Genomic DNA, 115,343 nt, shown 5'->3' on the forward strand with positions numbered 1-115,343 from the left:
TGGGTAATCATTACCGCCGAGATTTTGCTTTCATCACAAATCTGCATTAACTTTTCTTGTAACCGCCCTCTGGTCAAAGCATCTAACGCCCCAAAAGGTTCATCTAGCAATAAAATTTTTGGCTTAATTGACAAGGCGCGGGCAATGCCCACCCTTTGCTTCATACCACCTGAAATTTCTCTGGGATATTTATCTGCCGCGTGACTTAACCCCACTAAATCAATATTTTCTTGAATAATGCGACGACGTTCTTCTTTAGGTAAATTTCTTAAAACCCGATTCACTGCTAAACCAATATTCTGCCTCACCGTTAACCAAGGTAATAGCGAATGGTTTTGGAACACCAACATGCGATCGGGCCCAGGTTCGTTGATTTCTCTCCCTTCCAAAACAATACCGCCAGCACTAGCTTTATCTAAGCCTGACAGAATATTTAAAACCGTTGACTTACCACAGCCTGAATGTCCAATAATCGAGACAAATTCGCCTTCTTTCATCTCAAAATAGACATCTTTGACAGCAACATATGGCTGCCCATTTTGGGTCTTAAAAACACGACTGACGTGATCGATTTCTAGGAATGCAGACATAATGGTTTGGTGATTGGTAATTGGTGATGGCGGATTGGAGATGCGTAATAGGTGATTATTTTTCCTTTTTCCTTGAACTACTCTGCCTCATCAGCAAGGGCAAAACGACTATATAGAAATTCAAGAATGTAGTTGCGAAGTGTGTAATAGCGGGGATCGTCAGAAATTGCTTTGCGATCGCGAGGACGTGAGAAGGGTATGTCAACTATTTCGGCTATATGGGCGGCGGGACCGTTGCTCATGAGGACAATGCGATCAGCTAAGAATAAGGCTTCATCAATGTCGTGGGTGATCATCAATGCGGTAACTCGATTGGCTCGCCATATTGATAGTAATTCTTCTTGCAACTCTTCGCGGGTCATTACATCTAACGCGCCGAAGGGTTCATCAAGGATTAGAACTTCAGGACGAATCGACAATGCCCTAGCGATCGATACACGCTGGCGCATTCCACCAGATAACTGTTTCGGCTTTTTATTCATTGCTTCAGTCAAGCCCACTAAAGCAAGACTATCTTTGGCTATCTTGGTCTTTTCTTCTTTAGATTTGTCGGTATAAACTTGCTTGACGGCAAGATAGACATTCTCAAAAGCAGTCATCCAAGGCAATAGGGAATAGTTTTGGAAGACCACCATGCGATCGGGACCTGGACGCAGGATTGGTTTTGACTTTAAGCAAATCTCTCCAGCCGTAGGTCTATTAAAACCCGCCACCATATTTAGCAATGTCGATTTACCACAACCAGAGTGACCAATAACGCAAATAAATTCGCCTTCATATACCGTTAAGTTAACGTTTTCGAGAACGGTATAGGGACCTCTAGCAGTTGGGTAAACTTTGGAAACTCCATCTATTACTAAAAAAGGGTCTTGATTTTTTTTCTGGTTGTTATCTGTAAGATCGAGGGTCTGCATAGTGATGTAGTAGTTTTTAATTAAGCGTTTTATACTGTCTAACAAAGTGGATTAATCCACTTGTTAGACAGTATAAATTTTACGAATCTGACTGAACAGTAAACTTACTAATGTAATAGATCAATTTGTCTAGTAAAAAGCCCACTAGTCCAATGTAAAACAAAGCAAGAATCAATTCACTACTTTTTTGGCTATTGTAGCTATCCCAAATAAAGAAGCCAATACCTACCCCACCTGTCAACATTTCCGCAGCTACAATCGCTAGCCATGATAGACCAACAGCAATACGCAACCCTGTAAAAATATAGGGAGCCGCCGATGGCATCAAAATGGTAATGAAGTAATCAAATTTGCTGAGGCGCAATACCCTCGAAACGTTACGATAGTCTTGAGGAACTTGCTGTACACCAACTGCCGTATTCAATAATATCGGCCAGATTGAAGTCACAAAAATCACAAACAACGCTGCTGCTTCAGTTACATCTAGACCGACAGATTTAAGAGATTCATTGACACCTTGAAAGGCGGACATAGCGATCGGTAGCCATGCAAGGGGGGGAATTGTCCGTAAAACTTGGAAAATTGGGTCAAAGGCTCGATATAAAAAAACATTTGTACCGATCGCAATACCAAAAGAAATACCAATAATTGCTGAAGCAGTATAACCAATTGCCACACGGCGTAAGCTCGTCAGTGTTTTTACACCCAAACCTTGCTCAATGGTGACTTTCTCTTTGAGGGCTTGACGCGCAGGGCTATCAATTTTTTCTTTGTCATTCACATCAAAGTAGTTGCGATCAAAAAATGGATGCCAGATATACTGCTGCGTCTCTTGCCAAACCTTTGTCGGTGGCGGCAAAGGAGGCTTAGCGCCAGAGCAGAGAATTTGCCAGATACCTAATAGAAATATTAGGGCGATCACTGGCGGAATAAGAAATTTTGCTTGTTGCTGAAACCATTCACCGATCTTGTTCGGGGTGAATTTGGAACTTAAGCTCCCTGCCGCCATTTTGGGTATCTCCTAAAACGTTAAAGATGAATATTTGAAATGATGACAAGGGGCTAAAGCCCCTTGTTAAAACCGTTGAGTTAGAGATAGTCTTTAAACCTTCTTGATCTTGAGTCCTTCCAAATAAGCTTTAGGATTCTCAGGATCAAACTTCACACCATCAAAGAAAGTCTCAATGCCGCGAGAAGTACTCTTAGGAATATCGGCTTCCTTACCGATCGCCTTGGCAGCCTCTTTCCAAAGATCTTCACGGTTTACCTTATCGACTAAAGCCTTAGAGTCTAAAGTCGCTTCAAAATAACCCCAACGGATATCTTCTGTAACAAACCAAAGGTCATGGCTCTTAAAAGGATAAGAAGCATTATCTTTCCAGAACTTCATTGACAAATCTGGGTTATCCAAAGTGCGTCCATCGCCGTAGTCCACCTTGCCCAACTGTCTACCCAAAATCTCCGCAGGTGGAACTTTAAACCACTTGTCAGCACCGACAATCTTGCACATTTCCTCTTTGTTAGCTGGATCTTCGCACCATACCTGCGCTTCCAAAACTCCCTTGAGTAGAGCCATTGCTGCCTTAGGATTCTTGTCAACCCAATCAGCCCGTAATGAAAAAGCTTTTTCAGGGTGATCTTTCCAAAGCTCACCTGTAATTAGGGCGGTATAACCAGAGTTTTGAGCAATTAGACGCGCATTCCAAGGTTCACCGACACAGAAAGCTTGCATGTTTCCCGCCTTCATGTTGGCAACCATTTGTGGTGGTGGCACAACAATTGTGGAAACATCTTTGTCAGGATCAACCCCATTAGCAGAAAGCCAGTAGCGCATCCAGAGGTCATGGGTTCCACCAGGGAAGGTCACCGCACATTTAACGTCTTTACCACCAGATTTGATTTTGGCAAAGCTTTCCTTGAGAGAGTCACTCTTGAGAGCAACTTTGAGGTCTTTAAACTCGTTGGCGATCGAAATTGCTTGTCCATTGGTATTTAGCCTTGCCAAAATATACATTGGCACTTTGTTACCGTTAGTAACCTTGCCTTCGGAAATTAGATAGGGCATAGGAGTTAAAATGTGAGCGCCATCAATTCCACCTGCATCGGAACCAAGCACGATATTGTCACGAGTAGTTCCCCAAGAAGCTTGCTTCAGAACTTCGACATCCTTCATGCCATATTTCTCAAAAAAGCCTTTTTCTTTGGCAATAATTAGAGGAGATGCATCGGTAAGCGCAATAAATCCTAATTTGGCTTTAGTAACTTCAGGGGCATCAGCAGCATTCACTGGAGCAGCCTTAGTAGCGGTAGGGCTAGGACTAGCGGCGGTTGTAGTTGTAGCCGTGGGGGTTTCACTGCTAGTACAAGCATTGATGGCGATCGCACCTACAGTAGAAAGTCCTGCGGTGGTTAAAAACTTGCGACGAGAGAACATTCCCATTTTTCAATTTCCTGATTTTTTGATTTGTTTTGATGTTTTAAATATTTGCTTCTCTCTAGCAAGACGCTAGAAAGATTTGGTTTAGCCAACGGCAACTAATTCGGCAGAGTTAGTGATCATTGCCCCATTCTGTTTGGGAACTGCACCGAAGCGATCGACAAGCAATTTGCCGACCACTTCGTACAGATCATCACAGGGAACCTTTTCCATAACACAAGTGCCAAGGTGAGCATCTTTGCCTACCGTGCCTCCCATGTAGATGTCTACACCATCAACCACCTTGCCATCTTTACGAGCTTTGCAACCCGTAAAGCCAATGTCAGCGACCTGTGGCTGGGCGCAGGAATTGGGGCAACCACTCCAGTGAATCCGTACTACTTTCGGTAAGTCGTAGGCGGCACTGAGTTGTCTGGTGAGTGCAAGGGAGCGATTTTTGGTTTCCACGATCGCCACAGGACAGAACTGATTACCCGTGCAGGAAACCAGTCCGCGCATCAGGTTGTCGGGCGCAACGGGAAACTTCTGAAGTAGAGACTCTTGCAGAAGTGCAGTGACTTTGTCATCACTGACATGGGTAATCAGAAGATTCTGCTCAACCGTGAGGCGCATATCACCATTGCCGTAAGTTTCGGCAAGACGTGCAAATTCATACATATCAGGCGCATACATGCGACCTACAGGAATTTGCAGTCCAACGTAATTTAATCCCGCTTGTTTTTGCTTATGGACACCGATATGGTCACGCTTTTCCCATTCAATTTCGTCCTTAGCGGCAGCAGATGCTAAAGGCTTGCCCATTTGCTTCTCAACTTCAGTGCGGAATTTCTCAATTCCCCATTCATCGATTAAATACATCAGACGAGATTTTTGGCGATTTTCGCGTAATCCATTGTCTCGGAATACAATCAGCAGAGCCTCGCAAAGAGCAACTACATCTTCAGGAGGAACCCAAACATCTAGGGGAATTGCAGCAGCGATCCGCTTTGATGAGAAGAAACCACCAACCAAAACATTAAATCCAAAAGTTTCTTTAGATTCTTCTTTAAAGGCAGGAACAAAGGCTAAATCGTTGATTTCGGCATGGGTGGAATTATCACGACAACCTGCGATCGCAATGTTAAACTTGCGCGGCAAGTTCGTAAAGGCAGGATTGCCTTCTCCATTATTGGTAAGTAAGTTTTGAACTTGGATAGCTAACTCGCGAGTGTCATAAAGCTCATTGGCATCAATACCCGCCACAGGTGAACCTGTAATATTACGGATGTTATCCATAGCTGACTGCACGCTAGTCAGACCAACAGATCGGAACTTATCGAACATTTCAGGAACATCTTCGATTAGAATACCGCGCATTTGAACGTTCTGACGGGTGGTGATATCAGCAACGCCATGCTCACCACACTTTTCGACTACCGAAGCCAGAACCCGCATCTGATCACTACTTAGCAATCCATTGGGAATACGCATTCTGACCATAAACCGACCAGGAGTACTTTTGCGAAAGAATACACCTAACCATTTCAAGCGGTGTTGCAAATCGTCATCGTCGATCGCTTCCCAACCAATTTCGGCAAAGCGAGCTATTTCGGCTTTGAGGGCAAGTCCATCTTTCGCTGCTTTAAGGTCTTCAATTTTGTTTGCCATGTTATTTATCCTTGGCTCATACTTGTGAAGTCTAGTTTTAGAGATCGCCGAGTGCAGCAAAATCCTAAATTTCCAGTTCTCAAGCGCTATTTCGACTTTGTATAGGATTTACACTACTTAACGTTTCGATCCCGATTCGTATAAGAAACTACATATTTTTAAACTTTATTTAATAATTGCAATGGTTTAATGCGTTAATCGCATAAGCACTTGCATTTTTAAATGAGCAAAGGCAGCACATCACGCCGTCTTTCCTTGCTATTATTTGGTTATGAGTGATCGCCTCCAAAAAATCCTCTCTAGACATGGTATTGCTTCACGAAGAGAAGCAGAACAGATCATTTTGGCAGGACGAGTTGCGGTAAATGGAAGAACTATTACTGAATTAGGAATGAAAGCCGATCCAGAGCGTGATCGCATTGAAGTTGATGGCAAGTTGCTCCAAACTAACGCTCCAGAATTTTTATATCTATTAATGAATAAGCCCACAGGTGTAGTCAGCACCTGCGATGATCCCCAAGGTAGAAAAACAGTTTTAGACCTTCTACCATCACAATATCAACAGGTTTATCCAGTGGGAAGGCTGGACTACAACAGTAGTGGGGCTTTGATTTTGACTAATGATGGAGATTTTGCAAACTATCTAATGCATCCTCGCCACCATGTCGCCAAAACCTATGAAGTCTGGCTCAAAGGTCTTCCTAGCCATCACATCATTAAACAATGGCAAGAAGGAATTGTTCTTGATGGTAAACTCACCCTCCCAGCCACTGTAAATATTCTGCAAATTGAACGGAATAAATACCAAACCCCACGTACGCAATTGCAGATAATTTTGTCAGAAGGTCGTAATCGCCAGATTCGGCGCGTAGCTGAAAATTTAGGTCATCCTGTTCTGGCTTTACACCGTGTAGCGATCGCAAATATCGCCCTTGCAAATCTCAAAACAGGTTCTTATCGACTATTAAGCGATGATGAAATTAAGACTTTATATCCAATCCAATTTTGATATCCCTAAAGGTTGTGAGAGTGCGCTCCGAAGGGGCGCACTCTCACAACCTAATCTTAATGGGAGTTTGATATAGCCATTTGCGTCGTGCGAAGCACGACGCAAATGGCAAAAAACTGACGTTATATTAATCTCACAAATGAAATAGGATTGATATATAGCAGTCCTAAATGGTTTGTGGAAGGACATCCCTTCGGGATGTCCTTCCACAAACCCAAAAAATCCACAAATGATATAGGACTGATATATAACCATCAATTGTTATAGCAAAACTAAAAACCTAGAAAAAGTTGCGCTGCTTCGCCCCGCAACTTTTTCTAGGTTTTTGTGTCTTGACTTGACTAAATGCAACAACAAAATCGTGGCAAAGCAAAGCTTTTATTGAAAAATTGTTTTTTATCTCAGTACAAATCACAGTAAGCAATATAGCCCTTGATATATAATAAAAAGTGAAGTAATTTGCTGTGAAAACTTTGCAGAATGTTATATTACTTTAGGTTAGGTAATATAATTACATCAGATTATTTAAATCGCCAACGACGCTCTACATAGAACTTGTGGTTGTCCAAGTTCGACTGAAAGCCAACTTGAAGTCAGTCAGTCCAATCTCTTCCTACATGTCTGTGAGTATTGTGAATATTACAACCTCGAAGCAAGCAGAGAAATTAGCAGAAATCGGAGCGCAATTTAAGCGAATTCGAGAAGATAAGGAGCTATCAATTCCACATCTAACTGCGACTACATTAATTTCTGAGCGCTATTTGCGAGCGATCGAAGATGGTCAAATGGATTCATTACCTGAACCTGTCTATGTGCGTGGATTTATCCGTAAGTATGGTGATGCTTTGGGGGTTGGGGATCTTTCAGAAGATTTTCCTCTAAACCCTGTTTTACCTGAACAAAAGTGGGCAGGTAGTGCTGCGGCTGAACTCCGTCCCCTGCATCTGTATGCTCTATATGTTGGTGTGATCGCAGGAGCCGTCAGTTTGTTAGCAACATTCCTCAACTCGCCTGAGGCTAACAAGATTAATGACAATCAAACTAATTTTGGGGATGCTGCTCAAATAGTTTCCGCAAAGCCAAATAAGGTGACCGAGCCGACAGAAGTTTTGTTACCCAAAATTGGCGGTTTAGAAGTTTTGCGCCAAACAGGGTCAGTAGCAGTCGCCATGACAACGCCCGCATCCGCTTCTCCAATTACTTTACCAATAGAAGTCAAAAAACAAGATCTTCCCACAGATATCCTCAATAAGCCACAGACTCCAGTTAACTCTGCTAGTAGCACAACTCCAAACCTTAACAAGATGCTCCTAGCTTGGGCAAACAGTAGTATTGTGTCGGATAACCTATCTCCCAATAGCGCTACGCTTGCCAACAGTAATTTTGAATTTGTTGGCAATAAGCCGGTTAATGTCGGTATTGTTATGCAAGGTGAATCTTGGCTAAGGATTACTGTCGATGGACAAACCGAGTTTGAAGGCGTACTTAATGAAGGTAAAAAGTTAGCTTGGTCTGGCGATCGCCAAATTTCTATTCGTGCGGGGAATGCATCGTCAGTAGCTCTTACCTATAATAATCAACCAATTAAAGTACTTGGAAAGGAAGGTGAAGTCGCAGAAAGACTATTTGGGGCTAATCAAGCAAGTAGTAGCAGAGCGTCTAATGATGTGAGATTACGTGGACTTGTAGAAGTGATGTCTAACAGAAATTCAAGTAATTAATTCTACTAGCTAGAACCCAAAAGGCATTGAAAAAACTTGCTTTACAAGTTTTTTCAATGCCTTTTTTAATTGCTCTCAAGCCCACTTTTTTTAACTAATTCTTCTGGCGTAAGTTTGGCTAAAAATTCACGAAATGCTCTTCTTTCGGCTTCATCTGCATCCTGATCCACAGGAATCGAAGCTTCGAGAATCACCTCTTCCATCACCCAGATTGGACATTTTGCACGAACGGCGATCGCGATCGCATCACTAGGGCGTGCATCTATTTCTTTTTTAATATCTCCCTGAGAAACCGTAATCACAGCATAAAAAGTACTGTTTTTAAGTGCATGAATGACTATTCGCTCAACCGTTATACCCCACGCATCCAAGAAATTTAGCATGAGATCATGGGTCATTGGGCGCTCTAGCGGTCTACCATCTAACGCCCCAATGATTGCTTTAGCTTCTGCTTCACCAATCCAAATCGGCAATGCTCTCCGTTCTAAAGTGTCTCGTAGTAGGACGATAGGATTACGGCTCACAGCATCAATAGCAATCCCAGCCACATTCATTTCGATCATTATTGCTATCCTTCCTCAAGAAATGAGCGAAAGTACCCCTCATCCATCAAAGCTCTTGATGTGATATTGATAATTAAAGACGATCAATATCTAACTAGCAAGAGTTTTAGTGCTTGACAGGCTTTTGCACGCTATTATATCACCGTCGTGATCTGGAGTCTGGCTGCTAGTCTTGTTTTTGCTAGTGCTTGACTTTTTATGACGGGCGACTTTGCCGTCCCTCATAAAATGGGTTCTTGATTAAGTTGCCGATCCCTTGTCGCAAATATCAACCAAGTAAGCATTATGACAATTGCTATCCAAACAACTACCAAAAACATGAAATCAGACTTCAAAAATGTGACGATCATTGGCTCTGGTGCGTGGGGATCAGCACTCGCAACTCTCGTTCAAACCAATCAACATCATGTGCAAATTTGGTCTCGCCAAAGTCAATTACCCCTATCAGAGATGGTTAGTAATAGTGATGCCATCGTCTCCGCAGTATCGATTAAAGGGGTAAGAACGATCGCCGAAAAATTACGAACAGCAAAACTTCAGCCCCATGCAGTTTTAGTCAGCGCTACTAAGGGGCTGGAGCCAATTACCAGACAAACACCATCACAAATTTGGCGATCGATACTTCCTGATCATCCCCTTGTAGTGTTATCGGGGCCAAACCTTTCTAAAGAAATCATGATGGGACAACCTGCGGCAACGGTGGTAGCAAGTACTGATGCATCCGCAGCCCAATTTATTCAAAATATTTTTGCGTCCAGAAATTTCAGGGTCTACACAAATTCTGATCCCATCGGTGTGGAATTGGGCGGAACACTCAAAAATGTAATTGCGATCGCCGTTGGTGCTTGCGATGGCTTAAACCTTGGTACAAACGCCAAATCTGCATTAATTACGCGATCTCTAATTGAAATTATTCGCGTTGGCGTTTACTTTGGGGCGCAGCCTGAGACATTTTGGGGCTTATCAGGATTAGGAGATCTTTTAGCAACCTGCAATAGCAATCTTAGTCGTAATTATCAAGTTGGCTATGCGATCGCACAGGGTATGAGTCTGGAAGAGGCGATTGCAAATGTGCAGGGTACGGCTGAAGGGGTAAATACAGCGAACGTGTTAATCGAAATTAGCGATCGTGAAAAAATTAATGTACCCGTATCACGTTATGTTTATCGATTACTGCAAGGAGAAATTACATTACAACAAGCAGTTGAAGGACTAATGGAACGCGATCTCAAACCAGAGAATTAGATATTTATCTTAAAACTATGAATAATCTGCATGTTGTTTCTGCTAAATGGCTCCACGAAAATCTTCATGATCCTCAAGTGGTTATAGTGGATTGTCGGTTTTCATTAATGGATATAGAACTAGGTCGTAAGCAATATCAAGAAAATCACATCGAAGGTGCTTACTATCTTGATCTCAATTTCGACCTGTCTAGTCCTGTGCAGAAGCATGGTGGTAGACATCCTTTACCCAATGCTGCTCAATTAGCCGAAAAGCTTTCGCAAATTGGCATAACTTCAGGCGAAACAATGGTAGTTGCCTATGATGACTCGCGATTTGCTTTTGCCTCAAGACTATGGTGGCTTTTGCGATATATGGGACATGAGCAAGTAGCAGTTTTAGATGGTGGCTTTGCAGGATGGCAAGCACCAAACTATTCCGTTAGTTCAGAGATTCCTCAACAGAGAGTTGGGAAGTTTATTCCTCAATTACAAACTAACTGGGCTGTTGATATTGAAACTGTCAAAGCAAGAAAAGATTTGCCAGAAGTAGTTTTAATTGATTCGCGAGAAGGAGATCGCTATCGGGGTGAGCGCGAACCCATCGATCCGATCGCTGGTCATATCGAAGGTGCAGTTAATTATCCTTGGATGGAAGTTACTAATGAGAAGGGTTTTGTGGTTTCTAATCAAAGCGATCGCTGGCAGGAAATAAAAAATGTTCAAGAAGCGATCGTCTATTGCGGCTCAGGTGTTACAGCTTGCGTGAATTTGCTATCGCTGAAACTAGCAGGAATTGAAACAGGCAAGCTCTATGCAGGTAGTTGGAGTGATTGGTGTTCCTATTTAGTCTGAATTGAGGATAAAGGCGATCGCTAGCTTCTCAAACTTGTTCAAATGCAATGCTAATATTTGGTGATGTTTGACAATATTTGCAAATTCCTTGCCGAAACTTATTCTACCGACATTGCCTCATGGCTCTTTGGTGAGCCGATCCTGCTGACTCAAGTCCAACCTCAAGAGCTAGCAGTTGAGCCAATTCGTGCCGATAGTTTGATTTTGCTAGAAGCAGAAGGGTTGCTACTGCATTTAGAATTTCAAACTAAAGCCGATCCACAAATTCCGTTTAGAATGCTGGACTATTGGGTACGCGGCAAAAGACGCTTTCCTGATAAAAAGTTGCGTCAAGTTGTGATTTACCTGAAGGAAACAAGTTCAGACGTAGTTTTTCAAGATAAGTTTGAGGAAAGCACAACTCACCATGCATTTGAAGTGATCAGGCTATGGGAACAACCCCTTGCTAATTTTTTAGAATTTACGGGTATGTTGCCCTTTGCTATACTTGTAAATGATGGTAATAATAAAGAGCGCTTATTACAAGATATTGCCCTAAAAATTGATCAAATCCCTGAGCCAAATACTCGCCAAACTATAGGATCTGCAACTTATGTATTGGCTGGTCTGGTTTTAGAAGAAAATGTCATTAAGCAAATTTTGAGGAGAGACATCATGCGTGAGTCTGTAACATATCAAGCAATTCTTCGTGAAGGTCGCCAAGAAGGTCGCCAAGAAGGTCGCCAAGAAGGTCGCCAAGAAGGTCGCAAGGAAGCGTTAGTGACGATTGTGTTAAGATTGCTGACCCACAAGTTTGGGACTTTGCCACCAAAGCTACATACAAGAATTACGCGATTACATATCCCTCGTTTAGAGAGTCTTGCTGAAGCGATTTTGGATTTTCAGAGTATTGCGGATTTAGAACTTTGGTTTAGCAAGAAAAACTAGTAGACAGTCAAGTAATTATTGACGGATAGAGGCGATACAATTTAATTCGAGCATCAGCAGTAGTAAATTGCCAGTTAACTTTACAAGAGAGAGAATTTCTGCAATTTTGCCAAGCTGAGATTTCCTGAATCAAAAGCTGTTTATCAGGAATACGACGGTCGAGACATTGGCGATTTAAAACACTCAACTCAATTTCAGCCATGTTTAGCCAACTACCATGTTTAGGAGTGTAGTGAAATTCGATTTTGTCCAGAATTCTTCTGGCTTCAGAAGGCAAAAAAGCCTTGTAAAGAGATGCTTTAACGTGAGTATTTAGGGCTTACTGAAAAAGCAAGAAAAGCATACAAGCAAAGGTTTCTAAGGAGAACGAAAACAGATAAAATGCAAGAAAAAGCAAGAAAAGCTAGAAAAACCCTTGCACCAATAAAATTGCATGTACCGACAATCCCCCACAGGACAGCTATCATTCGAGAACTTCTACTTACCATTTGGCGGCAAACTATCAGGAGAAAATCGATGGGTAAGATTAGCAGAACTAGTGCCGTGGGAAGAATTTGAGAATGAATATGCAGAACAATTTAGCGAAGGACAAGGAGCACCAGCAAAACCATTTCGGATAGCACTTGGGGCGCTGATCATCAAAGAGAAGCTAGGAACAAGTGACGAAGAGACAGTAGAACAAATTCGTGAGAATCCATATTTACAATACTTCCTAGGCTTATCAGAGTACAGCGACAACGCCCCATTTGAAGCAAGCATGATGGTACATTTCCGCAAGCGATTGAATCTAGAGATCGTGGGCAGAATCAACGAACGGATTGTGAAGCCTCCTAAAGAGTCGGGACAAAAAGAGAAGGAAGCAAAGCAGTACAAGAAAGAAGAAAGAGAAGAGATAGAAGAGAAGTTAGAAGAGCAGAATATAGAAAAGGAACAGAAAGAACCAGAACCAGCAAACCAAGGAAAATTGCTGCTAGATGCAACAGTCGCGCCATCCGACATCCGTTATCCCACTGACATCAAACTGTTGAACGAAGCAAGAGAACAAACGGAAATAGTGATTGATGCTCTTTACCAACAAGTGAAAGAACAATTAGCGAAGAAACCACGCACCTATCGCCGTGAAGCAAGGACAGCGTATCTCCAAATTGCCAAACAACGCCAACCCAATCGTAAAAGGATTCGCAAAGCATTGCGCCAACAGTTGGGATATGTGCGTCGCAATCTTGCCCATATTGACACTCTAATTGCCGCAGGGGCAAAGCTATCGGAATTGAAGAGGAGTCTCTATCGGAACTTGCTAGTCGTCAGTGAAGTATATCGGCAACAACAATGGATGTACGAGCAAGGTGGTCATCGCATAGATGACCGCATCGTCAGTATTACGCAACCTCATGTACGTCCGATTGTCAGAGGTAAGGCAGGAACACCTGTGGAGTTTGGCGCTAAACTCTCAGTTAGTTGTGTCGATGGTCATGCCTTTCTCGACCATCTCAGTTGGGATAACTTCAATGAATCGGGGGATTTGCAGCAACAAGTAGCATTGTTTAAATCTCGCTTTGGACATTATCCTGAAGCGGTTTACGTTGACCAGATTTACCGCACTCGCAGCAATCGCGCCTATTGTCGAAATCTCGGTATTCGGATTACGGCTCCGCCTTTGGGCAGACCTGTACCCGATGAGTTGGCGGCTATTCGCAAGCAGACTCTCGAAGATGCTAAGGTTCGCAATCAAATTGAAGGTAAGTTTGGACTGGCTAAACGACGGTTCAGTCTAAATCGCGTCATGTCCAAGTTGGCAAATACATCGGAAACGGCGATCGCTATCACTTTCTTGGTGATGAATTTGGAAGCGCTGCTCAAGCAGCTTGCTTTTTTCGGTTTGTCTTGGTTTATCTTTTGCTGGCAACTCTTTGTTCTTCCTTCTTGGAAACCCCTTTTTAACTTTAATTCTTTTTCTTGGCAATTTCCTTGTAGACACTCAAAGTATTATCCCCTTCCTCTTTGCCCACTACTTTTCCCTTAGTCTCTTTTTCAGCAAGCCCTATTTAGATTGTCTTGAGCCAGCCGAATCTTGATGGCATGGGGATAACGTTGGTCAACCAAATATTTGATTTGGTGAGCATAATCAATTTGGGTACGATGGTCAGTCACGACCACATGCCGACATCCAACTAAAGGCTCAAACATCATAAACAAATTACAAACGCCTTCGCGTTGATATTCATAGTCATAGCGTTCGACTTGTCCTGTTGATGCGGGTATAGGTGGTCTGACTTCAGAAATTAATTGCTTAGAGCTTTCATCAAGGCAAACTAAGGGGTAATCAGGGGCATAAGGCAGAGTGTACAATTCGAGAATTTCTTCCATCTGGCAGACAAACTCAGCATTAGCTTCAGGAGGTATCACCCATGATGCATTTAACCAAGGCTTAAGTTCGTTTTTTTTAGCACCTGTCTCACACTTTCATGGGAAATACTCTCGACATATCCCTTAGTGACAATTTGGTCAGCTAATAATCTTAATGTCCAACGACTACGACCTTCTGGTGGACTACTGCAAGCTATAGCTATCAAATGTGCTTCTGTTTCTCTGTCTAGTTTTTTCAGTTTCAATGTATGCCGTGGACGGGGTACGAGTGCATTGTATAATCCCTCTTCGACAAATCTTTGCCTCACTCGTTCAATTGTTCTGATGCTGATGTTAAAAATGTCACTAATCGATTGCTCTTTCCATCCTCCTTCCTCTTGATTCTCATCGGCTTTTAGCAAAATATGAGCATGATTAATTTTGGCTGCTGCTGATTTGCCATTTTTGGTGATTTGTTCTAGCTTTTGTCTTTCTTCTTCGCTTAACTTCACTTTGTATCGTTTTGCTGGCATAGATTTTTCCTTACTCTTTTCCTATGCCTTTATCTTACCCGTCAATTTATCTTTGACCGTCTACTAGGTTTGACGGTGATGTGGGCATGGTATATCGGTTCTGAAAAGTTGATTCAGATCCATTCTCGATTTGTGCCAATGCAGTTTAATACGTCTCTAGGATTTAGCTTTATAAGTCTAGCGATTTTGAGCGTAACCAATAATCGTAGGAAATTTGTCAAATATATTGGGATTGGATTAGTTTTACTAGGCGGATTGCCCCTAGTCCAACATATTTTGGAATAAATTTGTCTATCGACGAATTATTTATGAAGCATTACATTACGATCGGTACTTCGCAACTTGGTCGGATGGCTCCCAATACAGCTTTAAACTTTTTGCTAAGTGGTATTGCCATTCTCACAATGTCAACCAAGAAACCCAGTTTAAGCCAACTTTTGATTGGTAGCTTTCTGGGGACTGTGATTATGGGGCTGGGAAGTGTTGCTTTTTTAGGATATTTATCTAATGTCGAGGCAGCTTATGGTTGGGGCAATTTAACGAAGATGGCAATCCATACTTCGACAGGCTTCATCGCTGTGGGGTTGGTGCTAATTTTAGAAGCAAGATATTTTAGTTGGCAGATTCAGCAAAAAATTCCTTCAGTTGTTTTACCGCTTATCTTGAGTGTTTTAGGTTTTACGATCACTATTTGCCTTTGGCAAACACTTTATGCAACTGAGCTATATATAACAAATCAACATGGTATCAAAACGAAGAATTTTGTTGCTGAGGGAATTTTAATTTTTGGGGGATTATTTTCCATTGTCATTGCGATCGCCGTATGGTTTGCAATCCGATCGCGAGAACAGTTAGAGGCTCTAAGATTGGCTCAAGCAGAAATCTTGATTCTCAATCAACAATTAGAAAAGATGTCTTACCTTGATGGATTGACGGAAATCCCTAATCGCCGTTCCTTCAATGCGGTCATCGAAAAGGAGTTAGCACGAGCCTGTCGATATCAACATTCCATTGCTCTAATTTTGTTGGATATTGACTATTTCAAAGCTTACAACGATTACTATAGCAGTCCTATGTCATTTGTGGATTTTTTTGGTTTGTGGAAGGACACCTCGATGGGGTGTCCTTCCACAAACCATTTAGGATTGCTATATGGGCATCAAATGGGTGATTATTGTCTTCAGCAAGTTGCCCACACAATCAGTAGTATGGCTCAGCGTAAAACTGATATGGCAACTCGTTATGGTGGCGAAGAATTTGCTTTGTTATTTCCTGACACTACCTTGATTGATGCCAAAAAAATTGCGGCAATGACACTGCAAGCGATCGCTGATTTAAACATTCCCCATGAGAAATCCAAGGTAAGTAATGTCGTCACTGTCAGTGCTGGACTTAGTGTGTGTATTCCTTCCCTAGATACAAAAATTGAAGAATTAATTCTTCATGCCGATCAAGCTTTGTATGAAGCAAAAGCCCAAGGGAGATCTTGCATTGTCACTAATTAGCTCAACATAATTAAAGCCCAAAACCAGAGTTTGTTCCGCCCGCTACGCGGGCGGAACAAACTTCTCGGGTTTTAGTTTACTTATGTCTAGCTACTTACAAAGTTTTAGGCATATTTTTTGTTCAACTTTTGATAGTCAGCTAGAGATTAGGATGGGCTGTGCTTTGCGCCGCCCATCCTAATCTCTAGCTATCCAACTTCTTACCTTGGATAGAATAATCCAATAGTTCCATTGGATGCATGAGGAGAACGTTCTTATTTTGCAATTTCAAATGTTTACGAATTTGAGTAATACAACCCACATTTGCCGAAGCTATTAATTGAGCACCAGTATCCGTGAGATTGGTTACCTTCATCTCTCCTAATTCATGCCCAATTTCTGGTTGCAAAATGTTGTAGATGCCTGCACTACCACAGCATAGCGAAGCATCAACCGATTCCCTTAGTAGTACGTTAGGAATTTGACGCAACAAACGACGTGGTTCAAGGCTGATTTTTTGTCCATGAAGCATATGACAAGCATCTTGATAGGCGATCGCCAAAGGTTGCTCCTGCAAAGGAGAAAGCTTGGCAGTTAATCCCACATGATCGAGAAACTCTTGGACATCCTTTACTTTTGTAGAGAATAGCTTTGCTTTCTCAGCATAGTGAGGATCATCTTTCAAAATATGACCATATTCTTTCAACGTATGTCCACAGCCCGAAGCATTGACTAGCACTGCATCAAGATTTAAGCCAGCAAAAGCATCAATGGTCTGTTTGGCAAGTTCTAGAGTTTGCGCTTCCTGTCCTTGATGATGGGATAATGCTCCACAGCAACCTTGCAATTTGGGAACTACTACTTCACATCCATTTGCGGTTAGTACACGCACTGTCGCATTATTTACCTCAGGCAAAAATACACGCTGTACACAGCCCAAAAGCATTCCCACACGGTAACGCTTTGCTCCTTGAGCAGGAATTAACTCAGGTAAATTATCCTGAAAAGCTTGGGGAGTCAATTCGGGTAGCACCGATTCCATCGCAGCTAGTTGCTTGGGCAAAAACTTTTCTAACCAACCCTGCGATCGCAATAGTTTTTGTAAACCTAATTTCTGATAAGCCAATAAAGGCGCAAGCAACACTCGGAGACGACTTGGATATGGAAAAGTCGAAAAGATAAATTGCCGTAATAATTTCTCAGGTAGCGATCGCGGATGATTGCGCTCAACTTGAGCGCGAGTTGCTTCGATCAGTTGGTCATACTGCACACCTGATGGACAGGTAGTTACACAGGCAAGACAGCCTAAGCAAGTATCAAAATGTTGGGCGATCGCAGGTGATAAAGGAATATCGCCTTCGTTAATTCCATCCATTAAATAGATACGACCGCGTGGCGAATCTGTTTCTTTACCGATGATGCGATAACTAGGGCAGGTAGACAGGCAAAAGCCACAATGTACACAAGCATCAATTAGTTGTGGATTTGGTGGATTTTTAGCGTCAAAGGTTTGCGAAAAGATTGGAGAATCTAAATTCAAATTAGTTGTTAGATTATCGGGATTAGACTTGTCAGAAATTTGCATATTTACTTGATTTATCAAAAAGAGCATTTACTAGAACATACGATCTGGACTCAGTAAGCCTCTCGCATCAAACTGTTGGCGAATTTTGTTTATTAAGTCATTAGCATTGCCTGTATATCCCCAAACATTATTTTTAAACTTCAATGCATGGGGTGATTCAAGTATGGTCAAAAAGCCACTATGCGCTTCAGCAATACTTCTCACTTTAGAGATTTGCAAAGCGATCACCTCTAAATCCTGTACATCTTCCACACGCAAAATCCCTAAACCGCTACCAGTATGAATTTGCAAATAATAGGATTGAGCATCAAAAATTTGTTCGCATTCCTTGAGAAATGACACGCTAGCTGATGGCAGTATGCCTAGCTTACAAACTATAGAAGCACTCTCAGGAGATTGCTCCAAATTACGAAGCTCATCTTGCCAAATCAGAATTTCTAATAACTCCCAAAATTCCTTTGCCTCTCCTAAAATCTGCACCTCTAAATTTAATTCTTTAGCGAGTACTGCAATGCGATCGCATTGCTCGATCACACTAGCTTTGAGGCTAGCAAATTGCAGAACTAAGCCGATACCTTCTCCTAAACCAAGATCGGCGATCGCAGTTGCCGACAGTAAATCGCAAGCAGTGGGCGTAAGTATCGAGGTACTAATTTTTTGCTGGGCTTGGGCGATTGTTTCGGCAGTCCCTGTAACTATCACAATTTGGGTATATTCAGGCAAAGGATAAAGCCGAAAGGTCACACTCGTAGCAATTCCCAAAGTTCCGTAAGAACCTGTTAATAATTTCATGAGGTCATAGCCAGCCACATTCTTGACTACGCGCCCACCCGCCTTGGCTACTTCTCCATCGGAGCGTACAAACTCGATCCCCAAACACATGTCACGCACGGTGTTATAACGATGTCGCAATGAACCTGCACTGCCTGTCGCCAAAATACCGCCGATTGTGGCTTCAACACTATAAGGAGGATCGATCGCTAAAAATTGTCCTTCCTTGGCTAAGACAGTTTGCAAATCCTGATATTTCACGCCCGACTCAACCGTGACTGTGAGATCGCCAACACAATGCTCAATCACTCGATTTAACTTTGAGGTACTGATTACCAGATCCGCTCGACTGACTAAACCACCCCAATCTAACTTCGTAGCACTCCCACAGGGCAGCACACGCAAACGGTGTTCGTAAGCTAAAGTGATCACCTTTGATAGTTCTGCGATCGTTTGGGGATAAAGCACAGATGTTGGCGGTAGACTATCAGGTGTGAGACTAGCTACAACCCGTTCGTGTAAATTTGGGGCTAGGCGATCGAATAAAACAACACCATCGACTCCAAGCAAGTCAGTGAATAAAGCAATCAGTTGATTATCAGCAAGTCTCACAAAATTAATGTCCGTACGTACCTAGTTCTACAATTCAATAAAGAACCAAATTTTTGATAGCACGGCTAGACGCGCCATCAAAAATCTATTCCTTGTTTTATGGGCAAAGCCCTAACATATAAATTTTTAAAATAAGCGTTTACCACCATCAGGGCGAATCGTATTCCAATTAGTTTTAGCTTGGGCTAATTGCTCTTCGGAAATCTTAGCGCCTTTTAAATCAGCCCCGCACAGATTTGTCCCATTTAAATTTGCTTGACTTAAATAAGCTCCCTTCAAATTAGCACCACTTAAATTTGCCCCAGACAAATCCGCTTTGCTCATATAAGCTGATTGAAGATTTGCTTCACGTAAATCAGCCAAAATCATCGAAGCACTACCCAAATCACACTTAATCAAGATGGCTCGGTGCATCTTGGCTTCACGAAGATTGGCATTATTCAACTTAGCTTGCGATAAATTAGCGCCTTGAAAGCTAGCCCCAGTTAAATCACTATGACAAAAATCAGCTTCAACTAATTTAGATCGACTCATAACAATTCCAGGCAAAGTAGCACTTCCAAAAGCAGCCTTAGAGTAATCTTGGTTAGTAAAGTTACGCTTGCCTTGATTGTATTCAACAATAACTCTACGCCCTCCTTTCAGTTCACCAGTACCAATGCGACTGCCTGACCTAGTATTACCTGAGGTCATCATGCCGCTATTATCAAACTGTGTTCCTTGATTATTGCCATATTTCTGCGATTGAATGCGTGAGTTAGGGATTGGGGTTGCTGGTCTCACGGTCACAGAAGAAGGAGCCGAAGGTGGCGCATAATTTGAGGCTGGAGTAGCGGCTTTAGGTGGCTCATCAGGAATACCGCCAGATTCTAATGCGCGTAAAGCTTCTTCCGCCGAACGGAATCTCTGTGATACTGACTGCTGAAGCAATTTCTCAAAAACGACTCTCAGGCGATCGCTTAATTTGACCTGCGATTTCCAATTAATTTCACCTGTATAAGGATCGTGAGGTAAGTCCTTAGGTGATCGCCCTGTCATCAGATACAGACAACTCATAGCCGTCGCATACAAATCGCTAGAGTAAACAGGTCGCATTGCCATTTGTTCTGGAGGTGCAAACCCAGGCGTACCAATCGCAAAATTAGTTAATAAGCCACTGGGATCGTCATCAGCCGATGGTTTATTAATTTGGCTAGACACCGCACCGAAATCAATTAATACCAATTGCCCATCTTGTTTACGTCGCATGATGTTAGCAGGCTTAATATCACGATGAATTACACCGTTTTCATGCATAAACCCCAGAGCAGGAAATATTTCTGAGAGAATCTTCCGAATTTCAATTTCGTTAAATGCCCCACGCCTCTCAAATTCTTGCTTTAAAGTTTCACCATCGACAAATTCTTGGACTAGATAAAAATTACTATCTTCTTCAAAATAATCGAGCAAACGAGGAATCTGGGGATGGCTACCAATTTTGCCTAGTGTAAAGGCTTCCCGCTCAAATAACTCTCGTGCCATTTTCATCACACTTGCCGACTGAGTATTTGGGCGCAATTGCTTGACTACACAGGATGGGAATCCAGGTAGCCCTTCATCGGCAGCCAAAAATGTTGCGCCAAACCCACCTTTGCCTAACGGACGACTGGCTCGGTAGCGATTTCGCAGCTTTAAGTTAGAACCACAGGTCGCGCAAGTAATGGCAAATGGTTCATTATTCGGATTAGCACAGTTCGGATTAACGCAATAACTCACGGTTGATCGAAAGCCCAAGTGATGGTTGATCAAATCAAGTTGTAGGAATGGTAACAGTTTAATATGTCACTGACCTACGGAGACTTATAGCTTAAATCAAAAATAAACTAAGTATATTTTTGATTAACTCTAGCAAACAAATCTAAAAATCGTCGTTATTTGATACATCAGTATTGTTGTATGAGGAAGGACGGCTTGATGGTCTGCGTCTTCGTCCAGACGTGGCAGCAGTATCTTTAGGAGATTCGCCATAGTTATCAGCTTCACTATTCCGATTTCGGCGGCGTTCTCCGCTTATATTATCATCGCTAGGTCTTGGGCGACGTTTTGGACTAACAGGACGAATATCACTTTCGTCGATATCAATTACTGAGTCATTACTATTAGGATCATTACTACTCCTTTTCGGACGACGAGATCGACGTGTATCTGTAGTGTCTCCACGCAGCTCACTCGCTTCAGCACTGTTAGAAATAGAACCTCTCATTCGACGTGATGGGTCACGATCGCGACGTGGAGCTATTTCACGAGTGGGATCAATCTCAACCCGATAATCAGAACCAATCGGTTCTTCATCATCAACTAGAGGACTAGAAGGCGCTCTGCGGGCTTGATTAGCAAGAGCTTGGCGCAGTACTAAAGACTCTACAGCAAACCATCCTGCAAAACCCACAACTAGGACTTGAGCTAACTGCGTTGTAATTTCCATACGAAAATTAAAAGCTAGCAAGATGATTCCGTATACTAAGGCGATCGCCGAGAAAAAAATGTCATGGTCACGGGCTAGTTCAGGGCGAAAGTTTCGCACAAAATATAAACCCACGCCTCCTAAAGCGGCAACAATTGCCAAAAGAATCATTAGCGGGTTGCCACCGATGTTGATCATGGCTCTATATTTCTCCTAAATACCTGCATTTTTGGGTCTCAAACACTAAATGTATTAAGTAAGCAGTGTTTGGGACAGTCTTTGTTCATCAGTATAACAATACAGCGCTTTGCCTTGACGCAAATTTCTCTAAATCAAAATCCAAAATGCAAAACCCAAAATATAAGAGGCGGCGCAATGCGCCGCCTCTTATATTTTGGGTCTAAATTAACCTCTGCGGATAATGCGATCTTTTTGGCTAACGATCAGAACGGCGGCGAAAATTAGACCAAGAACTACACCACCTGCGACAAGGCTGCCTAGAAAATTAGTTAATGATTGTGTCATATAGATATGTAGGTAAAGTTTTGATATTACAGATTAAATTCTTAACATAATTTTAGCTTAAAAAGCTATGGAGTCGGTCTGCTAGCAGCAATTCTCATGATGAAACTGATTTTAGTGTTTACAGTTGCTTTGGCACTGTAAACACTAAAATCGGTTTTTTGAAAGCCTGCCAATGGCAGGCTTTCAAAAAACCGATTATTTCCACAATAAGAATCACTGGTCAGCTAATCGTGATTCTCGTAACCTATAATTTCTCTAAACAACAGGAATGTAAAAACAGAAGTTGGTTTTAATTTTTATGGGGCTTGTTTTGGCTACGCACAATCCAGTAACTGATTGATAAAGACAAAACTGCGATCGCTAGCCCAGCCAAATCACCATCAGCTTTGGTGTCAAAGATTATAACTTTGCGAGCAACCGCTGTTAACGCTGTAATGACTACTAGCTCCAGTTGGATTGTATGGTGGCGCAAGTAAGCTGTGACATTTTCCATGAGTTCGAGTGCGATTAGTACATTCAGGAACATCCCAAATATTTTGAGCAAAGGAATACTAAAAGCTCCTCTAGGGTCAGTTAAAAACAGATCAATGGTTAGTATCCGCAATAGGTCAAATAATGCGCCAAAAATTACCACGACTAAGGCGATCGCCATTATTTTAGAAACAATGTTTTCAACTCTTCTAATTACTTTTAAAAAGCTCTCATCAGTAAAAGCGCTCGCCAATGGGCGAAATAAATTTTTAACTTGTTGCCTCACGTTCATTAACCGACTCACACCATCTAAATTTCATATATAGCGATCTTTAGCCATAGAAAGTATAGCTGTCGATTGATCAGCAACTGCGAGATGTTCTACGAGATCGCTTAAGCAAAGATTATATAGACTAAATACATAGAATAAAAGTATATAATAATGATAAAATCATAGAATGTAATCTATGATTTTATCGTTCTTATGAGTTACCACTTATCTGATTCTCAATTAGCTAGTCATATTACACTGCATCAGTTGCAGGTGTTTGAAGTGGCAGCTCGACATGGAAGCTATACTCGTGCGGCTGAGGAGCTATTTCTCACCCAACCCACTGTTTCCATGCAGATTAAACATTTGACAAAGGCAATCGGGATGCCTTTGTTTGAGCAGGTAGGCAAAAAACTTTTTTTAACTCAGGCTGGTCGAGAGTTATTTACCACTTGTCAAGAGATTTTTGGACGCATATCTCAATTTGAGATGAGTGTTGCTGACATGAAAGGACTGAAACAGGGATATCTCAAGATAACAGTGGTGACAACAGCAAAATATGTGATCCCCCGTTTACTTGGTCCATTTTGTCAGCGTTACCCTGGGGTAGAAATAGCGCTGAAAGTAACTAACCATAGCGGTATTTTAGAAAGGCTGTCTGAGAATAAGGATGATCTATATATTCTGAGTCAAGTTCCAGATGAGCCTGATGTCAAGGCGCATCCATTTCTAGCCAACCCATTAGTTGTCCTAGCAAACCATGATCACCCATTGGCAAATGAAAAAAATATTCCGATTCAAAAGTTAGCTGATGAGCCTTTTATCACGAGAGAGTCGGGTTCTGGGACAAGGGGATATGTACAGAGGTTGTTTGATGAACACAAAGTTACGCCCAAAGTAAAAATGGAGCTTGCGAGTAATGAGGCGATTAAGCAGGCGATCGCAGGTGGTCTAGGAATTTCAATTTTGTCGCGCCATACGATCGCTTTAGAAGGGGCTTCAGGACAGATTGCGATTTTAGATGTGGAGAATTTTCCGATCCATTGTCACTGGTATGTGATTCATCTAGCAGGTAAGCAGCTATCGGTAGTTGCTCAGGCTTTTCTGGAGTACTTGCAAACTGAAGGTAAGCAGATTGCGGAAAATACTACATGGTAAAAGAGAGTGAATGCTTTGTATTCACTCTCTTTAATAAAAAGGCGGCACCCAGATTCGAACTGGGGGTGAGGGTTTTGCAGACCCCTGCCTTACCACTTGGCTATGCCGCCGAACGGATAATGAGTATAACAAACTAATGTAATTAGTTGCAAATTTTTGATTTCTATCCAGCAATTGTCATTATAAAAACCAGTTTTTTGAAAGCCCGCCGTTGGCGGAGTCTCAAAAACAGGCTTGATGCAAGTCAGCCTTCGGCTGACTTGCATCAAGCCTGTTTTTGGTTTTAGGTTCGCTTAGTACTTTTTGGTTCATCTTCTACTGGTGGTAATGGTGGTGAGATATTAACTAGTACTTTATCTACACGGTTACCGTCCATATCAACGACTTCAAAACGCATTCTTTCCCACGTAAAGTGTTCGCCAACCATAGGAATATGCCTGAGATAGGTCATCATCAATCCGCCGAGGGTGTGGTAATTATGATCTTTTTCATAGGGTAGCTCCTCTACCTCTAGGATTTCTTTAAGGCGATCGCTGGAAATCATGCCATCGATCAACCAAGAACCATCTTCTCGCTGCATTGCATCAGGATCACCTTGTCGATCATTGGATGGTAAATCACCGACGATCGCTTCGAGTAAATCGGTAAGGGTTACTATTCCCTCGACACCACCATACTCATCAGTCACCATCGCTACACGATCGCCAGATTGTTTGAACTGCTCTAATACGCTCAAGGCACTAGCTGTCTCTGCAACATACAGAGGTGGGCTGCTAACCTTAACTAGATCGATCTGCTGACCATTAAGACTTGCATTGAGGAATTCTTTGATTTCCACAATACCGACACAATCATCAAGGTTTTCTCTGGCTACGGGAAAGCGTGAATGTCCACTCTCTAAGACTTCGCGCTGCGTTTCTTCAAACGGGGCATCGACATCCAGCCAGTCGATTTCGGTGCGCGGAGTCATTAGAGATTTGATGGGGCGATCGCCTAAACGAAAAACACGCTCAACCATGTCATGCTCAGCTTCTTCAAACATCCCCGACTCAGCACCCTGAGCAATCATTACCTTGATTTCTTCTTCTGTAACTTGTGATTCTTCAGTTGCCTGAATCCCTAGTAAGCCAAGTAAAGCTTCGGTTGAAATACTTAGCAAATAAACAACAGGAGTACCGATATTGGCAAAAAATCGCATGGGCGGTGCAACAGCACAGGCTATCTGCTCAGCATTGCTCATGGCTAAGCGTTTAGGCACAAGCTCACCAACTACCAGAGACAGATAAGTAATGATGCCGACCACAACCGCAAAGCTAAGGGTTTCACTATAGGGTTGTACTAGAGGTACTGTGTCTAATGACTTTTGTAAGGTTTTGGCTACAGTTGCGCCACCCAATGCACCGCTTAAAATCCCGATTAAGGTGATGCCAATTTGTACAGTTGACAAAAAATTATTAGGTGAGGCGATCAGTCTTAAAGCTGCTCTGGCTTTTGCATTTCCTTCCTTTGCCCACTGCTCCAGTCGCACTTTACGAGCAGAAACAATTGCTAGCTCGGACATCGAAAAAACACCATTGGCAATAATTAGCAAAATGATGAGTAAAGCTTCAAAAGCGAGGGAAGACATTGTTTTGGGTCAGAACGACTTTATGGGAATCGTTTGTGAAATTTGTTAATAGTAGATATATATTCTCATACCAAATTTTGTGTCAAGTTGCTTAAGACTAAAATAAAGGGTTCGCAAAGTGAACCCTTTATTTTGTGCAGATATTTTTTTAGCGGCTATACAGTTGAGTAATTTCAAGTAGGCGATCGCTGAGATCTTGATTGAGCAAATTGGGATCGCTATAGCGCCAACCCCAATTTCCTGTTGCTGTACCTGGAGTATTCATCCGACCACTGTTGTCTAAGCCAAGGACATCTTGTAACGGCACGATTGCAATTACCGAGACAGCCGCCATCGCCAAACGAATTAGTACCCAATTGATCGGCTCGCCTGCGGCAAACCCAACTATATATTTGTAGAATAATTCCTTTTCGTATTTACTAGCCCTTTGCCACCAACCCACAGCCGTGTCATTGTCATGGGTTCCTGTATATACAACACTGTTACGGACATAGTTGTGAGGTAAATGAAAATTGTCAGAGCCACCGCCAAAGGCAAACATTAGAACGCGCATTCCCGGAAATCCAAAATCATCGCGCAATTTCTCCACTTCAGGAGTAATTATGCCTAGGTCTTCAGCCAGAATTGGTAATTCTCCCATAACTTCTCTAAGCTTATTAAACAATTTGGCTCCAGGTGCAAGTTCCCATTCACCATTGATGGCTGTTTCTTCTCCTGCTGGGACTTGCCAAAAAGCTTCAAAACCTCGGAAATGATCAATACGAATAATATCTACATAACGATTTAAAAACCTAAAGCGATCAATCCACCATGCAAAGTCAGTTTCTTGAAGATATTCCCAGTTATAGACTGGGTTACCCCATAGTTGCCCTGTGGCGCTGAAATAGTCAGGTGGTACGCCTGCCATTTGAGAGACTTCATAGGTGTCAGGATCGAGCGCAAAGTTTTCGGGATTTGCCCAGACATCAGCGCTATTGTGAGATACGTAAATGGGAATATCACCAATGATCTGAATGTTTCGCATATTGGCATATTGCTTTAGTTTCAGCCATTGATCAAAAAAGATGAATTGCACAAATCTTTGAAACTCAATTTGCTCGTGCAGTTCTTCGCGCTTTTGTTGCAATGCTTGAGGCTCACGTCTGGCGATCGCAGGTTCCCAATTATTCCAAAGAATTTTAGGGTTTTGTTCATGTAATGTCATGAATAGCACATAGTCTTCGAGCCAGTCAGATTCTTCGTAGCAAAACTTTTTGAACTGCTCTTGGAGCAAATACAGATCGTGGTGATGTTGGAGATCTTGATCGGTATATCCCTGCTTGAAGCGCTCAAAAGCAAGCTCCAGCAATTTCCGTTTGTATGGCATTACCGCCTCAAAATCAATGCGATCTTGATCAAAATCAGGAATATCAGCCCAATCTTCTTCCTTAAGCAAATGTTGTTTTGCTAGTAGTTCAGGGCTGATCAGATAAGGGCTACCTGCGATCGCGCTAAAGCTCATATAGGGAGAATTTCCATATCCTGTGGGTCCGAGGGGCAGAACTTGCCAAAGCTTTTGACCACTACGCGACAAAAACTCAATGAATTGATAAGCTGTCTCTCCTAAATCCCCAATCCCAAATTTGCTGGGTAGGGAGGTTGGATGCAACAAAATTCCACTAGCACGTTGAAAAGCCATAAACACAAAATTTCTAGATCTGGCTTTACTTTACCGCCTTATGTAGAGAAGTTTGCAAATGAACATATGCTCATTTACAAACTTCTCTAGCAAACTTATTCAAAAATCTGGACTAAAGGGCAAGCAAATTCTGGTAATAACGGAGAAGAAAGCGTATCACTAATAAATAAAGTCATTTCTAATTTGAGAATTCCATTTTCACGTCGATAAACTTGAACTTGCTTAACTCTCCAAACAGCGATCTATAGCAATGTAATACCAAAACACAAAATGGCTATGCCATTTTGTGTTTTTAAAACCCTTTCTGAGTTTGGGTTTTAATTCACAAAAGTGTTGTCACACTTTTGTGAGTTGGTATAAGTTTTGCTTAGGATATAAAACCCAGAAGATGAGGGGCGGCGCTTCGCACCGCCCCTCATCTTCTGGGTTTTGATTTATCCTAGCTATCTTTTGCGTTGCTATAAATATTCCAAAACTCCCTGTGATGAATAGAGCTTTAACTTAACTTTGCGATTTTAAAACTCAAATAGTTTTTGCGGCTCTCTGAGTGGGCGACCCAAACTATCCGATTAGAAGCTATTAGCCTATAATTTTATATAAATCCTTAGCCAAGAGTTAACTATGGTAGCCATCACCGAAGAGCGATCGCTGTCTAGCACTACCCCAGAAATCATCTATCCCAGTTCAGACGGAGAACCATTGGCAGAAACCCAACAGCACGCTTCCGCAATTCTCAACACCTTCGGATTATTGCGCCTATATTTACAAAATCAGCAAGCGGTTGTCTTTGCCGATCAATTTCTCTATTACATCGAAGGTAATCCTAAAGCAAGAGTTGCGCCTGATGTAATGGTAGTCTTTGACATCAATAAGAAACTCTATGACAATTACAAAATCTGGGAATGGAAGCAAAACCCAGCGATGATCATCGAAGTAACATCCGCAGGAACCAAAGATACTGATTTTAATTTCAAAAAAATGCTCTATGAGCAACTAGGTGTCACAGAATATTGGTTGTTTGATCCCTATGGGGAATGGATCACTGAACAACTGCGTGGTTATCGTCTCAATGCCGCAGAGATATATGAGCCAATCACTGACCATTGCAGTCAGGTATTGCAACTGAGGTTAGAGGCTGATGAATATCTCATTAGTTTTTACCGTCTCGATAATGGCGAAAAGTTGCGAACCTTAGAAGAGTTAGAATTAGCCATTCAAGCAGCAGAGCAGAGAGCGGAGCAGGAAAGCCAAAGAGCAGAGCAGGAGAGCCAGAGAGCTAATCGCCTTGCGGAAAAATTACGTCAACTAGGGGTGGAGCTAGATGAATAGTATATTTGATCGCAGTTTCCATGTATCACCATGTGCAAGATGGGCAAACCAACTTAGTATGGCGAAATAGGCGAATGATGCTGAGATTTTACCGATAAAAACAGTTTTTTTAAGAATTCGTATTCTCCTCTTGCCAAGGCGAAGGTTATTACTGCGAACACGAATATGGGTAGTAAAAATGCGAAAACCAAGAAAGTTAGCACCTTGTTTGGTGGCAAATATTTGGCTTTTGATAGGGTGGATTTTGAGCCGAAGTGAGGCTAGATAATGTTCAATAGAATGGCGAACTTGAGAAAGCTCTAAGTGATCGTTGCTAAAAAAGGCAAAGTCATCAACATAGCGAATATATTTTTTGATTTGCAACTTTTCTTTAATGTAGTGATCAAAGTTATTGAGATAGACATTAGCGAAAAATTGACTGGTGAGGTTGCCTATTGGTAGCCCTCTACGGCGAGTGATGGGAGTGAGGAGATCGTCACCTGCAAAATAGTCACAAACTGGTATTTGGTCGTTGCTATTATGGATAATGCGGTCAATTAGCCAGAGGGTTTGCGGACATTTAATTTTTTGACGTAGGATATTTCTCAGGATTTCGTGATCGATACTAGGGAAATATTTCTGGATGTCACATTGAAACACATATTCACTAGATCGGGAAAAGTGTGTGAAGCGTCTAATTGCTTTGTGAGTGCCGTAGCCGATGCGATTGGAATAGGAATCAGGAATAAAGCTAGATTCTATCAGTGGGGCAATGATATTACAGAGAGCATGGTGAACGACTCGATCGCGATAGGGGGCTGCTGATATCAATCTTGGCTTAGGTTCGTGGATTTGAAAAGTGTGATAGCTTTGGGGTTGATAGGTTTGATGGAGGAGTTCGGATTGAATTTGCAGAAGTTCGGATTCTAGATGGAAGTTAAAGGCAAGTACGTTGTCGCGGTAACGTTTGCCTCTTTGGGATTTTTGGGAGGCAAAGAGCAGGTTTTCAAAGCTGATGATTTGCGAGTAGAGGTTTCCGTAACGCTTCATGGGTATTTGTTAATTGCTTGAGCCAGCCGCCTAGTTCGCAGCCGATTTCGGTGATGAGTTTGCTGACATGTTCATAGCGTTCTGTAGATAGCTGTGAGAAGTCGAATAGGAGTCGAGTTTGGTAACGGAGAATGTCTAAGGATATATTGATGGCTTCAAGTTGCGTTTGTTTTTGCTTGGAATATTTGGCTTTGAGTAGTCCTTCCAGCAAGTTGTAGAGAGTATCAATAGTACGGCTGCCTAAGTGGTATTTATGCTGTCTGGGTAGGCGATTGAGGATGGGAATATACCATTTAATGAGGTCGTAGGTTTTTTGGATGATCGATAATTCAGGCATTTGGTGATGTTAAAGTTTGGGTGAATCAGCTAGGGGTTCGGCGCACCTACTAAACTAACTGACTCGGTTTTATGTTTGGAAACAGTCACCTGCGTCACTGGAAAGGAGTCTGGACTCTCTGTATACGCTTAATGCAATCACTTACATTAATTCTGATGATAGAGAGTACTCACGAAGAAGAAACGAGAAGAACCCGAAAACCAAAGCGATTGTTCTGATTACGCGCGTTGTTCCTGTTGCGATTAGCAGCACGACAATTCCTAGCGTTGTTGTTCCAAGAACCGCCGCGCAGCAGGTTGTAACTCAATCCCAAGCTATGTGCCACAATTTCTAAGAATTGTAAACAAGGATAGTTACTTGTAGTGTAAGCGGTAATGGGTTATTAAAAAATTTTGATCGCCAAAGGCGAAATGAGAAAAGATAAAGGGCAAGATGGAAAAAGAGCAAAGGGTAAATAAAGTCCTCACGAAGAAGAAACGAGAAGAACCCGAAAACCAAAGCGATCGTCCTGAACACGCGCGTCGACCCTGCCGCGAACAGCAGCACGACAATACCTAGCGAAGTCGTTCCAAGAACCGCCGCGCAGCAGGCGATAACGATTATCATTATCATCTACATTAAGATCACCCCAAGGCTGATTTCCCTGTTTCTTGAGATTTTCTGGCTTATTAGCATAGCTATCGTGCCATTCATCTAAACACCATTCCCAGACATTACCACTCATGTCAAAAATGCCAAGCTCATTAGTCTTTTTCTGACCAACTGGATGCGTTACATTACCGCTGTTATCAGCGTACCAGCCGACATCACCCAGATTATTACTACCAGCATAGGTAAAGCCCTTACTTTGATTGCCACCTCTCGCGGCATATTCCCATTCTGCCTCAGTGGGCAGTCTTACCTCCCTTCCTGTCTGTTGTGATAGCTTCTTACAGAATGCCCTAGCTTCATGCCATGACACTCCCACAACGGGCTGCAAATCCCCTTGAAACTTTTTGTCACAATTTGTTGAGCCTTTAGTTTTCATCACCGATTGCCATTGGGCATTAGTGACCGCATATTTACCGATCACAAATTCCTGTAGCTGCACCTCATGAATGGGCTTCTCACTGGCATACTCATCACTTCCCATCATAAATTTTCCTGCGGGAACCTTGACTAGTTCTAACGTCACGCCATTACCAAGATCTAGGGTTAGGCTATCCTCAGATGGATAAATAGATGGATAAGTATCAAAAATCAAATCTGGCTCATTCACAGCGATCGCTGGTATATCAATTTCCTTGATTTCCTCTAGTTTTAAATCAAGAAATTCACGAATATTTCCTAAACAATCGGCAATTGTTACCCCCTTACCAGTTCCCATCATCTGAGCATCAAATTCCGCCTCCGATCTCACATTACCCATTTGCTCTAGAGCATCCTGTAGCCGATCTTTTTTCATTTCCCCAGTTGCTAAGAAATTGGCAATACGCTGAGATTCGCGGTCAGATTCAATACTCCGAAACTGCTGCGCCTCCAACAGATTCGCAATATTCTGAATCTCATCCATCGCCTTAGATAGCTCTTTGTCTACCCTTGAGACATTAGTCAATAAATCCTGAAAACTGCCCATAAACGGCTTCATGTATTCCTCAAAATTTAGAGCAATATCCACAAACTCCGCAGTCTTAGCTTGCAGCGCATTAATTTCTAATTGCAACTCATAGAGATCCTTTTGTGACCTAATTTCTTCCAGTACTTGAGCCAATAGTTGCTTTTGCGAGTCCTGATCACTAGCAATACGTTTTAAGCTCTCACTCATCAAGTCCAACTTTTTGAGCATCAGCACTGCCGCATAGCCCGTTGATTTGGCAATTTCAAAAAGCTGAGACTGCATATTACCCAGCATCGCTAAAGCTTGGGGATTAGGATTGGCTTTCTGACGTTCTTGCTGTTCTTTGCGCAGTCTCTTTTGTTCTTTTTCAGCGATCGCATTACAATTTTCGCCAATGGTTTCCTTAATCTCTTTCGCTAATTCCTGAAAAAACTTTTGATAGTCATACTGATGATGCTTGAGAACCCGCACCATTTCGTCATAATTTTGCACGATCGCATTTAGCTCTCGATAGCGTTCTTCAAAGCTAAGAACCTGACGAGTTTTATGTTCGATGACCTTTTTGCTAAATATGCCCCGTTGTTCTTCTTTTCTAATAACTAATCGCCCCTTGGTCAAATGCTCATTGCGTTGACGGATCTGTTTTTGTAATTGATCTAACTTTCCCCCTGACAAAGCTGGCAAGCGATAAGTTTTCTTGTAAATCTTGATCTCGCGCTTACCATCGTTATTATTGCTATTAGTCATAGTTGAGCAGATGCATTTAGCTATTATTCTCTGTTTATTATCATATAAAAATAAAAAGCGAGAGGAATCGCATTGCAACCACTCTCACTTTTAAAAACTATTTCTTTTTTAACCAATTTTCTAAATCAGTCAAACTCTCAAAATCTAAGATTGCCTCAGCGAGACTTTCTAAACGAGGGATGTGTGATCTGATAATTCGTGAATGTAGCTTTGGCGGCAACGTGCCAAACTTGCGCGTAAGCTGCTTTAAAATAATAATCTTCAGTGCATTTTTCATACCCTCTTGGCGACCCTCTTGGCGACCTTCTTGGCGACCCTCTTGGCGACCCTCTTGGCGACCTTCTTGGCGACCTTCTTGCAAAATTTCTTGATATGTTACAGACTCGCGCATGATGTCTCTCCTCAAAATCTGCTTAATAATATTTTTGTCTAAGACCAAACCAGCCAACACATAAGTTGCTGCTGCTATAGTTTTACGAGTATTTAACTCAGCAATTTGATCGATTTTTTGGGCGATTTCTTTTAGCAACTGTTATGGTCATCTTAGGTTATACCAATAAACTAAAAAATCAAATAATCCCATCGGCTGCCATTTCTTCGCGGGTATAGTTAATTGAGAAATCTAAGAAAAAGCCATAAAGTTCAATCTCAGCAACCGCAGGGAAAAGCCGTAAAGTACTGATGCCTAGATTTTTGGGATTATCTGCTAGCCAACCAAAGGCTTCTTTTGTATGTGCGCGCACAATTAAAACTTCTCCCTCTGAATTATGACTAAGAGATAGTTCTGCATCCCCCGGTTTTAAATACATTTCACTGTAAATTTGTCCTAACATTCGCCACTGTTGTCGCCAATAGGTCATCCCCTGCCTCTCATGGGCGATCGCATATTCTGCTAGGTTGGCAATATTTCGCCAAGTAATATCTTCCCTTTGAAAAATCAAACGTAGTTCACTAATAGCTTGTTCACATTCTTCTGCAAACTTGAGTAATGGGATCGGGTCTGCTAGACGACGGGGTGTTTTTCCTAAAGTCATTAGTGATTGAATTACAGTTGATTCAATCTGGCTAGATAGTTGCTCTTTTGCTTTTTGGGTTTGCCAGATTACACCCTGTTCAGTGGTGGCATACAGGGGGGGGAGACGATTGAGTACATATGCACATACATCATCAATCCCCACTTTACGAGGCAAAACATTTGCCATATGGGTCAATTGATTTTGTATTTCCTGTTTTGCTAAATCCTCTAAAACATTAATTAGGAAATAAGAAGCCGAAAGAATATAAGATTTAAGTTCAGGATTTGGCAATTCAATGTTATTTTGCCAAGACTGAAGATCTTGATGATGAGAGCCTTTACGCTGTAAATAGCCTTTAATTTCTTGCAATCGATGGCGATCGTTAATACTTAAACTTGCATATTCTGGTTTGTGACTGACTAAAGTAAGAGCTTCCTGAAAAGCTTGTGGCACATCTTGCCATTGCAAAGAAGACTTACTGAAAAGTTTTTGTAGCCTCGCCAAAATATGAGCAGGTGTTTCAACTTTACTGGCTGCAATTTTGGTCGATTTTCGCAAAGGATCGCGCTTTACTCCTAGCAGAGCTTGCTGCACTGCACTGACAATCTGCTGCTGTAGTTCATTGTAGGCACGTTTGCGTTGTTGCAGCCAGCCTCGGCTGGTACTTGCATAGAGCACTGGCAATCGATTGAGTGCAAAAGCTGCTACCTCGCTAAGGTTAATTGCTTCACGGGCGGCTGGGCTGAGGTGCTTGGTTTGCTCTTGTACCTCGACAACAACGATTTCCTCAAGGACATTTTTGAGGCTAGTCATAGGTTTTGCTGCTAGAAATTTTACGTTTGGTAGCCTATATAAATATTACTGTCAGTATCAATTTTGTGAATAATTTATATTAATTTACGATCAAATAAATAGTTGGATTTTGTTGAAATTACGACAAAAGAGATAATTTCAACAAAATACATCAATTCCTTAAGCATAAATTACTGTAATTAGTCATTTATTATGTTGTATGTAGCGTTCATCAGTCTGGTGAAGTACAGGTTTGTTTCCACGATGAAGGCGAGGAAACAAACCTGTGTACTTCGCTTACTTAAAAAGCGCTATATCTTGATTTAAATGATTTTTTTAAGACAATAAAACTGATTTATTAAAATACATCTAGTATTAATTTGCCCAAAGTTATAGCACTTTATAGCAATCTTTAAAAATCTCGAAAAGTAGAGATTGGGGAAACATTACACAAACCATCATATTTAGTCTATGGAGAATGTGTATCAAAAATTGTCATTTGCGCTTCTTTAGGTAAATCTTTAGCCAATTTTAATGAGGGCTTTGGTGAGCGATCGCCTGATTGACTAGCTTTAGTTGATCCACTCGATCTTAAGCCCGTAGCAATGTGGCTATTTTTAGCAATTTGTTCTAAAACTTGCTTAGCACGACTAATCACACTTGCAGGCAAACCTGCTAAGCGCCCCACTTCAATACCATAGGAACGATCTGCGCCGCCTTGTTGGACTTGATGCAAGAAAATAATCTCGTCTTCTAATTCTTTGACCGTAACTTGGAAATTGGCGACATTGGGAAGTAGGCTCGCGAGTTCATTGAGTTCATGGTAATGGGTAGCAAAAATACCGCGTGCTTTGATCTTATTGGCAATATACTCAGCGACTGACCAAGCGATCGCCATGCCATCAAAGGTCGAAGTACCACGCCCAATTTCATCAAGTAATACCAGCGAATGATCTTTAGCATGATTGAGAATATTTGCAGTTTCATTCATCTCCACCATAAAAGTCGATTGACCTGTGGCAAGATCATCGACTGCACCAACACGGGTGAAAATGCGATCGCATACACCTAAGGTTGCGGATTCAGCAGGGACAAAGCTACCTACTTGCGCCATTAATTGAATTAGTCCCACTTGCCGCAAATAGATACTTTTGCCACTCATATTAGGACCAGTCAGCACAATTAAATCTGGACAATCAGGAGCCTGATCGCCATACCCTAAATAGGTGGAATTAGGAACAAAGAAACCTGCGGGGAGAGACTGTTCGACTACAGGATGACGACCATTACAAATAGCGATCGCGCGATCGCTAGTAATTTTGGGACGACAATAGTTATAGGTAACGGCAACTTCAGCGAGACTACACAACACATCAGCAGCAGCAAGGGCAGCGGCGAGGGTTCGCATCGGTTCGATATGTTTAGCGGTAAGTAACCTTAATTCCACAAACAGATCATATTCCAATTGCTTCAATTCACTATCAGAATTGAGAATTCGGGTTTCACGCTCCTTTAATTCAGGTGTAATATAACGCTCTTCATTAGTTAAGGTCTGCTTACGGATATAGTCCGCAGGAGCTTGTTCACTCTTGCCGCGAGAGATACTGATGTAATAGCCAAAAGCTTTATTAAAGCCAACTTTAAGCGTATTAATACCTGTACGTTCCTTTTCTTGTTTCTCAAAAGTTGCTAACCATTCCACATCATCGCGGCTTTGTTGACGTAAGTGATCGAGTTGTTCATTTACTCCTGAACGAATAATATTACCTTCGGTAATATAAATTGGCGGTTCTTCAACGAGAGTTCTTTGTAATTGATCCCCAAGTTGTAATAGTTCCGATGGAACGGACTGCAAAGCTTTTAAATAGCAAGAATTGGATCTCGCCACCACATCTGCAACATCACGCATCCTTTCTAGTGATACTGCTACAGCAATTAAATCACGTCCATTTGCCGTACCTGCACCAATTCGACTGCATAGGCGCTCAATGTCATAGATTTGACTCAGACAACTTCTTAAATTCTTGCGTAGAGAATGCTGCTTTAGGAGTTCTGTAATTGTATCGAGCCGTTCATTGATCGCGTTGATATCCTTAAGTGGTTGCAATAGCCAACGGCGCAAGGCTCGGCTACCCATACCCGTGGTGGTTTTATCTAGCGCCCATAGGAGTGAACTATAGTAAGTACCGTCACGCACGGTTTGCGTAATTTCGAGATTGCGGCGTGTTTGATTATCCAGAATTAAGTAATCAGCGATCGCATAGGTAGAAATCCCTTGCAATGGCATTTTCACACTTTTTTGAGTGGATTCTATATATTCTAAAATTCCACCTGCGGCTCTAATTGCTAGAGGCAAAGACTTACAGCCAAACCCCTCAAGCGATCGCACTCTAAAGGTATCAAGAATCCTCTGTTTAGCTTCAGCTAAAGCAAAGGCAGATTGCGATCGCGGTGTGTAGCAAAAGCTTTCAGGTAAGGCGCTATAGGGTTCAGGTAAACTCGATTGCTTTGTTGGCGAAATTCCTTCCCAAAAAGCTTGCGTTTTCTCACCCTTAGAACCACGAAATAGTTGTGGATTAGGAACATCAATGGGAATGAGGACTTCCGCAGGTTGTAAACGTAATAGTTCTTGAATTAAATGCTCAGTACTATTTAACTGGGTGACCGAAAACTCACCAGTTGAAATATCAGTATAGGCTAAGCCCCAATTTTCGCCCCCATTAGCGATCGCCACCAAAAAATTATTTTTCTTCGCCGCCAGCATTCCCTCTTCGATCACGGTTCCAGGGGTAATCACTCTTGTGACTTCACGCCTTACTAGACCTTGTGCTTCTGAAGCTGCTTCCATCTGATCGCAAACGGCTATCGAGTAGCCTTTTTCGACTAACTGATTAGCATAGCGATCGAGGGCATGGTGCGGAATACCTGCCATGGCGATGCGCCCGATCGCCTTACCACCATCACGCCCTGTTAATACTAATTCCAATTCCCGCGAAATTAGTTCTGCATCCTCGAAAAATGCTTCAAAAAAATCTCCCAACCGATACAACATCACCGCATGGGGATACTGCTCTTTCATTTCGATATAGTGCAGCATCATCGGTGTGAGAGCAGCACGATTAACTAGAGCCGACGATAGAGCTAATTCAGCCATTCAGATTTCAAGCATAAAACAACGTGTTACAGCACTTTGCACTCAAACCCAAACCGAGAGATTTTTTACAAGTTTTGCAAATCCAAACTTGTAAAAAATCTCTCGCGGTTAGCTTGATCGATAATTGCTGTAAGCCTATTATAAACGTCATTTTGCCGCTATATAGGCATAGGTAACCTATGGATAGCATTGTCTATATCTAGCTATACCCTATAATCAAAAGGTAACTATTCATGGTTTGGATCTAGGTGGCACTTAAGTTTAAATTTGCGATCGCCTCTGATTTGCATATCGCATTGCCCCATACGATTTGGCAGCATCCTGCGCGATTTCATCTTGTTGAGTACAGCATCTCCGCATTTGAAGAAGTACTGTCACACCTTGCTAACCTAGACTTAGACTTTCTCCTTTTACCAGGGGATCTCACACAGCATGGAGAACCAGACAACCATCAATGGCTATCGGAGCGACTTGCGAAACTTCCTTATCCTGTCTATGTGATTGCAGGAAACCATGATGTACCAAGGAGCGATACCTTTGATAAATTCTCTCCTCACTATACCAAGTTTGGCTTTGAGCATGGACTTAGCGCACCAAATAAACTCTACTATGAATGCGAAGTATTACCTAAAGTTCGGCTAATTGGATTGAACTCTAATCAATTTGATGCTGATGGACAACAAATCGGCTGGATCGATGATGAGCAGTTAGTTTGGTTGCAATCGATTCTTGAAAACCAAGATTATGAATTGAACTTGGTGACAATTCATCATAATGTATTGGAACATATGCATGATCAGTCCCGCAATGCTCTCGGCAAACGCTATATGTTGGGGAATAATGAGCGGCTATGCAAAATTTTACATCAGGCAAATGTGAAGTTAGTCTTTACTGGACATCTCCATGTGCAGGATATCGCCTATAGCGATCGCTACAATCTCTATGACATCACTACGGGTTCTCTGGTGAGCTATCCTCACCCTTACCGCGTTCTCAATTACATTTCTGATGCAGCAGGCGATCGCTTAGAAATAGAATCCTTTCGCGTCAAATCGATTCCTGAGCAAGCGGATCTACTACATTTCTCGCGGGAATGGATGGGAAATCATTCTCATCCGTTTGTCCTGAGGTTACTTACGCACGCGCCTCTAAATTTGCCTGTAGAGTTAGCCGAAACCCTAACGCCACAACTTCGTTACTTTTGGGCATATATTGCTGATGGTGATGCCAAATTTGAGTTTCCCAACTTTCCTTTAGTGGCTAAAGAATATTTTGAAGCATTTAGCGATATTCCACCCCAAGATAACAACACTACGCTAGTTCTTACATAAAAAGCATGAGGCGGGGCAAAGCCCCGCCTCATGCTTTTTATGTAAGAATTTAAGAAGAATTTATTGATTAGATAAACTAGGCTTAACCCGATAGTGTCGAGAAACACATAGGATCACTAATGTGTACCTCACGCTTTTATGACATATACGTTTTCAAGTTTTGATCTTAACTCCACCCATTCTGTAACCGATTGGCGGCGATCGCTCGAAGAAATTTATCGCGGTCGCACCATGCACACTTACAAGAGTGGACAAATTATTCCCATGTATCCTCATGAAGTATGGGTAGTTTGTCGTGGTGTTGTGCAACTAAATACCCTGCATCCTTCGGGCGATGAAGTTTTGGTTGGCTTTGCAGTACAAGCAATGCCCTTTGGGTTGCCATTAACAAATCTTGAACCTTATCAAGCGATTTCCCTATCAGATGTTGACTTGATGCGGTTTACCTTGATTGAGCTAGAACAATCACCGCAACTTTATCATGGCATTTTGCAACATCTTAATCGTCGTCTTCAGCAAACGGAAGCTTTGCTAGCGCTAGTTAGTAACAAACGGGTAGAAGAGCGTCTCCGCCAAATCCTGCTTCTGCTCAAGCAAGAAGTTGGCATCCCTGTTGACGGTGGAACTCGTCTAACTGTGCGTCTTACGCACCAACACCTTGCCAGTGCCATTAGCAGTACCCGTGTCACTGTTACTAGAGCAATGAAATTATTACAGGATGAAGGTTGGTTAAAAGTCGATCGCGATCGGCATATCGTTCTTGTATAAAAAAAGGGGCGCTTCGCGCCCCTTTTTTTATTTCTTGAGAATGGTAACAACGAGAGCAGTGCTTTCGGTTACAGGCTTAACACCTTCAGGGTAGTCAATTTCGCTAACATGCACACCCTTACCGATTTCGAGAGGAGTAATATCGATTTCAAAGCTTTCAGGGATATTGCTTGGAGAACAAGATACACGTACATAGTTCTTGATCGTGTCAACGGAGCCGCCACCAACTTTTACACCTACAGGTACACCTACGAAGTGTAAAGGAATGTCTACTTCGATCTTCGACTGAGCCTCGATCGCAAAAAAGCTGAGGTGATAAATATCATTTTTGTAAGGATGATTTTGCACTTCACGCAATAATGTTTTGCCTTTGAAGTCACCATCGGTTACATTTACTTCGATCATTGTGTTATTGATCGTAGCTTCACGAAGTAAGGTAGTTGCTTCTTTAGCATCTAAAGCGATCGAGATTGACTCAGATCCTTTGTGTCCATATACAGTTGCAGGAATTTGACCACCGCGACGCAGAGCGCGATTGTTAGCTGGGGGACGAGTAGTAGCGTTAATTTGTAGTTGCATTTTGGTAATTTATGATTGCTTAATGGCTTTTAGCCGTTAGCGATTGGCTATTGGCTTTTAATTTGGTAATTGTCATTGCCTAGATTTAACCCAGAAGCTAAAAGCTAAACCTAAGCTCTCAACAAACCGCGTTTTGGACCATGAATAGGGTCTTCAACGATAATGGTTTGTCCTCGGCTTGCGCCTAGAGAGATGATTGCGATCGGAGTACCAGTCAAGTCAGCTAGGAATTTAAGATATTCTTTGGCTTCTGTGGGTAACTCTTCAACGGTTTTACATTCGCTAGTTGATTGCTTCCATCCAGGTAAGGTTTCGTAGATGGGGATTGCTCTAGCAAAGGCTCGCGCATCACTGGGGAAGTCGCGTGTGACTTTGCCATCAAGTTCGTAGGCAGTACAAACTTTGATTTCTTCGAGATCGTCTAGTACATCAAGCTTGGTGACCGCAAGGCAGTCAAGCCCATTGATCCGTACTGCATAACGACCGATTACGCCGTCAAACCAACCACAACGACGCTTGCGCCCTGTGGTTGTACCAAATTCTGCACCGATCTCGCCGATGTGATTGCCAATGTCATCGTGCAACTCGGTCGGAAAAGGTCCTTCGCCAACGCGAGTTGTATATGCTTTAGCTACACCGATTACGCGATCGATGCAAGTTGGGCCCACGCCAGCACCGATGCAAGCACCACCTGCAACGGGATTTGATGAAGTGACATAGGGATATGTACCATGATCGAGATCAAGCAATGTTCCCTGTGCCCCTTCAAACAAAATATTACGACGCTCACGAATAGCTGCATCGATCTTGAGCGAAGCATCAACTACGTGGTGACGGAGGCGATCGGCATAACCACGATACTCTTCGATAATCGCTTCGGCATCAAGTGGTTCTAAATTATATAGCTTTTGTAAAACAATGTTTTTCTGTTCGATCGCCCAACGTAGCTTTTTCGCTAGACGCTGTTCGTCCATTAAGTCAATCATCCGAATACCGACACGCTCGGATTTGTCGGCATAGGTCGGTCCGATGCCGCGACCTGTTGTGCCAATTTTGTGTTCGGCTCGCTGATCCTCTGAGGCGCGATCTAGCACACGATGGTACGGCATGGTGACATGGGCGGTTTCGGCAATGAATAGGTTTTCTGTTGATATACCCAAATCTTTGAGTCGATCCACTTCTTCAAGAAGCACCTTCGGATCGATCACTGTGCCACTGGCAATGATGCATTCCGTTTTGGGATACAGGATTCCCGAAGGAATCAGGTGTAGCTTAAAGGTGCGATCGCCAACGACGACCGTATGTCCTGCATTATTACCGCCTTGGTAGCGAACAACGACATCTGCGGAGCGGCTCAGCAAATCTGTGATTTTGCCTTTACCTTCATCACCCCACTGTGCCCCAATAACAATTACATTAGCCAAGAGTCTTGCTGCTCAATAAAATCTCACAATCGTCAATTATCACAAAAGATTGTATTGATTGTCAATCACTTTCTCAAAAAACCAGCAATTCTCATTTTTAGTGTTTCCAGCGCCGAAGACATTAGAAACACTAAAAATGAGAATTGCTGTCTCAAAAGAAAGGGTGTGCTTTGCACACCCTTTCTTTTGAGATTTAAACTTTGAGTAACTCGATCGCTGACTCTGCGGCGGCAATACCTGAGTGATAGGCAGCTTCGATGTTTTTGCCAGCACACCAGTCACCCGCACATACAAGCGCTAAAGGAATCGCTGTAGATAGGCAAGAAACCCCTAAAGACTCTTCAGCTAAAGCGTAACGCCAACGATGCACTTGCCACCATTCGGGACTAGCTAGCCATTTTGCTAGTAGTCTCCCCACTTGATTGAGCAAAGGTTTACCCGCAATTTCAAGATCTGGCTCCTCCATTGATAGTTTGGCAAACTCGGCAGTACTTTGCAGGACAAAGACAGGTTGTAAGGCGGTATCTAAATGTTTACTGCTGTCATAGCTAATCCAATCAAGAATGGGATCATCGATACATCTAATTGCTTGCCATTCTACTGGGACTGAATTACTTGCATTGTAACCAGCCATGATTGTGACACTAGGCGCAAATTTGACTGATTGGACAGCTTGTAAAAAACTGGGAGCCAAAGTCAAAACCTCTTCAAATAAAGGTAGAAATTGGGGTGCAGGAATGGTTGAGATGATCGCTGAAGTTTCAAGGATTTCTTGGCGATCAGTTACTAACTGCCATTTGGTATCGTTGTGGCTAACTCCAACAATGCGGGTATTGTTAACGATCGGAATTTCCATGGCAAGGGATTTGGCGATCGCCGTCATTCCCATTGGACAGCAATACCGTGGATGTCTGGCATCGGCATCGGGAGGACGCAAGCCAGATGCCGATAGTTGATAGACATTGCGCGTCCACTCTTGAACAATGCCTTTTTCTTGCAGTTTGCGCACAAATCTTCCAAAACTATCACTTTTCACAGATATGAGTTGTGCACCATGATCGACCCAAGTACCTTGCAAACGTCGAGTTGCCATTCGTCCGCCCACACCTGCTGATTTTTCAACAATGGTGACATTTAGCCCTGCTTGCTTTAGTTGTTGAGCACAGGTTAATCCTGCCATCCCTGCGCCAATCACGATTACATCTTTCATACAGTTTCAGTTCATGCCTCTTGAAGAGCTTAGCTCATCTTTAATTAATCGCAACCATCAAAAATAGTTTTTCACCTCTATAGCGCGATCACGATGAAAAACTGCTGTTCTATAGAGTATCTTGCATCTTTTCGCCGTCATGGTATGCAGCGAACAATACGGGACAGGTTTTGCCCCATGCGATCGCCCCAGTCGCATCTAGACAAATTGCACCAAAATCGCGATCGCGACTTTTTGCTTCATTAATTGACTTTTCGACCGCCTGTTGCAGCGTCATGCCATCGGTGACGCGCACGACCACTCTAGTGGCAAAACCTTCATCAAGAATGTCTTCACCGACACCCGTACAACTTACGCCCGCAGACTTGGTGGCATAGTTACCCGCAGGGGTCGCCGAGTCGCTAACTCTGCCAATACGCTCAAAGCCACGTCCGCCTGTAGATGTCCCCGCAGCAATGCTGCCATATTGATCGAGAACTACCGCACCGATTGTTCCCATCGCCACATCTGCCATTTTGCGCGTGAAGTTAGTTTTGCGCTCCTCCACCCATTCGGCAAGGCGTTCATCGGTAAGGGGATTGTAAATCGGGATGCCAAGTTCGCGAGTAAGTTCCGCCGATCCGTAATCAGAAAGAACGCGATCGTCACTAGTCTGTAAGTGCTTAGCGAGATCTATCGGATTCTTAACTCTTGCCGTATTGATGACACCACTAAAACTTTGGCGATCGCCATCCATAATCGAAGCACTCATGCGGATTTGTCCATCGGACTGTAATACCGAGCCAGTCCCCGCATTAAAGCGCGGATCGTCTTCCAGCATTTGACAAGCCTTGACCACCGCATCGATCGCCTTCGCGCCATCGAGCAGCATTGGATAAACAGTTTCTAAAACAGCAAATAATGATTTGCGTACAGGCTCATAGCCGCCTTTACTTTCGACAGTGCTACCCGCACCGCCATGAATAATGATTTTTGGTTGCATTTTGTTGGTAATTGGTAATTGGGGATGGGTAATTGGGGATTAGCTTTTAGCTTTTAGCGGTTGGCTGTTAGCGATTAGCAATTAGCTGTTAGATTTTTGAAATGAGAAGGTAGGTTTCATTCTTAGATGTGACTTTTTATTCTCAATCACCAATCACCAATCACCAATTCCCAAAAAGCCAAAAGCTAATCGCTAACAGCTAACAGCAAAAAACATTACAATTCTCCAAATCCCTTTTTCTTTTTCTTTTTCTTGCCATATACAGGATTGCCCGATGGTGTTTGATTGCCCATGCCACCCATACCAGGGAAGCCACCGCCGCCCATATTGGGCATTCCAGGAAAACTGGGCATCTTGCCCTGACCCATTTGCTGCATCAAAGCTCTCATCTTCTGGAAGTCGGCAACGAGCTTAGTTACATCTTGAAGTTTGTAACCTGAACCATTGGCAATCCGTTGTTTGCGGCTAGGGCTCTTGGCAATGAGGTCAGGATCTTTGCGCTCTTGCTTCGTCATTGACGCAATCATTGACTCACAACGCTTGAGTTGCTTTTCCGCCTCTTGAATTTGCGCGTCGTTAATCTTCATCCCCGGCAGCATCTTCAACATTCCACCAAAGGAACCCATGTTTTTCATCATGCGGGTATTCTTCAGGAAGTCGTCAAAGTCGAACTTGGCGCTCAGAATCTTTTCTTGGAGCTTCGCAGCATCGGTAATATCAATTTCTTCCTGCGCCTTCTCCACTAGCGTCAGCACATCACCCATACCCAAGATGCGCGAAGCCATGCGTTCAGGATAGAAGGGTTGTAATGCCTCCACCTTTTCACCCACACCGATAAACTTAATCGGCTGTCCTGAAATCTGCCGCACTGATAGCGCCGCCCCACCACGAGTATCGCCATCCATCTTGGTCAAGATCGCGCCCGTAATCCCAATCTCATCATGGAAAGTGCGAGTTAAGGTCGCCGCCTCTTGCCCTGTCATCGCATCGACAACGAGCAGCACTTCATCGGGCTTGATTGCATCCTTAACGCGACTTAGCTCATCCATCATGTCGCGATCGATCTGCAAGCGTCCCGCCGTATCAACGATCACGGTATTAACGCCTAATTCTTTCGCCTTTGCCAAACCTTGACGGGCAATCTCCACAGGGTCAGCATCAGCACCCATTTCAAAGACTGGCACATTGATTTGCTTACCGAGGGTGAGCAACTGGTCGATCGCCGCAGGACGATATACGTCAGTCGCAACTAGTAAAGCCGTGCGTTCTAGTTTGCGTAAATGTAAAGCTAATTTGGCGGTAGCAGTCGTTTTACCTGTACCCTGCAAACCTGCCATCAAAATTACAGTGGGGGCATTGGTTGCCTCAGCAAGCGGCACATTTGCCTCACCCATCGTCTTTACCAATTCGTCATAGACGATCTTGATAAATTGCTGATCGGGGCGCACACCTGCGATTACATCAGCCCCTTGAGCCTGTTTGGAGATTTCTTCGACAAATTCTTTGACAACTTGTAAGTTGACATCTGCCTCTAATAGCGCCCTGCGTACTTCACGAATCGCGCCCTGTATATTGGAGTCAGAGATTTTGTCCTGTCCGCGTAACTTTTTCCAAGCCGCCTCAAATTTATCGGCGATTTCATCAAACATATCTAGTTTTGCTTTTGCTGTTGGTTCTAACTACTAATTTACCGTTACCACCGTTACATTGATCGCGATCTATGAAAATTATGGCGGCGATCGCTGTTGGCAAACATAGCGTTCCCATCAGTTACTTTTTGGTACTCGCCGCTTTATGAGCTTATTGCCAATATAACGTAGTAAGTTTGCTCCTAGCATATAAGTATAAAGACTGGAGGGGCGAAATTCAAATTCTAACCCTTTATAGTGAATGTCTTTATCTGAGATAGTTTGGCTAGTTACCAAGATTGGTTGAGAGATATTGGGATGCTTATTCACGAATTCAACACAGTTATCAAGCTCTGCGAGTGTCCTATAGGGGCGATCACTCCACTTAACTTCCACAATCCAAGAAGGTAATTGATTAGCCTTATCTAAATGTACGATATCAACCTCTCCTGACTTCCATCTTGCATAATAAAGTTCAGTAATTTTGCTGTGCTGCCATTGACTGAAAATTGCAGTTTCCGTCATCGCTCCTATAGATTCGGAACTTTCATCAATCTGTCCAAATAATGCGGCTCTCATGGATGGATTGGTTAAGTAAACCTTGAAACACATCGCTCTCTTAAATCTCTTTGCATTGTTGTCTATTCGCTCAACACGTCGAATTAGGAATGCAGCCTCAAGATATTCGAGATAACGCTTGATCGTATTTTTAGCAACACCAGAGGATTTAGATAATCCATCCAAGCTCACCTCATTCCCAGAGTTGTAAGCTAGGGTCGTAAATAGTCTATTTAATTCTTGAATGTCGTTAATACCGTAAAGACTTGGAAGATCTCGGAGTAATACCTTATCGATAATGTCACTTTTGATGTATTGTCTAGGGTCTTGTCTGATGGTTTCTGAAAAGACTGCCTCTGGATATCCACCAAAGTTTAAGTAATTTATAAACTCTTCATTGAGTGCTTTGATATCTGTAACAGAGTATTCATTTTTCTCTAAATCAAAATCTTCAATTGGCGTTAACTTTATAAGTTCAGATTCTCGTCCGATGAACATCAAGTATTCAGCAAAAGTTAGTGGTGGCAAAACATAATCGCTAAAGCGACCAGCACCAGACTCATTGCTCTTTAGTCTTAATGCTGCCGCAGCAGAACCCGTAGCAATAAAGCGATAGTCTGCATAGGAGTCAACTAGAGATTTAAGATGTACTTCCCAATTACGCAAATACTGAATTTCATCAAAGAAAACAAACAGTCTTGCATTGCGTTTATGTTCAAAGAGTTTCTGGAAATAATTGAGTATTCGTTCTAAATGCAGTCCCGTATAGATTGGGGTTTCAAGGGAAATATATAAAATGTTTTTTGCTTCTACACCAGAGTCTAAGAGTGCGCGAATGGTGTGATAAACCATAACTGTTTTACCAACGCGCCTTGGTCCCATTAAAACGATTGCTCGACGAACATTTACATCCAAAATATTTTCATAAAAAGTCTCGAAGTACTTGCGCCGAGGCGTATTTTCGTAAGTTATTTTCCCTTCTTTACCTTGTTCCCACCAAGGATTATCAAACCGAAGTCGGGACAAAATATCTGCTTCTGAAATTTCAAGCATGGATATAAAATAAGATTAGTTAACTAATCTTATTTTATCTTGATTCTGCGATTAAGGTCAATCAACTAATCTTATTTTTGTCTTGTTAAATGTAGAGATCGCAGTATGTAGAAATTTAAATGCGTGGAAATTGCCTTACAGCGTCTAAAAATTCAAGTTGAATTGGGAACTACCGCTTTTTGATGGATTGAGTTTTAGACGATCGCGGGTTGTTGAGATTGCGTTGGGGGCGATCGCTATAGAACCCGTAAAACAGAACCAGTAAAATCGCATCCCTACAGGTTGCAACTTTACGGATTTAGATAATTTATTTTGTACAAGTACTTAGGGCTTGCTGAAAAAGAGACTAAGGGAAAAGTAGTGGGCAAAGAGGAAGGGGATAATACTTTGAGTGTCTACAAGGAAATTGCCAAGAAAAAGAATTAAAGTTAAAAAGGGGTTTCCAAGAAGGAAGAACAAAGAGTTGCCAGCAAAAGATAAACCAAGACAAACCGAAAAAAGCAAGCTGCTTGAGCAGCGCTTCCAAATTCATCACCAAGAAAGTGATAGCGATCGCCGTTTCCGATGTATTTGCCAACTTGGACATGACGCGATTTAGACTGAACCGTCGTTTAGCCAGTCCAAACTTACCTTCAATTTGATTGCGAACCTTAGCATCTTCGAGAGTCTGCTTGCGAATAGCCGCCAACTCATCGGGTACAGGTCTGCCCAAAGGCGGAGCCGTAATCCGAATACCGAGATTTCGACAATAGGCGCGATTGCTGCGAGTGCGGTAAATCTGGTCAACGTAAACCGCTTCAGGATAATGTCCAAAGCGAGATTTAAACAATGCTACTTGTTGCTGCAAATCCCCCGATTCATTGAAGTTATCCCAACTGAGATGGTCGAGAAAGGCATGACCATCGACACAACTAACTGAGAGTTTAGCGCCAAACTCCACAGGTGTTCCTGCCTTACCTCTGACAATCGGACGTACATGAGGTTGCGTAATACTGACGATGCGGTCATCTATGCGATGACCACCTTGCTCGTACATCCATTGTTGTTGCCGATATACTTCACTGACGACTAGCAAGTTCCGATAGAGACTCCTCTTCAATTCCGATAGCTTTGCCCCTGCGGCAATTAGAGTGTCAATATGGGCAAGATTGCGACGCACATATCCCAACTGTTGGCGCAATGCTTTGCGAATCCTTTTACGATTGGGTTGGCGTTGTTTGGCAATTTGGAGATACGCTGTCCTTGCTTCACGGCGATAGGTGCGTGGTTTCTTCGCTAATTGTTCTTTCACTTGTTGGTAAAGAGCATCAATCACTATTTCCGTTTGTTCTCTTGCTTCGTTCAACAGTTTGATGTCAGTGGGATAACGGATGTCGGATGGCGCGACTGTTGCATCTAGCAGCAATTTTCCTTGGTTTGCTGGTTCTGGTTCTTTCTGTTCCTTTTCTATATTCTGCTCTTCTAACTTCTCTTCTATCTCTTCTCTTTCTTCTTTCTTGTACTGCTTTGCTTCCTTCTCTTTTTGTCCCGACTCTTTAGGAGGCTTCACAATCCGTTCGTTGATTCTGCCCACGATCTCTAGATTCAATCGCTTGCGGAAATGTACCATCATGCTTGCTTCAAATGGGGCGTTGTCGCTGTACTCTGATAAGCCTAGGAAGTATTGTAAATATGGATTCTCACGAATTTGTTCTACTGTCTCTTCGTCACTTGTTCCTAGCTTCTCTTTGATGATCAGCGCCCCAAGTGCTATCCGAAATGGTTTTGCTGGTGCTCCTTGTCCTTCGCTAAATTGTTCTGCATATTCATTCTCAAATTCTTCCCACGGCACTAGTTCTGCTAATCTTACCCATCGATTTTCTCCTGATAGTTTGCCGCCAAATGGTAAGTAGAAGTTCTCGAATGATAGCTGTCCTGTGGGGGATTGTCGGTACATGCAATTTTATTGGTGCAAGGGTTTTTCTAGCTTTTCTTGCTTTTTCTTGCATTTTATCTGTTTTCGTTCTCCTTAGAAACCTTTGCTTGTATGCTTTTCTTGCTTTTTCAGTAAGCCCTACTTACCAAAACAATTTGCAATTCTATAGCAGTCCTAAATGAGTTGTGGATTTTTTTGTTTGAGGAAGGACACCCCATCGGGGTGTCCTTCCTCAAACCATTTAGGATTGCTATATTTAGCTTGCTAACCTAAGAAGAAGTTTTCTGTTGCAATAACTGAGATACTTTATCAAACTCAAGCTCTAATTTCTGAAGCACCATATCTATGGTTTTGACTTTATGAGGATGACTATTCGATTTGCAAAGGTGACTTAATTCTTTGCAAATTGCGACAAGCCTATCGGCTCCTAGCGTACCGCATCCTCCTCTAAATGAATGGTTTTCAAAACTGATTGTGGCAAAATCTAGTTGGCTTAGGGCTTGTCGCATTCTTGCGATCGCTTCTCTTGATTCTGTTAAGTAGGAGGAAATGATTTCACCAAGAGCCTGCTTACTTATACATTTCTCTAACATATTTAAGGTTGATGTATTAATTACAGCAAGATCAGCAATAGAAAAATCTAGTTGTAAGTAGGTATTAGATATATTCATGGATTGCTCAACATCACTAAATGTAACTTTTGGTGCCTCCAGTAATGGTTCTGCTAACGGGTCTAAGTTTTGAGTTGGCAGATCATGGTTAGTCGGTTCAGACTGAGATTTATTTAATTGTAGATTTTCTGAAATTCTTTGTAAAATCATAATTAGATCTTCAATTTGCAGAGGTTTGGTAAGGTAATCATTCATTCCCGCAGACAGAGCCGTATCACGAGATTCTCTAAAAGCATTTGCCGAAAGTCCAATCACCCAAGGATTACGCCCTGTCATCCGTCGAATATGTTGACAAGCTGTCAAACCATCCATGATTGGCATTTGGATATCCATAAACAATAAATCATAGGATTGTCTTTCCAAAGCATTAACGGCTTCCAAACCATTTGCTACTGCATCACCCTTATATCCTAAGCGTTCTAGCATCAATAAAAGAATTTGCTGATTTACAGAGTTATCTTCAACAATTAAAATTTGGAAAGGATAGCGGCTAGCAAAATTACTATTTAGCTGAAAAATATTGATTGGATTAGTTGATTGAGAAGTATCAGGTGAAAATAGGTTTGAAAATACTTGATAAAGCTTTGATGCTGTGATTGGTTTGGTTAAGTATCCAGCGAAACTATTGGAACTAGGAAAATCAATATCTGCAACTGAGGTCAGTAGAATAATTGGTAAAGATGGGAAGATTTCTTTAATATTTCCAGCTAAATCTAATCCATCTATTAATTGATCCGTTGATTGAAGCTGACGATCAATTAAAATAGCATCATATTTTGATGAGCTTAAGTATTGCAATGCTTCCACTTCAGAGAGAGCAAGTTGAGCAAGCATACCCCAAGCTTGAGTGTAAATCCGAATCACCTGTTGAATGGTGCTGTTGCTATTGACGATCAACACCTTTTTTTGATTTAGTTCAGGAGCGATCGCTAAAGTTTCTACAGCGATCGCCTGAGCGCGGATAAAAAAGCTAAAAGTTGTCCCCTCTCCCACAGTACTTTCAACTTGGATATCACCCCCCATAAGTTTACAAAGCTGTTTACTGATTGCTAATCCTAGTCCAGTGCCACCATATTGCCTTGTAATTGAACTATCCGCTTGACTAAAAGGTTTAAACAATCGATGTATTGAGTCTGCGTTAATTCCCATTCCTGTATCGCGCACTGCAAAATCCAGTTGATATGTACTTGAGGATGACTCGATTAAAGTCGAGCTTACCGTAATCGCTATTTCACCATTTTCCGTAAATTTGATCCCATTACCAATCAGGTTTACTAAAATCTGTCTCAGACAAGTGGAGTCACTAATAATCCATTTTGGCACGTCCAAATTAATTAGAGCAGATAGCTCTAGAGATTTCTGGGCAGCAGGAGATGACATCAAATCAAGGATCTCTTCAATGCAAATTTGTAAATCAAAGGGATGTTCTTCTAATTCGATAGAAACTGATTCAATTTGCGAGAAGTCCAGAATCTTATTAATCACTGATAGAAGTACTTCGCCACCTTGACGAATTCCTGCAACAAATTGTTGTTGTTGAGAGGAGAGAGGAGTATTGCTTAATAGTCCAGCCATACCAATGACAGCATTCATTGGTGTACGGATCTCATGACTCATTGCTGCTAAAAATTCACTCTTAGCCTTGTTAGCAGCTTCTGCTACCTTCGCCGCAGCGAGTTTTGCATCATTTTGTTTTTTCTCAGTAATATCCTCAACACTCACGACAAACTGTACAGGACGATTGTCAATATCTCGGATGAGGCTGACACGACTGATCGCATCAACTATTTCACCATTTTTGTGGATGTATTGCTTTTCTAGAATTGTACTTTCCGTTTCTCCTACTAATAGTTTGTTTAGATGCGCTAAGGTTAATTCGATAGAATCAGGATGAGTGATATCAATGGCTGAGATTTGCAGTAATTCTTCAGGAGAATAGCCATAGGTCTTACAAATATCTTTATTAACGGTTAAAAATCTGCCTTCTACACTAAGTGTCGCCATACCCACTGGTGCATTATCAAAAGACACCTTTAGCAGTTGCTCGTTCTGCCGTAATTCGTTAGTGCGTTGTTGCACTTTTTCTTCCAAAGAAGCATTGAGATTTTGCAGATTTTGATAGAATTCTGCTTGTTGAATCGCGATCGCTAATTGTACTGATAATTGCTGAAGTAGTCGTAAATCTACATCTTCCCAACTACGTGTAGTTGAACATTGATGAACAACTAATAGCCCCCATAGAAACGGTGAAGAATTACTGGCATAAATATCTAAATACTGAGTTATTTCGGGTAAAAGAATGGGAACTACTAAATTCGCTTTTACTTGAAAGCGTTCTAACAGTTGAACATGACAGTCAGTTAAATTGGCTTTATGAATATCATTAGCAGCAAAAATTTTACCCTGTCGGTATGCGCCACCTAAGTTATCACGAAAACAAGTATCAACAATATTGCTATGAAGACTTGGCTCCCAAGGAGGATCAACAGCTTCAGCAACGATTGTGCCACCCATGTTCGGATTAAATTTGTAAATTACCGTGCGATCAGCCTTGAGGAAGTTTTTGACATCTTGCACAATTGCATCATAAATTTTATCAAGTTCTAATGATTGCCTGACATGCAGAGCAATTTCAGAAATTAAAGCCTCTTGTTGTTGTGATCGCTGAAGTCTATGAAATAAGGTAAATCGATCCAATAGCCTATGCATAGATCGGCGAAGCGATAAAGCACTGATTTCATCCTTGATCAAATAGTCAGCAGCTCCCAATTTGATAGCATTAGCGGCGACAATCCCATCTTCATATCCAGTCAGCATAATTACTGGTAGCTTAGGATCAACAATCCCTGAGCTGATAATCTCTAAAAGATCGATTCCATTACCATCAAGTAAATTAAAATCCAGCAATATGATATCTGGACTATGAGATCGCCAAAGAGACAGGGACTCTTTGATGTTGTCAGATTCTAAAATCTGATAGTTAGTGGTAGCATCAGCTTGAATGTAATGGCGATAAATTGACCGATCTTTTTCATTACTATCTACAATCAAAACCTTTACCTGAGTAGGTGATGATTGTAAATTGTGTGACAAGAGCAAGCTATTTGCAGAATTAGACATTGAATATTTATCAAAAATACCCTACAGCAAATTATAAAAAATAACCACTAAACCTTTCGCAAAATATATAGGTTTAGTCCTGTTGAAATTTGCTGTATTTTTACATTTAGATATTTTTTGTTATCAGTTACGAGCAAAATAATAAATCTATTCTATTAAGTATAACCGTTGCAATTCTGAATTAACTCAAAAAAGGAGATGGAGCGCTTTGCGCTCCATCTCCTTTTTAAGCCCAATCATCTTGTCCTTCGTCTTGTGCCATATATACCTTGCCGATCGCATGGATCTGTCTAGTTTTAGTAAATAGTTCTTCCTCAGTTAACTGCCAATTCTTGAGAACTTTGAGTAGATCAGCCTGAATATCTCGCGCTCCTACAAAGGATTTGTAGCGAATGAGCAACCGAGCTAGCTCGGCATAATCACGATTATTTGGTGTGCTTTGCGGCAATAATTCATTTACGATTTGCCGATCTTTAGTGTATTGAGGATGTCTCTGATCTTTTACTTCTGCCATAAAAACTCATAATATAAACGGCGCAAAGCGCCGTTTATATTATTGCCTCAAAATCACTACTTCGTTACCAGTGACAGGGGTACGTGCAATCAAATGATTTTCGGCATCAGCCACGAATAGTTTCTTAAAATTAAGTGACTGAGAACGATTTTGGAGATCTGTCACCAATTGAGTCTGCTGGCTTGGTTCCAACTTGTACCATCCGTCATTCAGCGCCACAACCAATCGTCCACGCTTAAAGTCAGTCTGTACCGAACCAAACAAAGATTCACCATACTGCTTTGCTACTTCGGAAACTTGGGTTTGGATTTTGGCGATCGCAATTTGTTCAGACGTTAGCGGTGCATCACCACGTTCTGTTTTTGCCAAATCTTTATTGACAACTGGTGGTTGCTTCTTCGCAACAGTGCTAACAGGCTTGTTAATCGGCGCAGGTGTATCCGCAACCTTTTTAACATTTTGACTGTGGGCATGGGATGGTTTCAGAATAATCAATAGGGAAAATAAAGTAACCAAAGCCACAGTGCCAGCCCGCTTATCCAAAATCCGTTTAACCTCATCAGAGAGAGGAACCTGTACCGCAATCCCACTAATGGATCGCCAAATTGGGGCAGTCGCGGTTACAGTCTTTTTCCAAGCGTCATTTGCTTGGAGCTTTTCCCAAGAATTAACTAAAGAAGGAGTTGCCGCCGCTTTAGTCGAAACTTTTTGCCAAACATTTGTGGCGATCGGATCAAGTTTGTCTACAGAAATTTGTAAAAATGCCAAAATTTTTGGTGTGACCTGTTCTTTGACAAATTTCCAAGCAATGCCAAACTCCTGCTTAACTTGGGCTACTAATGGAGAATCTGCTTCAGTAGATGCATTGAGCAGCCCTGCCGCTTCACCTGTCGCATCTAAAGTACTTTCTTGACCTTCGAGACTTTGTTGAAGTTTCGTTAAGGCAACAATTAAAGTGGCGATCGCTTTAGATGAAAGAACTTTGCTGATATCTAAAACTTTATTGAGGGTAGGGTTGCTAGAAATATTCTCGGTGCTTGTTGTGGCGGATGTACCTTCACCTTCTGTGGTGGTCAAATTTGATTTGGTGAGTTTCGTTTGTAGGTTACGCAGGGCAGGCAACAAACTTTTAACAAGTTTAAGTAATAGCGCTTGCAACTGCGGCTGCACTTTTGTCCAAGTTTGCCCAACTTGCTTAGAAACGCCCTCAATTACTTCTTTATTTTTGTTTTCTGTCATAACTGCCTCCTGTCACAATTCACACGGTTGTCATGAAAAGTATCACAAATTATGCAGTGAGAGTAACATATCTTGAGCCATTTCTTAGTATTACAACGCTTTACCCTGAAGACCAACCCAATATTTTTGTTAAAACTATTACCAAGAAACAGTTTCAACAAAAATATTGTGGTTTGTTTAATAGCAAAGTATTGTCAGTAATTGTGAAGCGATCGCCGTAGGAATGCAGATTTGGATATAAGACTTCGTATTCCCTTAAATATTTATGTTTAACTGCCTTAAACAGTAAAAAAAGCCCTATCCTTGAGTTACCTTTACTTTCTAGGATCTGCTTTCCTATACATACATAATTGCTATAGTTAGTTAAGCTTAATTACTTAGTTCTTATTCTTTTCTTAACCGCCGTTTTTATTAATATAAATATCACTCAAATATCATGCGTATTCTCGCTCTAGCTTGGGAATTTCCACCACGCATCATTGGAGGAATTTCTCGCCATGTAGCAGAGCTATATCCTGAAATTGTTAAGCGCGGTCATGAGGTACATCTAATCACTGTCGCTATCGAAAATGAACTAGTAGAAGGGATAGTTGATGGCATTCATGTATACCGCATCCCTGTTGGAGCTAATAACGACTTTTTCCAATGGGTTGGGCAAATGAATGTAAACATGCTGAACTTCGCGAGAGAGTTCTTGGCATTTAATTCTATGGATTTGCTCCATGCCCATGACTGGTTGGTTGAAGAAACGGCGATCGCCATTACTAACGAATTTCAGATTCCACTAGTTACGACGATCCATGCTACAGAATATGGACGCTGCAATGGGATTCACAACGATACACAAAGATATATTCACCATAGGGAGTTGCTCTTAACTCAAGCATCCCAACGAGTGATTGTCTGCTCCGAATATATGCGCGGCGAATTACAACGAGCGCTCGATTGTCCTGCCGAAAAAACTGATGTGGTTTATAACGGGCTAAGTGTTGAGCGTTGGCAAAATATCACTGCGGAGCATCAGCATGATTTTGAAGATCTTCGAGCGCAATATGCCAAACCTGATGAGGCGATCATCTATTTTGTAGGTCGAATTACCTATGAAAAAGGCATTTACATCTTGCTTAATGCTATGCCCAAGGTGATTGCAGCGATGAATGATCAAGTACGGCTAGTAATTATCGGCACTGGCGATGCTTACTCGATTTTGCTACAACGTCAAGCTTGGGATCTGGGGATCTACCACAAAGTTTTATTTACTGGCTTTATGGCAGATGCTGACTTTTGGAAATTTCAGAAGGTTGCTAATTGTGCAGTGTTTCCTAGCTTGTATGAGCCATTTGGGATTGTAGCTCTTGAGAGCTTTGCCGCCAAGATTCCGCTCGTAGTTTCTGATACGGGCGGATTACCAGAAGTAGTCCGTCATAAAATTACAGGCATAGTGACACGAGTTAATGATGCTGATTCCTTAGCAGAAGGGATTATCGAGGTTTTACAAAATCCTGAGTACGCACAAACGTTAGTCCAAAATGCTCAAGCAGAACTCAGAGAGCGCTTTGCTTGGGAAAAACTTGCTGAACAAACTGAAGCTGTTTTTTTAAAGGTTAAAGAAAATTAAGTTGTAACCCTCAAAAGTTAAACAACAACAGAAATGGCTTGCAATTTCAACAATGAATTTTTAATTTGTGGTGAGTTGCGTAATGCTGGAGACGAAGGCAAGAAAGACAAAACTACGGTCAAAAGAGCGATCGCTACCATGCTGCCAATAAAAAATTTCGCAAACCATAATTCATTCACATCATGGTTAGGGTTCAGATTTTGAGAAGACATAATAATCTTAGTGTTTTTAGATAAAGAATATATAGAAGGCGGTGTTCAAGGCTATATGAAACATTACAGAGAGGTGTGTAATTACAGAATCACAGACGCTCTAATTCATAAAAGGAGTTCCCCAAAATCTCCAGTTTTCCTTATTAAATGGCGATCGCCATTTCTCGATCAAGATCCGTTCTAGCTGCTGCCGAGGACGAGTGACTGAGGGAGCATTCCACCAAAATGTCATAACAACTTGTATTGGCAGATTGTGGGTGTTATGCAGTTCGCGGTAATTAAGTAGATACCGTTTGCAGTCATGCATTCCTTTCCAGCGCTTATGAGAACGACATGTCTCACCTATATACAGTAACACGGGTGATTGCGTATCGCAGGTGAGATCGATCACAAAGTATATGCAAGCATCGTCACTGTCACGACTGGGTAAGCGATAGAATTCTGCAGGCTGAATTGGTAAGGAAAATGGATTAATCGCATGGGGATCGCAGTGACTAGACGGCATGTCAAATAGAGTGGTTTGAACTGCGGGGATCATTGTGGCGATGGAATTCTGATACTTCGCGATCGCCTGTTTCCATACCTGTAATGACTGACTTCCCATTTCATAACTCGAACTACTGTCATAGACTAGTGAAGTCCGCTGAATTCCTTCACTAAAGAGCGATCCCTGTTTATACTCAGAGGATTTATTCTCATCTTTGCTGTTGTATTGAGTGGGGCGATCGCTCATAGGGATTGTTATAATTGTGAATCTTGCTTTGTACAGCACAGTTCACAATTATAGTTAGCCACTTTGCCAGAAACTTTACCACCACCAATTTTATCTGGACAACCACTGACTGCCCTTGCGCCAATGCAGGATGTAACCGATCTCGCTTTTATGCAGATGTTAAGCGCCTATGGCTGTCCTGATTATTATGTGACAGAATATTTCCGAGTCTATGCTAATTCCAATATCGATAAGAAAATTCTTAGGTCAATTACTCTCAATACAACGGGAAGACCTGTATTTGCTCAATTAATTGGTGAAAGTATTCCTGATATATTGCGAATTGCTAAGCAGCTTACTAAATATCCGATCGCGGGAATCGATCTAAATTTGGGCTGTCCTGCGCCGCGTGTCTATCGCAAGAATGTTGGTGGTGGATTATTGCGCGAACCTGAAACCATCGAGAGAATTTTTGAGGCTATGCGATCGACAATTTCGGGACTTTTCACCGTAAAAATGCGCGTGGGGTTTGACTCAACTGATAATTTTGAAAAACTTTTAAATTTAATTAATCAATACCAAATTGATCTCCTTAGCTTGCATGGTCGCACCGTCAAGGAGTTATATCGAGGCGAAGTGCATTATGACTTAATCCGTCAAGCCGTACAAACCGTGAATTGCCCTGTACTAGCTAATGGCAATATTACTTCCTACCTCAAAGCCGAACAGGTTCTCCAAGAGACAGGTGCAGCAGGTGTAATGATTGGGCGATCGGCGATTCGCAATCCTTGGATTTTTCAACAAATACGTGATCGCTTTGCTGGGAAGCTCATCCAAGTAATTACCCTTGCCGATGTGCATAAATATATTCAGCATTTATTTACGATTACTTGCCAAGACACACTTAGAGAAAAATCCCATGTGAATAGTTTGAAGAAGTTCTTGAATTTTATTGGCACTGGCATCGATCCCGAAGGCAAGTTTTTAGCAGGAATGCGCTTAGTACAGTCAAAACAAGAACTTTTTGATTTATGCGATCACCATTTACTAGCAAATCCTGAACAGCCTTTTGCGATCGAGCCATACGAAAATCTCGTAGCGCGTCCCAGTTGTGAGTCCTGCGAGTAAAGTTGCGTCGCACAGCGCCGCAACTTTACTCGCAGGTTTTATAGTCCAAGGAATTTTTTAAAAGGCTCGCTAAGCAAGCCTTTTAAAAAATTCCTTGGGTTTGAAGAAAGTGCAAGACATTGTAACTATTTAAAGTAACTATTTAAAAATTATTACCACTGTATTATGTAGTTTTGTATACTGATAGATTAATGGGATATAAAAAACGGTAATTATCAGCGTGAGTCAGCATCCTCTTGAGCAGCTAAATCGCTACGATGCCAAAGCCAATGCCGCATATTACGGTCGTCGTCCTTGGTTAGCGATTAGTCGGATTTTTAAAATAATTTATTTTGCAATCAGTTTTGGGCTAGCTTTTGGCTGGGATGTCTTGACTGGTAACACAGTGAACCAACCTAAACTCGCCGAGCAGTTACGACGCATTATTACAGCCCTTGGTCCAACCTATATCAAAGTTGGACAAGCTTTATCAACACGTCCCGACTTAGTTCGGGTTGATTTCTTGGAGGAACTAACCAGACTTCAAGACCAGTTACCACCATTTTCTAACGCCGAAGCCTTTGCGATCATTGAGTCAGAGCTAGGTAAACCTGTTAATACGATTTACCGCAATATTTCTGAAGATCCGATCGCTGCCGCAAGTTTAGGTCAGGTTTACAAGGCAACCTTATATTCAGGTGAAGAAGTAGCAGTCAAGGTGCAACGACCATCACTAATTCCCACCCTGACCCTCGACCTCTACCTGATGCGTTGGATTGCTGGTTGGCTAGGTCCAATCTTGCCACTTAACCTAGGAAATAGTCTGGTGGCGATCGTTGATGAGTTCGGCTTGAAATTATTTGAAGAAATTGACTATGCTCATGAAGCCACCAATGCTGAGCGCTTTGCTGGTTACTTCAAAAATGATCCTGATGTTAAAGTGCCATCTATCTATCGTCAATACAGTACCCATCGTGTTCTCACCTTGGAATGGATTAATGGCATCAAGCTTAATGAGATCGAACAAATTAAATCGGCTGGCTTGAATACCGACAATCTTGTGAGAATCGGTGTCATGTCTGGTTTACGCCAACTCCTTGAATTTGGCTTTTTCCACGCCGATCCTCACCCAGGAAATCTTTTTGCCACCTACGATGGCAAGATGGCTTATATCGACTTTGGGATGATGGATCAATTGGATCTACAAACCAAAGAGCAGTTAGTTGATTCGGTAGTTCACTTACTAAATAAAGACTACGATGAGCTTGGACAGGACTATGTGAGACTTGGGTTCTTGCAGCCAGACATCGAGATGAAGCCAATTGTGAATGCGCTGGAATCAGTATTGGGCGATATCATGTCTGAGAAAGTGAAGGACTTCAACTTTAAAGTTGTCACCGATCGCTTCTCGAAGGTGATGTATGACTATCCTTTCTGTTTACCTGCTAAATTTGCACTGATTATTCGCTCTGTGATCACTCAAGAAGGTGTGGCTCTTAGTCTCAATCCAGAATTTCGGATCGTGCAGGTCGCCTATCCCTATGTGGCAAGACGATTACTCACCGATGAGTCAGACAGTCTGCGTCAACGGCTACTGGAAATTCTCTTTAAGGACGATAAATTCCAATGGTCAAGGTTAGAGAATTTATTAGCGATCGCTAAATCCGATGGTCAGTTTGACATCATTCCTACTGCCAGCATGGGCTTCAAGTTCCTAGCTTCCAAAGATGGCGAATATATCCGCCGCCGCATATTGCTAGCTCTCACTGAGGACAATCGTTTGCACACTGAGGAGTTAATGCGAATCTGGCAAATGATCGGTGCTGACCTAGAACCTGCGAAATTATGGAATATGGCAGTTAAAACTTTGACTGGAGCAATGCCCAAAGCGATCGCTGCGGCTCTCCCCTTCGCTGTTTTTCAAAATTAATTTCATAATTAATTATCTAAGCAATCGTCAAAAAGGGCTTGTTAAGTGGGGCTAAGCCCCACTTAACAAGCCCTTTTTAAACAATTTATGTTATGTAGAACAAGAATTTTTCTGGTCTTGCCATATCCTATTCAAAGAGGGTTTGGAGACCCCCCCTACCCATCTAAAAATGTAGGGGTTTGATTTCCAAACCCAAGTCTCTGTTTCTTTGCCTTACAGTCAAATTTGCGATGAACTTAGAGATAATCCCTACAGCGAATAATATTAACTTGATTGAAGTTACGGCGGATTTAGCTAAATCTGAGCGAATTGATCGTTTTTTAGCAAATCAACTCACTAACTTATCGCGATCGCGGATTCAATCATTAATTGAGGAGGGCTATGTCACCGTTAATAATTCTCTGTGTAATAACAAAAAGGATTTAATTAAAGCAGGTGATCGCATTCAGTTAATCACTCCAGCATCAACACCCCTTGATTTAGTCGCGCAAGAAATTCCTTTAGATATCCTTTACGAAGATGAGCATTTAATTGTAATTAACAAACCTGCGGGGTTAGTAGTCCATCCTGCGGCAGGACATAGTGATGGAACCTTAGTTAATGCACTTTTAGCCCATTGTAAAGAACTTTCAGGAATAAATGGAACTCAACGTCCAGGCATTGTGCATCGTTTAGATAAGGATACTAGCGGCGCAATGGTAGTAGCTAAAAGCGATCTCGCTCATCAAGATTTACAAACACAAATCCAAGCAAAAACAGCCCGACGAGAGTATTTAGGAATTGTGCGTGGAGTTCCCAAAAGTGACTCTGGAGTAATTGATGCAGCGATCGCCAGACATCATAGCGATCGCAAAAAAATGGCAGTAATGGAAAATGGACGCAGAGCTGTCACTCACTGGCAAATTAAGGAACGTTTAGGAAATTACACACTTGTTAAATTTGATTTGGGAACAGGACGCACCCATCAAATTCGTGTCCATTCCGCACATATGGGCTGGGCGATCGCGGGCGATCCTGTCTATGGCAGCCCTAACAAGGAGGTTTCGCAATATCTCTCAGGGCAAGCCCTCCATGCATGGAAGTTGACTTTTACCCATCCAGTTTCAGGCGAATTAATTGAGAATATTGCGCCTTTACCTGAAGGATTTGAGAAGTTATTAGTGTTTTTACGACGCAGAAAATAAAGCAGCTCTGCACTCAAGTGCGAGCTAAAAGCTCAAACCCGTTGAAACGGGTTACGGAAAAATATTCTTTATTCCGCTTTAACAGACTTGAGCTTTTATAGCAATGCAAGAGATAGCTAGAAGATGAGTGGCGGCGCGAAGCGCCGCCACTCATCTTTTGGGTTTTATGTCCTAAGCAAAACTTACATTGCTATAGCCAAGAACTTGAGTTCTTGGTTTATTCTTGTAGCGTCAACGCTAGCTGATAAATTTGGCGGCGTGGTAAGTCAGCAAGTTCTGCTAATTGACGGCTTGCATCTGATCGCGACATACCTGCATCAATCAAATTTTGTAACTCTTTTAAAATCACATCCTCAGTCCATATAGGCTTTTCACTAGGTTCTGCTCCTTCTAAAACTAGGGTAAATTCTCCCTTCGGTGAGTGCATCCTAAAATAGGCGATCGCATTTTCTATGGAACCACGCCAGAATTCTTCATGGAGTTTCGTTAGTTCTCTGGCAACTGAGATACGTCTTGCTCTTCCCAAACTTTCTGCTAAATCTTCCAATGTGCGTAATAAACGATGTGGTGCTTCATAGAGAATCATCGTTCTTGTTTCCAGTCGCAAAAGATCTAAGCGATCGCGTCGTTCCTTTTTATCAGTTGGTAAAAATCCATCAAATCCAAAATGCTGCGTAGCAAAACCTGAAGCTGTTAAGGCGGCAATACCAGCAGTAACAACGGGAATCGGTACGACTCTAATTCCCGCAGCAATACAACCTTGTACCAGTTCTACACCAGGGTCGGAAATCGCAGGCATCCCTGCATCTGTAACTAAAGCGATCGCCATACCTTGTAATAACTTTTCAACTAACTCAGGTACGCGCTTAAAAGCATTATGCTCGTGATAGCTGGTTTGTGGCGTATCAATCCCAAAATGATGTAATAGCTTACCTGTATGTCGCGTATCCTCAGCCGCAATTAAATCTACTTGTTTGAGAGTAGCGATCGCTCTGAAAGTCATATCCTCCAAATTACCGATCGGCGTTCCCACCAAGTAGAGAATCCCTGAAACTTCCATTAATCAATTTCCATATACAGCATTTTAGGATTAATCCAAAACCCAATATTTTTGTTAAAAGTGTTACTAAGTAACACTTTTAACAAAAATATTGGGTTCCCATTTGGTGCAAAGCACCGCTATTAGCGCCACTGTTTGTTTTCTAAATCACGCATCTGACGCTCTAGGCGATCAATCCGTCCACGCAATTCATCCATTTCATTTTGACGTGGTACACCCAAATCTTGCATCACATTACGGATTTGTCGCTGAATTAATGATTCCAGATTTCCTTGCTCTGACTTGAGGCGATCAGCAATATCATTAAAAATCTCTGAAGCCTGATCAGGATCGATTTTGCCATCTTTGACCCAATCTTCACTAGCTTCTTTTATTTTTTCTAGCACAATCGAAGTCGTTCCGACACCAAGCATAAGTAACTGCTTAAGCAAATTATTGGTATCCATAAATATCTGTGATCCTCAAAAGCGATCTATCACTCCATCATACTAAACAAAAGCAGGGCAATTCATGAATTGTCCTTACTACTACCTTGCCACCCAAGAATTAGTAGGGTGGCGCGAAGCAATGCCCTACCACAATTCTTGGATAGCAAAGGGTATACTTTAAACTGATTTAAATTTAAAAAACTTTCAGGTAAGTTGATTTATGATCCGTGCTGTAATCGAGACTGCTAAGGGAACTATGCGTGCTGAGTTTGACGACCAACATGCCCCAATCACTGTCAAAAACTTCGTAGACCTAGCTAAACATGGTTTTTATGATGGGCTAACTTTTCACCGTGTTGAGCCAGGATTTGTCATTCAAGGCGGCGATCCTCTTGGCAATGGTACTGGTGGATCAGGCGATCGCATCAAGTTGGAAATCTGGGCTGAAGGTGACAGTGAAGCTACTATTGGCAATATCTTGACTGGTGGTAAAAAGCCAATCATTAAGCACAACAAGGCAGGTGTATTTTCAATGGCACGTACTAATGACCCCAATAGTGCTACCAGTCAATTTTTCATCACTCTTGGTGATGCATCATTTTTAGACGGTCAATATGCAGCTTTTGGCTATACCAAAGATACCGAAGTTGCTCAAGCAATCCGTCGTGGTGACAAAATCCTTTCAATCAAAATCGAAGACTAAAAAAGTTAGTCTTTCCTAAAAAAAGAAAGGGTACTTCGTACCCTTTCTTTTTTCTGTTTTAAGAAGAAACTAAACTCTGGATCACTGATTGTAAATCAGTAAGAACTTGAGAAGAGTTATTACCATTTGACATAACTCCCAAATCTTGAACCGCAGCCTCTAACTGTGGACGTAACGTATCCACAATGTCCTGCACAGGACGTAAAAGCTGCTCTTGAGCGCTAATTTGACCTAACAACTCAGCTACAACTCTGATGCGATCTTGTTGTTGAGCTTCGGCAGTACGAATTGCTTGCTCTTGTTGCTGATGTTCCTGAGTTTGCTTTCCTAGAACCTCTTGTTGCTGCTGCGTATAATTTCTCACTGCCTCAATTTGGCTTTCCATCTTCCGCAGCTCTTGTTCTTGGCGATTTTTTTGAGCTTCAATTTGGGCTAGCAAAGGCAATAAACTTTGGACAGGACTCGACTCAACCGTGATTCCTTTACGACGATCCAAAATAGCCCTTTGTTGATTTAGTACCGATAATCTCTCTTGCATACTACGTCTCATACCTGAAACGCTTTCTTCAAGTAGCTTATATTGTTCCTCAGCAAATTCTTTGTTACTCTCTAGCTCAATTCGAGCAAACTGATCAGATGTTTCTACCTGACTTTGCAGATCAGCAATTTCACCTTCTAAGCCAGCTAACTCATCCTCTTGAGCGCTGACATAGTTTACTAATTTATCAAAATCAGCTTGCAGAGCCTTAATCGTTGACTCTAGCTCTTCAATGGGCATTGATTGTAAACGACTTTCTTCTTCTGGACTAAGTACTTCCATGCTACCCGGTCCACCAAACGCCTCGATCGCATTAGATGTTTGCTCATAGAGATCAATTTGAGCATCAAGCTGCACCCTAGACATAGCCATATTATTTTCTTGCAACTTGAGGATGCCACGTTGAGCCTTAAGCTCCGCTTGGGCATCAGCAAGAGCAACCTGAGTCTGCTGCCATTGGGCTTTACGGGCATTCAGTTCTTCTGTTGATTTACTCAGAATTCCCTTTTGTTTTTCCGCCTCATTTTTCAGTCCATCTAAATTTTGCCAAAACCCTGTAAGTATTTCTTGACGCTGATTAATTAGATTAACGGCACTATGAATTCTATCTCTTAGAGAGTCTGGATTTGTAAAACTTGTCGATAGTTGACTAATTAGAGTTTTAATATGCTCAGCTTGATCAACAGTTAGAGCTGCTGCTTTAGCTTCAAACTGACCACGCTCTGCTTCAATATTTTTGCGTAATTGCTCAATTTCACTACGCTCTTTAGCAAATTTGGATTCTAACTCCTCAATTTCTAGCTTTCTTGACTCAAGATGTTCTAGCTCTAGCTCCTTTTGTTCTAATTCCTGCTCGCGACGGTGTAACTCTTGACTTTGAAAATTAAGAGACTGTTTCCACTGTTCGACTTCTTCTTCAGCAGATTTATATTTGTCTTGCGATCGCGAAAAAGCCTGCAAGATATTGACAATTTTTTTAGAGGCATCTTGAATACTTTGTACTTGATTACTGCCAGTCACCTCAGCAATAATCATTTGTCCATCTTTAAAATCTTTCGCCTGACTCGAATCTTGAACTGGTAAGACTTGCTCGTTAGTAATCGGCTGCCAAACATTTTCACCCGTATTACGTGCTAGTAGACGGACTGACGAGTTACCACCTAATCCAAAAGCTGCTTGAGTTTTTTGAAGTTCCGCTAAGTACTGCACGCTGAATATACTCCTATTTTGCTGATGCTGACTTTCAGATTGACATGACGAAAGAGCAAAAACCCGTCACAAACAATACAAAATAGCCTAAATCCTAGTCTCATACTACCTAATTGCACAAACATTTTGGCAGCATATTTTAAGACCAATGGAAATTTTTTTCTAAAAAGTCTATTGCCTAATGTTTTTTGGGTCAAGAGCATCGCGTAAACTATCACCCAGAAGATTAAATGATAGCACCGTCAATACGATCGCTATTGCAGGAACCCATACTAGCCAAGGCTGTAGAATTACAACCGAAGCATTTGTAGACACAGACAGCATATTACCCCATGAGGGGTCGGGAGGCTGAATACCCAGTCCCACAAGACTTAAAACTGCTTCTACAACAATAAATCGGGGGATATCGAGGGTTGCCGAGATAATAATAAATGTAATGGTTTGTGGTAAGACATGGTTGACAATGATCCTGAATGGACTTGCTCCTGATGAGCGAGCTGCCAAAATAAAAGTCTGTTCTTTTATGGATAATACCTGTCCTCGAATAATTCTTGCTAGTCCTGCCCATGATACAAATGAAATGATCGCAATAATTAACGCGAATCGCTCAGTATTACTGATTTGTGGAGGCAAAATTGCAGCTAATGCTACTAACAAATAAATTGAAGGGACTGACATCAGAATTTCAACAAAGCGCATTAAAACTACATCAAGCCGACCACCAACATAACCAGAAATCCCACCGACGAGACAGCCTACTGTATAGGAAATAATTGTGCCAATAAAACCAATTAGGAGGCTAATCCTGCCCCCATACAATAAACGGGTCAACTGATCTCGTCCTTGCTCATCAGTTCCAAGTAGATTTAGTTGGGCGGTGCTAGTAGTGCTAAACAGATGCCCACCGTGAAAAAGCTGAATTTGGGATGGTTTAGTATAGTCAACCACTAGGGCGCGATCGCCTGTTTCCATATCGACTTTGCCCTGAGTCGTTGGGTAGACATGCGCGCCGATATATTGTCCTTGCTGATCGCGCCAATGGATTTGGGTGGGTGGTAGTAATGCACCATTTTTGGCTGATTCGTTTACACCATAGGGAGTTACAAAATCAGCAAATAGAGCAGCTGCATAGAAAATCGTTAAAATTGTAATTCCAATCCAAGCTAAAGGATTGGCTCTGAGTCTTTTCCACCAAGTCATTAGGAGCCTTTAAGTGCTTTAAAAAAATTTTTGCGATAGTTGCCATTCATAGCGAATAGGACTGGCCAAAGCAATGCTAGCCCGATCTGATTACCTGAAAAGTCGGTACGGCGAAAACCTAGCAAAAATTTCACTACACCAAATACATAGGCAATTAGTAGCAAAATTCCAATTAGTTGTGGCATATATCAATTTCTCTTGACTTATTATCTAATTTAACATCAAAAAGTTAAGACAGAAATTGTGAATGAGGCTGAAGGCGATCATCTATAGGCAGCAAATCACTATTAAAAACTCCAGCCCATTTCGCCCATAGCTGATCACCAAAGATTACGCCTCTAGTCAGGAGTTCCTGATTTTGCTGTTCTGGGGTTCCGATTTCACCCAAATAAGCCGATGCGATCGCTCCTGACTGAATAATGACTTGAGGATGATTGATGAGTGGATGTCTTTGTGTCCGTTGATTAACTATGTGCCAACAGTGAGGAGTACTCAGAAAATAGTACAAACTACTAGCGATCGCTTGAGATAAGCCACTATTTGAAATGTGGGAAGTAATCATACTTGCACCTTGTTCAACAAACTTTTGAGCAAGCTGTAATTGCCTTAAGCAACTGTCTTGGTCTACTGGATCTCGGCTCAGCAATTTTCTGTTATTGAAATCATGACAAATCTGACTAATAAACGATCGCGGGTGCAGATCATCTCGACAGGCTAAGGCGATCGCATAGGCTAACACTAATTCCTGAATGTCAGCATTGCTCTGGGATTGTAATGCTAATATCCGAGATCGTACTTCCTGTAAGTCTTGATGCCAATATGCCCCAATGACGATGACCACTATAGTTAGATCAATTTCGTTGGCTATTTCTAGATTGTTCAAGGAGTCATTAACAACTAATTTGGTCAAAAGCTCCAAGCGATCGGCATAATTTGGCGGTGTAGTTAATAAAATGTTTGTCCAAATTGCGCGAAATTGAATTTTTAAAGATCTCTGTATTAGCAACATAAACTCCAATATAGCAACCCTAAAGGGGTTATGAGAGTGCGCCTGAAGGGGCTTACTCTCATAACCCTCCAAATCTTACAACTCATTTAGGATCACGATATTCCAATAACTTAAAGTTATTGGAATTAAATTTAGGATAGGTTTAGCGATAGCGTAACTCAATAATTGATGAATAAATTGATGCGTTACTTTGCACTAAAGCATCCTACTGGACTGTTTCATCTAAAATAGTGCAATAGATATTGGTTTGGAGAGCCCTAATCATGGGAAGAGGAAGGCGAGATAAAGTCTATTTAACAGTAGAGGATAGAGAAAACTTAGAACAAATTAGTCGAAATGGCTATGCACCTGCAAAAAAGATCTTGCACGCCAGAATTTTACTGATGTGTGATGAAGGAAAATACAGCAAGAGAACATGGACTGATGAAGAAATAGCAGAAGCATTGCAGGTGCATAGAAACACCGTAGGTCGAATTCGCCAAAGATTTCTGCAAAAAGGTGAAAAACCTGCACTAGAGAGACAATTAAGGAAAACGCCCCCCACACCGCCCAAGGTCGATGGCTCTAGCGAAGCCCACATAATTGCTCTGTGTTGTGCAGACCCACCAGAAGGACGTGCTGAGTGGACAATCAGACTATTAACGTCAGAACTCAAGCAAAGACAAGTTATTACCGAAATTTCCGCATCAACGGTGTGGCGTACTCTAAAAAAAACGAATTACGACCTTGGAAAACCCAGAGATTTTGTATTCCCGAAAGAGATTTAGCAAGATTTGTGGCAGAAATGGAAGTCGTCCTTGACTTGTATAGCACGGAGCCATGCGAAGAAGAACCGTTGATTGCAATGGATGAAGCATCAAAGCAACTACTCGGAGAGGTTTATCCACCAATAGCGATGCAACCTGGACAAGATAAAAAAGAAGACTACCACTATGAGCGTGAAGGTGTTCAAGCCCTATTCATGTTTGTTGACCCTCATCGAGGATGGAGACGGGTGAGTAGCCGAGATAGTCGAACAAGGATAGATTGGGCTGAGGAAATACGTCAATTGTTGGATGAGGACTATCCGAATGCACGAAAAGTAAAGCTACTCAGTGATAATCTGAATACCCATAATATAGCTTCGCTGTATGAAGCATTTCCTGCACCAGAAGCTCATCGTTTAGCAAGAAGACTAGAAATTTATCATACGCCGCGTAATGGTAGTTGGTTGAATGTAGCCGAAACCGAATTGAGTGTCTTATCAAAACAATGTTTAGATAGACGGATTCCTAGCAAGGACAAACTCAAAGAGGAGATAGACGCTTGGCAAAAGTCTCGAAATCAGAATGCATCCAAAGTAATATGGAGGTTTTCGACAAGCGATGCCAGAGTCAAACTGAAACATCTTTATCCAGTATTTGAGCAAGAAGAATAACCGTATCTATTGCACTATTTTAGATGAAACAGTCCACTACAAAAATTACGAATAATACTGAGATAGCAGATAAATAAGAGTAGCGATCGCCAGCATCAACAGTGAAATATAAATGATTACCCGCCCCCATACCGCAACAAACAAACACAGTAAATCCCAAAAAGTTACTCTGGCTGTCCCATTCCAAGCAGGACGAAATCGGGCAATTTCTGCTTTTTCATAGGAATGGATCTGAGCTGTCGTCAAAATTTTGTAATGCAATCTTCCAAATGGATGGAGAAGTTTAAATTGTTGATAGCGATGATGGGCAGGTTTCCAGCGATTGCGTAAGTTTTTTGCTTTACCAACGTACAACACAATCCATAAAGCTGTGATGTAATACACTCCAGCATCTTGGGGTAATTCTTTTAACTTGGCAATAGGTTTAGATGGTAACCAAAAAATACGAAGCCATTCAATCATAGGTAATTTATTATCCTAGAGAGCCTATTCCCAGAAATTTAATTACTTTTGCACTATCTTCATCAGAGTTAGGCGATAATTAAACTGTTTTGCTTAAATAATCTAAATCATCTAGTTAGGTTTTGCTTATATGTCAGATTTTAATCGCGGCATCATGAAGTTTGAAAATGCCGATAGCCCTTTATCAATCGTGCTATCCAGCATTGTAGTTTTGAGTGCGATCGGGTTCCTGCTCTGGTGGGGATTCCAGACTGCTTACGTCTAAAGCTTGATATTGAATAAAAGGCGGCGCAATGCGCCGCTTTTTATTTGCTATAGCAATTAGCGAGCAAACCAACCAAGAGATTTTTTGAAAGGACTGCTTTGCAACAATTTCAAAAAATCTCTTGGTTGGTTTTGAGCACAAAGCGCTGTGGGTTAAGCTAAAGAAAGTCTTTTTATAATTTTAGTGAATAATGACCGTTACCACATCTCAAGATGAACAGCTCGGAGCCGCTATCGGAGCGATACCTAGTGGGTTGTTTATTGTCACATCTCAACAAAATGGTAAAACTGCTACCATGCTCGCTTCATGGGTACAGCAAGCTGGATTTAACCCTCCTTCCGTAACAATCATTGTTGGCAAAGGTAGACCCATTGAGTCTTTTTTGACCGTCGGCAGTCCAGTTGTAATTAATATTGCCGAAAAAGGAAATGGCAAAATTATTGGACATTTTGCCAAAGGGTTTGCTCCCGATGTTGATCCTTTTGATGGACTGGAGACCGCCACAGCCCCCAGTGGTCAGCCCTACCTAACTGAGGCGATCGCTTATCTTGATGCGACAGTTACAGGTAGTCTCGATGCAGGTGACCACACCGTAATTTTGGCAACGATCACCGCAGGCGATCGCCTCCGTGATGGCGAACCTGCCATCCACACTCGCAAAAATGGCTTCAAATACTAAAAGATTAGGGGCGCGAAGCGCCCCTAATCTTTTAGAGATAAAAAAATAGTTGACATTAATTGCAATGTTTGTCATATTAATAAAGCGCTAAACGCAAGTAAGTGACTTACCAAAGCACTAAGTGAGTTTAGAAATGCGGGTGTGGCTCAGTGGTAGAGCATCTCCTTGCCAAGGAGAATGTCGTGGGTTCGAATCCCATCACCCGCTTAATAGTTGATAAAGTAAAAGGGACGCTTTGCGTCCCTTTTACTTTATGGATTTTACTGATGCAATTTGATTTAAAAGCCGCCTTATCTCATATTGATCTACCATCTGCTGAATGGATCAGCTTACGTGAAGTCAAAGAAATTAATACGACTCGATATGTACGCGATCGCAAACCCCAGTCCAATGGACGTAGCCAGTCCCACGGCGTGATGATCGAAGTATTAGCTGACGGACAGTTTGGCTATGCCAGTACCAATCATCTCGACCTCGCAAATATCCAAATTACAGCTCAGAAAGCCTATCAACAAGCGAAAACTGCCGCAAAATGGGCTGTGCATCGCTTTACAATCGCTCAACGCCCACAGGCGATCGGGCAGTACTTCTCACCATTTCTCAAACCTTCGGATGCGATCGCCCCGCAAGAAATTAATGAACTCTTGATCGAGATCTGCGACACCTTAAAAGTTTCTGACAAGATCGTCAAAACTAGTGCCTATGCTGTCATTACTGAAATTGAAACCAACTTTGTTAGTAGTAACGGCTCTGACATTTATCAAAAATTTCTGACCATAGCCACAGACTACGCGGCTACGGCTCAAGATGGTGCGATTATTCAGCGCCGTGGTGATAACGGACAGCTTGCGCGATGCAATCAAATCGGCATGGAAGTATTTGATCGCCAATCGATTTTGCAAAGAGCGCAAATTATCGGTGAACAAGCGATAGAACTACTCTCAGCAACCGAATGTCCTACGGAAACCACAGCGCTAGTCCTTGCACCAGATCAAATGTTGCTACAAATCCATGAAAGCATCGGACATCCCTTAGAAATCGATCGCATCCTAGGAGATGAGCGCAATTACGCTGGTGGCAGCTTTGTCAAACTTGAGGACTTTGGCAATATGCAGTATGGTTCACGATTAATGAACGTCTCCTTTGATCCCACGATGGCTGGCGAATTTGCTAGCTATGGCTTTGATGATTCAGGAATACCTGCGACTAAGGAATATTTAATTAAAGAAGGTAAGCTTTTGCGAGGTTTAGGCAGCACTGAAAGTCAAGTGCGATCGGGTATCGAGGGTGTCGCTAATTCCAGAGCAACTTCGTGGAATCGTCCCGCGATTGATCGCATGGCAAATATTAATCTTGAAGCGGGCGAACAATCCTTTGAAGAGATCATCGCCAATATTGAAAGTGGCATATATATGGAATCCAATCGCTCTTGGTCAATCGATGATTATCGCAATAAGTTTCAATTTGGCTGCGAATACGCGAAACTCATCGAAAATGGCAAATTAACCAAAACTCTGCGTAATCCTAATTATCGCGGGATTACCAATCAATTCTGGAATAGCCTGACAAAAGTAGGCGATCGCGACACTGTCGAAGCCTATGGTTCCCCCTTTTGTGGCAAAGGTGAGCCTAACCAAGTAATTCGTGTAGGACATGCTTCCCCCGTCTGTTTATTTGAAAACATTGAAGTTTTCGGCGGCGCAACCTAAAAAAAATCAGGGCGCTTTGCGCCCTGATTTTTTAATTTAAGCCTAGTTGCTTCATTTCTTGTTCGAGGACATTTAGTAATCCAGCGTCATTATTAGCACGAGCAACTTCCATACGGCGCTTGACCGAGGCTGACAGATTAGCTTTATGATTTGCAGCAGCTTCAGCCTTTCTTTGAAGAGTATTCATCGCTAATATCCTTTTAATTACATATTGTTTACATATAAGTACCATAACATATAATTATCAAAACGGTAGCATATGCTACTAACACTTTGTTAAATAAATGTAAAGAAAAAAGTCTTATACTGCAAAACTTTTTAGCAACCCCAAAAGAGAAAAGAGGCGCATTGCGCCTCTTTTCTCTTTTGGGGTTGCTACTAAATCAATTAGCCAGCAGTTAATGGTCGATAGGTTCTGTAATTAATGTCAGGGAATATATTGTCTATATATTCAATTTTCTCCAACCAACCAGCGTCAATTTTACCTGCCTCGATATCTTCAAATAGTTTCTCCAATCGCATTAAGTGCGATCGCGTCCTTCTAACCGCATAGGGAACCATTGTGCCAGTACGCATAATGAAAGCCCAATCAGAAGACTGTGCCAAAAGCAACTCGCGAGCAGCCTGATTTAAAGCTCTCCACTCCAGTTCATCCGCAGGTTCACGATAGGATAAGTGAATCATCCGTTCTGCACCTTTATGTAAATGCTGATAAACCCAAGCATTCGTCTCATTTAGCCAATATTCATGGAAACCCTTATAACCCCAACTAGATTGAGCAGGACGTGATACCTGCTGAGTGGGGTTACCGCGCAAATAATCAGCAAGATGTGTCATCTCAAAGGTAGTTTGATCGTAGTAGGACTTACGGATCAAAAAGTCAATAAACCAAGGACCTTCATACCACCAATGTCCAAACAACTCAGCATCGTAGGGAGATACCACAAGTGGCGGACGACCCATCATATTATGTAGATAGCCAACTTGCCTTTCACGGTTTTGCATGAAGTTTGTTGCATGTTCAGCAGCCTTTTCTTTTGCCCAGTAAGGATCGTAAAGCTGCTTCGCATCTAGCCCAAAATCACTTCCTGTAATGCGGTGATATTTGACACCTGTATTTTTACGCTGACCATTAGGCATGATAAACGGCTTGATGTATTCATACTCAGCTTCCCATCCTAAATCTTTGTAAAACTCCCGATAAACAGGATTTCCTGGATAACCGACCTTCGATGACCATACTTGCTGTGATGACTCATGATCACGAGCAAACGCAGCTACACCTGTTTCTGTAAAAACAGGCGCATATGTGCCAAACCGAGGTCGAGGCTGACCATACAAAATGCCATGTCCATCGGTCAGAAAATAGCGCAATCCTACATCCGCTAATAATCTCTCTAATCCGTCGTAATAAGCGCATTCTGGCAACCAAATTCCATTCGGTGCACGTCCAAATTCTTGGGTGTAATGTTCAACTGCAACTTCTAGTTGCGCCCAGACTGCCTCTGGATACATTTTCATCAGTGGCAGATAGCCATGAGTCGCTCCACAGGTAATGATTTCCAGATTATTTGTATCTTGAAATTGCTTAAACGCAGTTACTAGATCGCCACCGTATTTTTCCCAAGTTTCGCGAGTTTCGGCAAATTCTTTAACATAGTACTCAGCAAGATACTTGACATGACCATTGTGCTCATTGCGGATTACTTCAAGCTCAACCAATTGCTGTAACAAAGCCAGATGCTTATCATAACGTTCTTGCAGAAGAGGATCACGCAACATTGATACCAATGGCGGGGTCATGCTCATGGTCATTTTAAAATCAATACCATCTCGCCTCAGCCCCTCATATACTTTGATTAGGGGAATATAAGTCTCGGTGATCGCCTCATATAGCCATTCTTCTTCAAGTACGTAGTCGCTTTCAGGGTGGCGGACGTAAGGCAGGTGAGCGTGTAAGACCAGCGCGAGATATCCAATGCTCATAGATCTTCTTTTCCTAAAAAGTCTTTAAATTAGCCTATAGTGCTAAAAATGGCGGAATTTCAATATTTGGCAGACAAAGCTATATGCTGCCTATCCAGATATGAAAATCCATTCAATTAGTCTGACAACGGTTTTCGAGCAAATAAAGTACGTTAACCCTAATTTAAAGATGGGTAGAGTCTCAGTACTGTGGTTATGCTGGTAAAAGCTGCTATCTCTAAATGTGATTTCATTTTTTAAGGCATTTTTAAAGTAATTTTAAGCTATTGATGTACCCAATGTAATTATGTATACATCCTGATAATCGAGAGTAAATCACAGATAAAAATCCTCAACAGTAAAGAAGTAAGACGAATTAACAAAAATATGGCTTTATGCACTTTTATGCACTCGTCTTACTTCTAAAGCGATCGCCATCTATAGCGAGTTGTAATGCTTGGATGGTTGTGAGAGTGCGTCCCGAAAGGACTCTCTCACAACCTATTTAGGATGACTACATATGCATAATTAGCTTCTAGAAAGGGTTTCTAGAAGCTAAAACAGTAAAAGCCTCGCTTCGCAAGGCTTTTACTGTTTTAGCTTCTAAAATTTTGTAGCTTATACCGAACTCAAGTTATGTGTATCCACATTTATGGTTGCAATGTATAAAAATTAAGCACAAAAACCCATATGGAATTCAGATTAGCTTACCCCTCTATAACTCTAATCACATGCTCAATGTCTTAGTAAATTACCTACTGAGGATTTATTTTGTAAACTTTTTAAAGCAAATTGTTAAAAAAAGCTTACACAACAGAACAAATTAATTTAAAACGCTAGACGCAGTAAATAAGCGTAAAACAGAGATATTCGGAGCTAGCACCCATAGAAAACTATAATAACTGCTATTGCTATCTGCAGGTATGAGAGATACCTTAAGATCTCAAATTCAGCAAAATCATTTTGTAGACTCAAAAAAAACGATAACGGGGGAGAAGAGTTTTTCACAAAAACTATCTTTAGGTATATTTAATTACGAATTGATTTTCTACAGATTTTGCAAGATTATTTTACCAAACTGATGGTTGACAGATAGCTTTTATATATGCATCCAGCAGAAAACAGGGCTTGAATGCATAAAATCAAAGTTCCTGCTGTTCACCATGAACTTGTTTTAAGGAAAAAATCAAGGTAACTTATGATCTGTAATTGCTCCTTGCTGGGTTAATAATTTGCTAATTTAAATAGGCTCAATTATTTAACTCGCTTTATTCTCACACTTGATTTATCAGGAGCAAAGCTAGTTTAGAGGAGGCAGTTTTTTGAAAAAGATATCTTCCAAAGACGAGGATCTGACAACCAATGTTTCCCTGACATTGGGCGAAAAGATGACCTCTCTGAAGGTGCGTCGTTCGCTTGCAGTTTTGGGGTTTGCTCTATCCGCTGGAACTGTGGGGGTGTTGGTTAACCAACAGACAGCGAATAATAACCTCAAGGCTTCGCCTGTTGCTGCGTCATCTCGTACCTTGACTGATGTGATGGCACAAAATCAGGATCGCAAATACGAAATGGCAAGAACTGCGATCGCCTCAGGTACATGGGATCACTCCCAAGGAGTAATCGTCCATGAGGTGCGTGAAGATGAAACTTTATGGAAATTAACTCAAGTTTATCAAGTTGATGCGGCAGCGATCGCAGCTTCAAACAACATAAGTGCAAATACTGAATTGCAACCAGGCGCGAAGTTGGTAATCCCTCCTGTGAACGGCTTGGTTCACAAGGTTAAACCAGGCGATACTCTGGAAGCTATTTCTAGTTACTATAACGTTCCTAAGAACGAGATTATTAAGTTTACCTCCTTAACTTCTGGGGATTTCTTAGCGATTGATCAGCCTCTGGTGATTCCAGGCAATGTCTCGACCTTAATGCAAGTTAAAGAAGGTCATGTCAAAAGACAGTTAATGGCTGAGAAGGAGCGCTTAATGCAGCGTTTGCAAGAATTAGAAGGCAAAAAAGCTGTAGCTACCTTAGCTAGCAACAATTCCAAGTCAAATGTCGCTGAAAACTCCATTTCCAAGCAGCCCAAGTACACTTCCTACCGTGTTCAGAATGGCGACACGATCGAGACTATTGCTCGCCGTTACGGTATTACCCAAAAGTCAATCATTGAAGCAAATAAGCTAGAAAATCCTCAGTGGTTAGAGCTTAATCAAGAGTTAAAGTTACCTCAAGATCGCAATCTGCTAACGACTCAAACAATTGCCTCTTCTAATGAGAAGCCAATCAAGCAGATTCCATCTCCTGTAGCAACTTTGTCGGAGACTACCAGAGTTACGTCAAATTCTACTGCTAGAGAAATTGAGCCAGTAAGAGTTACGGCTGCAACACCAATGGTTTTACCAAAGGATACAGTCACAAAAATCGCAGCGGCTAACCGCGTTTCTCCTTGGGACGGTTTGATCCAACTAACTGGAGCTGAAACTTCCGCTAGTCTGCCAGTTGCTCCTGCTCAGGAACAGTCAGCTAGTTTGCAAACTAAGCCAACAGCTCTGCAGCCAAGTTTACCTGTTGCTGGTGAACCAGCAGTTAAAGTTGCTGTTGCTCTTTTCCCCTTTGCTCCCGATCAGCTATTGGGCGAGCTAGGTGGTTCTAACAATAAGAAAAATCCTGCGCTATCTTCGACAGCTCTTAACTTACCAGCTAGATCGATAGCTACACCATCAGTCCCTGCTGCTACTGCTGCTGAGCAGTACAGTAGTAACCGCTCAATTCCTCTCGAAGCTAATTCTTCTCAGCCAGTCGCTGAGCCTAGAATTCAATTCTCACCGAGAATTGCCGCAGCTTTGTCAGTTCCACAGATTCCTACAGCTCTAATCAAGGAACAGCGAGTCAGTCTAGGTAATGCTCCTGCGGAAACGGTGAATCAACCAGCAGCCGAACCAATTGCTAAGCCCGTACCTGTAGCTGCGATATCAACCCCGACTATTCCTGCTAATCGGGCGATCGAGCAAGGCAACACCACTAGTGGTGAGCCAATATCTGCGATCTCTCAACCCGCATCTGAGCCAAACGTCCAGATTCCTGCAAGGTTAGCAGCAAGCCTAGCACCTAAAGTTCCTGCTTCAGGGTCTGTTGACCAACAAGCGGCGATCATTACACAGCCAAATCAAGTGGCTTTATTGCCTGAACCTGAAGCAAGGATGACTTCTCTAGAAGTGAAGCGACTAGAGTCTGAAGTAGATCAACTCAATGCTAAAGTTCGTGACGCAGAAATCAAAGAAGCAGCACGTAGAGCCGAAGAAGCTCGTAAGTTAGAAGCAGCTAAGATTGCAGCCGCAAATTTAAATTCTTCCCCCAATCCCGATCGCAATTTTGACAGCAGTCGTAGTGCGATCGCCAACCCAGGAGATCGTTCAGGAATTTCTCCAGAGTTACCACAACTGACAGCCAGTGCTTACTTACCTGATGTCCAAGATTATGGACTATCAACAGGATTTATCTGGCCCGCCGACGGTGTATTTACATCTGGATATGGCTGGCGTTGGGGAAGGATTCATGCTGGTATTGACATCGCCGCACCTATTGGTACGCCTATTTTGGCAGCAGCATCAGGTGTTGTTGAGTACTCTCAGTGGAATGATGGTGGCTATGGCAATATGATCGATATTCGTCATGCTGACGGCACAATCACTAGATATGCCCACATGAATGCGCTGTATGTCAAAGAAGGTCAAACAGTTAGTCAAGGTCAGACAATTGGCGAGATGGGCAGCACTGGATTCAGTACAGGTCCTCACCTCCATTTTGAGATCCGTCCAAATGGCGGTAGCGCGATCGACCCAATGGCTTTCTTAGCTAGTGCTAGAAGATAAAGATTAAACCAGATCTTTTCAAAAAGCAGAGAGTTTGCTAGGCAAACTCCCTGCTTTTTGAATATATATTTTAGGCTCAAAAGCTAGAGACGACGCTTTGCGTCGTCTCTAGCTTTTGGGGATATACCAAGAAAATTGACCGATCGCCGCAGAGCTTGTATTTTTTCTGCTAAAGTTATGACAGCAAAAATTCTTCATAAATAGGAAACGTTGATGGCAACGGACTTAGAGAGCTTAACCGCTCAATTGCAATCTCTATCAGAACTCGCAACAAAATCAGTTGGAGATGTGCAAACTCCTGAAGAATTAGAACAGTTAAGGGTGGAGTACTTAGGAAAGAAAGGCACTCTCTCTCAAATTCTTGGTGCTATGGGTAAGCTATCTGCTGAAGAACGCCCTCAAGTTGGAGCGATCGCCAATCAAGTTAAGCAGACCTTGCAAACTCAGCTAGAAGAACGCAAAATTACAATCCAGCAATCAGTAATTGCTAAGCGTTTGGATGCCGAGACTCTTGATGTGACAATGCCAGGGATATTGAATTTTTATCAAGGTAGGCAGCACCCCATCCAAAGCACTATTGACCGTATGCTAGATATTTTAGTGGGCTTAGGTTTTACAGTTGCCCAAGGTCCAGAAATTGAGACTGATTATTATAACTTTGAAGCCCTCAATACCCCTGCTGATCATCCAGCCCGTGATATGGCAGATACTCTATATCTGAGTGATGGTAAATTGTTGCGATCTCAAACTTCCTCAGTGCAAATCCGCTATATGGAAGAAAACGAACCACCATTAAGAATTGCTTGTCCTGGGCGTGTTTATCGTAAAGATGACATTGATGCCACCCACTCGCCAATTTTCCATCAGATCGAGCTTTTAGCTGTAGAAGAAGGGTTAACATTTGGCGATCTTAAAGGCACTGTCAAAACCTTTGTCGAAGAACTTTTAGGAGACTGTCCAATTCGTTTTCGTCCTAGCTACTTCCCTTTCACTGAGCCATCTGCTGAAGTCGATGTAATGTGGAATGGACGATGGCTTGAACTTGGCGGCTGTGGGATGGTTGATCCTAACGTTTTTAAATCCGTCGGCTATGATCCTGAACTAGTCACTGGTTTTGCTTGGGGTTTTGGCGTAGATCGAGTTGCCATGGTTTTACATAAAATAGACGATATTCGCCGTTTATTTACAAGTGACTTACGCTTTTTACGTCAGTTCTAAATTTATGAGATTGCTACTTTCACTAAACTAACAAACACTATGAACGATCAAAATAGCGCCGCCCAAAAGGAACTCGTGATTGAAGCAGGTCGTACAGAAAAGCAATATTGGAAAGATTTGTGGCGATATCGAGAATTATTTTATTTTTTGGCTTGGCGCGACATTTTGGTTCGTTACAAACAAACGGCAATTGGTATTGCTTGGGCGCTGATTAGACCATTTTTGACAATGGTTGTATTTACCGTAATCTTTGGACAATTAGCAGACTTTCAGTCTAAGCAATCTGCACCTTATCCAATTTTAGTATTTGCGGGTATGCTTCCTTGGCAATTCTTTGCCAATGCTCTTAGTGAATGTAGCAATAGTCTAGTAGGTAACTCAAACCTTATCTCGAAAGTCTACTTCCCTCGACTGATTGTTCCAACAAGTGCAGTCATTGTTAGTTTTGTGGACTTCATGATTTCTGGCATCATTCTACTTGGTCTAATGGCATGGTATAACTTCATCCCAGACTGGCGTATTTTAACCTTGCCTGCATTTATCCTTATTGCTTTCGCTGCATCAATGGGCGTTGGTTTATGGCTAGCAGCCCTAACTGTGCAATATCGAGATTTTCGTTTCATCGTACCTTTTATAGTGCAGTTTGGTCTGTACATATCGCCTGTTGGGTTTAGCAGCAGTGTTGTTCCAGATAAATGGCGACTCATCTATTCTATAAATCCAATGGTCGGTGTGATTGATGGGTTTCGCTGGGCTATCCTTGGTGGAGAGTCAAATCTTTACATGCCAGGATTTTTACTCTCCTTAGGGCTTGTAATTTTACTGCTCTACAGTGGCATTTGGTATTTTAGAAGAATGGAACGAACATTTGCTGATGTGATTTAAGAAGGTCATCTCCTTATGGATGATTCTTTTAAATCAATAAACTTCAACTTTCTAAGTGAAAAACTTAAAATGTTTCATCACTTATCTAATCTAAATACGACACTATTATGGGAGATAAAGGAAATAATGTCTGAAGCTATTATTCAAGTAGAAAACCTAAGTAAGAAGTATGTTATCAATCATCAAAACTTGGGGCCGAATAGATCTCTTAGAGAAGCTATTAGTAATACGGCAAAGTCAATCGGCAAGAAACTTATCAATCATTCTGCGAAGGAAATTTCTAGCTCTACTAATGAAGAATTTTGGGCTTTAAAAGATGTTTCATTTGAAATTAATCAGGGAGATAGAGTTGGCATAATTGGTCGCAACGGCGCAGGCAAATCGACTCTGTTAAAAATTCTTAGTAGAATTACAGAACCAACTAAGGGGAAAATCAAGATTAAAGGAAGAGTAGCTAGTTTATTAGAAGTTGGAACAGGGTTCCATCCAGAATTGTCAGGAAGAGAGAATGTTTACCTAAATGGTACTATTCTTGGAATGAGTAGGATGGAAATCAAGAAAAAATTTGATGAGATCATTGACTTTGCTGAAATCGAAAAATTTCTAGACACACCTGTAAAGCGATATTCATCAGGGATGTATGTTCGTCTTGCATTCGCTGTTGCTGCCCATCTAGAGCCAGAAATTTTAGTTGTGGATGAAGTATTGGCAGTTGGGGATCTGAACTTTCAGAAGAAATGTTTAGGCAAGATGGAAAATGTTGCTGATGAAGGAAGAACAGTTCTATTCGTAAGCCATAATATGGCAGCTATTCGGAGATTATGCGATCGCGCAATTCTTCTAGAAAAAGGGAATGTAAAAATCAAAGGTGATGTCAGCGATGTTTTACACACTTATGTAGAAAGCAGTGATCACATACAATCTGTATACGACATACAACAACCAACCGAGCAAAATATTCCTGGCTATGCCTATAAGCTTACGGTTGAGGATGAATTCGGAGCACCAGTTTTATCGATCCCCGTGGGGAAGCCTTGGCAAGTCCGAGTTAACTTTAAAATCACCAAGAGAGTAGAAAGTTTTATAATTGCACTTGGGCTTATAACTAGTGATGAAGTTCCTTTACAAACTTCTTGGAGCATCCCTCATTCTTTATCACCAGGAGAATATCAAGCCGTTTTTCAAGAAAAAGTTATCTTATTAGGAACAGGGCGCTATTCTCTAGTAGTGGGTCTTTCAGAATCTAATCATACATTCCACTACGTTAGAGATGCTGGAGTTTTAGAGATTGCGGATTTTGCTGAAGGTATTGATCTCCCAGCAATTTCAGGAGTTGGCAGTATTCTTAATCCGATGAATATAGAAATCTCAAGCTTTAATCCATAAATACTCAGCAAATTTTATGATTATATTACGCTTAGATGGTGGGCTGGGAAATCAAATGTTTCAGTACGCGGCAGCGCGTAGGCTTTCTGAAAAACATTTGACATCTTTAAAGCTAGATCTTAGTTGGTTTGAGACTCAAAGACTTCGGCAGTATAGGTTGCGGTATTTTAACATTTGGGAGCATTTAGCCACTTCTCAGGAAATTACAACTCTCATAGGCAGGTCTACTTTCCATGAACAAATGTTTGCCAAGATTGGACGTAGACTGGGATTTAGACAATCAGTAGCAGGGTTTTACCAAAGAGGATTAGTTCTTAAAGAAAACCAGTTCCATTTCGATCCACATGTTCTAAATGCACCTTACCATGTTTATATGGAGGGATTTTGGCAGTCTGAAAAATATTTCTCAGATATCGCTGATATTTTAAGACAAGAGTTCACTCTAAAATACCCGCATACTTCAATATTTCCCCAAATACTAGACGCAATTAATAATACAAGTTCTGTATCTCTACATGTGCGTCGAAGTGATTATGTCAATGATCCGAATAATAGAATTCTGAGTGCTTGTGACTTAAATTACTACAAAAGAGCGATCGCCTATATCTCTGAACATATTACTAACCCACATTTTTTTGTTTTTTCAGATGATCCTGATTGGGTTAAACAGAACTTAAGTATTGAATTCCCCATCACCTTAGTTAGTGACCACAACTTCCCAGACTATGAAGAGCTAAGTCTCATGGGCAAGTGTCAGCATAACATTATCGCCAATAGTTCCTTTAGTTGGTGGGGTGCATGGCTTAACTCTAAAAAAAATAAAACTGTTGTTGCTCCAGCTAAGTGGTTCAATAATAACGATTTTAATACAAAAGACTTAATACCTGAAACATGGATTAAGTTATAGTTTGATCAGCTTATAGTACTATTTTGCTATCACATATACCAATCAAGTAAGTATGCAATGAAACCAGTAATTAGTGTTATTATTTGCGCCCACAACCCTCGACGTGAATATATAGAGAGAGTACTAAAAGCCCTTGAAACCCAAACCTTACCTCTAGAACAATGGGAATTATTGCTAGTAGATAATGCAAGCAATAAATTACTTTCTTCAGAGCTAAGCCTCAACTGGCATCCTAACGCGCGTCATATTAGAGAAGAGAAGCTAGGTTTGACATCTGCTCGGCTATGTGGAATTACGGAAGCCAAAGCTGACACACTAGTATTTGTAGATGACGATAATGTATTAGATCTAGATTACCTTGAGGTTGTCTTGAGAATTAGTAATAACTTTACATTCATTGGTGCTTGGGGTGGGCAGATTAGACCTGAATTTGAGGAAACACCACCAGAATGGACAAAATCTTACTGGTGGATGCTAGCCATTAGAGAGTTTGAGTATGATAAGTGGTCTAATGTAGTACATTCCTATGAGACAGTACCATGTGGGGCGGGCATATGTGTTCGGAAGATAGTAGCTAACAAATACCTAGAGTTAGTTAGAAGTAATTCAAAACGTAACCTCCTTGGGCGAAAAGGACAGCAAATGACAAGTTCTGAAGATTTAGATCTGGCATTTACAGCTTGTGATCTGGGTTTAGGAACAGGACAGTTTACAGGTTTAAAGCTCACACATCTAATGCCCAGTAGTCGCTTTCAGGAAAAATATCTACTCGCATTAGCCGAAGCAATTAGTTATTCAATGCCCATCATGGAATCTTTTCGGGGGAAACTCCCAGTCAAACCCCAACTATCATGGAGAAGTAAGTTGCTCAACTATTACTTTTTCTGGCGAATGAGTCCCAGAGACAGACGTTTTAGTAAAGCTTTTGACAAAGGCAGAGATTTAGCTTTGCAAGAATTACTAAATAACTAAATAAAATAGCAGAATAATCTGTGAGAAGAGTTTTCTCTAGTTACATAACTCTCTATTTCAGAGGAGAAAAGCTTTACTGTAAAGAAAATTCACTGACTGATTTTTTTGTTGAACTTTTATTCAGCTATTCTATAAATGACCTCTACCCAGTAATAGCAATTTCAAACATTGCTATTTACTTACAAGTTAAAGAGATCTGCTATATAGACTTTGATATTTTGATTTTTCATGGGTACAAGTGGTGAAAATAGCAATTGTAAGCAAATCAGATCGTATTGGTGGTGGCGCTAGCCGTGTCGCAGAAGATTTAGCGATTTGGTTGAATGAGTCTGGATATAGAGCCGATCATTTTATTGCTTTTGGAAATAAAGAACCATATCCCTTTCAGAAAAGTTTGTATGGCGAAGAGCTAACAAAAAAAATCTGCCACAAAGCTCATTTTTTGACCAATAAATTTGGATTTAAAGAGCTTTTACCAGTCGAATATTGGCTTAATCTCAAATATCATCTGAAGAATTATGACATTATTCATTTTCATGATTTGTTTATGTCTATTTCACCCTTAACCTTAGCTTTAGTTGCTCAAAAAAAACCAACTTTTTTTACAGTCCATGACTATTCACCTTTTACAGGTGGTTGTCTTTATCCTTCAGGATGCGAAAAATTTGCCAGCCATTGCTATCAATGCCCTCAACTATCCCAAGTTGGCTGGAAAAACAAAATACGTGATCGCACCAAAGAAATACAATCGATTAAGAAATGGTTAGCACATCAATTTCCTATCCAATATATTTTTCCAAGTTCATGGATTGCTCAAGAAGCTCAAAAAGCTCTAGATTACAAAATTGCACCTCAAGTTATTTATCATGGACTAGACTTAAGTGTTTTCTCTTCCCAAACAAAGTCTGAGGCAAAGCAATCTTTAAACATTCCTGAAGATCGATTAGTAGTAGTAGTAACAGCCCATTTTCTGCAAGATCCACGTAAAGGAATTAAATTTGCGCTTGCTGCTTTACAAAGTGTAAGTGATCTTAATCCTTTAGTTTTATTAGTAGGTTTTGCAGATGAAGAATTACGCAATTCTCTGGCTGGGCTGGAAGTGAAAGAAATGGGTTTTATCGCTCAACCTAAAGACTTGGCACAAGCTTACTTAGCCGCAGATATAATGCTTTTTTGCTCACTGGAAGAAATCTTTGGTTTAACTGTAATTGAAGCAATGGCATCTTCGACAATTGTGATTGGGTTTGCCACAGGAGGAGTTCCAGAAATAATTCAAACTGGGCGAAATGGTGTTTTAGTTGAACCAAGAAATCAGGAAGCTCTCAATCAAGCTTTACGTCAAACAATGCTCTCAAATAGAATAGGGGAAATGGCTCGGCAAGCAAGAATTGATGTAGAAAACAACTTTTCTAAATCTAAGTTTTTAGAAAATCATTTACAGATCTATCAAAAGTCTCTCAATAAATAGATATAGCAGTCCTATATCATTTGTGAATTTTTTTGGTTTGTGGAAGGGCACCCCAATAGGGTGTCCTTCCACAAACCATTTAGGATTGCTATAGATATAGCAATGTAAGTTTTGCTTAGGACATAAAACCAAAACACAAAATAGCATAGCCATTTTGTGTTTTTAAAACCCTTACTGGGTTTGTTTTTTATACCAAAACACAAAGAAGAGGCAACAGATGATATAAGAGAAAAAGGAGAAAGAGGATAACAAAATGGCAGGGGTATATAGATTAGAAATAAGTGAAAGCGAAGAAGAGCTAAAAGAGATGCTAGGGCGGCAGAAAACAGGCTCAGATAAAGAACGAGTGCAAGTATTGTACTTACTGAAAAGCAAGCAAGCTGGCACAGTGCAAGCCGCCGCTCAACTAATCGGGAGAAACCGTAGCACAGTGCAAGAGTGGATCAGAGGATATCGAGAGGGAGGAATAGCAGGAATACTAAGCCATAAACCAAGAGTAGGCAGAATACCCAAAATCCCAGATTGGGCGCAAAAAGCACTGGACAAACAACTGCAACAGGAAAAAGGATTTAATAGCTACGGAGAGATACGACAATGGCTACAGGAAAAACTAGGAATCGAAAGTACCTATAAAAATGTGCATGACTTGGTGCATTACCGAATGAAGGCAAAACCAAAGGTAGCCCGTCCCTATAGCGCCAGTCAAAACCAAGGGCAACGCGAGGAATATAAAAAAAACTCTCGGATAACCTAGCCATGGTGGCATGGTATGCCGTGACCGTGTTGGGATTAACGGGAAAAGTCCGATTCTTTTGTCAAGACGAAACAAGGATTGGTTTGAAAACCATCAGTGGTCGTAAAATAACGGCTCGTGGGGTCAAACCCAAGGCAAAAGTCCAGTGGCAGTTTCAGGCTACATGGTTATACGGCATCGTCGAACCTGCGACGGGAGAAAGCTTTTTCTATGAATTTAGTCATCTCAACACTGACTGTTTTCAAATATTTCTAGACCTTGTATCAGAGAAATTTGCAGACAGCATAATTATCTTGCAAGTTGATCAGGCTGGTTGTCATCGGGCTAAGCGTTTACGATTACCTCACAATATCATTTTGATATTTCAGCCTGCTCATTCTCCAGAATTAAACCCAATTGAGCGGGTTTGGCTACATTTGAAGCAAGGGTTGAGATTTTCTTTACCCAAAAATATGGATGAGTTGCGGCTTTTGGTCAAGAATCGTCTCTCCGAAATGACTAAATCTGTAATTGCTTCTCTTGTCGGTAGAGATTCCATACTGGATGCTCTATCTGTTGCCTCTCTTTTGTGATTTGGTATTAATTCACAAAAGTGTTGCCACACCTTCGTGAATTGGTATAAAACCAAAAAGATAAGTAGCAGTGCTTCGCGCTGCTACTTATCTTTTTGGTTTTGATTTGTCCTATCTATCTCTTGCGTTGCTATAGCAAAACATAAAATGTCTATGCCATTAGCTACGCTATTTTGTGTTTTGTAATGATTAATAGTCGTAGGGGTTTTTTGGCTCAGCGATCGCTGTGATATTACTTGCCACAATTACAACTTGGCGTTTGCCATCTTTAATATCTACATCAGCTTGACCTTCAATTTGTAACCACTTATCGGGTGGGTAATTAGCACGACTTTCCGCAATTTTGACTGGCAGACTCACAGGATAAACATCGGCAGCACAACAGGTAATCACAAATCTCGTAATCAGAAACATATTGTCTGGCTGATCAGGTGCATGGACAACAAAGCCTGTAAGTTTTACCTTTTGTCCTTTATATGCGTCAGGCTCAGGATAGGCACTGATCGTGCGTACCCATTCTACGAGAGTGCGCTCTTCGGGACGGTTGCTAGCACGAAATGACTGAGGAATAGTTCTGGCATCAGCAATATTGTCGATAACACCCCGATGAATTGCTTTTTCACTAGTGAATGGTCGTGGGTTAATAAACAAAGAAATGATCGCTACAATCAAAAGCAAACTACTACTTAAAGATGGCTTAATCAATGTCACATGTTGTTGGTTATTGGTATAGCCTTGTCGCCGTTTTGATACTCGCCACGCTTCTGCAATCCCAACAATAGTTAGTCCGAGACCTGCAATTATGGTTAGGGGAATGTAGTTAGGATGGATTAAAAGATATAACTGTCCCGCCAGCCATAACTTCAGAAGCGTAATTCCCCAAGCTAAGATTGCACAAGATTCTAGCCAAGGTAAAAACTTCTGCCAATATGTCTGTATTTGTGAAGAATTAGCGGATCGAGATGGCATAGGGCAAGATTACAAATTTTTTACTCGTTTGGATCTTAGCTTTGTTTATACGGGTAAGCAAAATTAAAAGCTAACTCCAAGAACTATTTTGCCTTTATTGCAGGCAAAATAGTTCTTGGAGTTTAGTTGTTATGCTCTCAAAAGAATAATTTGTTGTTTTTGGAGCGATCGCACATCATCTAAACTCGCCTCAACGGACTGCAAAATTTGGGCAACTGTTTGCTGTTTAGTTTGATTCTCATCACAAGCTAGTAGGAACTTCCATTCTGTATCACTAATTCTGGCAAGTTGATAATTATAATCAAAGAAATTCGGACTATCCTTCCATCCATAGATACAGGGACTAGGCTCAGGAATCGCGGCTAGTAGCTCTGCGTCAACTTGCCAAGTTTGTTTAGGAATGGGAGGACGTGCTAAAAAGAACTCGTAATGGGAAATTGTGTGCGGATCGAGAACTTCAATCAGGCGATAGCGTTCACGTTCGGTGAGATGTTGCGATCGCGCGATTAAGTCGGGAGCTTTACCAATCAAGCGATCTAAATCCCATACCTGTGGATTTGAGAAGCCGAGAAATTCTAAGCCCGATGCATCAATTAATTCAAATAGAGTATTAACGTTGTAATCAATCTCTTGAGGATGCACATACATATCCGCAAAACAAGCATCCTGCGTATTTTCCATTTCCCAACGTTCTTTCTCGCGACGGCGGAGAGCATTAGTTTCAGGCAGATTGGCAAATATCTCTCTACCAATTTTTACGCCATCGACATAATCACCGCGCTTGTCACCTTGCAATAAAGCGATCGCCTCCTGCATCAAGCGAATTTCCCAACGCCCTAACTCACCATAGACAAAAATATGTAGCAATCCCCCAGGAGCGAGCTTATTGGCAAGGGCTTGAATGCCACGAATCGGATCGGAGGTATGGTGTAACACTCCCACTGAGTTAATGAGATCAAATTCTCCTTCGAGTTGATCGGCATCAAACAAGCTGAGATGATGGAACTCAGCTCTGGTCGCTCCCGATCTTTTACAACGCTCTTTGGCGACGGCAAGGGTTCCCTCGCTGAGATCAATCCCAACTACGGCTGCTTCAGGATTAAGATGCACTAGATATTCTGTACTTACGCCCGATCCACAACCAGCGTCAAGAATCCGAATATTATCTGTATCAGGTTTTTGCCCAGTACAAAAGCTATAGGCAGCTTGCCAATTCCAACGCCAGTTATACCCTGGAGGTGGCTCGTCTAAGATGGGTTCGGGTGGAAAAGGATAGGTATTGTAGAGACTTGCTACGGCGGCGCTAACCTTGGGATCGGACATAGATATTTTTTAGAATTGTTTTATTATCGGTTTAATATTTTAGGGTTAATTTAGACCACATCTTGGTATTTTTATTACTCGAAATCACCTTAATTCCTCTTAAACCCTGTCACCATCTCTAATCTGGATATGGCACTAGTCGCAGTTTCCCGCACATAGGAATCCGCCGCCTCATCGTTAATGATGGCTTGTAACACGTCAATCCCACGGCTATCACCAGTCGAAGCGATCGCATTGACCAACGAAACCGCCAAAGCAGGATTTTCAGTTGTTTGTAAAGCCTCAATCAACAGATGTACTACTGGCGCACCGATCTCGCCCATTGCCATTACTGCTGCGATATTTACCACAGGATTTGGATCTTGTAATGCTGACCTTAAGCCTTGCACACCCTCATCGGACAAAGGCTCATCAGGATGACAAATTACGACTTGGGCTAAAGCTTTTGCCGCACTACTTCGCACGGTCATATTGTCGCTATTTAGCAAAGCCGTAACTAAAGGCGTTACTGTCTCATGACCGATCGCGCCCAAAGTTTTGACAGCGGCTCGACGATAGGTAGTGTCTTCTTCATCAAGCAATGCCATTAATCTATTAATTACCTCGGCATCGTAATTGTCAGCAATTCCCCACATTGCTTGATTGCGGACGTTGGGGTTGGGGTGTTTTAGTTGCTGGAAAAAGGTTTCGGTGGACATGGTGATTGGTGATTGGTGATTGGTAATTGGTAATTGGATTTGGCTTTTAGCTTTTAGCTGTTGGCTTTTAGCTATTGGCTTTTATGAAGATTGAAAAAGTTTCACTTTTCCATCTTTTGCTACAACCTTTATTGACTAATCTAAAAAAGCTAACAACTAACAGCTAACAGCTAACAGCCATTAGCTTTCTCACGAATTAATAAATCGCTATCGTTGGCAAGTACTTCGTAGCCGCTGCGATCACCAAGTTTTTCTAAGGCTAGTAGAGAGGCATATTTGAGATCCCAGATTTGGGCGGTGAGACAGGATTGGATTTCGGGGATGGCTCTTGGGTCACCAATTTCAGCTAGGGCGATCGCGGCGGCGGCACGGGATTTTTGAAATTGGGGTTGTTTATTGTGCAGAGCTTCAATTAATAGATCATATGCAGGAGCATGTTTCAGCCAACCAAAGAGCTTCATGACGTGGAAATGAGCACCATAGTCGTTTTTGGCTTCTTGCTCATAGGCGGCAAATAGAGCTGCTGGCGCAGCTTCGGCATAGTTCTCTAAAATTGTTTTAATTGCTGTGTAGCACCGTCCAAAATCAGTTTCATACAGTTCGTGGATTAGGAAGGACAAGTCTGGTAGTGTGTCGTAGCTATGGACAAGGGATAGTGAATTTGGGTGATCGATTAAAGATTTTTCGAGGTAGGGTTGAATGTCTGTAAAGGTGATTTCTCCTTCTTGGATTCCTGCTTCGCCTAACATGCGAATGCCGCGCAGTCGAAATACTAGAGATACAGGGCAACGGGAAATCTCAGGAATTGAGGCGTAATAATTAGCATCAATTAAATCTTGAATCGATAAGCGTCGGGCAATTACGTTGCGATTTTGCAGCAGGGCAACAATCTGACCCATTTGTGAAAAGTCTCGATTTAGCCGACAGAGAGCCGTAATAGCTGCGCTGGAAATTGGCAGGCTTTCATCGGTGGTGAATGGTTGAATCTTAGCGATCGCAGGTTTGTAATCTAATTTCGCTAAAGTCTGGATGATCACGCGATAGGTCTGTGCTTCTCTATCCAGTAATTGCGTAATTTCTTGCAGAATCTCAGGATCTTCCGTCCCGATTTCACCGATCGCCCAAACTGCATTCTCTACCATGTAGCAATCTGGATCAGATAAGCATTCTCGAATGATGGGCAAAGCTGCGGTTGCCTGAAGCCTACCTAAAGTTTCCACAGCCTTCCGCCGCACAATCCGATTCTCCATTTCAGGATCGGTTTGTTGAATTGCTCTAATTAAAGCGGCGATCGATTTCTCAGAATTAAAATTAACCAAATGCGAAGCAGCAATATAGCGTGAATCATCTTCGCTTATTTGGTTTTGAGGCGTATCTAAAATGGCGATCGCCTGATCTTCTGTCAAGTTAAAAAAACTATAAAAGCGTTTATCCATATTTTCTTTGGCTGTTAGCCGTTAGCCTTTAGCTGCTAGCTAATTAGAGACTCGGTTAATAAAATACAAAAAGTAAACCCAGAAGTACTAGGATTCTACCTTTTGAAGGAAGAAATTCACTTTGAACTTCTGGGCTTACATAATTAATCAATTCAGCTAAAAGCTAATTGCTAAAAGCTAATTGCTAAAAGCTAATCGCTAAAAACTAGGAGAGAGAGTTGATTGCGTAGTCGAGCAATGCATTGTACTCGGTCAAAGCTTGAGGAGACAAGTCACGAGGAGAGCAACCACGGTTACGAGCGTAGCTCAATGCTTCAACATAAGGAGCGGTAGGCAAGCCCAAAGAGCGATATACTTCACGCTGACCTGCAATACCCCACTCATCCAAAGGACCAGTACCACCAACAACGAGGCTGTACTGAATCAAACGAAGGTAGTGCTTGATGTCACGAGCGCACTTTGCCTTGAAAGTATCAGTGGAGTTTGCTTCACCTGCATTGTTCAAGTAAGGATACTTCTTGATTGCAGCATCATAAGCTTCTTTAGCAACTGCATCAATATTATTCGCGAGCTTTTCAGCAGCTTCCAAGCGAGCAGCAGCGCGTTGAATGGAACCTTGTACTGATTCTAGGTCAGAGGTGCTAGGGAAACGACCTGCTGCATCGGCAGCAGAAATAACTGTGGTAACAACGGATTTCATTTATTAAATCTCCAAACTGGATTCTTTTTATACTGTTAGCTTTCTGTTAATGTTTATGAGCAATTAGCAAAGACTAGCTCAGTGCTGCGATGACGCGATCAAAGTATCCAGCAGCTTCAGCAGCGATGCTAGCGCAACGATCTTCTACTAGAGGAGTTTCGTTCTTGCGATACTTAGCTCCTGCTCTAGCTTCAGTGTTGGTTCCTTGGATGTGTGCTACAGCAATCGCTTTGAGGATTTGTACTGCACGGATGGTAGAAGTTGTGGGGACTCCAAGTGCAGAGTAGGTTTCTTTCAAACCATTCAAAGCGCGATCATCCAATACGGAAGAATCACCAGCCAACAAAGCATAGGTGACATAACGGAGGATGATTTCGGTGTCGCGTAAGCAAGCAGCAAAGCGACGGTTAGGATATAGGTTTCCACCAGCTTGGATTAAGCCTTGGTTTTCGCAAACGATACCTGCGATTGCATCGGAAACTGCACAGCTTGCATTGCTGGCGATCGCATTTACTGCGTCTAGGCGGCGGTTACCGCTAGCTACGAATGCTTTAAGAGCATTGATATCACTTACTACTGAAGTGCTAGCATCGGCTGTAACTACAGCTCTAGAAAAAGCGTCAAGTGGCATTTCGCTCTCCTTATAAATTAGTTATCTTATTAAAACGTTGTTTTTTTGCTTGTGTCATTCACAAGACATATAGAACATAAAAGATGAAGGTAGAGCTAGTCTCAACTATTAGAAACTAAGTAACATTCCTTAACAACTCCAGCAAAAATCTTGTTGTCAAACCCAAATAATTTTTAAAAGCCCTGCAAAGCAAGGCTTTTAAAAATTATTTGGGTTTGATTGCGATCGCCAAAGGTGTCAGGATATAAACCCAAAATAGATTGGCGACGCTTCGCGTCGCCAATCTATTTTGGGTTTGGATACGGTTATATTCGATCGCAAGGAGATAAAATTAACTCTGGGATTTTCGTCTCTTTAACTCCCTTCCCAGTCTAAAAATAGACATTAAAACCGAAAAATTAGTAGTACGGTGCTTTGCATTACACCACTAATTTGAACGGGAAAGGAATAGTTGCTGAAAATCTCAAAATCGACTTGATTAGGATGTTTTGCGATGGCTCCTGTGCGATTGTGTGGTGTGACCAAGAAATTTGGACAAAATGTTGTTCTGAAAGAAATTAATCTAGAGGTAGGAGATCGCGAATTCCTAGTTTTAGTAGGTCCTTCAGGCTGTGGAAAAAGTACTTTATTGCGCCTAATTGCTGGTTTAGAAGAGGTGAGCGATGGTTCGATCTACTTAGGCGATCGCCAAATCAATCATTTGCCGCCCAAGGTACGGGATATTGCCATGGTTTTCCAAAGTTACGCGCTTTATCCGCACATGACGGTTTACAACAATATTGCGTTTGGCTTGAGACGGCAGCGATCGCAAAATTCATCTCCTCTAGCTTGGTTTGCAGCAACAAGTAAAAAACAACGCGCCGAAATTGATCAAAGGGTGCAGCAGGTTGCGGAATCATTGCAAATTTCTCATTTATTGACGCGCAAACCGAAAGAATTATCAGGGGGTCAAAAACAAAGAGTTGCATTAGGCAGAGCGATCGCTCGTAATCCACAAGTATTTCTAATGGATGAGCCGTTATCAAATCTGGATGCCCAGTTACGCAGTGATACGCGATCGCAAATTGTGCAGTTACAAAAGCAATTACAAGTAACCACGATTTATGTCACCCATGATCAAGTAGAAGCAATGACAATGGGCGATAGGATTGTAGTTTTGAACAAGGGAGATATTCAACAAGTAGATACACCTCTGAATATTTATCGGAAACCCGCAAATCAATTTGTAGCTGGATTTATGGGTTCCCCTCCGATGAATTTTCTACCTGTAAATGTCGATAGCGACGGATTTTTAAAAGGGGAAAGTTTGATTAAGGAGTTCGCCATTAATGAATTGCCACTTAGAGAAATTGGTAGCGATCGCCCTTTCATTCTCGGATTTCGTCCTGAAGATTTACAACCAGCAACGTCGGCAGATGCACATCTTGAGGGAACTGTGGAACTCGTGGAAGCTCTTGGATCAGAAACAATTGTGTTATTGAAACTGCAAAATAGCGAATTAAGAGCGCGAGTTTCAGCAGATATTGGCTTAGAGCATCATTGGCAAATTGGCGATCACAGCTTCTGGCGAATTGATCTAAATAAACTTTATGCTTTTGATGCTGAATCTGGCATTACTTTGCATCATCCTTACAACAAGATTTAGCTTTCACCAAATGGAAGCTAGCTCTAAGACAAATTCGGGTAGAACAGTTTCACCAGAAAGCATAATTGGTGATTGGAGAACTTCCACTGGTTGTCCAATGCGATAAATTTCTACTTGGCGATCGCGACGATTAATTAGCCAACCGAGTCTCGCGCCGTTATCTTGATATTCTTGCATTTTGGCTTGGACAGTTGACAAACTATCGGTTCTCGACATTAACTCAATTACAAAATCTGGACAAATTGGCGCAAACTTAGATTGCTGTTCTGGTGTCAGCGCATCCCATCTTTCTTTTAAGATCCAACAGGCATCAGGCGATCGCATTGCACCATTAGGCAATATAAATCCTGCGGAAGAACCAAACGCGACACCTAACTTTTGGCGACGATTCCAAATTACCAAGTCCGCGCTAATTTCAATGCTACGCATTCCTGTATCACTACCTTCGGGAGCCATGATTGTAATATCTCCTTGAGCGCTGCGCTCGAATCTTAAATCACGATTTTTTTGGCAGAGTTGAAAAAACTTTTCATCTGTTAATTCAAATATTGGCTCTAGGCTGATAGTTAGGGCGTTCATAAAGAATATTTGCCTCTTGCTGCTAGGTATGGCAGATCCCAATTTTCATTATGACAGAATTATTACAGCAACCGAATAGGCGATCGCCTGCTAATCATCGGGAAACTGCCAACACATGATCCGTTCGACACTTTTGGAGCCACAACGACAGGCTTCAGCATGGGAAGCAACCCATTCATAATCACATTTGCGACAGTGATGTAGAACGTTGTTGATATTAGCGGCGGCAATGCGATCACGTCCTGCTTTGAGTTCTTCAGGTGTCAGGACAGATTCAGGATCATTGGGTGTAGTCATTACAAAATCGCCTTTACTTACTATTAGTAATACCAAAACAAAAAATGGCATAGCCATTTTTTGTTTTTAAAACCCTTGCCGAGTTTGGGTTTTAATTCATCAAAGTAGCTTCACACTTTAATGAATTGGGATAACTCCGTTTCTTCCAATGGAATAATTTCTTTCCAAACCTAAGACATGATCTACCATTTACTAATAGCATCTGTTAGATGTAATGCAGCAGCCTGTACTGAAGCGATCGCTCTTGTATAACCCAAGCGAGTTGGACCTAGTACCCCAACTGTTCCTACTGGCTTGTCATCACAGAGATAAGTACTAGAAATAAATGTACAGTTCTGAATTGGCTCAATGGATATTTCTGAACCGATTCTAATGCTAACCGAATTAGCAGAAGGAGTAGGCTGATCGACAATTAGCGCCATCAACGACGCGCGATCTGCTTCAAGCAACTGCACAATATTTTGCACCTGTCGCAAATTAGAAAACTCTGGCTGGCGTAATAGCTCAGTTAAACCACTAATAAACATCTGTCCCAAAGCTGTGCGATCGCATAATTTCATCAGTTGTTGCAAAGACTGCTGTAACAACACCGCATATTGCTGAAACTGACGATCAAGATCATCCCATTGCAAAGCGCTATTTAGCTCCGACCAGTTTTTATCGCGTAAATGTTCATTTAAGAAATTATTGAGAATATTTAATTCACCTTCTAGAACTTCGGGCTTAGTTTCACTGGGCAAATCCATCGTTACAGAAGCCGTATGATAAGTATCACTAACCGCGATCGCCATCACCTTGCAATGATCGACCATTACTAATTGCAAATGTCGAATTCGCATCGTTTGCATATTTGGGGCAGTAATCACCGCAATACAGCCACTTAAGGTCGCCAAGATTTGGGCAACATCTCGCAACACACCATCCAGACTGGACTTACCAAGTCGCTCATTTTTACTAGCAAGAAATTGATGCGTACTGTAGGTTAACTCGCTCGCAGGATCGATTAATTCATCAACATAGACTCGATAGCCAGAGTCCGAGGGGACACGCCCTGCCGATATATGGGGTTGATACAATAAACCACTGCGATCGAGCATATTCATCACATTACGAATCGTCGCAGGACTAATATCAAAGTCATATTCTGATACCAACGCCTTAGAACCGACTGGTTCCGCCGTTTGAATATAGTGATCGATGGTTGCCCAGAGAACTTTTTGTTCTCGATGGGTAAGTTGATGCTTCATAGGTTATAGCGATGTAATTAATGTTGAAAGTTGAAAAAATTCTAAAAAAGAGGTAATGATAAAAACTGGAAAATAAATCAAAAAATAAACGGAAGAAAAAAATAAGTATTAAATTTTTACTGTTAAATTTGACTTCTAACAATCAAAAGTCTAACTACTACAATAACCAGATTCTAAAGAAATCTGGTAACAAGTTGTACAAGCTCCTAATTTTTGTAGATTCGCAAGCCCTGAAGCACTGTATAAATACATAAAAATATTCTCTCTGTTTCGCTACAATAGCCAAATGTCTCTTGAACAAATAGGTCAAAACTTCTAACTTATAGGTAGGATATGGCTCAGCGCCTCCTATTCTTACCTTGACTATCAATAGTTCTAAGACATCTGTGCTTTTCACTATATTCACCACATAATTTTGGCAAGCGATCAATACCTTCATGGAAAAACAAGAGCAAGCTACGGCAGTTGAGCAGCAATATCTTTGGGCAGTCGGACTGGACACCGAAGCATTTCCCCCTGAATCTCTGATTGGCGATCGCTACCGTGTCCTCTCCTCACAAATTGTTGTCGATACAGATGCTTTTTCACTGCCAGAGCTACCCCTTGAATTTCAGACCTATGTGGTGTCTTATCTCAAGTTATCGCGTCTAAGCTTACATCTGCCGCGTCCTTACGGATTATTGCTAATCGGGGAAGAACTAAATCTTTCTGAAGTATTTTTGTTAGAAAATGTGCCAATTGATCGCCAAGGTAAGCTCTGTCCTACCCTAGCCGAGGCATGGGCTGAAGCATCAGCTCTGCGGCAAATTAATCTGCTGTGGCAAGTGCTAAACCTCTGGCAACCACTTGCTGAGCAGAACATGGCTCGTACCTTGATCGATTTCAAACTAGTACGTGTCGATGGGATGTGGGTGCGCTTGTTAGAATTGCAAGCGGATGTTGCGGCTGTGCATATCTCCCAATTAGGTGATATTTGGGTGCAATGGTTAGATCTGGCTAAGCCTGAGATTGCCGAACCGATCGCTGAATTTTTCTATAGTCTAGGGCGCGGAGAATACGACATTAACAGCGCGATCGCCTACCTCGATCAAATGGCACTCAAGGTGATGGAGGATCAGCCGCTCACAGTGCGGATCGCCAGTGCTAGTGATGTAGGGCAACAGCGTGAACATAACGAAGATGCTTGCTACCCCGATGTAAAGCGTCAAAAACGGACTGAACAGGCGGATAGTCTGCGCGATCGCTTAGCGATCGTATGTGATGGTCTGGGTGGACATGAAGGCGGAGAAGTGGCAAGTTCCCTCGCAATTAAGACTCTAGAGCAGCAGCTCAAAACTTTATTACAACAAGCTGAAAACGATCCTGATTTTTCTGCCCAAGGTTTTATTGCTCAACTGGAAATGGTGGCTCGCGTTGTCAATAATCAAATTGTTGCCATCAATGATCAGCAACAGCGACAAGCCCAGCAACGTATGGGGACAACGCTCGTCATGGCGGTGATACCGCGTCCCAACGGTAAGATGAGCAATGAAGTCTATGTGGTGCATGTGGGAGACAGCCGACTCTATTGCGTCACCAAAGATAATTTGCGTCAAGTCACCCTTGATGATGATGTAGCTACTCGTGAGACCACCCTTGGTTATAACTTCTATGCCTACTCTTCGCAGCGCATTGATGGGGGAGCATTGATCCAAGCTTTGGGGACAAGAGCCTCAGATATGCTTGTCCCTCGTGTACAAAGATTTTTTATTGACGAAGACTGCCTCTTGTTACTTTGCTCCGATGGCTTGAGTGATTTTGATCGGGTTGAACAAATTTGCGATCGCTACTTGCTCCCAGTTTTGAGTGAAAATAAGCCCCTTGACCGCAGTTGTCAGGATCTAATCGATCAAGCAAACGAGTTAAATGGGCATGACAATATTACGGTTGCGTTGATGCGTTGCCGCTTTGCACCAATTGATCCTGAGGAAGATCAGGTAGGTGAAAATGATAACTCCACATCAATTAGCACAGCTGAAGAAGAAGCGGATACTGAAGATATTCAGACTGAAACGGAAGAGTCAGCAGGTGCTTTGGCATTAACACCACCAGACTCAGAAAGTTCAAAAGATATCGAACCTGAACTTATTGATGTTGATTCGGCAAAAACTGAATTTGCCGTGCCAAAGCAAACCAATAGCGCTTTTATTATCATTTTGATTTTAGTAGCTCTGATTCTTGGCAGTGGTTTAGCTGCGATGCAGTTCAAACAAGTTAGAGATTGGGTTCGCCCAAACTTGCCAGAAAGTCTCCAGAGATTTGTCCAATAAGTTAGTCCCAGTTATTTGATGGCGCGGCGTAGCCGCGCCATCAAATAACTGGGAGAAACCTAATGATTGAATCACTGTCATCACAGGCGATCGCTACAGCCTCACAAATGCAAGCGATCGAAAATCTGATTTTTCAGGCAGGGATGCCTGTTGCAGCTTTGATGGAAAAAGTAGCAATCAGGATTACTCAACGCTTAACTGAACTCTATCCTGCTAAAGACTGCCCGCATGTAGGCATCTTGGTTGGCTCTGGACATAACGGTGGCGATGCCTTAGTAGTTGCGAGAGAACTACATCATCAAGGGCGACAGGTCAAAATCTATACCCCATTAGCTAAGTCAAAACCCTTAACACGAGTGCATGGCTGTTATGCCAAAAGCTTAGGAATTCCCTCTGTTTCTCTAGAGTCGTTGCAAGATTGTGATCTGTTAATCGATGGCTTATTTGGATTTGGATTAGTGCGTGAGGTGATTGGCGATGTAGCGATCGCGATCAACACAATCAATAATTGGCAAATCCCAATCGTCAGCATTGACTTACCATCAGGAATCCATACCGATCATGGAGGCATTATGGGAGCAGCGATTCATGCTACCAATACTTTCTGCTTGGGCTTATGGAAGCGTGGCTTGCTTACCGAATCTGCAACTCCCTATGTCGGCAAACTTGAGAAAATTGACTTCGATATTCCCGAACAGTTTACAATTCAGATCCTTGGTAAGCAGCATCCCCTATGGCGCATTAATCCGAAAGCATTAATGCGCGATCGCTTTCCAATTACTCGTAACTCTATAACCCATAAGTATGAAGTTGGACATTTACTACTAGTCGCTGGTTCTCAAAAATATGGTGGTGCTGCAATTCTGGCGGCAATGGGAGCTAAAGCGACAGGTATAGGCATGTTATCGATCGCCGTTCCTAAATCCCTCAAACCAATCATCCTCGCGCAAGTTCCTGATGCCCTAGTGATTGGCTGTCCTGAAACTGAGTCAGGAGCGATCGCTTCATTACCAGATCTTGATTTGCAGAAATATCAAGCAATTACTTGTGGTTGTGGACTTTCTCTTGATGCCTTCCCAATTGTGGAACAGGTAGTAAATAGCGATCGCCCTTTGATTCTCGATGCCGATGGCTTGAATGCTTTAGCCTCTATGGGTAAAGCTCAAATTATAGAGAGATTAAATCAGCGCAATAGTTCGAGCATCCTAACGCCACACTGGGGCGAATTTTGTCGATTATTTCCAGACTTGCGTGAAGTGGAAAGATTAGAGGCTCTGCAGACTGCTGCAAATCAGACAAAAGCAACTATTTTACTTAAGGGAGCAAGAACAGCGATCGCTGTTCCCGAAAAAGAAGGAGCACAGACATGGATTAATCCAGAAAGTACCGCGGCATTAGCAAGAGGCGGCAGTGGTGATGTCCTAGCAGGGATGATCGGCGGTCTCTTAGCTCAAGGGATATCATCTAGGGATGCAGTGATCATGGCGACGGTTTGGCATTCTCAAACAGCTATATGGTTAGCAAATCAACGGACTGAAATGGGAGTTGATCCTGTGACACTTGCTCAAAATTTATTACCATTTTTACAAATTTCCAAAAGCCAATAAAAAAGCGTCTTATTGCGCCGCTTTTTTATTGTTCCCAAAGAGAATGGCGGCGCTAAGCGCCGCCATTCTCTTTGGGATTTTAAACATACAAAACAGCTATGCCGTTTTGTATGTTGGGATTACTTAATGAAAAGCATTTCTTGGTAAGTAGGCAATGGCCATAGGTCATCAGCAACTTCACCTTCTAAGGCATCAACATAACCACGAATTCCATCCATTAGAGGACGTACAGTCTGTGACAGAAACTGCATATGTTCTTCAATAGAAGCGAAATCATGTTTTGACAAAGCATCGCTGAGTTTGCTGACTCCATCCATCGCTAGTTTCGTCAAAGATGCGACTTTTTCAATGCTTTCCTTGTCAAAGTCCACACCGATCTCTTTCAAGCTTAGCGAAGTATTGCTGAGATCTGCAAGATAGCGAGTTGCCGCAGGGTAAATCATGGTTTTCACCATACTGACAACGAGCTTAGCTTCCACTTCAATCGAGAGAATATACTGCTCTGCATAAGTTTCAAAGCGGCTAGCTAGCTCAACAGGAGAGAGAACTCCCATCTTGCTGAACAATTCTTCGATATAAGATTCCTTCAGAACAGGTAGAGCATCAGCAGTGGTGCGAAGGTTTGCTAAGCCACGCTCAGCAGCAAGTTTATGCCATTCTTCAGAATATCCATTGCCATTGAAAACTACAGCACCATGAAGTTCCATAACTTCCTTAAGAACCGTAGAAATAGCAGTACTCAGATCAACACCTTTAGCAAGTTCACCTTCTAGCTTGTCAGCGATCCAGTTGAGGGAGTCTGCCAAAATCGTGTTCATGGCAACAAGAGGACCAGCCACAGATTGTCCTGAACCAACAGCACGGAACTCAAAGCGGTTGCCAGTAAAAGCAAAAGGTGAAGTACGGTTGCGATCGCCTGGGTCAGTTGGCAAGACTGGTAGAGTGTCTACACCAATATTCATCAAGCCTTTACCAGTCGAACTCTTTAGTTCACCTTGACGAATCTGCTCAAATACATCCTCAAGTTGTGAACCAAGATAAACTGAAATAATCGCTGGAGGAGCTTCATTTGCACCAAGACGGTGATCATTGCTTGCAGTTGCCACAACTGAACGCAACAGAGGACCATAGGTGTGAACACCACGAATAATCGCACCACAGAAAACTAAGAACTGGGCGTTGGAGTGAGGAGTATCACCTGGATCGAGCAAGTTACCTTGGGTCGCATTACCAACTGACCAGTTGACGTGCTTACCAGACCCATTGATGCCTGCAAAAGGCTTTTCATGGAGCAAACAAACAAATCCATGTTTCTTTGCGGTGAAACGAAGCATGGTCATGATCATTTGTTGATGATCTGTTGCTACGTTAGCAGCTTCGTGGAATGGGGCGATTTCAAATTGACCAGGAGCAACTTCGTTGTGACGTGTTTTTGCAGGGATACCAAGGCGATATAGACGCTCTTCGACATCTTGCATGAATACTTGAACCCGTTCTGGAATGGCTCCAAAGTAGTGGTCATCAAATTGCTGCCCCTTTGCTGAGGGTTTACCAAACAGAGTACGACCAGCCAGTAGTAAATCTGGACGTGCATTAGCAAAATTGGCATCTATTAAGAAATATTCTTGTTCAGCACCACAGCTAGAGTTAACAGGAGCAATTTCTTTCTCGCCCAAAAGTTTCAAAACTCTGGTAGCAGCTTTGTTCATGGCTGCATTGGAGCGCAACAATGGAGTTTTCTTATCTAGAGCTTCGCCAGTCCAAGATACGAAAACTGTAGGAATACATAGGGTAGAACCATTGTCGGTTTCCATGATGTAAGCGGGGCTAGTTACATCCCATGCTGTGTAACCGCGTGCTTCAAAGGTGGAGCGAATACCGCCATTAGGGAACGAAGAACCGTCTGGTTCACCTTGTACTAATAACTTGCCAGCAAATTCCGAGATCGCCGAACCATCGCTCTGAACTGAGATAAAGCCATCATGCTTTTCGGCTGTAGCGTTGGTCAAAGGATAAAAGACGTGGGCGTAATAGAGTGCGCCTTTAGAGATTGCCCAGTCTTTCATTGCTAGTGCGATCGCGTCAGCTACTGAGCTATCAAGAGGTTCGCCAGTTTGAATAGTTTTCTTGATCGATTTGAAGACTGTCTTGGGTAGACATTCTTGCATTTTGCTCAGAGTAAACACATCGGTTGCCCACATCTCTTCCAATCGCTTTGGAGCCTTTTTGGGCTGTGGTTCACGATTGGTGATCTGATAAATAGCTTGAATGCGTGACTCGTTTCCGCTCATGATTATTTTTAGAGAGTATTGTCAGGTTTTTACAATCATACTCAAGATATATTTATCAAATGGCTAAAAAAGATACCGAATTGATCACACTTGATTGGTATAAACGCGCACAAAAAATCAGGAGTTATCAATTGTCTTGTGATTTTCAGATATTTGTTAGGTGTTTGTCATAGCTTCGCTTTTTGCTTTGGAGCGATCTCTTGGGGTTCTGCGATTAACAAAGGAACCAGATTCTTTTTGTTAGTTTTTTAAAGCATGTACAAATAAGGCGATCGCTGTCAACATCATCAATCCTAATCCTGTCCGCCAAAGGATTTGCCAGATGAGGGGGAGACAGGAGAAGAAAATGGCGATCGCGCCGCACATGGCTGATATGGGGAATGCTAGGAACAAACCAACAAGGACGTATGCAAAAAATCTCACAATTGGGATGGTAATTTTCAACATGACAGTACTAGCCACAGCTAGGGCGAAGTAAAGTTTTGTAATCGACATTCCAGACTCTTGCAAGTCCCTTAGCATTTAGTTCTGCACGAATAATATCTTTGGCTAAGCAAGCTTCTGAAATAGCTTTTATATAGCCGCTTTCAACGTCGTAAAGTGTGCGCTTAGACTGAGCGGATGAAAGCTCGTTTTCAGGAGCAAAAAGTGGGATGCTAAGATTTACACCAAATCGGGAATCATTGCGAGAGAAGTCTGTATAGAAATTGAGGCAGGCTCGTCCACAGTTATTTATTTGTCCTAAAGAGCCATTGTTGTTAATAATTCCTTGTTGTGTTAAATCTCCCAAAGGATAGTTAATAGATGGATTAAGAGTGGAATTATTCAGTGGGATTTGAGTTTCAGAGATAGATAGATTAGGATCTGTTTGGGCTTGAGTAATATCTTCTTCTAGAGATAAGACAAAAAACGTAATTGCTCAACCTATAGAAAACAATGATTTGAGAGGATTCAAAGCGATAAGAATGGACTCAAAAGCAGAAAAGCCTTGTCTTTTTCCAGTATTGACAATGGAACGAACAGCCGCAAATAAGTCACGCCCCCAATCGGAGCGAAAACCATTCGTAACTTTTCTAAAAATGACACTCCAACGTAAAGCCTGTTCGCTAGAGTTATTAGTTGGCGGGATGGTGTGGTCATCCAAAAACAGAAATAAGTTTTCTCGTAATTCTAGATATCGCTTCTGTAATCTAAGTCCATCTTCTTGAGTAGGTAACAGAGCTAAAATATTGTCGAGGTCTCGATACAATCGACATCGATATTGATAACGAGTAGAGTCAGCTAAATCCGACCATCGCCTTCGCAGCACCAAAGCTCGTAGCAGCAGCTTTTTCATCCTGCCAGAGAAAATCTGGTCTCCTGCATCAATTCCATACTGACAATCTCTGAGTTGATGGGCAAGACAAACTTGCCATTCTGTCGCTGGATTGGTCTTTTGGGCGCTAAACAAATCTGATACCCACACCTCTGGTTGATGCTCTGCCATCACTTCGGCGATGACATCTGCGCCTCTAGACGGTCGGATGATATGAAAACATACTTGTTCGTTCTGAAATACCCATTCCCATTGATTTTTACCGTTTACCCTTGCTCTGGTTTCGTCACTGCATACTAGACGAGATGTTTTTAGGGCTTGGAGTATTCCTGTCACCTCCGACTCTAGTTGTCCTTTCACCCTTGTTAAGAGATTGGCGATACCTCCTTCTGATATCTCTAAGCCAAATACTTCACTCAGCATTTGCTGCATTCTTCCATAGCTTATACCGTGACTGTATCTCATCGTTGTCACTAGGGCAGCTATTCTTTCTCCAAAGGGACTTCCTACTTCAAGTCCTACGGGTAATGCTGCGATTTGTTCCTGTCCACAATGCTCACACTTGCATCCATACCTTTCGATTCTGGTAACGATGGGCTTGATTGGTGGTATATCGATCTTGTCGTATCGTTCCAGTAATACCTGCATTGATTCAGCGATCTCTTTCCCACATTCTGCACAACTTTTTACAGTTGCTTTGAGCGTTTGGTCTGGATTTTCACTCAGTTGACGACCTCCTCCATCTCTTCCTATACTTCCTGCTCGTTTGCCTTCTGTTTTTCTGGATTATTGATTTCCGCTTTAAATCCTTTGGCTGGTGGCAAACTTGAGTTCTTTGAAGTCTTCTTTGGTTTCTTTTCTAACTGCTTCTGTAGTTTTTGTAGTTCTTCCCATAACTTAACTATCAAGGCTTCTTTTGCCTCGTCTGTTAGTTCTTTTAGGTTGGGTAGTTCTTTCATTTCTTTAATTTATCAGCTTTTGCCCCTTTGTCAATTTTCCTACGTTGAGCTATTACTAAAAAACGATACAGTAAACAAAACAACTTGACAAATGTATCTATTCATAAATTTCTTGAATTAGAAAACAAAAAGGGAAGCTATAGAAACTAAGCTCCCCGAAATAATAGATTTTAGGTGCTAATTGCTAAAACTAGCGAATCAACACATTTTGTCCATAGCAACGCCAAGAATAGGGATTTGCCCAGTTAAGAGGTTGAGCAACTGCATCAGTTCTTCTGTACTGCCATTTGCAAGCTGCGTGCATATCTTTGCCAGAACCAGTGAAGGGAAAAAATTGAGAGCCACGAAGACAATACCATCCCGAAGCACCTCGGCTAGGTTGTAGGTACGAACGGGCTGAAGCGCCATAAACAGAGCGACAGAATCCGTCCAAATTTAATCCACCTAGTTCAGCAGATTTAGCAGGAGATGCGGGAAGAACTACACTGGCAGCAACTAATGCCACGGCAGAACTGATTTTGATTAAAAAATCAAGAGGTTTGTTCATAAGTTTTTAGGATCGAATTACTTATCCTTAAATTAGGACAACTTCAATTTAAAACACTTATCAAACCCTCAATACAAATATGCAAAAATGCACTGTGCAAAGACTTTGTGCAAAAATGCACAGACAAAAATGCACATAAATTTTGTCTAGTGCAATGCAGCTTTACCCGTGGCAGAACTGAGTAGGAAGAGTAGATATTGATTGAGGCTTACGCCTTCGCTTTTAGCTAAGGTGGCTAGGCGATGATGTAAACCTTTGGGCATCCGCAGCATGAGTTTACCGCTATATTCAGATTCAGAACTAGGTAAGGGAATATCATCACCATATTTGTAGGCGGTTTCTATCCATAGCTCACGGGCTTCATTGATATTGGTAACGGCTTCTTCGATAGTTGCGCCTTGAGTAAGACAACCATTTAAGTCCTTGATTTCGGCAACATAGCCACCATCAAGATCAGGATAGAAAGTGATGGGATAGGTGAGTTTAAGATAATAGTCTAAGGACTGACGTTGAGAAGTTGATTTATTTGCTTTAGTTACTGTCATCTTTCCAGTCCTCTAAATTGAGGAGTTCTATGATTTTCTGTATATATGGACGCTTAACTTTCTGACCGCCTGTTTTTGGGATGGTTAACTGTCTCCCTAGTTCGTCTCGAAAAATATGATGACTGCCTTTTGACCGCGCTTCGTGAAAGCCTAATTCCTCAAGCAGAGTGCGGACTTCCTCAAATCTGACTTCTGGCGGACTGGCTAAAAATTTTTGGATTAGTTTGCTTAACTTTCCCATGTCTTCATAGTATCATAGGTAGTGTCATCTATAAGGGCTTAGTTTAGTGACGGGGTAAGATGGACAAACAAAATTTTGACAACAATCGTAAGAAATTAACCACTATACAAAAAGTTGATTTTGAATATTTTCTAAAGAGCAAAAACGATGATGAGATCGCAGAAATTCGGGGTGTTGATAGGTCAACTGTAAATAAAAACATTACTAAAATTGCTGCAACCTTTGGGATCAAAAGGGATAAATTAATTAACGACAGTGGCAGAGATGGCATTGAGAAAATAGTTCATCGTCAGAAGCTACTAAAACTTTGCCTGAAACATATCCCTGATGAGGTAACTAGACCACACATTTATGAAGAATCTGGTGATAGCAACCCTATCACTGATCCAGCATTCATGAGCAAAAGCAACGTTAATACTGATAATCGCCCCCAAATCTCAATTAATCCCCAAAATATCCCTGCTTCCAAATCAATCCCAGAATTAACAACCCTTGAGTTTATTGGACGAAAAGATGATCTAACTGATCTCGCAAACCTGAGCAGGCAAGCTAAAATTGTTTTAATTAAAGCAGAGCATGGTATTGGTAAGACATGGTTAGCTAAAGAGTTTTTTAGTCGTCATCCTGATCAGTATGAAGTAGTCCAGATTAACTTTTCACTTCTACTTAGTGAGGCTGCAAAGGCTGAAGAAAAGTTGCCGATCATTTTAAAACAACTTAATCAACAAACATCTGGTAGCTTTGAGCTAAATTTAGATTGCCTAAGAGCAAGGCTCTTAGATAGATCTCAAAAAACTGTCGCATTCTTGATTAGTAATAGCTCAACGTAGGAAAATTGACAAAGGGGCAAAAGCTGATAAATTAAAGAAATGAAAGAACTACCCAACCTAAAAGAACTAACAGACGAGGCAAAAGAAGCCTTGATAGTTAAGTTATGGGAAGAACTACAAAAACTACAGAAGCAGTTAGAAAAGAAACCAAAGAAGACTTCAAAGAACTCAAGTTTGCCACCAGCCAAAGGATTTAAAGCGGAAATCAATAATCCAGAAAAACAGAAGGCAAACGAGCAGGAAGTATAGGAAGAGATGGAGGAGGTCGTCAACTGAGTGAAAATCCAGACCAAACGCTCAAAGCAACTGTAAAAAGTTGTGCAGAATGTGGGAAAGAGATCGCTGAATCAATGCAGGTATTACTGGAACGATACGACAAGATCGATATACCACCAATCAAGCCCATCGTTACCAGAATCGAAAGGTATGGATGCAAGTGTGAGCATTGTGGACAGGAACAAATCGCAGCATTACCCGTAGGACTTGAAGTAGGAAGTCCCTTTGGAGAAAGAATAGCTGCCCTAGTGACAACGATGAGATACAGTCACGGTATAAGCTATGGAAGAATGCAGCAAATGCTGAGTGAAGTATTTGGCTTAGAGATATCAGAAGGAGGTATCGCCAATCTCTTAACAAGGGTGAAAGGACAACTAGAGTCGGAGGTGACAGGAATACTCCAAGCCCTAAAAACATCTCGTCTAGTATGCAGTGACGAAACCAGAGCAAGGGTAAACGGTAAAAATCAATGGGAATGGGTATTTCAGAACGAACAAGTATGTTTTCATATCATCCGACCGTCTAGAGGCGCAGATGTCATCGCCGAAGTGATGGCAGAGCATCAACCAGAGGTGTGGGTATCAGATTTGTTTAGCGCCCAAAAGACCAATCCAGCGACAGAATGGCAAGTTTGTCTTGCCCATCAACTCAGAGATTGTCAGTATGGAATTGATGCAGGAGACCAGATTTTCTCTGGCAGGATGAAAAAGCTGCTGCTACGAGCTTTGGTGCTGCGAAGGCGATGGTCGGATTTAGCTGACTCTACTCGTTATCAATATCGATGTCGATTGTATCGAGACCTCGACAATATTTTAGCTCTGTTACCTACTCAAGAAGATGGACTTAGATTACAGAAGCGATATCTAGAATTACGAGAAAACTTATTTCTGTTTTTGGATGACCACACCATCCCGCCAACTAATAACTCTAGCGAACAGGCTTTACGTTGGAGTGTCATTTTTAGAAAAGTTACGAATGGTTTTCGCTCCGATTGGGGGCGTGACTTATTTGCGGCTGTTCGTTCCATTGTCAATACTGGAAAAAGACAAGGCTTTTCTGCTTTTGAGTCCATTCTTATCGCTTTGAATCCTCTCAAATCATTGTTTTCTATAGGTTGAGCAATTACCTTGATTAATAATCTCGAAAACTATCTAGATGGAGAGCATAAATTCCCAGAGGAATTATGTAACTATGAATCATTATTACGCCTACTAGGTGATCGTGACGTTAACTCTTTTACTTTAATAACCAGTACGAGAGAGCCAAGTATACAAGGGGTGGAAATATCTCAGTATGAACTAAGAGGTCTAGAAATTGACGAATGGAGAAAATATTTCTCTGGCTGTGAGAACGCAGAAAATTCAGAGGTATTGATAGAAATGCATAATGCTTATGGTGGTAATGCAGAAGCAATGAGGATTTTGCGTTTTACAATCACAAGTCGATTTAATAAAAATATTGAAGATTACTGGCAACTACATAGAAATACCTTGCTAGCAAATCATAGTTTAAGGAATTTGATCTCTATTGAAATCAGTTGGCTAGAAGCCAATAATTCAGATGCTTATAAATTGTTTTGTCGGATGGGTTTCTATCGCTATCAGGATATACAAACTGTTAAGTTTAAAGGTTTGATATGCTTATTATGGGAACTTCCTGAAGCTAAGCGAGTTGAGGTTGTAGACTATCTAAGCAGGACTTCTCTGGTTAACGTATTTCAAGGTAAGTACTATTTACACCCTTCTGTTCAGGAAGCGGCAAGATTGTGTTTGCCCTCTGATACAGAGATATATAGAAAGGTTCATCAAAATATAGCTCAATACTGGAAAAGCACAATTTCAGGTGAATCATTTTTCGGTAACTATATCAATATATTTGAAGCCTTCTACCATTACTATACTGCTGAGAATTATCAAGAAGCATTTCAAGTATTTTCAGAAAAGATAAACACTGATATATACGAAAAAGAACGCTATGCCTATCTAAGATACTGGGGATATTCGCAAAATGTTGCATCTTGTTTAGAGCAGCTTCAAGATAATATAGCGGATGAGCATAAAGCTCAACTTACAGGAACAATTGGAGTTTGCTACTACTACAACAACTCATTTAAAAAAGCAATCGATTTTTTGGAAAAAGCAGAGAAATTAATTAGTTCAGGACAAGACTACAGAACTATAAGATTACATTCAACTTGTCACAGTTATTTGGCGCGTGCAAACCGTCACCTTGGCTATTTAAGTAAAGCTGTTGAAAATTGTGAATTAGCACTATCTCACCTTAGCAAAATTGACCCATCAAAGGAGACTGAATTAAACAAAGAAAAGTTTTACAAAGTAAGGATAAATAGTAGAATTCTTAGATCATATGCCAGTGTTCATTATGATCTTGGTGATTATCAAAAAAGCCTTGAGCGCTCTGAACAGGCTCTTGAATGTTCTCGAAATATGCAAGAAGATAATCCATTAGAACACGAAATAGGGGATTCACTAGCTTACAAAGCTCTGGCGCTATTTAGGTAAAGAATCAGGTAAGAAATTGACAAAAGAGTCAAAGTGGTTAAAGTAAAGGGATGAAAGAACCACCACAATATGAACGAGAAGCACTAGAAAACATGCCAGTAGGAGAACTGGTAGAAGTAATCGTGCGCCAACAAGAATGGGCACAGCAAATATATGAAGAAATAGAGAGCCTAAAAGCAGTCAACAACAGAAGTAGCAAAGACTCATCAAAACCGCCATCAAGCGACCTATTAAAACGGTCAGAGAAAAAAGTCGAAGAAATAGCAGAAGAGGAGGGTAAGAAAAAAGTAGGAGGACAATTCGGACATAAAGGAAAAACGAGAAAAGGATTTAATCGAGTAGATCGCTTTGAGACGCTCTCGCCCGAAGGCTGTCCAAATTGCGGAGGACAAGCATGGACAGAGATAGGAGTCAGCATCAGACAAACAGCAAGATTGGTAGAACAACCAATTGAAATCGTTGAATATCAGCAACAGGAATGTCAATGTAAGCACTGTGGCGCAGTGGTGTGGGGAGAATTGCCTAAAGATGTGATTGGCGAACAAGACCTAGAAGCAAGCCTACAAGGGATGTTGGTATGGTTAGGGAATTATGGACATATGAGTTATAAAAAACAGCAAGAATGCTAAAAGAGATGGGACTAGTCGAAATCGGACTAGGAACCATCGCCGCCACCAATGAGCGAGTAGCAGACAGTATTGAAGCAAAAGTGGAAGAGCTAGCAGATTGGATTAAAGACCAACCCCAAGTTCAAGTCGATGAAACACCGTGGCTCGTCAAAGGCGTAAAAGAATGGCTATGGTCATTCAGTGGTGAAGGTTATGCGCTATATCGTGGTGCAGATACTCGTAGTCGTGCCGAACTAGAGTCAATGTTGGGAGAAAGCTATGATGGCGTATTGTGTAGTGACGACTATAGTGTGTATAACGGTTACGCGCGTTGAGCGACAACAGAAATGTCTGGCTCACCTAAGACGACACTTTAAAGCACTACTTAAATTAACCCTTAAATCTCAACAAGAAATTGGGCGTATATTCATTAGGCTGATTGATGAAGCATTTGAACATCATGCGACTTGGCAAAAAAATCGTGATACTCGACCATATTTTAACTGGGCGATTGATTTTAAAAAACGAGTCAGCCAAGCTATCTCGGATTGGATGCCCAAAGTTGGCTATGCCGCAGGTAATTTATTAAAGTCCCTCAAGAAGAAATCGGCTCAATGGTGGTATTTCCTTGAAAATCCTCATGTCCCTCCTGACAATAATCGTGCCGAGCGTAATCTCAGACTTGCTGTTACCAAACGCAAAGTTTGTGGTGGCTCCCGTTCTATGGATGGTTTTCGCAATACCGCCGCTTTATTGACGGTTATTCAAACTTGTAAAGCTCAAGGTAAATCTGTCATTGATTTTTTCCGTCAAGCTTTAATTGATCCTTCTTCCATCTCTCTCATCCCTATTCTTACCTGAATTCTTACCTATTTAGTTTGAACAAAGAGGAAAAAGCCATAGAGGTTATGCTTGAATCAATCGCTAAGCTCGAAAAGTCTAAAGATAAGCTTTATGAAGGTTACGCAAGGTGCTACCTGATTAGATTTTACTTAAAAAGAAATCAATTGGAGGATGCTAACAATGAGATTGCTAAAGTCCAAGAAATTGAGAGAGAGGATAATCTTCTGTTACTTAAAGCTAGGCTCTGTGGTAGCAAGGCTCAATTTAATAGGAAACAATTCCAAGTAACAAAGCAAATAGAGTGTGGAAATCGTGCAATCCATAAACATGAGAATAGTATTAATATTCTGCTTGGTATTGAGTGTAAGCCTCTTTTGGCAGAAGAATACTTTCAACTTGGGCTAACATATCAGGCAATAGGAGAACAAGACCAAGTAGAAGAATACAAAGCAAAAGCAACAGAACTTTTCGCGCAAATGCAAGCACCGAAACAAATCGAGAGAGTTAACAAAGCCTTTGGAGGAAACATTCAATGAATACTCAAATAGTTGATGCGATTTTAGAAGATAGTTGAGCACATGAGTAACATAAAGACTTTTGATACAATCAAAGCAGATTTCATAAAAAACATTCACTAAGGTAAATGTAATGTCCCTATTAAACCTTGAATACATAACTAACCAAGAAGGACAACCCACCGCAGTTGTCATCCCCATCGAGATTTGGCGGCAACTTTTACCCATTGACAACACCTCCCTAGAAAATCTTAGCGAAGCCATAGAAGATTATTGCCTCAATAAAGCGATGGATGAAGGTAAAAACACTCCTCTTTACTCCCATGCAGAAGCTCTAGCCTTTTTAGAAGATTAGATTGGAAGACTAAAATGGAAGTAAAGTATCGCCAGTCATTTTTAGAAGATCTCAAAAACATTAGGACTTACGCAGAGACCCAAAAGAGGTAAAAAGGAATAAGAGTTAAGAAAAGTCAAATGGCAAAGAAATTTAGCACCCTAGACTATTGCCAATATCTGCTGAGTAGCCAGATAAACTATACAATCACGAACTTAGCGGAACATATAGAGGGATATAGTCACGACCAAATCAACCGATATATGAGAGGGCAAAAACTGACCCCAAGAATCCTTTGGCAAAACGTAGAACCGAGCATAGTTATCGATGAAGCCAAGTACATGTACATGCTGTTTGATGACACAGTGTTAGACAAACGTCATGCCAAGCAGATTGAGATGGCACAAAGACAATACAGTGGTAATGAGCATGGAGTCGTGCAAGGGATTGGGATAGTTACCTGTATCTATGTCAATTTCAAACGGCATGAATTTTGGGTGGTAGACTATCGGATTTATGACCCCCAAGGCGATGGAAAAAGCAAATTAGACCATGTATCCGATATGTTGCAAGGATTAGTGCATAACAAACAACTACCCTTTCAAACCGTGTTGATGGATAGTTGGTATGCCACCCAAAGCCTGATGGCTGAAATTGATAAACTCGACAAGATCTACTACTGTCCACTCAAGTCGAATCGTTTAGTTGATGATAGTGGTGAAGTAGAAAAATATAAGCAGATTGACCAACTAACTTGGTCTGAGAACGAATTATTGCAGGGAAAATTGATCAAAATCAATAAATTCCCCAAAGACAAAAAGGTGAAACTATTCTGGGACACTGTTTCTCCTAGCAGGACAGAATATGTCGTGACTAACGACTTAACTCAAGACTACACCCCTGAAGTACATGCTATTTGCTCCATCAGGTGGAATATTGAGGAATTTCATCGTGAACTCAAACAATTGACAGGTATTCAGTCTTGCCAGTGCCGCAAATCTAGAATTCAGCGTAATCATATTGCTTGTGCCATGCTTGTTTGGCATCATCTTAAACGTTTAGCTTTTCAAGTTGGTAATACCATCTACAAACTTAAATCTGGGCTTTTGTCTGATTATTTAAGATCCCAACTTAAGTGTCCTTCTATTCCTATGCTTCTTGCGTAAGTCCTAAAACATGAAAGGCTCATCAGTATATCAACGCATCTATGAAATTGCCTCTACAACTTTACCTGAAGCTCAGAGCTTGCAGGAACTACCAAACATTAAAGCTATGCAAGGATATTCAACCCGTTATCGTATTCGAGTAGGTGACTATCGCATTGGCATAGAAATTTCGGGTAACACAGTAGAAGTCATCCGCACATTACACCGCAAAGAATTTTATCGTTACTTCCCTTAGGAAATGACTACGAGTTTAATTAGCATTAAGCCAATACTTAATGAACTCAAGCAAGAGTTACAAGCGCTTTATGGCGATCGCCTTGTTAAGTTAATCCTATTTGGTTCCTATGCTAGAGGCGAAGCTAATCCCGACTCAGATATTGACTTACTAGCCGTACTCAAAATCCCAGTATCTCAAGTTCAAGAAATATCCTACATGTCTGAACTTTGCGTCAAAATTCTTTTAGACTATGATGAACTTGTTTCAATCATTCCCATGAGTGAAGATCGATTTAATGCTAAAGATGTTGCTTTATTGAGGAATATTCAAAGAGAAGGGATTGAACTATGAACGAATTTAAAAAGTTGTTTTCTTTAGCATTAGAAGAATTAGATATAGCGAAACTTTTACTTGAGAGAGAGCATTATCGCACCAGTATTTCCCGTTCCTATTACTCTATGTATTACGCTACCCAATCAATATTGGTATATCAAAACATAGATGTATCTACCCATAAAGAACTGATTCGCTTATTCAGTCTTCATTCCGTAAAAACAGGACAATTCTCTCCAGAATGGGCGAACACTTTAAAAGAAGCCTATGACCTTAGACAATTGAGTGACTATGATACAGACTTTACTGGAACCCTAGCTGAAGCACAAATGCTTTTAGAGAAAGCAAAAGCTTTTATTGTCGAAGTAGAGAAAATTTTGAATGAGCAATAGAACTATGAGCGCGATCGCGATTGACTTTGGTAGTAGCAACACCGTGATTGCACGATGGAATATTGCTACGGAACAGCCTGAAACGATGATTTTTGGCAATCTTAATCGTCCTGCACCTTTAAATGGGCTTATACCGTCGTTGGTATATGTGCAGAATGCCCAAGCAGAAATAGTCGAAATCGGTCAGCGTGTCATCGATCAAGGTAAAGATCGCTCTCAACCAAGATTATTCACTCAAATCAAGCGGCGGTTAGTGGCAAATGTAAATTATGTTCCTAAGCTTGATGGAGTTAAAGTGACACCTGAGTGGTTGGGCAGTCAGTTTTTGCGTGAAATATCCAAGGAACTACGATCGCAACAGATTTTTCCTTCAGAAATCATCTTGACTGCACCTGTGCAATCCTACGAAAAATATTTACGCTGGCTAGAGGAATGTAGTAATACGATATTCGCTCCAAATTTACCGACATTGCAATCCCCTCGGATTCGGCTTCTTGATGAGCCAACAGCAGCAGCACTTGGTTATGAAGCGATCGCATCCAGTGCTTTAGTGTTAGTCATCGATTTTGGTGGAGGCACATTAGATTTATCACTGGTACGACTGCCAAAGAGTGGAAATGTCGCGAGATGGGGAGAGCAAATTGGTGTTAATCGGAGTGAATGGACAGAACATCAAGCAGAGGTAATTGCAAAAACTGGATATACAATTGGCGGCGAAGATATCGATCAATGGTTAGTCGAAAATTATTTAGAAGGATGTGAAGATAGCACTAATGGAAGTGAGAAAAACAATCTAAGTGTGCTTAAATTTTTAATGGAACGGATTAAAATCAACCTTTCAGAAGTAGAAACTGCCTCAGAAATCTTTTTTGATATAACGACACAATCCACGAAAGAAATTACCTATACTCGTCAGCAATTAGAAAAGATACTAGACCACAAAGGTTTTTATCGGGTTCTCCAATCAGCGATCGACGAACTAATTAATCGCTCTTTTAGTAAAGGAATTCTCAAAGGTGATATTAAACATATTCTCTTAGTTGGTGGTTGTACATTGATTCCATCAGTAGTTTCGTTCGTCGAAGACTATTTTAAAATGGGTAAAGTCTATAGTCATAAGCCCTTTGAAGCGATCGCCCATGGAGCATTAATGCTCAGTCAAGGTGTGAGCCTTCAGGACTATCTCTTTCATTCCTATGCAATCCGTTATTGGGATCGTGCTGTGGAGCAATGGAAATATCAACCACTATTTCGGCGTGGTCAAGTTTATCCAACTCGCCGCCCTGTAGAGTTATTACTTAGAGCAACTCAACCCAATCAATCCGAAATTGCACTTACTATAGGTGAGTTAGAAAGTCGTCCCTCAGGGGCAGCAGAGATCAGTTTTAACGGCGATCGCCTTGTGATGCAGTTCGATCAAAAAGCTCAAGAAACTTTTCAGCCATTACAGTCTGATGCCAATGGGGCAGGAATACCACAGGCGATCGCTATACTCGATCCTCTTGGTCAGCCCGACTGCGATCGGCTCAAGGTTTTATTTAGCATTAGTGAAAAACGCGAGTTATTAGTAACGGCAATTGATCTACTTTCTCAACGCCAATTATTAACTAACTATCCTGTCGCCAAACTGCAATAGTCTTCACCGTTTGTGTGGCGCGGCGAAGCCGCGCCACACAAACGGTTTTAAAGTGCCAGTTCCAATAAAAAACCCACACGGCTGTCATAGATTAAAGGCGATCGCCGCCATTCGATTTTTGTCCCCAAACGTAAATTATTTGTAATTGAGTAACTAGAAGAGAGGGTAGTCGTACTCATCTCCAGATTGCCACTGGGAGATGTAAAAGTATGGCTCAGCCGCAAATCCGAACTATGGGGCGATAAAACCAAAATTCCCTGTAATCCCAAATCTAATCCTGAAATTTGGGGACGATCTAGTTGATTAAACTGACGATATCCCACAATCGGCGAAATATTCCAATAGGAACCTAGGGGCAAAACATAATAACGAATATTTGCTTGAAGTTCACTTTCTCTACCACTAAACTCAGTCTGATAACTACCACTAACAGTCAAAGGCGATCGCCCCACAAACACATCTTCAATCCCAGCCTCAACTCCCAAAGAATTATCGCGTGAGGTAAGTC

107 protein-coding genes, 2 tRNA genes and 2 pseudogenes (2 of these 111 cut by a window edge) are annotated in these 115,343 nt (G+C 41.7%); 47 read left to right on the forward strand and 64 right to left on the reverse strand.

The genetic code is table 11. The features are described from left to right. The 5 genes from ABM313_RS13590 to ABM313_RS13610 all read right to left on the reverse strand — a co-directional run. Positions 1–590, reverse strand: partial view of a nitrate ABC transporter ATP-binding protein gene (locus ABM313_RS13590; RefSeq protein WP_434683741.1) — the 5' end (the start) only. The gene continues 1,429 nt to the left of window position 1, outside the view; 590 of the gene's 2,019 nt are visible here — the first part of the coding sequence; its start codon is at positions 588–590; the stop codon falls past the left edge of the window. Between the two features lie 77 nt (positions 591–667). Continuing rightward, positions 668–1,504 (reverse strand): ABC transporter ATP-binding protein, encoded by an 837-nt coding sequence (locus ABM313_RS13595; RefSeq protein WP_434683742.1) that lies wholly within the window; start codon positions 1,502–1,504, stop codon positions 668–670. Between the two features lie 79 nt (positions 1,505–1,583). Further along, positions 1,584–2,513, reverse strand: coding sequence for a nitrate ABC transporter permease (gene ntrB, locus ABM313_RS13600; protein ID WP_434683743.1), 930 nt, complete (start codon positions 2,511–2,513; stop codon positions 1,584–1,586). Positions 2,514–2,606: 93 nt separating this feature from the next. Further along, positions 2,607–3,944 carry a CmpA/NrtA family ABC transporter substrate-binding protein gene (locus ABM313_RS13605; RefSeq protein WP_434683744.1) on the reverse strand — a complete coding sequence of 446 codons (1,338 nt, stop codon included), beginning with the start codon at positions 3,942–3,944 and terminating at the stop codon, positions 2,607–2,609. An 81-nt stretch (positions 3,945–4,025) separates the two neighbouring features. Then, entirely contained in the window at positions 4,026–5,588 is a 1,563-nt protein-coding gene (locus tag ABM313_RS13610; protein WP_434683745.1) for a ferredoxin--nitrite reductase, read from the reverse strand. 271 nt (positions 5,589–5,859) lie between these two features. Between ABM313_RS13610 and ABM313_RS13615 the strand changes: the two genes are divergently transcribed. Continuing rightward, complete coding sequence (locus ABM313_RS13615; RefSeq protein ID WP_434683746.1) at positions 5,860–6,597, forward strand: pseudouridine synthase; 738 nt, start codon at positions 5,860–5,862, stop codon at positions 6,595–6,597. 557 nt (positions 6,598–7,154) lie between these two features. Beyond that, positions 7,155–8,318 carry a helix-turn-helix domain-containing protein gene (locus ABM313_RS13620; protein ID WP_434683747.1) on the forward strand — a complete coding sequence of 388 codons (1,164 nt, stop codon included), beginning with the start codon at positions 7,155–7,157 and terminating at the stop codon, positions 8,316–8,318. A 65-nt stretch (positions 8,319–8,383) separates the two neighbouring features. Here the strand turns inward: ABM313_RS13620 and ABM313_RS13625 are convergent, their stop codons facing one another. After that, positions 8,384–8,881, reverse strand: coding sequence for a bifunctional nuclease family protein (locus tag ABM313_RS13625; RefSeq protein ID WP_434683748.1), 498 nt, complete (start codon positions 8,879–8,881; stop codon positions 8,384–8,386). A 285-nt stretch (positions 8,882–9,166) separates the two neighbouring features. On the opposite strand from ABM313_RS13625, the gene ABM313_RS13630 reads away from it, so the two are divergent. From ABM313_RS13630 to ABM313_RS13640, 3 genes are all read left to right on the forward strand, one after another. Further along, positions 9,167–10,126: an NAD(P)H-dependent glycerol-3-phosphate dehydrogenase gene (locus ABM313_RS13630; protein ID WP_434683749.1), complete on the forward strand. Its 960-nt coding sequence runs from the start codon at positions 9,167–9,169 to the stop codon at positions 10,124–10,126. 17 nt (positions 10,127–10,143) lie between these two features. Next, positions 10,144–10,959: a sulfurtransferase gene (locus ABM313_RS13635; protein ID WP_434683750.1), complete on the forward strand. Its 816-nt coding sequence runs from the start codon at positions 10,144–10,146 to the stop codon at positions 10,957–10,959. A 63-nt stretch (positions 10,960–11,022) separates the two neighbouring features. After that, complete coding sequence (locus ABM313_RS13640; protein WP_434683751.1) at positions 11,023–11,886, forward strand: Rpn family recombination-promoting nuclease/putative transposase; 864 nt, start codon at positions 11,023–11,025, stop codon at positions 11,884–11,886. Between the two features lie 7 nt (positions 11,887–11,893). On the opposite strand, the pseudogene ABM313_RS13645 reads toward ABM313_RS13640, so the two are convergent. Further along, a pseudogene (locus ABM313_RS13645) lies at positions 11,894–12,202 on the reverse strand (transposase); the annotation flags it as partial. A gap of 117 nt (positions 12,203–12,319) precedes the next feature. On the opposite strand from ABM313_RS13645, the gene ABM313_RS13650 reads away from it, so the two are divergent. After that, positions 12,320–13,909: an IS5 family transposase gene (locus ABM313_RS13650; RefSeq protein ID WP_434683668.1), complete on the forward strand. Its 1,590-nt coding sequence runs from the start codon at positions 12,320–12,322 to the stop codon at positions 13,907–13,909. A gap of 8 nt (positions 13,910–13,917) precedes the next feature. Here the strand turns inward: ABM313_RS13650 and ABM313_RS13655 are convergent, their stop codons facing one another. Both ABM313_RS13655 and ABM313_RS13660 read right to left on the reverse strand, forming a co-directional pair. Continuing rightward, positions 13,918–14,292, reverse strand: coding sequence for a transposase (locus ABM313_RS13655; protein ID WP_434683752.1), 375 nt, complete (start codon positions 14,290–14,292; stop codon positions 13,918–13,920). A gap of 11 nt (positions 14,293–14,303) precedes the next feature. Next, complete coding sequence (locus ABM313_RS13660; RefSeq protein WP_434683753.1) at positions 14,304–14,765, reverse strand: helix-turn-helix domain-containing protein; 462 nt, start codon at positions 14,763–14,765, stop codon at positions 14,304–14,306. 78 nt (positions 14,766–14,843) lie between these two features. On the opposite strand from ABM313_RS13660, the gene ABM313_RS13665 reads away from it, so the two are divergent. Together ABM313_RS13665 and ABM313_RS13670 are read left to right on the forward strand one after the other, a co-directional pair. After that, complete coding sequence (locus tag ABM313_RS13665) at positions 14,844–15,050, forward strand: hypothetical protein (RefSeq protein ID WP_434683754.1); 207 nt, start codon at positions 14,844–14,846, stop codon at positions 15,048–15,050. A 23-nt stretch (positions 15,051–15,073) separates the two neighbouring features. Continuing rightward, on the forward strand, positions 15,074–16,270 hold the full coding sequence (locus ABM313_RS13670; protein WP_434683755.1) for a GGDEF domain-containing protein: 1,197 nt from the start codon (positions 15,074–15,076) through the stop codon (positions 16,268–16,270). 184 nt (positions 16,271–16,454) lie between these two features. Here ABM313_RS13670 and ABM313_RS13675 read toward each other — a convergent pair whose 3' ends face one another. From ABM313_RS13675 to ABM313_RS13700, 6 genes are all read right to left on the reverse strand, one after another. Next, the gene (locus tag ABM313_RS13675; RefSeq protein ID WP_434683756.1) at positions 16,455–17,834 is read right to left on the reverse strand and encodes a (Fe-S)-binding protein; all 1,380 of its coding nucleotides are present in this window, start codon (positions 17,832–17,834) and stop codon (positions 16,455–16,457) included. A gap of 30 nt (positions 17,835–17,864) precedes the next feature. Then, complete coding sequence (locus tag ABM313_RS13680; RefSeq protein ID WP_434683757.1) at positions 17,865–19,217, reverse strand: FAD-binding oxidoreductase; 1,353 nt, start codon at positions 19,215–19,217, stop codon at positions 17,865–17,867. A gap of 126 nt (positions 19,218–19,343) precedes the next feature. Continuing rightward, the gene (locus ABM313_RS13685; RefSeq protein ID WP_434683758.1) at positions 19,344–20,972 is read right to left on the reverse strand and encodes a pentapeptide repeat-containing protein; all 1,629 of its coding nucleotides are present in this window, start codon (positions 20,970–20,972) and stop codon (positions 19,344–19,346) included. 142 nt (positions 20,973–21,114) lie between these two features. Next, positions 21,115–21,858: a Ycf66 family protein gene (locus ABM313_RS13690; RefSeq protein WP_434683759.1), complete on the reverse strand. Its 744-nt coding sequence runs from the start codon at positions 21,856–21,858 to the stop codon at positions 21,115–21,117. Between the two features lie 207 nt (positions 21,859–22,065). Next, entirely contained in the window at positions 22,066–22,185 is a 120-nt protein-coding gene (locus ABM313_RS13695) for a photosystem II reaction center X protein (protein ID WP_094533443.1), read from the reverse strand. A gap of 289 nt (positions 22,186–22,474) precedes the next feature. After that, positions 22,475–22,942: a phosphate-starvation-inducible PsiE family protein gene (locus ABM313_RS13700; RefSeq protein WP_434688474.1), complete on the reverse strand. Its 468-nt coding sequence runs from the start codon at positions 22,940–22,942 to the stop codon at positions 22,475–22,477. Between the two features lie 198 nt (positions 22,943–23,140). Between ABM313_RS13700 and ABM313_RS13705 the strand changes: the two genes are divergently transcribed. Further along, positions 23,141–24,085: a LysR family transcriptional regulator gene (locus ABM313_RS13705; RefSeq protein ID WP_190578589.1), complete on the forward strand. Its 945-nt coding sequence runs from the start codon at positions 23,141–23,143 to the stop codon at positions 24,083–24,085. Between the two features lie 39 nt (positions 24,086–24,124). Here ABM313_RS13705 and ABM313_RS13710 read toward each other — a convergent pair. The 3 genes from ABM313_RS13710 to malQ form a co-directional block, all read right to left on the reverse strand. Next, positions 24,125–24,195 (reverse strand) — tRNA-Cys (locus ABM313_RS13710). Between the two features lie 173 nt (positions 24,196–24,368). Continuing rightward, positions 24,369–25,712: a hemolysin family protein gene (locus ABM313_RS13715; protein WP_434683760.1), complete on the reverse strand. Its 1,344-nt coding sequence runs from the start codon at positions 25,710–25,712 to the stop codon at positions 24,369–24,371. 148 nt (positions 25,713–25,860) lie between these two features. Beyond that, positions 25,861–27,390 carry a 4-alpha-glucanotransferase gene (gene malQ / locus ABM313_RS13720; RefSeq protein ID WP_434683761.1) on the reverse strand — a complete coding sequence of 510 codons (1,530 nt, stop codon included), beginning with the start codon at positions 27,388–27,390 and terminating at the stop codon, positions 25,861–25,863. Between the two features lie 621 nt (positions 27,391–28,011). Here malQ and ABM313_RS13725 point away from each other — a divergent pair. Beyond that, a complete protein-coding gene (locus ABM313_RS13725; protein WP_434683762.1) occupies positions 28,012–28,719 on the forward strand; it encodes a Uma2 family endonuclease in 708 nt (235 codons plus the stop codon). Here the strand turns inward: ABM313_RS13725 and ABM313_RS13730 are convergent. The 6 genes from ABM313_RS13730 to mutS form a co-directional block, all read right to left on the reverse strand. Then, positions 28,708–29,748, reverse strand: a complete 1,041-nt coding sequence (locus tag ABM313_RS13730; protein ID WP_434683763.1) for a reverse transcriptase domain-containing protein — start codon at positions 29,746–29,748, stop codon at positions 28,708–28,710. The genes ABM313_RS13725 and ABM313_RS13730 overlap by 12 nt on opposite strands. After that, positions 29,705–30,085 carry a diversity-generating retroelement protein Avd gene (gene avd / locus ABM313_RS13735; protein ID WP_434683764.1) on the reverse strand — a complete coding sequence of 127 codons (381 nt, stop codon included), beginning with the start codon at positions 30,083–30,085 and terminating at the stop codon, positions 29,705–29,707. The genes ABM313_RS13730 and avd overlap by 44 nt, the downstream gene beginning before the upstream one ends. 463 nt (positions 30,086–30,548) lie before the next feature. Then, the gene (locus tag ABM313_RS13740; protein ID WP_434683765.1) at positions 30,549–32,429 is read right to left on the reverse strand and encodes an SUMF1/EgtB/PvdO family nonheme iron enzyme; all 1,881 of its coding nucleotides are present in this window, start codon (positions 32,427–32,429) and stop codon (positions 30,549–30,551) included. Positions 32,430–32,526: 97 nt separating this feature from the next. Next, positions 32,527–32,958 carry a DUF4351 domain-containing protein gene (locus ABM313_RS13745; protein ID WP_434683766.1) on the reverse strand — a complete coding sequence of 144 codons (432 nt, stop codon included), beginning with the start codon at positions 32,956–32,958 and terminating at the stop codon, positions 32,527–32,529. 40 nt (positions 32,959–32,998) lie between these two features. Beyond that, the gene (locus ABM313_RS13750) at positions 32,999–34,258 is read right to left on the reverse strand and encodes a late competence development ComFB family protein (protein ID WP_434683767.1); all 1,260 of its coding nucleotides are present in this window, start codon (positions 34,256–34,258) and stop codon (positions 32,999–33,001) included. A gap of 448 nt (positions 34,259–34,706) precedes the next feature. Then, positions 34,707–37,391 carry a DNA mismatch repair protein MutS gene (gene mutS / locus ABM313_RS13755; RefSeq protein ID WP_434683768.1) on the reverse strand — a complete coding sequence of 895 codons (2,685 nt, stop codon included), beginning with the start codon at positions 37,389–37,391 and terminating at the stop codon, positions 34,707–34,709. 248 nt (positions 37,392–37,639) lie between these two features. On the opposite strand from mutS, the gene ABM313_RS13760 reads away from it, so the two are divergent. Further along, positions 37,640–38,722 carry a metallophosphoesterase family protein gene (locus ABM313_RS13760; protein WP_434683769.1) on the forward strand — a complete coding sequence of 361 codons (1,083 nt, stop codon included), beginning with the start codon at positions 37,640–37,642 and terminating at the stop codon, positions 38,720–38,722. Between the two features lie 138 nt (positions 38,723–38,860). Beyond that, the gene (locus ABM313_RS13765; protein WP_281009258.1) at positions 38,861–39,490 is read left to right on the forward strand and encodes a Crp/Fnr family transcriptional regulator; all 630 of its coding nucleotides are present in this window, start codon (positions 38,861–38,863) and stop codon (positions 39,488–39,490) included. Between the two features lie 27 nt (positions 39,491–39,517). On the opposite strand, the gene ABM313_RS13770 is transcribed toward ABM313_RS13765, so the two are convergent. The 11 genes from ABM313_RS13770 to ABM313_RS13820 form a co-directional block, all read right to left on the reverse strand. Then, positions 39,518–40,069 (reverse strand): 50S ribosomal protein L25/general stress protein Ctc, encoded by a 552-nt coding sequence (locus ABM313_RS13770; protein WP_434683770.1) that lies wholly within the window; start codon positions 40,067–40,069, stop codon positions 39,518–39,520. A 110-nt stretch (positions 40,070–40,179) separates the two neighbouring features. Beyond that, positions 40,180–41,493, reverse strand: a complete 1,314-nt coding sequence (locus tag ABM313_RS13775) for an adenylosuccinate synthase (RefSeq protein ID WP_434683771.1) — start codon at positions 41,491–41,493, stop codon at positions 40,180–40,182. Positions 41,494–41,686: 193 nt separating this feature from the next. Next, positions 41,687–42,703, reverse strand: coding sequence for an NAD(P)/FAD-dependent oxidoreductase (locus ABM313_RS13780; protein ID WP_434683772.1), 1,017 nt, complete (start codon positions 42,701–42,703; stop codon positions 41,687–41,689). A 109-nt stretch (positions 42,704–42,812) separates the two neighbouring features. Then, positions 42,813–43,685, reverse strand: coding sequence for an isoaspartyl peptidase/L-asparaginase (locus ABM313_RS13785; RefSeq protein ID WP_434683773.1), 873 nt, complete (start codon positions 43,683–43,685; stop codon positions 42,813–42,815). 215 nt (positions 43,686–43,900) lie between these two features. Beyond that, complete coding sequence (ffh, locus tag ABM313_RS13790; RefSeq protein WP_434683774.1) at positions 43,901–45,334, reverse strand: signal recognition particle protein; 1,434 nt, start codon at positions 45,332–45,334, stop codon at positions 43,901–43,903. Next, the gene (locus tag ABM313_RS13795) at positions 45,327–45,452 is read right to left on the reverse strand and encodes a hypothetical protein (protein ID WP_434683776.1); all 126 of its coding nucleotides are present in this window, start codon (positions 45,450–45,452) and stop codon (positions 45,327–45,329) included. The genes ffh and ABM313_RS13795 overlap by 8 nt, the downstream gene beginning before the upstream one ends. Next, positions 45,452–46,924 (reverse strand): ATP-binding protein, encoded by a 1,473-nt coding sequence (locus tag ABM313_RS13800; RefSeq protein WP_434683777.1) that lies wholly within the window; start codon positions 46,922–46,924, stop codon positions 45,452–45,454. The genes ABM313_RS13795 and ABM313_RS13800 overlap by 1 nt, the downstream gene beginning before the upstream one ends. Positions 46,925–47,270: 346 nt before the next feature. Further along, entirely contained in the window at positions 47,271–48,860 is a 1,590-nt protein-coding gene (locus ABM313_RS13805; protein ID WP_434683668.1) for an IS5 family transposase, read from the reverse strand. 248 nt (positions 48,861–49,108) lie between these two features. After that, positions 49,109–52,630 (reverse strand): response regulator, encoded by a 3,522-nt coding sequence (locus tag ABM313_RS13810; RefSeq protein WP_434683778.1) that lies wholly within the window; start codon positions 52,628–52,630, stop codon positions 49,109–49,111. 226 nt (positions 52,631–52,856) lie between these two features. Then, positions 52,857–53,144, reverse strand: a complete 288-nt coding sequence (locus ABM313_RS13815) for a DUF3288 family protein (RefSeq protein ID WP_434683779.1) — start codon at positions 53,142–53,144, stop codon at positions 52,857–52,859. A gap of 39 nt (positions 53,145–53,183) precedes the next feature. Further along, positions 53,184–54,383, reverse strand: coding sequence for a hypothetical protein (locus ABM313_RS13820; RefSeq protein ID WP_434683780.1), 1,200 nt, complete (start codon positions 54,381–54,383; stop codon positions 53,184–53,186). 32 nt (positions 54,384–54,415) lie between these two features. Here ABM313_RS13820 and ABM313_RS13825 point away from each other — a divergent pair, with 32 nt between their 5' ends. Together ABM313_RS13825 and ABM313_RS13830 are read left to right on the forward strand one after the other, a co-directional pair. Further along, positions 54,416–54,604 carry a hypothetical protein gene (locus ABM313_RS13825; RefSeq protein ID WP_434683781.1) on the forward strand — a complete coding sequence of 63 codons (189 nt, stop codon included), beginning with the start codon at positions 54,416–54,418 and terminating at the stop codon, positions 54,602–54,604. A gap of 215 nt (positions 54,605–54,819) precedes the next feature. Continuing rightward, entirely contained in the window at positions 54,820–56,001 is a 1,182-nt protein-coding gene (locus tag ABM313_RS13830; protein WP_434683782.1) for a glycosyltransferase family 4 protein, read from the forward strand. A gap of 17 nt (positions 56,002–56,018) precedes the next feature. Here ABM313_RS13830 and ABM313_RS13835 read toward each other — a convergent pair whose 3' ends face one another. Continuing rightward, positions 56,019–56,213 (reverse strand): hypothetical protein, encoded by a 195-nt coding sequence (locus tag ABM313_RS13835; protein ID WP_434683783.1) that lies wholly within the window; start codon positions 56,211–56,213, stop codon positions 56,019–56,021. A gap of 100 nt (positions 56,214–56,313) precedes the next feature. Further along, entirely contained in the window at positions 56,314–56,946 is a 633-nt protein-coding gene (locus tag ABM313_RS13840; protein ID WP_434683784.1) for a GIY-YIG nuclease family protein, read from the reverse strand. A 123-nt stretch (positions 56,947–57,069) separates the two neighbouring features. On the opposite strand from ABM313_RS13840, the gene ABM313_RS13845 reads away from it, so the two are divergent. The 3 genes from ABM313_RS13845 to ABM313_RS13855 all read left to right on the forward strand — a co-directional run bounded on the left by ABM313_RS13845 (position 57,070) and on the right by ABM313_RS13855 (position 61,146). Then, positions 57,070–58,053: a tRNA dihydrouridine synthase gene (locus ABM313_RS13845; protein ID WP_434688476.1), complete on the forward strand. Its 984-nt coding sequence runs from the start codon at positions 57,070–57,072 to the stop codon at positions 58,051–58,053. A 220-nt stretch (positions 58,054–58,273) separates the two neighbouring features. Next, positions 58,274–59,962, forward strand: coding sequence for an ABC1 kinase family protein (locus ABM313_RS13850; protein WP_434683785.1), 1,689 nt, complete (start codon positions 58,274–58,276; stop codon positions 59,960–59,962). A 230-nt stretch (positions 59,963–60,192) separates the two neighbouring features. Further along, positions 60,193–61,146, forward strand: a complete 954-nt coding sequence (locus ABM313_RS13855; protein WP_434683786.1) for an RluA family pseudouridine synthase — start codon at positions 60,193–60,195, stop codon at positions 61,144–61,146. A 217-nt stretch (positions 61,147–61,363) separates the two neighbouring features. Here the strand turns inward: ABM313_RS13855 and rsmI are convergent, their stop codons facing one another. Both rsmI and ABM313_RS13865 read right to left on the reverse strand, forming a co-directional pair. Continuing rightward, the gene (rsmI, locus tag ABM313_RS13860; RefSeq protein WP_434683787.1) at positions 61,364–62,206 is read right to left on the reverse strand and encodes a 16S rRNA (cytidine(1402)-2'-O)-methyltransferase; all 843 of its coding nucleotides are present in this window, start codon (positions 62,204–62,206) and stop codon (positions 61,364–61,366) included. A 122-nt stretch (positions 62,207–62,328) separates the two neighbouring features. Then, on the reverse strand, positions 62,329–62,652 hold the full coding sequence (locus ABM313_RS13865; protein ID WP_094535806.1) for a phasin family protein: 324 nt from the start codon (positions 62,650–62,652) through the stop codon (positions 62,329–62,331). A gap of 202 nt (positions 62,653–62,854) precedes the next feature. Here ABM313_RS13865 and ABM313_RS13870 point away from each other — a divergent pair, with 202 nt between their 5' ends. Next, complete coding sequence (locus tag ABM313_RS13870) at positions 62,855–63,337, forward strand: peptidylprolyl isomerase (RefSeq protein WP_434683788.1); 483 nt, start codon at positions 62,855–62,857, stop codon at positions 63,335–63,337. 58 nt (positions 63,338–63,395) lie between these two features. Here ABM313_RS13870 and hmpF read toward each other — a convergent pair whose 3' ends face one another. The 4 genes from hmpF to ABM313_RS13890 form a co-directional block, all read right to left on the reverse strand. Then, the gene (gene hmpF / locus ABM313_RS13875) at positions 63,396–65,084 is read right to left on the reverse strand and encodes a pilus motility taxis protein HmpF (protein WP_434683789.1); all 1,689 of its coding nucleotides are present in this window, start codon (positions 65,082–65,084) and stop codon (positions 63,396–63,398) included. Between the two features lie 171 nt (positions 65,085–65,255). After that, positions 65,256–66,284, reverse strand: coding sequence for an ABC transporter permease (locus ABM313_RS13880; protein WP_434683790.1), 1,029 nt, complete (start codon positions 66,282–66,284; stop codon positions 65,256–65,258). Next, complete coding sequence (locus tag ABM313_RS13885) at positions 66,284–66,469, reverse strand: hypothetical protein (RefSeq protein WP_281005472.1); 186 nt, start codon at positions 66,467–66,469, stop codon at positions 66,284–66,286. Before ABM313_RS13885 ends, ABM313_RS13880 begins: the two co-directional genes overlap by 1 nt. A gap of 44 nt (positions 66,470–66,513) precedes the next feature. Then, positions 66,514–67,293 (reverse strand): hypothetical protein, encoded by a 780-nt coding sequence (locus tag ABM313_RS13890; protein ID WP_434683791.1) that lies wholly within the window; start codon positions 67,291–67,293, stop codon positions 66,514–66,516. Positions 67,294–67,556: 263 nt separating this feature from the next. On the opposite strand from ABM313_RS13890, the gene ABM313_RS13895 reads away from it, so the two are divergent. Continuing rightward, a protein-coding gene (locus tag ABM313_RS13895; RefSeq protein ID WP_434683792.1) for an IS630 family transposase occupies positions 67,557–68,710 on the forward strand; the annotation gives its coding sequence in 2 pieces (ribosomal slippage) (positions 67,557–67,998 and positions 67,998–68,710; 1,155 coding nt in all). A 45-nt stretch (positions 68,711–68,755) separates the two neighbouring features. Here the strand turns inward: ABM313_RS13895 and ABM313_RS13900 are convergent. After that, entirely contained in the window at positions 68,756–69,172 is a 417-nt protein-coding gene (locus tag ABM313_RS13900) for a GIY-YIG nuclease family protein (RefSeq protein WP_434683793.1), read from the reverse strand. A gap of 130 nt (positions 69,173–69,302) precedes the next feature. On the opposite strand from ABM313_RS13900, the gene ABM313_RS13905 reads away from it, so the two are divergent. The 4 genes from ABM313_RS13905 (at position 69,303) to ABM313_RS13920 (ending at position 71,825) form a co-directional block, all read left to right on the forward strand. Then, positions 69,303–69,437, forward strand: coding sequence for a hypothetical protein (locus ABM313_RS13905; protein WP_271254026.1), 135 nt, complete (start codon positions 69,303–69,305; stop codon positions 69,435–69,437). 190 nt (positions 69,438–69,627) lie between these two features. After that, on the forward strand, positions 69,628–70,116 hold the full coding sequence (locus ABM313_RS13910) for a flavin reductase family protein (protein ID WP_434683794.1): 489 nt from the start codon (positions 69,628–69,630) through the stop codon (positions 70,114–70,116). A 135-nt stretch (positions 70,117–70,251) separates the two neighbouring features. Next, positions 70,252–70,323: transfer RNA gene (locus ABM313_RS13915), tRNA-Gly, on the forward strand. 59 nt (positions 70,324–70,382) lie between these two features. Beyond that, positions 70,383–71,825, forward strand: a complete 1,443-nt coding sequence (locus ABM313_RS13920; protein WP_434683795.1) for a TldD/PmbA family protein — start codon at positions 70,383–70,385, stop codon at positions 71,823–71,825. Between the two features lie 31 nt (positions 71,826–71,856). Here ABM313_RS13920 and ABM313_RS13925 read toward each other — a convergent pair whose 3' ends face one another. Both ABM313_RS13925 and ABM313_RS13930 read right to left on the reverse strand, forming a co-directional pair. Next, on the reverse strand, positions 71,857–72,012 hold the full coding sequence (locus ABM313_RS13925) for a hypothetical protein (RefSeq protein ID WP_176453325.1): 156 nt from the start codon (positions 72,010–72,012) through the stop codon (positions 71,857–71,859). A gap of 200 nt (positions 72,013–72,212) precedes the next feature. Further along, the gene (locus ABM313_RS13930; RefSeq protein ID WP_434683796.1) at positions 72,213–73,811 is read right to left on the reverse strand and encodes a glycoside hydrolase family 57 protein; all 1,599 of its coding nucleotides are present in this window, start codon (positions 73,809–73,811) and stop codon (positions 72,213–72,215) included. A gap of 1,301 nt (positions 73,812–75,112) precedes the next feature. Between ABM313_RS13930 and ABM313_RS13935 the strand changes: the two genes are divergently transcribed. The 9 genes from ABM313_RS13935 to ABM313_RS13975 all read left to right on the forward strand — a co-directional run bounded on the left by ABM313_RS13935 (position 75,113) and on the right by ABM313_RS13975 (position 85,824). Then, positions 75,113–77,662 carry a peptidoglycan DD-metalloendopeptidase family protein gene (locus ABM313_RS13935; RefSeq protein WP_434683797.1) on the forward strand — a complete coding sequence of 850 codons (2,550 nt, stop codon included), beginning with the start codon at positions 75,113–75,115 and terminating at the stop codon, positions 77,660–77,662. A 213-nt stretch (positions 77,663–77,875) separates the two neighbouring features. Then, a complete protein-coding gene (pheS, locus tag ABM313_RS13940) occupies positions 77,876–78,880 on the forward strand; it encodes a phenylalanine--tRNA ligase subunit alpha (RefSeq protein ID WP_434683798.1) in 1,005 nt (334 codons plus the stop codon). Between the two features lie 39 nt (positions 78,881–78,919). Then, the gene (locus ABM313_RS13945; protein ID WP_434683799.1) at positions 78,920–79,765 is read left to right on the forward strand and encodes an ABC transporter permease; all 846 of its coding nucleotides are present in this window, start codon (positions 78,920–78,922) and stop codon (positions 79,763–79,765) included. Positions 79,766–79,891: 126 nt separating this feature from the next. Then, positions 79,892–81,151 carry an ABC transporter ATP-binding protein gene (locus tag ABM313_RS13950; protein ID WP_434688478.1) on the forward strand — a complete coding sequence of 420 codons (1,260 nt, stop codon included), beginning with the start codon at positions 79,892–79,894 and terminating at the stop codon, positions 81,149–81,151. A 16-nt stretch (positions 81,152–81,167) separates the two neighbouring features. Then, the gene (locus tag ABM313_RS13955; RefSeq protein ID WP_434683800.1) at positions 81,168–82,058 is read left to right on the forward strand and encodes an alpha-1,2-fucosyltransferase; all 891 of its coding nucleotides are present in this window, start codon (positions 81,168–81,170) and stop codon (positions 82,056–82,058) included. Positions 82,059–82,115: 57 nt separating this feature from the next. Next, positions 82,116–83,030 (forward strand): glycosyltransferase, encoded by a 915-nt coding sequence (locus ABM313_RS13960; protein WP_434683801.1) that lies wholly within the window; start codon positions 82,116–82,118, stop codon positions 83,028–83,030. 241 nt (positions 83,031–83,271) lie between these two features. Then, on the forward strand, positions 83,272–84,498 hold the full coding sequence (locus ABM313_RS13965) for a glycosyltransferase (RefSeq protein WP_434683802.1): 1,227 nt from the start codon (positions 83,272–83,274) through the stop codon (positions 84,496–84,498). Between the two features lie 253 nt (positions 84,499–84,751). Then, on the forward strand, positions 84,752–85,252 hold the full coding sequence (locus ABM313_RS13970; RefSeq protein ID WP_434683803.1) for a helix-turn-helix domain-containing protein: 501 nt from the start codon (positions 84,752–84,754) through the stop codon (positions 85,250–85,252). Positions 85,253–85,254: 2 nt separating this feature from the next. After that, on the forward strand, positions 85,255–85,824 hold the full coding sequence (locus tag ABM313_RS13975) for an IS630 family transposase (RefSeq protein WP_434683804.1): 570 nt from the start codon (positions 85,255–85,257) through the stop codon (positions 85,822–85,824). 189 nt (positions 85,825–86,013) lie between these two features. Here ABM313_RS13975 and ABM313_RS13980 read toward each other — a convergent pair whose 3' ends face one another. The 6 genes from ABM313_RS13980 to cpeB all read right to left on the reverse strand — a co-directional run bounded on the left by ABM313_RS13980 (position 86,014) and on the right by cpeB (position 91,581). Then, entirely contained in the window at positions 86,014–86,793 is a 780-nt protein-coding gene (locus tag ABM313_RS13980) for a TIGR03943 family putative permease subunit (protein WP_434683805.1), read from the reverse strand. Between the two features lie 129 nt (positions 86,794–86,922). Next, positions 86,923–88,116: a class I SAM-dependent methyltransferase gene (locus ABM313_RS13985; RefSeq protein ID WP_434683806.1), complete on the reverse strand. Its 1,194-nt coding sequence runs from the start codon at positions 88,114–88,116 to the stop codon at positions 86,923–86,925. Positions 88,117–88,205: 89 nt separating this feature from the next. Beyond that, entirely contained in the window at positions 88,206–88,814 is a 609-nt protein-coding gene (locus ABM313_RS13990) for a HEAT repeat domain-containing protein (protein ID WP_434683807.1), read from the reverse strand. Positions 88,815–88,984: 170 nt separating this feature from the next. Further along, positions 88,985–90,250 (reverse strand): HEAT repeat domain-containing protein, encoded by a 1,266-nt coding sequence (locus ABM313_RS13995; protein WP_434683808.1) that lies wholly within the window; start codon positions 90,248–90,250, stop codon positions 88,985–88,987. Positions 90,251–90,455: 205 nt separating this feature from the next. Next, on the reverse strand, positions 90,456–90,950 hold the full coding sequence (locus ABM313_RS14000) for a bleomycin hydrolase (protein WP_281005457.1): 495 nt from the start codon (positions 90,948–90,950) through the stop codon (positions 90,456–90,458). Between the two features lie 73 nt (positions 90,951–91,023). Beyond that, on the reverse strand, positions 91,024–91,581 hold the full coding sequence (cpeB, locus tag ABM313_RS14005; protein WP_281005456.1) for a C-phycoerythrin subunit beta: 558 nt from the start codon (positions 91,579–91,581) through the stop codon (positions 91,024–91,026). Between the two features lie 493 nt (positions 91,582–92,074). Here cpeB and ABM313_RS14010 point away from each other — a divergent pair, with 493 nt between their 5' ends. Next, complete coding sequence (locus tag ABM313_RS14010; RefSeq protein ID WP_434683809.1) at positions 92,075–93,226, forward strand: ABC transporter ATP-binding protein; 1,152 nt, start codon at positions 92,075–92,077, stop codon at positions 93,224–93,226. Between the two features lie 3 nt (positions 93,227–93,229). On the opposite strand, the gene ABM313_RS14015 is transcribed toward ABM313_RS14010, so the two are convergent. The 3 genes from ABM313_RS14015 to hrcA form a co-directional block, all read right to left on the reverse strand. After that, positions 93,230–93,805, reverse strand: coding sequence for a Uma2 family endonuclease (locus tag ABM313_RS14015; RefSeq protein ID WP_434683810.1), 576 nt, complete (start codon positions 93,803–93,805; stop codon positions 93,230–93,232). Positions 93,806–93,895: 90 nt separating this feature from the next. Beyond that, positions 93,896–94,102: a hypothetical protein gene (locus ABM313_RS14020; RefSeq protein WP_434683811.1), complete on the reverse strand. Its 207-nt coding sequence runs from the start codon at positions 94,100–94,102 to the stop codon at positions 93,896–93,898. A 182-nt stretch (positions 94,103–94,284) separates the two neighbouring features. Further along, positions 94,285–95,349, reverse strand: a complete 1,065-nt coding sequence (gene hrcA / locus ABM313_RS14025; RefSeq protein ID WP_434683812.1) for a heat-inducible transcriptional repressor HrcA — start codon at positions 95,347–95,349, stop codon at positions 94,285–94,287. A 437-nt stretch (positions 95,350–95,786) separates the two neighbouring features. Between hrcA and ABM313_RS14030 the strand changes: the two genes are divergently transcribed. Together ABM313_RS14030 and ABM313_RS14035 are read left to right on the forward strand one after the other, a co-directional pair. Then, a complete protein-coding gene (locus ABM313_RS14030) occupies positions 95,787–97,658 on the forward strand; it encodes a protein phosphatase 2C domain-containing protein (RefSeq protein ID WP_434683813.1) in 1,872 nt (623 codons plus the stop codon). A 62-nt stretch (positions 97,659–97,720) separates the two neighbouring features. Beyond that, positions 97,721–99,265 carry an NAD(P)H-hydrate dehydratase gene (locus ABM313_RS14035; protein WP_434683814.1) on the forward strand — a complete coding sequence of 515 codons (1,545 nt, stop codon included), beginning with the start codon at positions 97,721–97,723 and terminating at the stop codon, positions 99,263–99,265. Between the two features lie 119 nt (positions 99,266–99,384). On the opposite strand, the gene ABM313_RS14040 is transcribed toward ABM313_RS14035, so the two are convergent. From ABM313_RS14040 to ABM313_RS14075, 8 genes are all read right to left on the reverse strand, one after another. After that, the gene (locus tag ABM313_RS14040) at positions 99,385–101,556 is read right to left on the reverse strand and encodes a glutamine synthetase III (protein ID WP_434683816.1); all 2,172 of its coding nucleotides are present in this window, start codon (positions 101,554–101,556) and stop codon (positions 99,385–99,387) included. Positions 101,557–101,796: 240 nt separating this feature from the next. Next, complete coding sequence (locus ABM313_RS14045; protein ID WP_434683817.1) at positions 101,797–102,003, reverse strand: hypothetical protein; 207 nt, start codon at positions 102,001–102,003, stop codon at positions 101,797–101,799. 7 nt (positions 102,004–102,010) lie between these two features. Beyond that, complete coding sequence (locus ABM313_RS14050) at positions 102,011–102,346, reverse strand: hypothetical protein (protein WP_434683818.1); 336 nt, start codon at positions 102,344–102,346, stop codon at positions 102,011–102,013. Between the two features lie 129 nt (positions 102,347–102,475). Next, the gene (gene tnpC / locus ABM313_RS14055) at positions 102,476–103,624 is read right to left on the reverse strand and encodes an IS66 family transposase (RefSeq protein WP_434688364.1); all 1,149 of its coding nucleotides are present in this window, start codon (positions 103,622–103,624) and stop codon (positions 102,476–102,478) included. Then, complete coding sequence (locus ABM313_RS14060) at positions 103,621–103,830, reverse strand: hypothetical protein (RefSeq protein ID WP_434683819.1); 210 nt, start codon at positions 103,828–103,830, stop codon at positions 103,621–103,623. Before ABM313_RS14060 ends, tnpC (ABM313_RS14055) begins: the two co-directional genes overlap by 4 nt. A gap of 190 nt (positions 103,831–104,020) precedes the next feature. Next, the gene (locus tag ABM313_RS14065) at positions 104,021–104,377 is read right to left on the reverse strand and encodes a hypothetical protein (RefSeq protein WP_434683820.1); all 357 of its coding nucleotides are present in this window, start codon (positions 104,375–104,377) and stop codon (positions 104,021–104,023) included. A gap of 146 nt (positions 104,378–104,523) precedes the next feature. Next, positions 104,524–104,922: a type II toxin-antitoxin system HicB family antitoxin gene (locus ABM313_RS14070; protein WP_434683821.1), complete on the reverse strand. Its 399-nt coding sequence runs from the start codon at positions 104,920–104,922 to the stop codon at positions 104,524–104,526. After that, entirely contained in the window at positions 104,909–105,163 is a 255-nt protein-coding gene (locus ABM313_RS14075) for a type II toxin-antitoxin system HicA family toxin (RefSeq protein WP_434683822.1), read from the reverse strand. Before ABM313_RS14075 ends, ABM313_RS14070 begins: the two co-directional genes overlap by 14 nt. Before the next feature lie 59 nt (positions 105,164–105,222). Between ABM313_RS14075 and ABM313_RS14080 the strand changes: the two genes are divergently transcribed. From ABM313_RS14080 to ABM313_RS14135, 12 genes and pseudogenes are all read left to right on the forward strand, one after another. Next, positions 105,223–105,993 carry a hypothetical protein gene (locus ABM313_RS14080; RefSeq protein ID WP_434683823.1) on the forward strand — a complete coding sequence of 257 codons (771 nt, stop codon included), beginning with the start codon at positions 105,223–105,225 and terminating at the stop codon, positions 105,991–105,993. Positions 105,994–106,032: 39 nt separating this feature from the next. Then, positions 106,033–106,242: a hypothetical protein gene (locus ABM313_RS14085; RefSeq protein ID WP_434683819.1), complete on the forward strand. Its 210-nt coding sequence runs from the start codon at positions 106,033–106,035 to the stop codon at positions 106,240–106,242. 23 nt (positions 106,243–106,265) lie between these two features. Beyond that, positions 106,266–107,387 carry an IS66 family transposase gene (tnpC, locus tag ABM313_RS14090; RefSeq protein WP_434688480.1) on the forward strand — a complete coding sequence of 374 codons (1,122 nt, stop codon included), beginning with the start codon at positions 106,266–106,268 and terminating at the stop codon, positions 107,385–107,387. A gap of 9 nt (positions 107,388–107,396) precedes the next feature. Next, on the forward strand, positions 107,397–108,791 hold the full coding sequence (locus tag ABM313_RS14095; RefSeq protein ID WP_434683824.1) for a hypothetical protein: 1,395 nt from the start codon (positions 107,397–107,399) through the stop codon (positions 108,789–108,791). Between the two features lie 50 nt (positions 108,792–108,841). Next, a pseudogene (gene tnpC, locus ABM313_RS14100) lies at positions 108,842–110,260 on the forward strand (IS66 family transposase). 17 nt (positions 110,261–110,277) lie between these two features. After that, positions 110,278–110,778 (forward strand): hypothetical protein, encoded by a 501-nt coding sequence (locus ABM313_RS14105; RefSeq protein ID WP_434683825.1) that lies wholly within the window; start codon positions 110,278–110,280, stop codon positions 110,776–110,778. A gap of 112 nt (positions 110,779–110,890) precedes the next feature. Then, positions 110,891–111,112, forward strand: a complete 222-nt coding sequence (locus ABM313_RS14110; protein WP_434683826.1) for a hypothetical protein — start codon at positions 110,891–110,893, stop codon at positions 111,110–111,112. A 119-nt stretch (positions 111,113–111,231) separates the two neighbouring features. Further along, positions 111,232–112,257: an IS701 family transposase gene (locus tag ABM313_RS14115; RefSeq protein WP_434683827.1), complete on the forward strand. Its 1,026-nt coding sequence runs from the start codon at positions 111,232–111,234 to the stop codon at positions 112,255–112,257. 10 nt (positions 112,258–112,267) lie between these two features. Then, the gene (locus ABM313_RS14120; protein WP_434683829.1) at positions 112,268–112,492 is read left to right on the forward strand and encodes a type II toxin-antitoxin system RelE family toxin; all 225 of its coding nucleotides are present in this window, start codon (positions 112,268–112,270) and stop codon (positions 112,490–112,492) included. Between the two features lie 3 nt (positions 112,493–112,495). Beyond that, positions 112,496–112,825, forward strand: a complete 330-nt coding sequence (locus ABM313_RS14125) for a nucleotidyltransferase domain-containing protein (RefSeq protein WP_434683830.1) — start codon at positions 112,496–112,498, stop codon at positions 112,823–112,825. Further along, positions 112,822–113,199 (forward strand): HEPN domain-containing protein, encoded by a 378-nt coding sequence (locus ABM313_RS14130; RefSeq protein WP_434683831.1) that lies wholly within the window; start codon positions 112,822–112,824, stop codon positions 113,197–113,199. The genes ABM313_RS14125 and ABM313_RS14130 overlap by 4 nt, the downstream gene beginning before the upstream one ends. Then, the gene (locus ABM313_RS14135) at positions 113,189–114,835 is read left to right on the forward strand and encodes an Hsp70 family protein (RefSeq protein ID WP_434683832.1); all 1,647 of its coding nucleotides are present in this window, start codon (positions 113,189–113,191) and stop codon (positions 114,833–114,835) included. The genes ABM313_RS14130 and ABM313_RS14135 overlap by 11 nt, the downstream gene beginning before the upstream one ends. Positions 114,836–114,882: 47 nt before the next feature. Here ABM313_RS14135 and ABM313_RS14140 read toward each other — a convergent pair whose 3' ends face one another. Beyond that, positions 114,883–115,343, reverse strand: partial view of a hypothetical protein gene (locus ABM313_RS14140; protein WP_434683833.1) — the 3' portion only. Its footprint extends 220 nt past the window's final position; the window shows 461 of its 681 coding nt (coding positions 221–681); its start codon lies off the right edge, out of view — the gene reads right to left on this strand; it ends in the stop codon at positions 114,883–114,885.

The sequence above is a fragment of the Pseudanabaena minima str. Chao 2107 genome, from assembly GCF_051131155.1.
Taxonomy (GTDB): domain Bacteria; phylum Cyanobacteriota; class Cyanobacteriia; order Pseudanabaenales; family Pseudanabaenaceae; genus Pseudanabaena; species Pseudanabaena minima.

Bases quoted from the DNA above. Each gene is read 5' to 3' on its own strand.
- ABM313_RS13985 (WP_434683806.1), bottom strand. From the start codon at position 88,116: ATGTCCGATCCCAAGGTTAGCGCCGCCGTAGCAAGTCTCTACAATACC.
- ABM313_RS13925 (WP_176453325.1), bottom strand. From the start codon at position 72,012: ATGAATACTCTTCAAAGAAAGGCTGAAGCTGCTGCAAATCATAAAGCT.
- ABM313_RS13840 (WP_434683784.1), bottom strand. From the start codon at position 56,946: ATGAGCGATCGCCCCACTCAATACAACAGCAAAGATGAGAATAAATCC.
- ABM313_RS13705 (WP_190578589.1), top strand. From the start codon at position 23,141: ATGAGTTACCACTTATCTGATTCTCAATTAGCTAGTCATATTACACTG.
- ABM313_RS13730 (WP_434683763.1), bottom strand. From the start codon at position 29,748: ATGAAGCGTTACGGAAACCTCTACTCGCAAATCATCAGCTTTGAAAAC.
- ABM313_RS14020 (WP_434683811.1), bottom strand. From the start codon at position 94,102: ATGACTACACCCAATGATCCTGAATCTGTCCTGACACCTGAAGAACTC.
- ABM313_RS13750 (WP_434683767.1), bottom strand. From the start codon at position 34,258: ATGACTAGCCTCAAAAATGTCCTTGAGGAAATCGTTGTTGTCGAGGTA.
- ABM313_RS13810 (WP_434683778.1), bottom strand. From the start codon at position 52,630: ATGTCTAATTCTGCAAATAGCTTGCTCTTGTCACACAATTTACAATCA.
- ABM313_RS13820 (WP_434683780.1), bottom strand. From the start codon at position 54,383: ATGACAGAAAACAAAAATAAAGAAGTAATTGAGGGCGTTTCTAAGCAA.
- ABM313_RS13690 (WP_434683759.1), bottom strand. From the start codon at position 21,858: ATGATCAACATCGGTGGCAACCCGCTAATGATTCTTTTGGCAATTGTT.
- ABM313_RS14035 (WP_434683814.1), top strand. From the start codon at position 97,721: ATGATTGAATCACTGTCATCACAGGCGATCGCTACAGCCTCACAAATG.
- ABM313_RS14115 (WP_434683827.1), top strand. From the start codon at position 111,232: ATGGCAAAGAAATTTAGCACCCTAGACTATTGCCAATATCTGCTGAGT.
- ABM313_RS13975 (WP_434683804.1), top strand. From the start codon at position 85,255: ATGGTGGCATGGTATGCCGTGACCGTGTTGGGATTAACGGGAAAAGTC.
- ABM313_RS14075 (WP_434683822.1), bottom strand. From the start codon at position 105,163: ATGGGAAAGTTAAGCAAACTAATCCAAAAATTTTTAGCCAGTCCGCCA.
- ABM313_RS13815 (WP_434683779.1), bottom strand. From the start codon at position 53,144: ATGGCAGAAGTAAAAGATCAGAGACATCCTCAATACACTAAAGATCGG.
- ABM313_RS13905 (WP_271254026.1), top strand. From the start codon at position 69,303: ATGTCAGATTTTAATCGCGGCATCATGAAGTTTGAAAATGCCGATAGC.
- avd (WP_434683764.1), bottom strand. From the start codon at position 30,085: ATGCCTGAATTATCGATCATCCAAAAAACCTACGACCTCATTAAATGG.
- ABM313_RS14070 (WP_434683821.1), bottom strand. From the start codon at position 104,922: ATGACAGTAACTAAAGCAAATAAATCAACTTCTCAACGTCAGTCCTTA.
- ABM313_RS13695 (WP_094533443.1), bottom strand. From the start codon at position 22,185: ATGACACAATCATTAACTAATTTTCTAGGCAGCCTTGTCGCAGGTGGT.
- ABM313_RS14085 (WP_434683819.1), top strand. From the start codon at position 106,033: ATGAAAGAACTACCCAACCTAAAAGAACTAACAGACGAGGCAAAAGAA.
- ABM313_RS14080 (WP_434683823.1), top strand. From the start codon at position 105,223: ATGGACAAACAAAATTTTGACAACAATCGTAAGAAATTAACCACTATA.
- ABM313_RS13635 (WP_434683750.1), top strand. From the start codon at position 10,144: ATGAATAATCTGCATGTTGTTTCTGCTAAATGGCTCCACGAAAATCTT.
- ABM313_RS13880 (WP_434683790.1), bottom strand. From the start codon at position 66,284: ATGACTTGGTGGAAAAGACTCAGAGCCAATCCTTTAGCTTGGATTGGA.
- ABM313_RS13950 (WP_434688478.1), top strand. From the start codon at position 79,892: ATGTCTGAAGCTATTATTCAAGTAGAAAACCTAAGTAAGAAGTATGTT.
- ABM313_RS14130 (WP_434683831.1), top strand. From the start codon at position 112,822: ATGAACGAATTTAAAAAGTTGTTTTCTTTAGCATTAGAAGAATTAGAT.
- ABM313_RS14000 (WP_281005457.1), bottom strand. From the start codon at position 90,950: ATGAAATCCGTTGTTACCACAGTTATTTCTGCTGCCGATGCAGCAGGT.
- ABM313_RS13605 (WP_434683744.1), bottom strand. From the start codon at position 3,944: ATGGGAATGTTCTCTCGTCGCAAGTTTTTAACCACCGCAGGACTTTCT.
- ABM313_RS13715 (WP_434683760.1), bottom strand. From the start codon at position 25,712: ATGTCTTCCCTCGCTTTTGAAGCTTTACTCATCATTTTGCTAATTATT.
- ABM313_RS13995 (WP_434683808.1), bottom strand. From the start codon at position 90,250: ATGGATAAACGCTTTTATAGTTTTTTTAACTTGACAGAAGATCAGGCG.
- ABM313_RS13890 (WP_434683791.1), bottom strand. From the start codon at position 67,293: ATGTTGCTAATACAGAGATCTTTAAAAATTCAATTTCGCGCAATTTGG.
- malQ (WP_434683761.1), bottom strand. From the start codon at position 27,390: ATGGCTTTTCAACGTGCTAGTGGAATTTTGTTGCATCCAACCTCCCTA.
- ABM313_RS13845 (WP_434688476.1), top strand. From the start codon at position 57,070: ATGCAGGATGTAACCGATCTCGCTTTTATGCAGATGTTAAGCGCCTAT.
- ffh (WP_434683774.1), bottom strand. From the start codon at position 45,334: ATGTTTGATGAAATCGCCGATAAATTTGAGGCGGCTTGGAAAAAGTTA.
- ABM313_RS14120 (WP_434683829.1), top strand. From the start codon at position 112,268: ATGAAAGGCTCATCAGTATATCAACGCATCTATGAAATTGCCTCTACA.
- ABM313_RS13825 (WP_434683781.1), top strand. From the start codon at position 54,416: ATGAAAAGTATCACAAATTATGCAGTGAGAGTAACATATCTTGAGCCA.
- pheS (WP_434683798.1), top strand. From the start codon at position 77,876: ATGGCAACGGACTTAGAGAGCTTAACCGCTCAATTGCAATCTCTATCA.
- ABM313_RS13835 (WP_434683783.1), bottom strand. From the start codon at position 56,213: ATGTCTTCTCAAAATCTGAACCCTAACCATGATGTGAATGAATTATGG.
- ABM313_RS13930 (WP_434683796.1), bottom strand. From the start codon at position 73,811: ATGAGCATTGGATATCTCGCGCTGGTCTTACACGCTCACCTGCCTTAC.
- mutS (WP_434683768.1), bottom strand. From the start codon at position 37,391: ATGGCTGAATTAGCTCTATCGTCGGCTCTAGTTAATCGTGCTGCTCTC.
- ABM313_RS14010 (WP_434683809.1), top strand. From the start codon at position 92,075: ATGGCTCCTGTGCGATTGTGTGGTGTGACCAAGAAATTTGGACAAAAT.
- ABM313_RS14045 (WP_434683817.1), bottom strand. From the start codon at position 102,003: ATGTTGAAAATTACCATCCCAATTGTGAGATTTTTTGCATACGTCCTT.
- ABM313_RS13610 (WP_434683745.1), bottom strand. From the start codon at position 5,588: ATGGCAAACAAAATTGAAGACCTTAAAGCAGCGAAAGATGGACTTGCC.
- ABM313_RS13970 (WP_434683803.1), top strand. From the start codon at position 84,752: ATGGCAGGGGTATATAGATTAGAAATAAGTGAAAGCGAAGAAGAGCTA.
- ABM313_RS13615 (WP_434683746.1), top strand. From the start codon at position 5,860: ATGAGTGATCGCCTCCAAAAAATCCTCTCTAGACATGGTATTGCTTCA.
- ABM313_RS13855 (WP_434683786.1), top strand. From the start codon at position 60,193: ATGAACTTAGAGATAATCCCTACAGCGAATAATATTAACTTGATTGAA.
- ABM313_RS13900 (WP_434683793.1), bottom strand. From the start codon at position 69,172: ATGATTGAATGGCTTCGTATTTTTTGGTTACCATCTAAACCTATTGCC.
- ABM313_RS13650 (WP_434683668.1), top strand. From the start codon at position 12,320: ATGTACCGACAATCCCCCACAGGACAGCTATCATTCGAGAACTTCTAC.
- rsmI (WP_434683787.1), bottom strand. From the start codon at position 62,206: ATGGAAGTTTCAGGGATTCTCTACTTGGTGGGAACGCCGATCGGTAAT.
- ABM313_RS13885 (WP_281005472.1), bottom strand. From the start codon at position 66,469: ATGCCACAACTAATTGGAATTTTGCTACTAATTGCCTATGTATTTGGT.
- hrcA (WP_434683812.1), bottom strand. From the start codon at position 95,349: ATGAAGCATCAACTTACCCATCGAGAACAAAAAGTTCTCTGGGCAACC.
- ABM313_RS13990 (WP_434683807.1), bottom strand. From the start codon at position 88,814: ATGTCCACCGAAACCTTTTTCCAGCAACTAAAACACCCCAACCCCAAC.
- ABM313_RS13960 (WP_434683801.1), top strand. From the start codon at position 82,116: ATGAAACCAGTAATTAGTGTTATTATTTGCGCCCACAACCCTCGACGT.
- ABM313_RS13625 (WP_434683748.1), bottom strand. From the start codon at position 8,881: ATGATCGAAATGAATGTGGCTGGGATTGCTATTGATGCTGTGAGCCGT.
- ABM313_RS14040 (WP_434683816.1), bottom strand. From the start codon at position 101,556: ATGAGCGGAAACGAGTCACGCATTCAAGCTATTTATCAGATCACCAAT.
- ABM313_RS13870 (WP_434683788.1), top strand. From the start codon at position 62,855: ATGATCCGTGCTGTAATCGAGACTGCTAAGGGAACTATGCGTGCTGAG.
- ABM313_RS13945 (WP_434683799.1), top strand. From the start codon at position 78,920: ATGAACGATCAAAATAGCGCCGCCCAAAAGGAACTCGTGATTGAAGCA.
- ABM313_RS14060 (WP_434683819.1), bottom strand. From the start codon at position 103,830: ATGAAAGAACTACCCAACCTAAAAGAACTAACAGACGAGGCAAAAGAA.
- ABM313_RS13865 (WP_094535806.1), bottom strand. From the start codon at position 62,652: ATGGATACCAATAATTTGCTTAAGCAGTTACTTATGCTTGGTGTCGGA.
- ABM313_RS13630 (WP_434683749.1), top strand. From the start codon at position 9,167: ATGACAATTGCTATCCAAACAACTACCAAAAACATGAAATCAGACTTC.
- ABM313_RS13795 (WP_434683776.1), bottom strand. From the start codon at position 45,452: ATGGGAACGCTATGTTTGCCAACAGCGATCGCCGCCATAATTTTCATA.
- ABM313_RS13665 (WP_434683754.1), top strand. From the start codon at position 14,844: ATGTGGGCATGGTATATCGGTTCTGAAAAGTTGATTCAGATCCATTCT.
- ABM313_RS13785 (WP_434683773.1), bottom strand. From the start codon at position 43,685: ATGCAACCAAAAATCATTATTCATGGCGGTGCGGGTAGCACTGTCGAA.
- ABM313_RS14110 (WP_434683826.1), top strand. From the start codon at position 110,891: ATGTCCCTATTAAACCTTGAATACATAACTAACCAAGAAGGACAACCC.
- ABM313_RS14015 (WP_434683810.1), bottom strand. From the start codon at position 93,805: ATGAACGCCCTAACTATCAGCCTAGAGCCAATATTTGAATTAACAGAT.
- ABM313_RS13800 (WP_434683777.1), bottom strand. From the start codon at position 46,924: ATGCTTGAAATTTCAGAAGCAGATATTTTGTCCCGACTTCGGTTTGAT.
- ABM313_RS14065 (WP_434683820.1), bottom strand. From the start codon at position 104,377: ATGAACAAACCTCTTGATTTTTTAATCAAAATCAGTTCTGCCGTGGCA.
- ABM313_RS13980 (WP_434683805.1), bottom strand. From the start codon at position 86,793: ATGCCATCTCGATCCGCTAATTCTTCACAAATACAGACATATTGGCAG.
- ABM313_RS13640 (WP_434683751.1), top strand. From the start codon at position 11,023: ATGTTTGACAATATTTGCAAATTCCTTGCCGAAACTTATTCTACCGAC.
- ABM313_RS13770 (WP_434683770.1), bottom strand. From the start codon at position 40,069: ATGCAACTACAAATTAACGCTACTACTCGTCCCCCAGCTAACAATCGC.
- ABM313_RS13725 (WP_434683762.1), top strand. From the start codon at position 28,012: ATGGTAGCCATCACCGAAGAGCGATCGCTGTCTAGCACTACCCCAGAA.
- ABM313_RS13955 (WP_434683800.1), top strand. From the start codon at position 81,168: ATGATTATATTACGCTTAGATGGTGGGCTGGGAAATCAAATGTTTCAG.
- ABM313_RS13660 (WP_434683753.1), bottom strand. From the start codon at position 14,765: ATGCCAGCAAAACGATACAAAGTGAAGTTAAGCGAAGAAGAAAGACAA.
- cpeB (WP_281005456.1), bottom strand. From the start codon at position 91,581: ATGCCACTTGACGCTTTTTCTAGAGCTGTAGTTACAGCCGATGCTAGC.
- ABM313_RS13675 (WP_434683756.1), bottom strand. From the start codon at position 17,834: ATGCAAATTTCTGACAAGTCTAATCCCGATAATCTAACAACTAATTTG.
- ABM313_RS13920 (WP_434683795.1), top strand. From the start codon at position 70,383: ATGCAATTTGATTTAAAAGCCGCCTTATCTCATATTGATCTACCATCT.
- ABM313_RS14125 (WP_434683830.1), top strand. From the start codon at position 112,496: ATGACTACGAGTTTAATTAGCATTAAGCCAATACTTAATGAACTCAAG.
- ABM313_RS13670 (WP_434683755.1), top strand. From the start codon at position 15,074: ATGAAGCATTACATTACGATCGGTACTTCGCAACTTGGTCGGATGGCT.
- ABM313_RS14135 (WP_434683832.1), top strand. From the start codon at position 113,189: ATGAGCAATAGAACTATGAGCGCGATCGCGATTGACTTTGGTAGTAGC.
- ABM313_RS14030 (WP_434683813.1), top strand. From the start codon at position 95,787: ATGGAAAAACAAGAGCAAGCTACGGCAGTTGAGCAGCAATATCTTTGG.
- ABM313_RS13830 (WP_434683782.1), top strand. From the start codon at position 54,820: ATGCGTATTCTCGCTCTAGCTTGGGAATTTCCACCACGCATCATTGGA.
- ABM313_RS13910 (WP_434683794.1), top strand. From the start codon at position 69,628: ATGACCGTTACCACATCTCAAGATGAACAGCTCGGAGCCGCTATCGGA.
- ntrB (WP_434683743.1), bottom strand. From the start codon at position 2,513: ATGGCGGCAGGGAGCTTAAGTTCCAAATTCACCCCGAACAAGATCGGT.
- ABM313_RS13805 (WP_434683668.1), bottom strand. From the start codon at position 48,860: ATGTACCGACAATCCCCCACAGGACAGCTATCATTCGAGAACTTCTAC.
- ABM313_RS13780 (WP_434683772.1), bottom strand. From the start codon at position 42,703: ATGAAAGATGTAATCGTGATTGGCGCAGGGATGGCAGGATTAACCTGT.
- ABM313_RS13595 (WP_434683742.1), bottom strand. From the start codon at position 1,504: ATGCAGACCCTCGATCTTACAGATAACAACCAGAAAAAAAATCAAGAC.
- ABM313_RS13740 (WP_434683765.1), bottom strand. From the start codon at position 32,429: ATGACTAATAGCAATAATAACGATGGTAAGCGCGAGATCAAGATTTAC.
- ABM313_RS13765 (WP_281009258.1), top strand. From the start codon at position 38,861: ATGACATATACGTTTTCAAGTTTTGATCTTAACTCCACCCATTCTGTA.